Origin of the sequence: Kitasatospora sp. NPDC094016 (assembly GCF_040304045.1) — a bacterium.
GTDB lineage: Bacteria > Actinomycetota > Actinomycetes > Streptomycetales > Streptomycetaceae > Kitasatospora.
Window position 1 is genome coordinate 1 of sequence record NZ_JBEOUK010000018.1, and the last position, 113,438, is coordinate 113,438.

Consider the following 113,438-nt stretch of genomic DNA (forward strand, 5'->3'; position numbering starts at 1 on the left):
GGACAGCTACCTCGCAGGCCTCCACCTCCGTGGCGCGATGATCTGGATCAAGGACCTCACCCGGACCCGTTGATCACGACCGAATACGCGCCCTAGCCGCCGATCGCCGACATCGGCCGCTCGGGCTGGTGGAACTCCGGGTCGTCGATCCCGGCCCCGGCCTTCTTGCCCCACATCGCCGCCCGCCACAGCGCGCCCAGCTCGGCGTCGTCCGCGCCCGAGCGCAGGGCGGTGCGCAGGTCCGTCTCCCCGGTCGCGAACAGGCAGTTGCGCACCTGCCCGTCGGCGGTCAGCCTGGTCCGGTCGCACGCCCGGCAGAACGGACGGGTGACGGAGGCGATCACGCCGACCTGGGCCGGGCCGCCGTCCACCAGCCAGCGTTCGGCGGGTGCCGTGCCCCGGCGGGCGGACGGCTCCGGGGTGAGCGCGAACCGCGCACCGAGCAGGTCGAGGATCTCCTCGGCGGTGACCATCGCGGAGCGGTCCCAGCCGTGCTGGGCGTCCAGCGGCATCTGCTCGATGAAGCGCAGCTCGTAGCCGCGCTCCAGGCACCAGGCCAGCAGGTCGGGCGCCTCGTGGTCGTTGACCCCGCGCATCAGCACCGCGTTCAGCTTGACCGGCGCCAGCCCGGCGGTCTCGGCGGCGGCCAGCCCGGCCAACACGTCCTGGTGGCGGTGGCGGCGGGTGAGGGTGTGGAACACCTCGGGGTCGAGGGTGTCCAGCGAGACGTTGACCCGGTCGAGCCCGGCCTCGCGCAGCGCCGTCGCGGTACGGGCCAGCCCGATGCCGTTGGTGGTGAGGGACAGCTCGGGGCGCGGCTCCAGCTCCGAGCAGGCGGCGACGATGGCGACCAGGCCGGGGCGCAGCAGCGGCTCGCCGCCGGTGAAGCGGACCTCCCGGACGCCCAGGTCGCGCACCGCGAGGGTGACCAGCCGGACGATCTCCTCGTCGGTCAGCAGCTCGGGCTTGGCCAGCCAGCTCAGGCCCTCCTCCGGCATGCAGTAGGTGCAACGGAGGTTGCACCGGTCGGTGAGGGATACCCGCAGGTCGACGGCCTGGCGTCCGAAGGTGTCGAGCAGCACGTGCGTCCCTTCCCGAGAATGCGGCCGGCCCGGCCACCGTCACGGCGGGCCGGGCCAGCATAGTCATCGCCGGTCGGTCGGTGGGCGCCTGGTCAGTGGGCGCCCAGCCCGGTCAGCGCCCGGACCTCCAGTTCAGCGTACTTCGCCGGGTCGGGTCGGTCCTTGGACAGCAGGGTGGCGATCCACCCGGCCAGGAAGCCGATCGGGATGGAGACCAGGCCGGGGTTCTCCAGCGGGAACCAGTGGAAGTCGGTGTCCGGGAACAGCGAGGTCTTCGCGCCGGAGACGACCGGGGAGAAGACCACCAGCACCACCGAGCTGATCAGACCGGCGTAGACCGAGCTCACCGCGCCGGACGTGGTGAAGCGCTTCCAGAACAGCGAGTAGAGCAGGGTGGGCAGGTTCGCCGAGGCGGCCACCGCGAAGGCCAGGGCGACCAGGGCCGCGGTGTTGAGCTTGCCCGCGAAGAGGCTGAGCACGATGGCCACCGCGCCGATCGCGACGGCGGCCCACTTCGCCGAGAGCACCTCCTGCTTCTCGGTGGCCTTGCCGCGCCGGATCACGTTGGCGTACAGGTCGTGCGCGAAGGAGGCGGAGGACGCCAAAGTGAGTCCGGCGACCACGGCCAGGATGGTGGCGAAGGCGACGGCGGAGATCACCGCGAGCAGGATCGCGCCGCCGGTGGTGCCGGAGCCTCCGCCGAGCACCTCGGCCAGCTGCGGGGCCGCCGTGTTGCCGGAGGCGTTGGCCGCCTTGATCGCCTTGGGGCCGACCAGCGCCGCCGCGCCGAAGCCGAGCGCCAGGGTCATCAGGTAGAAGACGCCGATGATGCCGATCGCCCAGAGCACCGACTTCCGGGCCGCCTTGGCGGTGGGCACGGTGTAGAAGCGGACCAGGATGTGCGGCAGGCCGGCGGTGCCGAGCACCAGCGCGATCCCGAGGCTGATGAAGTCGAGTTTGCTGGTGTCGCTGGCCCCGTACTTCAGCCCCGGTTCGAGGAAGGCCGCGCCCTTGCCGCTCGCGCTGGCGGCGGCGCCGAGCAGTTCCGAGGGGTTGAAGTGGTACTTGGCGAGCACCAGGACGGTCATCAGCGCGGTGCCGGCGATCAGCAGCACGGCCTTGACGATCTGCACCCAGGTGGTGCCCTTCATGCCTCCTATCACCACGTAGACGACCATCAGCGCGCCGACCGCGACGATGGTCCAGCGCTTGGCGGCGTCCCCGTTGACCCCCAGCAGCAGGGCGACCAGCGTCCCGGCGCCGACCATCTGGGCGAGCAGGTAGAAGATCGACACCACGATGGTGGAGACGCCCGCCGCGGTGCGCACCGGGCGCTGGCGCATCCGGAACGCGAGGACATCCGCCATGGTGAAGCGGCCGGAGTTGCGCAGCGGTTCGGCGATCAGCAGCAGCGCGACCAGCCAGGCGACCAGGAAGCCGATCGAGTAGAGGAAGCCGTCGTAGCCGGAGAGCGCGATGGCGCCGGCGATGCCGAGGAAGGACGCGGCGGACATGTAGTCGCCGGAGATGGCCAGGCCGTTCTGGAATCCGGTGAAGCCGCGGCCGCCGGCGTAGAAGTCGGCCGCGTCCTTGGTCTGCCGCCCGGCCCAGACGGTGATCGCGAGGGTGGCCAGCACGAACAGCCCGAAGAGGGTCATCGTGATGCCGCGGTGCTCCGTGGCGGAGCTGGCGAGCAGGCTCATTCGGCGGACTCCCGGGGAGCGTGGACGACGGCGCCGTGGGCCTCGCGGATCGCGGCGGCGGTCGGGTCGATCCGCCGGTCGGCGTAGCGGGCGTACCAGGCGGCGATGGCGAAGGTGGTGACGAACTGCAGCAGCCCCAACACCAGGGCCACGTTGATGTGCCCGACGACCTTGGCGCCCATCAGGCCGGGCGCGTAGCAGGAGAGCAGCACGTAGAGCAGGTACCAGAGCACGAAGCCGATGGTGACCGGGAAGGCGAAGCTCCGGAACGAGCGCCTCAGGGTACGGAACTCCTCGCTCTCATCGATGAGTTGGACTTCCGTAGGGGCAGTGGTGATCGGCGGCGAATCCACTCTGTCTCTCCTCACTCCTTCGGCGTAGCGGTCGCACGCGGGGAACGATCGGACGTGAGGGGCGTCACAATCCGTGTGCGCGCCGCGCAATGCTAGGAGCGTCGCGCCCGCCCCGAAAGGGGTTGACCGCGATCAGCCAGTCGTTCACCCTCTCGTGCTATCCAATTGGCCGAAAACCACCACTCGTGCCACTTCACAACACCGCCGCCACATGCCGAAGGGGCGACACCGTCCAGCAGTGCCGCCCCTTCTGACGCATCGTCAGAAAGCGATCCGGACCTTCAGCGCCGAGCGGTCGTCCATCGCCCGGTACCCGTCCGGGACACCGTCCAGGCCCACCGTGCGGTCGAACACCAGACCCGGCTCGATGGCTCCGGAGAGGACGTCCGGCAGCAGGTCGGGGATGTAGGCGCGGGCCGGGGCGACGCCGCCGTTGAGCGAAACGTTTCGGCCGAACATCTGACCGATGTCGACGCCCGCGCTGCCGCCGTGCGGAACGCCGACGTAGCCCACCGCGCCGCCGTCCCGGGCGATCGAAACGGCCGTGCGCATCGACTCCTCGGTCCCGACCGCCTCCAGGACGGCGTGCGCGCCCTGGCCGCCGGTCAGCTCCTTCACCGCCTCGATCGCGGCCTCGCCACGCTCGGCCACCACGTCGGTCGCGCCGAAGCGCCGGGCCAGGTCGGTGCGGGCGGTGTGCCGGCCCAGCGCGATGATGCGGTCCGCGCCCAGCCGGTGCGCCGCCAGCACGCCGCACAGGCCCACCGCGCCGTCGCCGACCACGGCGACCGTCACGCCCGGGCGCACCCGCGCCGACACGGCGGCGTGGTGCCCGGTGGCCATCACGTCGGACAGCGCCAGCAGCCCCGGCAGCAGCTTCTCGTCGCCCGCGGCCTCCTTCGGCAGCTTCACCAGCGTGCCGTCCGCGAACGGCACCCGCACCGCCTCGCCCTGGCCGCCGTCGGAGCCGACCTGGCCCCAGAACCCGCCGTGCGGGCAGGAGGTCTGCAGGCCCTCCCGGCAGAAGTCGCAGCTACCGTCCGACCAGACGAACGGCGCCACCACCAGGTCGCCCGGCGCGAAGCCGCGCACCTCGGCGCCCGCCTCCTCGACCACGCCCAGGAACTCGTGCCCGATCCGCTGCCCGGCCACCCGCTGGGCCACCCCGCGGTACGCCCACAGGTCGCTGCCGCAGATGCAGGCGTTCACCACCCGCACCACGACGTCCGTCGGGTACTGGATCACCGGGTCCGGGACCTCTTCGATCCGGATGTCATTGGGGCCGTGGATCACGGTGGCGCGCATGGGAGTTCGTCCTTACGGAGTCGGCCGTCGGGGGGTGTCGACAGCCGGTGGATGGCGTCGACCGGATAGGCGACGCCTATGCGGAATACTCTATTCCGGTCGCTCGGCCGGAACATTTCGACCGGACGCGGGCCCGGCGGCGCTTATCCTGTTGGACCATGCAACCGATCCAGCCCGAGACGTACGGCGCGCCGCGGACCGTCCAGGTCCCCGCCCAGCGCACCGCCGCCCCCGCCGAGGGCTTCGCGGTGGTCGACGTCGAGACCACCGGCCTCGGCCGCTCGGACCGCGTCATCTCGGCGGGCGTCTACCAGCTGGACCCGGACGGCGAGGTCACCGACCACTGGTACACCCTGGTCAACCCCCAGCGGGACCCGGGCCCGGTCTGGATCCACGGCCTCACCTCGGAGCTGCTCTCCGGCGCCCCGACCTTCCCGCAGATCGCCGACGAGTTCGCCGACCGGCTGAACGGCCGGGTCCTGGTCGCCCACAACGCGCTCTTCGACTGGAACATGATCTCGCGCGAGTTCTCCCGGGCCGGCCTGCGCGCCCCCGTCGAGCAGCGGATCTGCACCATGGTGCTCTCCCGTGACCTGCGGCTGCCGCTGCCCAACGGCAAGCTGTCCTCGCTCGCCGCCCACTTCGGCGTCCGCCAGCAGCACGCGCACAACGCCCTGGACGACGCCCGGGTGCTCGCCGAGGCGTTCCGCCCCAGCCTGCACCTGGCCCGCCAGGGCGGCGTCCCGCTGCCGATGCAGGCCTGCGTGGCCGTCACCGACCTCGGCGAGGACGAGCCCGCCACCCCCGGCCGCGCCTCCTGGACGGGCGCCGCCTACCGCCAGGCCAAGAAGCGCCCGCCCTGCCCGTACCCCAACCCGGGGCGCTGGGAGGACGGCAAGCCGCTGGTGCAGGGCATGCGGGTGGCCTTCACCGGCGACACCGCCACCGACCGGGAGCTGCTGGAGGACCGCGCCGCCGAGGCCGGCCTGCACATCGCCACCTCGGTGAGCCGGGTCACCAGCCTGCTGGTCACCAACGAGCCGAACAGCTGGAGCGGCAAGGCCCGCCGGGCCCGCGAGGTCGGCACGCCGGTGGTCGGCGAGGACGCCTTCCTCCAGCTGCTCCGCGAAGTCGCCCCGCACCCCGGTGCGTGAGCCGGATGTGAAGTCGGCGTACCGTGCCCATGTGTACCGTTTTCTGCTGACCCGCCAGTGGCTGATCACCATGCTGATCGCGCTGCTGCTGATCCCCGCGACGATCGAGCTGGGCTTCTGGCAGCTGCACCGCCACGAGGCGCGGGTGGCCCGGAACGACCTGATCGGCAAGGCCCTCACCGTCGCGCCGGTGCCGTTCGACACCGTGTCGTCGGCCCCCGGCTTCGCGGTGCCCAAGGACCTCATCTGGCACCCGGTGACGGCGACCGGGCAGTACGACACGGCGCACGAGTTCGTCGTCCGCAAGCGGACCGACTCCAGCGGGGACACGATCGGGTACTTCGTCATCACCCCCCTCGAACTCTCCGACGGCAGGGGCAGCATCCTGGTCAACCGCGGCTGGGTGGCCGGCGACGGCGGCGCCACCGCCTACCCGACGGTCCCGGCCGCCCCGACCGGCGAGGTCTCCCTCACCGGTCGGATGCGTGCCGACGAGACCACGGGCAGCAGCGGCATCAAGGACCGCGCCGGCCTGCCCGACCGGCAGTTCAACCTGATCAACACCGAGCAGCAGGCCAAGGAGACCGGCGTCACCACCGTGCTCGGCGGCTACCTGGAGCTCACCGCCACCACCCCGGCCCCCGCCGACCAGCCCGAGCTGATCCCCGAGCCCAACCACTCCGACATCGGCCCGCACATGGCGTACGCGATCCAGTGGTGGCTGTTCACCGCGATGATCCCGGTCGGGGTCGGGGTGCTGGCCCGCCGCGAGGCCAAGGACCGGGCCAAGCAGGCCGCCGAGGCCGAGGTGCCGGTCGAGGCCGTACCGGCGGCCTGAGGGCCCCGGCCCGAGGCCCCGGCCCCGGGGAACGCCCAGGGGTACCGCCTACAGCACGTCCTCCAGCTCGCGCAGCAGCCGCGCCTTGGCGCGGGCGCCGACCACCGAGCGCACCGGCTCGCCGCCGCGGAACACCATCAGCGTCGGCATCGACAGCACCCCGTACGCCGCCTGGGTGCGCGGATTGCGGTCCACGTCCACGCTGACCACCCGCAGCCGGTGCGCCTCCTCGCGGGCGACGTCCGCCAGCACCGGCGCCATCATCCGGCACGGCGGGCACCAGTCCGCCGTGAAGTCCACCAGCACCGGCCCTTCGGCCGCCAGCACCTCCGCGGCGAACGTGTCGTCCGTCACCGCGGGCACCCCTGGGATCTGCACCATCGTCTACTCCTTCGCCCATTCGTTCGCCAGTTCACAGCGCGGCGGCTGTCCGGAGGGCTCGGCCGCCAGCCCGTCCCGGGCCCGTACCGCCCGGTCGAACTGCCCGGCCACCCGGGCCCGGACGTCCTGCAGCCGGGCGATGCACTCGTCCAGTTCGGCGAGCTTGCGCCGGTACACCTCCAGCGAGGCCGGGCAGGAGTCGCCCTCGGGGTGGCCCGCCTGGAGGCACTCCACGAACGGGCGGGTCTCCTCCAGGCCGAACCCGAAGTCCTGCAGCGTCCGGATCTGCCGCAGCAGCCGCAGGTCCTCCTCGTCGTACGCCCGGTAGCCGTTGCCCGCCCGGCGGGCCGGCAGCAGACCGAGCTGCTCGTAGTACCGCAGCGCCCGGGTGGTCGTCCCCGCCCGCTCCGCCAGCTCCCCGATCCGCATCCCCGCACCCGCTCTCCCGGCCCGCCTCCGCACGCCGCCGGGACCGACGGTAGACCTTGACCCGGACGTCAACGCCAGCCCGCCCCCGGCGCCACGTCACCCCGTCCCAGCCCCCAGAGCCCTCCCCCTCGCGCCCGCCACCCGGCAGGATGGTCCCCATGGATCTTGGACTGAAGGACAAGGTGTACGTGGCCACCGGCGCCACCCGGGGCCTCGGCTTCGCCGCCGCCCGGGAACTGGCCGCCGACGGAGCCCGGGTGCTGGTCAGCGGGCGCGGCAAGGAGTCCGTGGCCGCCGCCGTCGCCGAGCTGGACGCCATCGGCGGCGCCGGGACGGCCCACGGTCTGGCCGCCGACAACGCCGACCCGGCGACCGCCGAACGGCTGATCGCCGAGGCGACCGGGCACTTCGGCCGGCTCGACGGCATTCTGATCAGCGTCGGCGGCCCCCAGGCCGGCCCGGTGGCCACCGCCCCCGAGGAGGCCTGGCGCGACGCGTTCGAGTCGGTCTTCCTCGGCGCGCTGCGGCTCGCCCGCGCCGCCGCCGCAGCCCTCGGCGAGGGCGGTGTGATCGGCTTCGTGCTCTCCGGCTCGGTGCGCCAGCCGATCCCCGGCCTAGGCATCTCCAACGGCCTGCGCCCGGGGCTGGCGATGGCCGCCAAGTCCCTCGCCGACGAGCTCGGCCCGCGCGGCATCCGGGTGGTGGGCCTGCTCCCGGCCCGGATCGACACCGACCGGGTGCGCGAGCTGGACTCCCTGGGCGGCGACCCGGACGGCGCCCGCGCCCAGGCCGTCGCGACCATCCCGCTCGGCCGCTACGGCACCCCGGAGGAGTTCGGCAAGGTCGCGGCCTTCCTGCTCTCCCCCGCCGCCTCCTACCTGACCGGTGTGATGATCCCCGTCGACGGCGGCGCCCTGCGGCCCCTCTAGAGCGTGGGGGCGGGCGTCCGGTTCCGCCCGCCCCCGGTTCACTCCACCCGCCGGGGCCTGCGCCGCCCGCGGCGCCGTCGCGACTCGGGCGGGGCGGCCTGGAGGACCCGGATCCGCAGGTCCGCGGGGAGTTCCGGGAGGCCCAGGCTGGTCCGGGCGTCGGTTCGCGGGCCGGTGTCGAAGTGCTCCACCAGGGCCGCCGGATCGCCACCAGGGGTGAGCCGGACAGTGCCCCGCAGCCGCGGGTGCCCGGGTGCGCGCACCAGGCGTACGCCCGCGCGCTCGACTTCGGGGAGCGTGGCCGTCCCGGCCTCCAGCGCCTCCTCCAGCGCCCGGGTGCGGACCCGCAGGCGGAGTCCGGTGGCGCCGGGCGTCGGCACGACGAGGCCGGCCGGACCGTTGCGCCGCAGCTGCGCCACCAGCCACCAGGCGGTGCCCCCGACCACCACGGCCAGCCCGCCGATGACGGTGGGCCACCACCAGGCCGAATCCGCCCAGCGGGTGCGCGAGCGGGCGCTGAGCACCGGCTGGTCCGGGGAGGTGAGCGGCCACCAGCCGGGCGGGTCGACGCCGAGGCGCCGGTACAGGTCGAACCCGCCGGCCAGCACCAGCACACCGGCGGCCAGCAGTACCGCTCCGACCACCCCCAGCAGCACCCGGTTGACGACCGTCCGCCTCATCCCGCCGCCCCCGCCCCGGGCGCCGCCCGCACGTCCAGGCGCAGCGGCCGGGCCAGCGTCACCCGTGCCAGCTCGTCGCGCAGTTGGCGCTGGACCGACACCGGGTCCACCGCCCCGATGAGGGTGACCCGGACGCGCCGGCGGCTGATCCGGATCCGCAGCTGGTCGATGCCCTGGAGTCCGGCGACGCGGTCGGCGAGCAGGTGCCCGATGCCGGCCCGGTCGATGGCGGCGCCGGTGTCGCCGTGCGGGCGCAGCGGGAGCCAGCGGCCGAGACCGGGGGCGAGGGCCAGCCAGAGCAGCACCCCGCCGAGGAGGACGGCGGCGCCGGCACCCACCAGCGCCCACAGGTAGTCGAGGTGACGGGTGGCCAGTTCCTCGGCGATCCGGGCGCGCCACCGGCGGGTCGGGTACCCGGCACGGACGGCGATCACGTCGTACAGCAGCGCGCCCGCGAGCACCAGCAGCACGGTGGCGACGATCGCCGCGACGACGGCCCGCGGCGCCCGCGGCCGCCGCACCTTCCCCGGCTGGGGCCCGTCCCCGGCCGCCGTCGCCGCTCCCCCGGCCCGCGTCGCCGCCTCGCCGGGCGCCGGTTCGCCCCCCGCACTCATGACACTCCCCCGGTCACCAGCCGCTCCACGACAACGACCACCTCGGACACCCTGGTCCCGGTGAACCCGGCGACCTGCGCGGCGACGCGTTCGCGGACGGCCCGGGCGAGCGCCGCGAGGTCGGCGGGGAAGGGCAGCGCGACGGCGACCCGGACGGTCACGGTGCTGCCGGGCGCCGCCACCGAGACGGCGGGCGGCGCGCCCTTGGCGGTGCGGCCGGTCCAGGCGTCGGCGAGGGCCTCGCGGGCGGCCCGGGCGGCGATGCGGGCGTAGACGCGGTCGGCGATCCGGAGCCGGCCCCGGGCGGCGGGTTCGCGGCGGGCACTGGTGGTGGGGGCCGCCATCAACGGCGCCGGTCGCGGCCGCGGAGCAGGTCGCCGAGGTCGCCCAGCTCGATGTCGCCCTCCAGCAGGCGGCCGGCCACGAAGCCGACCAGCCCGAGCGCGGCGACCAGCAGGAACGCCGCGAAGCCGCCGAAGTACCCGGCGAAGCCGAGGGCCATGCCCACCACCAGGCCGACGATGGCCAGGTTCATCCGCTACTCCTCGTCCTCGCTGCCGCCCGCCGCCGGGCGCTTCGTGGGCTCGCTACTTGAGCTTGGGCCGCTGCCCCGTGACGACCGTCTCCTCTTCCTCCTCCTCGACGTCCGGCTCGTCGGGGAGGTGGACGTCGTTGACCGCGATGTTGACCTCGACGACTTCCAGGCCGGTCATCCGCTCGACCGCGTCGATGATGTTCTCCCGTACCTGGCGGGCGAGTTCGGGGATGACCACGCCGTACTCGACGACCAGGGCGATGTCGATGGCGGTCTGCTTCTCGCCGACCTCGGCCTTGATGCCGCGCCCGACGCCGGACTTGCCTCCCGGCACCCGGTCGCGCATCGCGCCGAAGGTGCGGGCGAGGCCGGAGCCGAGGGCGTGGATGCCGGTGACCTCGCGGGCGGCCATCCCGGCGATCTTCTCGACCACGCCGACGGCCAGCGCCGTGCGGCCGCGCTCGCCGGTCGGCTTGCCGGCGTCGGTTGCGGCGGAGGCCGTGGACGGCGAGGACGGTGTGTGAGCGGCGGCGGAGCCGGCGGCCGCGGCGTGGCCGGGGTTCTTGTGCATGGTGGCGGGCGTCGGAGTGTCAGGCATGGGGGCGCATCTCCCGTCGTACGGCTCCAGCTATATCGCAAATCTCCATAACTCTGGCATTTCGCCACGTTCCGCGCCCGCCGGGGAGGGCCACCGGGACGCCTCCGGGAACGCCGAAGGCCCGGCCCGGGGAGCACTCCCCGGGCCGGGCCCGTTCACCCGACGCAGCCGGACGGGACCTAGTCGCCGATCCCGGCGAGGTCCCGCAGGCGGCGGGCCTGCGCCGCCCGTTCGGCCGAGCGCTGCTCGTCGAAGGAGCGGCCGGCTGCGCCCTGGAGCAGGGCCTTGGTCTCGATGACGGCGTTGCGCGGCGCGGCCAGCAGGGCGGCGGCGAGGTCGCGGGCGGCGGCCTCCAGCTCCGCACCGGGGACGGCCAGGTTGGCCAGCCCGATGGCGGCGGCCTCCTCGGCGCCGACCCAGCGGCCGGTGGCGCAGATCTCCAGCGCCCGGGCGTAGCCGACGAGTTCGGTGAGCGGCTTGGTGCCGGCCAGGTCGGGGACGAGGCCGAGCGAGGTCTCCTTCATGGCGAACTGGACGTCGTCGGCGACGACGCGCAGGTCGCAGCCGAGGGCGAGCTGGAAGCCCGCGCCGACGGCATGGCCCTGGACGGCGGCGATGGAGACCAGGTCGGGGCGGCGCCACCAGGTGAAGGCCTCCTGGTAGGAGGCGATGGTGTCGTCGAGCTTCTGGTCGGGGGCGCCGGCGAGCTGGAGGAAGGTGGGCTCGCCGGGGATGCCCTCGGGGGTGAACATGGCCCGGTCCAGGCCCGCCGAGAAGGAGACGCCCTCCGCACGCAGCAGGACCACCCTGACGCCGCCGGGCAGGTCACGGCCCGCGGCGGCGAGGGCGCGCCACAGGGCGGGCGACTGGGCGTTGCGCCGCTTGGGCTGACACAGGGTGACGACGGCGAGCTCGCCGTCGATCTCCAGGCGGACGCCGTCCTGCTCCCAGCTCGGGGCCTGCGGGTCGGTGACGGGGGCGGTCATGCGGGGACCTCCGGTGGCGAGGGGCTTGGCTACCGGAGAGTAACAAACCCGGGCGCACGGCGGCAGGGCGCCGGCCCGGAAAGATCGACGGACGGGAGGCACCGGGGGGCGGACGACACCCCGGACATGACGATCGGCGGCCGGTCCACTCGACCCGAGGGCGGACGATCGATTCTCGTCTCCTCAGCCGGCGCCCTGCCGCCGCGCCATCCAGCGATAAGCTGATGGACCGTCAGGAACCGGCCCCGGCGGTCGCCTTGTTCTTGCCACGCGTGGCACCACCGCGGCCCCGGAGAATGACTCCGGACTCGCTCAGCATCCGGTGCACAAAGCCGTACGAACGACCGGTCTCCTCCGCGAGAGCGCGAATGCTCGCCCCGGAGTCGTACTTCTTCTTGAGATCGGCCGCGAGCTTCTCACGCGCGGCACCGGTCACCCGGCTGCCCTTTTTCAGAGTCTCGGCCACCCGTGCCTCCTCGTAGCGTTGCTCGGTCAGATTCCCATGATCACCCATCCACCGCGTCCTGGCCACCCATTCGGCAAGGTCGATGTCGGGAATGCGTGGTCCTGCGGTGGTGATCCGAGCGCATCAGGGCGCTCACGTAGAGTGCGCGCCCCCGGGCGGATTCCGCCGTCCGCCGAGAAAGGGCTGATCAGCAGTGTCGGCCCGACCACGATCGAGTGGCGGGCCGACAGGAAGTCCTTAAACGGAATCCAGGCTTTCTTCATTCCCGGACACGCCGTAAGTACTAGTTTTTCTGGTCCTAAAAGCGGAGATCGCGTCTACACCCGGTCAGGCCAGCGAGACCAGATCGGCGTACGCCGGGCTCCAGAGGTCCTCGACCCCGTCCGGCAGCAGGATGATCCGCTCCGGCTGGAGCGCCTCGACGGCGCCCTCGTCGTGGGTGACCAGCACGACCGCGCCGCTGAACTCGCGCAGGGCGCCGAGGATCTCCTCGCGGCTGGCCGGGTCGAGGTTGTTGGTGGGCTCGTCGAGCAGCAGCACGTTGGCGCTGGAGACCACCAGCGAGGCCAGCGCGAGCCGGGTCTTCTCGCCGCCGGAGAGGACCCCGGCCGGCTTGTCGACGTCGTCGCCGGAGAACAGGAAGGAGCCGAGGATCTTGCGGATCTGCACCAGGTCGGTGTCCGGCGCGGAGGAACGCATGTTCTCCAGCACCGTGCGGTCCGGGTCCAGGGTCTCGTGCTCCTGGGCGTAGTAGCCGATCTTCAGACCGTGGCCCGGGATCACCTCGCCGGTGTCCGGCTGCTCCACCCCGGCGAGCATCCGCAGCAGGGTGGTCTTGCCCGCGCCGTTGAAGCCGAGGATGACGACCCGCGAACCGCGGTCGATGGCCAGGCCGACGTCGGTGAAGATCTCCAGCGAACCGTAGGACTTGGAGAGCCCGCTGGCCATCAGCGGGGTCTTGCCGCAGGGCGCCGGGTCCGGGAAGCGCAGCTTGGCGACCTTGTCGTTCTGGCGCACCTGCTCCAGGCCGGAGAGCAGCTTCTCGGCACGGCGGGCCATGTTCTGCGCGGCCACCGTCTTGGTCGCCTTGGCCCGCATCTTGTCGGCCTGGGAGTTGAGGGTCGCGGCCTTCTTCTCGGCGTTGGCCCGCTCGCGCTTGCGGCGCTTCTCGTCGTCCTCGCGCTGCTGCTGGTACTGCTTCCAGCCCATGTTGTAGACGTCGATGGCGGAGCGGTTGGCGTCCAGGTAGAAGACCTTGTTGACGACCGTCTCGACCAGTTCGACGTCGTGCGAGATGACGATGAAGCCACCCTTGTAGGTCTTCAGGAAGTCCCGCAGCCAGACGATCGAGTCCGCGTCGAGGTGGTTGGTGGGCTCGTCGAGCAGCAGCACGTCGGAGTCCGAGAACAGGATCCGGGCCAGCTCGACGCGGCGGCGCTGACCACCGGAGAGGGTGTGCAGCTCCTGGTTCAGGATGCGGTCCGGCAGGCCCAGGGCGGCCGCGATGGTGGCGGCCTCGGCCTCGGCGGCGTACCCGCCCTTGGTGAGGAACTCGGTCTCCAGGCGCGCGTACTTCTTCATCGCGTTGTCCCGGGTGGCGCCCTGGCCGTTGGCCATCCGGTCCTCGTTCTCGCGCATCTTCTTGAGCACGGTGTCGAGGCCTCGGGCGGAGAGGATGCGGTCCTTGGCGAGGACGTCCAGGTCGCCGGTGCGCGGGTCCTGCGGGAGGTAACCGACCTCGCCGGAGCGGGTCACCGTGCCCGAGGCCGGCATGCCCTCGCCGGCCAGCACCTTGGTCAGCGTGGTCTTGCCGGCGCCGTTGCGCCCGACCAGGCCGATCCGGTCGCCGGCGGCGACCTTGAAGTTGGCGGACTCGATCAGGATTCGGGCACCGGCGCGCAGCTCAAGGGCGGTGGCGGAAATCATGGCGGAAACTACTCCTGGGACGTGGGCGGGCGGCCGGACGGGGCCCGGGGCCGGGCAGCGGGAAGGGGCGTCGTCGGTGGTCGGCACAGCGCACGGGGCGGTGCCGCGCGCCCGCTATTGCCCGGAGAAGTCAGCCATGACGGCAAGTCTACCGGGCCGCGCGGGAACCCCCGGGGCTACCACCCAGGGGTACCGGCGGTCCGGCGTTACTGCTGGGACTGCTGGGACTGCTGAGGCTGCTGCGCCTCGGGCTGCACGGGCGGCTGGTCACCCGCCGGGGTGTCCGGACCGGCCGGGGCGTCCTGGGCCGGGCTCGCCGCCGGGTCGGTGCAGCCGCCCTGCGGACGGACCGCCGCGAACGGCGCGGACGGGCTGCCGCAGGCCGCCTCTGGGGCGGCCGCCTTGGTGTCGAACACCCGGGCCGGAACGATCGGGCCGTCGGTGATCAGCACCCGGCTGCCGTCCAGCGCCTTGATCGAGGCGCTCGGGCCGGTGTTCAGCTGCCAGCCGGTGCTGTCCAGCCGGTACCCGTTGATGCCGCCGGAGACGGCCTGCCCGGCGCTGTTGGTGCAGCTGCGCGGGACGAGCACGGCGTACTCGGTGCCGACCGTGCGCAGCGGGTCGTAGACGCAGCCGCTGGGCGGCTTGGAGTTGTAGCGCAGGTCGCCGTCGGCGTCGCGCAGGCCCATGGTCAGGTTCGGGGTCACCACGGCCACCCAGGCGGAGCCGCCCTGCGGGACGGTGTGCAGGGCCGCCGCGGCCCGCTCCTGGGCCAGCTCCTTGCGCTGCGCGTCGGTGCGCTTGTCGGCGCCGGGCTCGCCGTCGCCGCGCAGCCAGTCCGCCAGGCCGGGCACCGCCCGGTGCCAGCGCACCTCGTGGTCGCCCGGGCGCACCGAGGTGACCAGGCCGTCGTCCCAGACCACGATGGCGTTGTCCCCCGCCATCGACAGGTACAGCGCGGTGGCGCCCTCGCGGCGGTAGGACCAGGCCTGCTCGCCGCTCTGCCGGTGGAAGGCCTCCAGTCCGGGGCCGACCTTCAGGTCCAGGTCGGCCGTGCTCAGCGACTGCGTGCTGACCGGCGTCGCCTCCGCCTCGCCCGGCCCCGCCACCCGGTCGCCGAACGGCACCGGCTTGTTGGCGTGCGCCGCCGCACCGGCCGCAAGGACCAGCATCACCGCCAGGGCAGGCAGGGTCGAGCGGGGGGTCAGTACACGCAGCGGCTTCCAGGACACGGCCGGAGCGTACCTTTCACCGGGCACGCGAGTCAGCCTGGAATCGCCCCCGCCCCACCCCTCGGACCGCGCGTCCGGCCGCGCGCGCCCTCCTCGCGCACCCGCCCGCCCACCTGCACCGTCGGTGCCGCGGCCGGGCCGGCGCCCGCTCCGGGGCCGGGCGCCGGGGCCCGGCCGGACCGTTACAGAGCTGATACACGCGGCGGGGCCCGGCCGGGCGTTGCGGCAGACGGCGTTCGAATATCGCCCACTTTAGGGTGACATTCGGCTTTTCCGACGCGCGCCGGGCCTACTGTCGGCGAGCGGAGCGCCACGGTCCGTCCAGTGCGCCCCCGCCCCGCGACGCCCGGAGGAGAGACCATGCGAATCGGCCGCCTGACGCTGGCCGCCGCCGCCCTGCTGCTGATGGCCACGGCCAGCGTCCCGGCCGGGTCGCCGCTCAGCCAGACCGAACGGCACACCCTCTCCTCGGACGCCTTCGAGCCGCGCGGCGCCGCCCCCCGCCCGCCCGTCCAGCGGCCCAAGCACGAGCCGCCGTTCGGCGCCTTCGTCGGCTCCTGGGACGACTACATCCCGCAGATCGGCCGGTACGCGCAGTGGCTGGGCGATGCCAACCTGCAAGTCGGCCACACCTACCTGGCGGGCAACAGCTGGGCCGACGTCGAGGGCGAGCTGATGGTGCTCGGCATGTGGTCGCAGTGGCGGCTGGCCGACCCGTCCCGGACGCTCGTCCTCGGCGTGCCGATGCTGGTGCCCAACGAGGCGAACGTGCCGGACGGCCAGGTCGCCAAGCTGCTCGCCCAGGGCGCGCGCGGGGACTTCGACCGGCACTTCCTGCGGCTCGCGCACCGGCTGGTCTCCCTCGGCGGCGCGGACACCGTGCTCACCCTCGGCTGGGAGATGAACGGCGTCACCTACACGCACCGCTGCAAGCCCGACCCGGCCGCGTGGAAGGCGTACTGGCGGCGGATCGTCGGCGTGATGCGCTCGGTGCCCGGGCAGCGGTTCCGCTTCGACTTCACCCCGAACCGGGGCCTGGACGCCATCCCGTGGACCAAGTGCTACCCCGGCGACGACGTGGTCGACATCATCGGCATGGACAATTACGACCAGCCCGCCGGGGGCACCTTCGACGACTACGTGCGCGAGCCGTACGGGCTGCAGGACCAGGTGGAGTTCGCCGCCAAGCGCGGCAAGCCGGTCTCCTACCCGGAGTGGGGGCTGTTCCGCAACGGCGACAACCCGGAGTTCGTGCAGCGGATGGTCGAGTGGATGCGCACCCACGACACCGCCTACCAGACCGTCACCGACTACTGCCCGCACGGCTTCTTCGAGTGCGACCGCAACCCGCGCTCCGCCGCCCGGTTCAAGCAGCTGATGTCCGGGTCGAAGGGGGCGCCGGCGGTGGTGCCGACGGCGCCCCAGGCACCCGTCCCGCCGATCGTCCCGCCGCACCCGCCCGGGCCGTCGGCCGTACCCGGGGCCCCGAACGTGGTGCCCGGCCCGTCCGCGAGCCCGTCGCCGGGCCTCCCGGCCACCACGTCGGCGAGCCCCTCGGCGAGCCCGTCCGCGAGTCCCTCGGCGGCCCGGACGCCCACCCGGACGCCCGCCCGGCGCTGAGCCCGGGCGGGGGGGCAGGGGCGGGGGGCAGGGGCGGTCAGCCGCGGCGGCGGGCCAGCAGGGCCTCCTTGAGCCGCGGGAAGCGGGTCCGCAGCACGTGCGCCGCCTGCTGGCGGACGCGCACCGCGCCGGACCGGGCGACGGCCGCCGGCGCCGGCCCGGGCGGACCGAACAGCAGGCGCTGGTTGGACAGCTGGTCCGGCCGCCAGCGCTGCTTGTACGGCTCCTGGCCGCGCAGCAGGCCGAGCAGCGGGACGCCCGCGCCGACCGTCTCGTCCAGGGCCGCGCTGAAGAGCAGCCCGGCGATGTCCAGCCGCTCGCGCAGCACCGGGTGCGCGCCGTACATGTACAGGCCGCCGAAGGAGGGGCAGAGCAGCAGCAGGTTCACCGCGACCAGTTCGCCGTTCAGCCGGAACTGGTGGACGGCCGCCCTGCCGGTGGCGACCAGGCCGACGGTGGACTCGGTCAGGTGGCGGGCGAAGCGCTCGGTGCGGTGCTCCGGGGTGACGCCGCGCTCCTGCCACTGCAGGAAGTGCAGCCGCAGCAGGCCCTCCAGCGCCGCCGGCACCTCGGCCGCCGGCGTCGAGCTGACCTGCACCCCGGCCTCGGCGATCTTGCGCAGCTTCACCCGGCTGCGCTGCGCGGTCTTGCCGGGCACCCGCTTGAGCAGCCGGTCCATCGGGACGGCCGGCAGGTACTGGCAGAGCGAGTCCTGGTAGCGGCGGCGCCGGCCGTGCCAGTGCTCGTACACCCGCTGCACCGCCGCCTCGGGGTGCACCTCGCGCAGCTCCAGGGAGTGCCACGGGCGGGTGAGCGGGAGGGCGGCGGCGAACTCGGCGGCGGCGCGGTCGGCGCAGTCGTCGTCGAGCAGCACGTCGGAGTAGTCGACCAGCCCGGCGCCCAGGGCGGTCAGCCCACCGAGCGGGCCGCCGCGGCGCCTGAAGGCGCCCGCGCCGACCAGCAGGCCGTCCCGGCGGACGAGCACCACCAGCAGGCCGCCCGGGCTGCCGTAGTGGCGCCACCAGGAGCGCTGCCAGTCGGCGGCCTGGAAGAAGGTGGCGGTCCGGCAGCGGGCGGCCAGGTCGTCCCACTCCTCGGCAAGGGCGTCCAGGGCGTCGTCCTCCCGGCGCAGCTCGGTGGTCCAGCCCGGCGCAGCCGGCTGGGCCGGGAGGCCGGTGTGCCGGGTCTCAGTGCTCATCGCCCGCTCCCGGCCGCGGCCTTCTCCTTGGCCGGGGGCTCCTCGGCGCTGTTCTTCGCGGCCTCGGCCTTCCCGGGCTTCCCTTCCGCCTTCTCGGCCTCCGCGGCCTTCCCGGTCTCCTCCGCCTGGCCGGTCCTGTCGGCCCGGTCTGCCTGGTCTGCCCGCCCGTCCCGGTCGGCGGCAGGCGGCTCCTCGCCGCGCGGGCGGGGGGTGGCCGGCGTCGTCGGCTCCACCGGGGCCCCGGCGGCCTCGACGGGCTCGGCGGCCTCCGGCAGGGCGGCCTCGCCCCGGCGGCGGGTCATCATCACCAGGGCCCCCACCAGCAGCCCGGCCGCGCCGCCGACCGCGACGTCCAGCGTGGCGGACGGGGTGGTCGGCCTGTCCGGCTCGGCGGCCGGGGCCAGCGTCACCAGCCGGACGCCGGTGTCCCTACTGCTGGTGTTCGCGAAGGAGACCAGTGAGCGGGCCACCGCGTCGGCGGTCTGGGCCGCCTCCTGGGGGCGCGTCCCGGTGCCGGTGATCTCGATCATCGGGGCGTCCGGGGAGGTGGTCCCGTGCACCAGGGACTCCAGCTCGGCGCGGGTGTGGCCGGTCTCGGCGGCCGCCACCGCGAGCACCTGCGGCTGGCCCGCCAACCGCCCGTACGCCTGGGCGAAGTTGGTCGCGGTGGCGGCCTCCCCCGGGTTCTGCGGCACCACGAGGACGTAGGCGCTGGCGGCGTACGAGGGGTGCGAGACGACGGCGTACCCGGCGCCGGCCGCGGCGCCCAGCGGCACCGCGAGTGCCACCGGCCACCAGCGGCGGACCAGGTGGCGGGCCCTTCGGCGCGGTGTGGTCATGGGTGTGACTCCTTGGGTATGTGACGGCGGTTCCGGCGGCGGCGGGCGGTCAAGCGCGGGCCAGCCGGTCGTAGAGGGCGCCCAGGTCTGCGGCGACCCGGGCGATGTCGTAGTGGCCGACCGCCGGGGGGTGCGGCAGCGGGTCGGAGTTGTGGTCGTTCAGGTGCCGCAGATCGCGCAGCGCGGCGGCGTACGCGGCGCCCTCGGACGGGATCCGGCGGGCCTGCGGGGCGGCGCTGGGCGGCAGTTCGTCGAGCGCCGGGCAGGCGCTGTGCCGCACCGGCAGGCCGGCCGCGAGGCCCTCCAGGATGCCGAGGCCGAAGGTCTCCGCGGTGGAGGGGGCGGCCAGCACGTCCAGGGCGGTCAGCAGGTCGGGCACGTCGTCGCGCTCGCCGGTGAGCACCAGTCTTTCCCGGACGCCGAGTTCGGCGGCCCGGTGCTCCAGCGCGGCGCGCTCCGGGCCCGCGCCGACCAGCACCAGCCGGGCGGCCGGGTCGAGTGCGGCGAGGGCCTCCAGCAGCACCTCGAAGCGCTTGCCGGGGACCAGTCGGCCGACTCCGCCGACCACCCAGCTCCCCTCCGGCAGGCCGAGTTCGGCCCGCAGCCGGCAGCGGGTCGCGGCCCGGTCGGCCGCCGGGCGGTGGTAGCGCGCGGTGTCGATGCCGTTGGGGATCAGCTCGACCCGGGTCGGCGGGACGCCCCAGGAGTGCAGCGTCTGGGCGACCTGCCGGGAGACCGCGACGGTGGTGCTGCCGAGCCGTTCGGCCGCCAGGTAGAGGCCCTTGACGCCGCGGGTGACCGGGCGGCCCTCGATCACCCCGGCGTGCAGCGAGTGCTCGGTGGAGACCACCGTGCGGACCCCGGCGAGCCGGGCCGCCAGCCGGCCGTACAGCTGCGCCCGGTACAGGTGGGTGTGCACCAGGTCGTAGCGGCCGGAGCGGACCAGCCGGACCAGCCGGGGCAGCGCGCCCAGGTCGCGGTTGCCGCGCATGCCGAGGTGGTGGACGGTCACCCCGTCGGCGCGCAGCGCGGCGGCGACCGTGCCGGGGTTGGTCAGTGCGACCACCTCGCACTGCTGGTGTGCGGGCAAGTGCCGCAGCAGCAGGTGGAGTTGGCGCTCGGCGCCGCCCGAGGCGAGGCCGGTGACGATGTGCAGGACCCTCACGGCCGGGCCCCCCGCCGGGCGACCAGGGGGCTTCGGCGCAGCTCGGTGACGGCGTCGCGCAGCCGCTGCCGGCCGCGTTTGGCGCGCAGCCGCCAGGCGCCGTCGCGGTCGCCGACGTAGCAGCGGGGCAACGCGAAGCGGCCGGTGAGCGGGGAGTGCGCGATGGCGCAGGCGTAGTCGTAGCCGGCGTCGCGGACGGCCTCGGTGGCGGGCAGGTCGACGGCGCCGTACGGGTAGCAGAAGCCGGTGACCGGGCCGCCGACCACCTCCTCCAGGAGGCGCCGGCTCTCCCGGGTCTGCACCGCCAGGACGTCGGCCGGCAGGCCGGGCAGCGCCTGGTGGCCGAGGCCGTGCGAGCCGATCTCCCAACCGGCGGCGGCGAGTTCGGTGACCTCCTGGACGGTGAGCAGCTGCTTGCGCGGCCCCTTGGCGTCCCAGCCGTTGTCCCGGCCGAGCAGGTCGGCGACCACGTACGCGGTGGCGGTGAAGCCGTACGCCTGGAGGATCGGCACGGCGTGGTGCGCGAAGTCCGCGTAGCCGTCGTCGAAGCTCAGCCCGACCAGTCCGTCGTCCCGGCCGACGGCCCGGGCCCGCATCAGCTCGCGCACGGAGACGCCGCGCCGCCCGCGCCGGTGCAGCCAGGCGACCTGCTCGGCGAACCGCTCGGGGCTGACGGTCAGCTGATACGGGTCCTCCTTCTCGACCGCCACCGAGTGGTACATCAGGATCCACGGCGAGGAGGAACCGGGGCCGGACGGTTCGCCGAGCGGGCGGCGGCTCCTGGGCAGCTGCGCCGTCGGCCCGGCCGGGTCGGTGTACGGGAGGTCGCCGCGTGGTGCGGCTGCGGCCGGTACGGCCTGGCGGCGGACGCCCGCCTGGGCCGAACGGACGGTTCCCCGTTCATTGTCCATGGGGAAGCTTCCCTTCATCGGCGACGGTTGGCGGGTTCAGGGCCCGGGCCACGGCGAGGACCGGGCCGCGCACCTCACGCGCGCCGAGGCCGGTGCCGAGGACGGCGAAGGCCAGCGCCACGGTGAGGCCCCCGAGGAGGGTGGAGAGCAGGGGGCCGGTGGCCAGCCCGGCGACGGCGGCGCCGAGGGCGGTGGCGCCGCCGGCGGCGGCCACCAGCCGGGCGTGGCCGCCGAGCACCCGGCGCAGCCGCAGCGGGATGCCGCGCAGCACCAGGCCGTGCAGCAGCAGCGCGGCGGTGGCGGTGATGCCGGCCGCGTTCCCGGCGGCGAGCCCGAGGGCGCCGAAGCGGGGGGTGGCGAGCAGGCTGACCACGACGGTGACGCCGAGGCCGAGCAGCATCGCGGCGACCGGGAACCAGTCCAGCAGCCGGCGGCCGCCGTCCTCGGTGCCCGGATCGTCGGCCCGGCGGACCACCGGGCGCAGCGAGAAGTACGGGCGGATCATCACGCCGATCAGCGCCTGGGCGGGCAGGCCGAAACTGTAGACCCGGATGACGGCGGCGGTGGCGGCGGTGTCCTGCGGGCCGAAGGCGCCGCGCTGGAAGAGCAGCGAGACCACCGAGGGGGCGCAGGCCATCAGGAAGGCGGTGCCGCCCAGGACGACCGCCGCGGCCTGGCCGAGGTCCTTCTCGACCCGGTCCCGGGCGGCGGCGAGGTCCCCGGCGGCCAGCGCCCGGGCGACCAGCGGGAAGGTGACGGTGCAGATCAGGATGCCGGCCGTCATGGCCAGTTGGGAGACCTTGGCGGCGTAGTTGAGGTGCGAGATGGTGCCGGGCGGCAGCGCCGAGCCGAGGTAGCGCTCGACGAAGACCTGCGACTGGCGGGTCAGGGTGAACGCGGCCACCGGCAGCAGGGCGAACGGCATCAGCACCAGCGCCTTGCGGGAGCGGCGGGCGCGGCCCGCGCCGGACTGCGGTCCCGGGCCCGCGCCCTGGCGCAGCCGGCGCAGGAACGGGGCGACCAGCAGAGCGGCCATCAGCAGGCTGCCGAGCGCGACGCCGAGGGCGGCGGAGCGCACGCCCAGGAAGGACTGGCAGCCGAGCAGCACGGCGAGGATGCCGACGTTGTAGGCGACGTAGATGCCGGCCGGCGCGGTGAAGCAGTGGTGGGCGCGCAGCGCGGCGGCGAGGTAGCCGACCACGCCGAACGGCAGCACGGTGATCGCGGTGATCCGGGTGCAGGTGACGGCGAGGCCGGGGTTGGCCAGGCCGGGGGCGAGCAGCTCGACCAGCTGCGGGGCGCCGAGGGCGACTGCCAGCGCGAGCCCGCTGAGCGCGAGCAGCAGCCAGGGCAGGGTGGCACGGACCAGTTGGCGGACCGGGTCGGGAGCGTCCGGGTCCTCCTCGCGCAGCACCAGGGCGAGCGCGAAGGCGGGCACCATGAGGAAGGACATGGCGTCCTCGATCAGCAGCGGCGCGGCCGTCTCCGGGACGGTCCAGGCGACCAGGAAGGCGTCGGTGCCCTGGTTGGCGCCGAAGTAGCGGGCCAGCAGGAGGTCGCGCAGCAGGCCGAGGCCGGATCCGGCGGCACTGAGGACGGCGGTGATGCCGAAGGCCTTGGCGAGGAAGCCGCGCCGGGGGGCCGGGCCGGACCCGGGCGGCGGGCCGCCGGCGGTGGCGCCGCGCGGGGCGGGCACGGCGGAGGCGAGGGCCGGCTGGTCGGTGGTCATCGCGGGTCGGCCTCCGCGACGCAGGCCCGGGCCGCGAGGCCGAGGACGACGGAGGTCAGCACGGTGGTGGTGCCACCGATGTCCGCGTACAGGAAGTCGACCAGCACCCAGGTGAGCAGGGCCAGGGCGGCGAGGGCCGGGCCGCGGGAGTGGCGCAGGCAGCCGAGCAGCAGACCGAGGAAGAGCGCGGCGTAGGCGACGATGCCGATCAGACCCTGCTCGCTGAGCACCAGGAAGTACATGTTGTGCGGGGAGAGCAGCGGTTCGCGCTGGAAGCCGATGGTGGGGTCGGCTGCGTCGCTGCCGGAGGAGAGCCGCAGCGGGGCGTGGCTGTCGCGCAGTTGCTGGAAGGCCTTGGGGCCGGCGCCGTGGACGGGGTGGTCCTGCCAGATCCGCCCGGCGGTGGACCACAGGTCGTAGCGGTCGGAGACGGACTGGTCGGGGGCGGCGGAGACGGAGCCGATCGAGCTGAGCCGCTCGGTGACGCCGGAGGCGCCGAGGCCGAGGCCGCCGACCAGGACGACCGCGGCGGCCAGGCCGAGGACGGCGCCGCGGACGGCGAGCCGGGCATCAGCGCGCAGCAGCAGCACGGTGGCCGCGGCGGCGGTGGCGATCCAGCTGCCTCGGCTGAACGAGACGGCGAGCGGGAAGGCCAGGAAGGCGGCGGTCGCGAACATGGCGCGGCGCAGCCGGACGTCGCCGCCGGGGCGGCGCTCGGCGAGCGCCAGGGCCAGGGCGGCGAGCAGCCCGTAGCTGACGACCGTGGACATCGCCATGATGTCGAGGGCGCCGAAGGTGCCGACGGCCCGGATCGGCTGGCCGGTGTAGGAGGCGCCGGTCCGGGTGAGGTACTGGTGCGCGCCGACCACGCCCTGGATCAGCGCGGCGAGTACGAAGGAGCCGAGGACCAGCCGCTGGTCGACGCGGTCGCGCAGCGAGCAGAGCACCCCGGCCGGCACCAGGACGAACACCTGGGTGAGCCGGACGAAGCCGGTGAGGCTGGTGGCCGGGTCGATCGAGCCGACGGTGGCGACGGCGGCGGCGACCACGATGCCGCCGAACAGCACGCAGGTGGCGCGGCTGACGGCGGGCAGCCGCCCGCGCAGCAGGTCGAGCGCGGTGAGGGCGACCAGAGCGAGCGAGGCCACGTCGGCGGCGGTGACGTGGACGGCGGCGGCGACGTCCTTCTCGCCGGTGGGAACGCAGACCAGCAGGACGGTCGCCGCGGCGAGCAGGCTGGGCCGGTCCGCGAGCGCGGGCAGCGCCTTGCGTAACGCGAGCCGCGGGACGGCGGGAAGGGTCAGGGCCACGCGGGTCAGCTCCCGTCCGGGTGGAGCATCAGGACCGCGGTGCGGCACAGGATCTTGATGTCCTGCCAGAGGCTCCAGCTCTCGATGTAGCGGTTGTCGAACCGGGCCCGGTCCTCGATCGAGGTGTCCCCGCGCAGGCCGTTGACCTGGGCGAGGCCGGTCAGGCCGACCGGGACGCGGTGGCGGTCGGCGTACTCGGGGTAGGCCTGGCCGAACCGCATGACGAAGTAGGGGCGTTCCGGGCGCGGGCCGACCAGGCTCATGTCGCCGCACAGCACGTTCCACAGCTGCGGCAGCTCGTCCAGCGAGCTGCGGCGCAGCAGTCGGCCGACGGCGCCCATCCGGTGGTCCTGGGAGATGTTCCAGCGGGTCGCCGACTCGTGTTCGTTGCTGGGGCGCAGGGTGCGGAACTTGAGGACGGTGAAGACCTTGCCGTCGAGCCCGGTGCGCTGCTGGCGGAAGAGCACGCCGGGGCCGGTGTCGAAGCGGACGGCCAGCGCGCAGAGCACCAGGACGGGGGCGAGCAGCAGCAGGCCGAGCCCGGCGGCGGTGACGTCCAGGGCGCGCTTGGCGGCCCAGCCGGGGCGGCGCATCGCCGGGCTGCCGACCCGCAGGCAGGGGAAGCCCCACAGGTGGTCGGCTCCGGCCAGCGGGCCGGCGGGCAGCGAGCCGTGCTCGCGCAGCGCGGGCACCAGCCAGACCTGGCAGCCGAGCCGGGCGGCGTCGCGCAGGGCGGCGGCGGTCTCGGCCTCGTCGGCGGCGCCGGCGGTGGCGACCACGTGGTGGATCCGGTGCCGGCGGACCTCGCGCTCCAGCACCTCGCGGCCGCCGAGGACGGGCAGGTCGGTGTCGCCGGCGAGCAGCGGCGGGTCGGCGTCGAGGAAGCCGACCGGGCGCATCCCGTACTCGCCGCGCTCGCTGAGGGCGGCGGCGACCCGGCGGCCGAGGCGGCCGGCGCCGAGCACCAGGACGGGGTTGGGGCGGCTGCGGCGGATCCGCCGGACCAGGTGGTAGAGCACGGCGCGGCCGACGGCGGCGATCAGCAGCTGGACGCCGAGCAGGACGGTGAGCCGGGCCGGGGTGGCCGGGCCGCAGTCGGGCCAGCGGCCGTCCAGGCAGCCGGCCAGGGTGACGGCGAAGGCGGTGGCGACGACGGCCCGGACGGCCAGCGCGGGCAGTTCGTCCAGGACGGAGAGGGTGAGCCGGGTGCGGTAGAGGCCGCCGACCAGGTTGAGCACGAGCAGCAGGGGCAGGACGGCGGCGGCACCGAGCAGCGGCGCGAGCGGGACGGCCGGGTCGACGGCCCGGTTGGCGAGACCGGTGGCGGTGCACAGCGCGATCGCGTCGACCTGGACCAGCGCGAGCGGCAGGGCGAGCCGGGATCGGACCGCCCCGCGGTGCCGGCGGGGCGGCGGCACCGTCCGGGTCCGGGCGGATCCGGCCGGGCGGTCGAGCAGCCCGGTGCCGGGCCGCCGCGGGCCGGACAGGGGCCGACCGGATCGCGGCACGCTGTCGTGGTCAATGGTCATCAGCGCACGAACTCCCCTGCTGTGTGCCCGGGGTGACGGCGCCCCGGCACCGGATGGCGCGGAGCGGCCGTCCCGGCCCGGTGGGCGCGGTCCTGACAGCACCTGCTACCGCTGGCGGCTTTCGGTCCTCTCGCACCGGGCCCGGCCGCGCGGGGCGCGGCCATGAAGGGCTCGGTCGCGAATTCCCGACATGAAATCGAAACGAAGCAGGCGAAATCCGACAATACATAACCTGGCTGCGTAGGCTGGAAGTTGACTTGCCGTTTCATTCCAGCCGCCCATTAATAGGTATTTCGGATTTGACGCCTCGTCCCTATCCGGTTGAGGGTGCGAATACGACGGCGCCGGACCGGCGGGCATTCACGGCATGTGAAACGATCAGATCCGCTCTGGGACACGGGCCCGGCGCCGCCCGGCCGCCGGACCGGCACCCAGCAGATGGCGGTACAGCGCGTCCACCTGTTCGACCACCGTGCGGACGTCGTGCCGGGCGACCACGTGATCGCGCAACCTCGCCCCGCGCCGTTCACACTCGATCGAATCGGACAGTGCTTCCGCCATTCGGGTGGCGAGCGCGGTCACGTCCTCGGGCGGCACCACCGCCCGCCCCCGCTCGGCCTGGGGCAGGCACTCCCGGGCGCCCGGCACGTCGGTCAGCAGCACCGGACGGGCCACCGCCATCGCCTCCAGCGGGGCCAGCGCCATGCCCTCCCAGCGCGAGGGCAGCACCACCAGATCGGCCGCCGCCAGCCACGGCCTCGGGTCGGGCACGTCCCCGACCAACCGGACCCGGGACGGCTCGGCCGACTCCCGGACCAGGTCCGCCAGCCGGTTCTCCTCAGGACCGCCGCCGACCAGCACCAGCCGGGCCTGCGGCACCGCCCGCAGCACCTCCGGCCAGGCCGCCAGCAGCACGTCCTGGCCCTTCTGGCGGCACAGCCGGCCGACGCAGACCGCGAGCGGGGCGTCCAGGTCCAGGCCCAGCGCGATCCGGGCCGCCCGGCGGTCGGCGGGTGCGTAGTGGCGCACGTCCACACCGTTGGGCACCACCGCCCAGTCCGCGCTCACCCCGGCGGCGACGCCGTCGGCCCGCTCCTGGACGCTGACGCAGAGCAGGCGGTGCGCCCAGCGGCTGGCGAAGCGCTCCCAGTGCAGGGTGGCGGTGGCCAGCGGGCCCTCGACGGCGGCGAAGGACCAGGCGTGCGGCTGGAAGACGGTCGGCACCGCGCCGCGCACCGCCAGCCGGCCGGCCAGTCCGGCCTTGGCGCTGTGCAGGTGGACCACGTCGGGCGCGGCCGCCCGGACGATCCGGCGCAACCGCCACGCCTCGGCGGCGGTGCCCGGGCCCGGCGAGCGCCCGGCGGGCCAGTCATGGACCAGCGCGCCCACGGCGGCGGCCTCCTCGGCCAGCCGGCCGCCGCCCGGGCAGGCGACCAGCACCCGGTGACCGGCCTCGCGCTGCCCCCGGACCAGATCGGCGACGACGCGGGCGACTCCGCCGTCCACGGGCTGTGAAATGTGAAGGATCGTCATATGCACGGCGGCGAGCCTAGGGTGGCTCCCCCGCGCCGGGCGGCCCTCGTCACCCGGAGGGGGGCGGGCCGTCCACCCGTACGGCTTTCCGCTCGTACGGGTGGGCGGGCCGCTCGAATTCCCGGGCGAATTGCCGCGGGAAAGGCGAACTCGGCGAACTCGGTGAGCTCGGTGAGCTCGGTGAGCTCGCGGACTCAGCGGACCTCAGCGGACCTCGGCGGCCAGGTTGGCCAGCACCTGATCGTGGATCCGGTTCAGGCCCTTCGGGGCGAAGGTGCGCTCGAAGAAGCCGCCGATGCCGCTCGCGCCCTGCCAGGTGGCCGAGACGGTGACCTTCGACCGGCCCTCACCGGCCGCCGAGACGGTCCAGGTGATCACCATGCTGGAGTTGGCGTCCTTCTCCACCAACTGGTCGGGCGAGGGCGCCGAGACGGTGAACAGGCAGTCCCGCACGCGCTTCTCGGTGGCCTGCAGCTTCCAGTGCACCTGGGTGCCGGCGCCGGTGCCGCCGACCCGGACCTCGTACTCGCTGTACTGCGGGGGCAGCAGCTTCGGGCGGGTCACCTGGTAGTCGGCCAGCGCCTCGTACACCCGCTCGGGGGCGGCGTCGTAGTCCCGCTCGGTGGTGGCCTGCACCTGTCCCATGGCCTTGCTCTCCTCGTCCGGTGGTCTTCCGATTGTCACCGGCAAGCCAATCACAGCGCCGGGGGCGCAGGCCGACCGGACGGCCCGCGGCGGTGGCGGGGCGCCGGGATAGGGTGGCCGGTGTGCTCGATCTGGTGACAGCAGTGCGCTACGTCGACCCGCTGCGGTCCGGCGGCTCCGTCCCCGGCGTGGTGGAGACCGACGACCTGGGAACCTACGTGGTCAAGTTCACCGGCGCCGCGCAGGGCCGCAAGGCGCTGGTCGCGGAGGTGATCGTCGGCGAGCTGGCCCGGCGGCTCGGCCTGCGCGTCCCCGAACTGCGGCTGGTGGACTTCGATCCGGCCGTCGCCGCGGACGAGCCCGACGCCGAGATCCAGGACATGCTCAAGGCCAGCGGCGGCCTCAACCTCGGGATGGACCTGCTGCCCGGCGCGCGGGACTACCGGCCGGGCATGATCCCGGTGGACTCCGCCGAGGCCGGGCGGGTGGTCTGGCTGGACGCCCTCACCGGCAACGTCGACCGCACCGTCCACAACCCCAACCTGGTGGTCTGGCACGGGCGGCTCTGGCTGATCGACAACGGCGCCGCGCTGATCTTCCACCACCGCTGGGCCACCGCCGAGGCGGCGGTCGGCAAGCGCTACGACCTCAGCGCGCACGCGCTGGGCGGCTCGGCCCCGGACGTCCGGTTGGCCGACGAGGAGCTCGGCCCGCTGGTCACCGTCGGCCTGCTGGAGGAGGTGCTGGCGCTCGTCCCGGACGAGTGGCTGGCCGACGAGCCCGGCTTCGACTCGGTGGCCGCCGTCCGGCACGCCTACGTGACCCACCTGGCCGCCCGGGTGGTGCTCTCCGCCCAGTGGCTCCCGGAGGGCTTCGCCACCCCCGAGCAGCTGCGCGAGGCCGAACGCCGCCGGGAGGCCCGGACCCGGGCCGGCCGGCCCGCCTGGCTCCGGGAAGTCCCGGACCTGCACGGCAAGCCGTCGGTGGAGACCGGCTGGGACCAGCACGTCGAGTGAGTGTGTCGAGGCTCGCCCGGAGAAGTCGGCCGGGCGGGGCGCGAACGCGGCGGCCCGGAAACGACCGGGGAGCGGACCCGGATGGGCCCGCTCCCCGGCTCAGTGTTCAGGTGTCGCCGTGGTCAGCGCGTCAGCGCCACCACTGGACCGCCTTCTCGGCGTTGATGATGCCCGCGCCGTAGAAGCCGTTGTCGTCCGCGCCGCCCTCGCAGGTGGCCTTGTACGCGCCGGTGCCGCCCGGGTTGTACTCGCCCTTCGGGCAGGGGTGCGACTCCGCCTGGTTGGTGAGCAGCTCGGTCAGCTCGTCCGGGTTGGCCCACGGGAAGGTGCTGGCGAGCAGCGCGACCACGCCGACGACGTGCGGGGTGGCCATCGAGGTGCCCTGCATGTAGCCGTACTTGTTGCCCGGGATGGTGGAGAGGATCCGGCCGTTCTTGTCCGGGGTGTCCGGGATCTGGTAGCGCGCGTCGCCACCCGGCGCGGCGACGGTCACGACGCCCTTGCCGTAGCTGGAGTAGTACGCCTTGTCGCCGTTGACGCCCACCGAGGAGACGGCGATGACGCCGGGCAGCTCGGTCGGCAGCGACAGGCAGTCGTTGGTGACCGGGCGGGTCACCTTGGTGGTGTCGTCCGGGCTGGCGACGTCAACGGTCTTGTGCGCCAGGTCGATGTTCTCGTTGCCCGCCGCGGCGACGTTGAGGACGCCCTTGCGCTGCGAGAACGAGACCGCCTTGCGGACGGCGGCGCTGATCGCGGCCTGGTCCTTGTCGTTCGGGCAGTTGAACATCCACGGGTCGACGTAGTAGCTGTTGTTGGTCACCTTGAACTGGTGCTCACCGGCCCACACGAAGCCGCAGATCGCGTACTCCGGGTAGATGAACCCGCCGTCGTCGACGACCTTGACCGCGGCCAGCTTCACGTTCGGGGCGATGCCGACGACGCCCTTGCCGTTCTTGGCGGCGCCGATCGTGCCGGCCACGTGGGTGCCGTGGTCGCTGGTGGTGGGCTGCCAGGACTTCCAGTCGGTGTTCGGCTTGCCGCCGTCGATGCAGGAGACCGACTGCGAGGCGTCCACGTTGGCGGCCAGGTCCTCGTGCGTCGCGTCGATGCCGGAGTCCAGCACGCCGACGGTGACGTTGCGGCTGCCGAGCGAGAGCTTGTGCGCCTTGTCGACACCGATCTGGCGCATGTCCCACTGGTTGGCCTCGTAAGGCTCCTGACCGGCAGCGGGCGCGCCGGCGGGCTCGGCGGCGACCTCGGCCTTGGCCTGGTCGGCGGCGGTGATGCCCTTGGTGCGGCTGGCACCGACGGAGTCGACGCCCTTGGCCTGACGCAGCTTCTGCGCGAACGCGGTGTCGTCCGAGCGGGCGATGACGACGCCGATCTGCTCGTACGAGTACACCACCGAGCCGCCGAGGGCGGTGATCGCCTTCTCGACCTTCTGCACCTGGCCGTGGTTGGCCTTGGTGTTGACGACGTAGCTGAGCAGCGGACCGGTCGTCGAGCCCGCCGAGGGGGCCGCGACGGCGGTGCCGGCCGGGAGCGCGAGGGCGCCGGCGGTGGCGAGCACGAGGCCCACCGCCGCGAACCGGGTCCGGCTGATCCGAGGAACTCTCATAGGGGTTGGCCCTCCCGAGTCGTCATGCGGCAGCTGCGGTGTGGCAGGTGCGCCTGGAATGATCGGGACGCTAATGAATATTCGCTGATAAGCGCAAGAGGTAGTCATCTAATCGTCACATGTTGGCCAACATCGGAACCGAGGAGTCCGGAGGCCCAACACGTCAACAGAGTTGAAGAGTGTTAAAAAGTGACGGTTCGCCGACGTGCTACGGTGCGCCGGGCAGTGAGTACAGCGCGCGGGCGTTGTCCGCGGCGACCAGCCGGGCCAGCCGCTGCGCGTCCGCCGCCGAACAGGCGCCACCCGCCTGCCAGTCGGCCAGCACCGCGCCCAGTCCGTACCGGAACTGGGCGGCGCCCACCAGGTACAACTCGGGCAGCCCGTACGCGTCGGTGGAGAACAACAGCTTGCCGAACGGCGCCAGTTCCAGCATCTCGCCCAGCACCGCCGCCACCCTCGGGCCGGTGTAGGAGGCGGTCAGCCCGAGGTCGGTGTACACCGTCGGGAAGGCCTGGGCCAGCCACCCGGCCTGGCGGTGGTACGGGTAGCAGTGCAGCAGCACCAGCGGGACGCCGCTCGGCTCGGCGGCGCGCACGAAGCCGGTCAGCAGCGACGGATCGGCCCGGTGCAGGGTGAGGTCGGGATCGCCGAAGCCGGTGTGGAGTTGGAGCGGCAGGCCCAGTGCGGCGCAGACGTCCACGGCCGTCCAGAGCAGATGGTGCAGCAGCACCGGATCGGCCAGCCGGCCGCGCCCGCCGCGCAGCCAGGCGCCGGCCGAGGCCACCACGGCCGCCCGCGCGGGCCGTTCGGCGGGGGCGGCCAGACCGTGCCGGTAGGCGAGCACCGACTTGACCGCGACCGCACCCTCGGCGGCCGCCGCCAGCGCCTCCCCGACGGCCTGCGGCCAGGACTCGGCCGGGCCCGCCACCGCCTCGGCCACCGACTCCAGCCGGACCACCTCGCGCACCACCGCCCCGGCAGCCGAGGCCAGTTCACCGAGCGGCAGCAGCGGAAGGCCCGCGGCGTCGGTCAGCCCGGTGTCCACCAGGCAGGTGTCCAGCCCGGCGGCGGCCAGCAGCCGGCGGGTGGCCTCGGCGCCGCCCAGCTCGCGCCGCCGGGCCAGGTAGTCCGCGGCCGGGGCGTGCGCGGGCAGGCCGAGGACGGGCGGGCACCAGCGCCGGACGGCCAGGCCGAGCGCGCTGTCGAAGGGCGAACAGCCGGGCGCGGGCGGTCGGTCGGACTCGGTGAGCAGCCCGGCCAGGGCGTCGTCGGCGAGGTCGGCCGCCACCACGCTGTGGCAGTGGTGGTCGACCAGCGCGGGCACCGCCAGGGCCCCGGCGTCCACCGGTCAGTACCGCCAGCGGGTCGCGGCGACCAACTGCTCGGGGGTGGCGGCGGCGTACTGCTCGCCCTCCGCCCGGCGCACCGCCAGCACCGCCTCGTACAGCGGCCCGCCGAGCGCCTCGCGCAGCACCGCCGAACGCTCGTACGCGGCCAGCGCCTGCGCCGGGCCGGTCGGCAGCCGCGGCACCGTGCCGGGCTCGGCGGCGGCCGGATCCCCGGTGAACTCCGGTGGCAGCGACTGGTGTTGGTCGAGACCGGCGAGACCGGCGGCGAGCACCGCACCGACCGCCAGGTACGGATTGGCGCTGGCGTCGAAGCACTTGACCTCGGCGTTGGCGGCGGCGGCCCGCTCCCCCGCGGAGCCCGTCACCAGGCGCAGCGCGGCCTCGCGGTTCTCCAGGCCCCAGCACTGGTAGGCGCCGGCCCAGTGCGAGGGCACCAGCCGCAGGTAGCCGGCCGGGCTGGAGCAGCCCAGGACCAGGAGTTCGGGCAGCGCGCCGAGCACCCCCGCGAGGAAGCCCTCGGCCTCCGCGGTCAGGCCGTGCGGGCCGGGGCCGCCGTGGCCGAGGTTGCGGCCGTCCCGCCAGAGGCTCAGGTGCAGGTGGCCGCCGTTGCCGACCGCGCCGGGCTCGACCACGGGGGCGAAGGAGGCCCGCAGGCCGTGCCGGGCGGAGACGGCCCGCACGGTGTGCCGGACCAGGACGGAGGTGTCGGCGGCGCCGACCGGGCCCTCGGGGGCCACCGAGACCTCGAACTGGCCCGGGGCGTACTCGGGGTGGATCTGCAGGACGGTCAGCCCCTGCTCGCCGAGGGCGCGCAGGACGTCCCGCAGGTAGTCGGTGAGGTCGGTGAGCCGGTGCATCCCGTACGCGGGGCCGTGCGTCGGGTACTGCGGCTCGTCCTGCGGGCCGCCGGCGAGGGCGACCACCCACTCGACCTCGATGCCGGCCCGCAGGGTCAGCCCGCGCTCGGCGGCGGCGGCCTCCATCCGGCGGGCGAACAGCCGCTGGCAGCCGGGGTGCGGGGTGCCGTCCTGGGTGTGCCGGTCTCCCGGGGCCCAGGCCCAGCCGGGCTGGGCGGCCAGCGGGACGACCCGGTCGAGGTCGGGGTAGAGCCGCAGGTCCCCGGTGGGGCCGCCGGTGCTCGGGCTGGCGGTGATGCCGTCGTCGGCGAGGAAGACGTCGAAGCAGGGTGCGGCGCCGACGCCCCACTGCGCGGCGTGCACCAGGGCGCCCAGCGGGACGGCCTTGACCCGGGTGATGCCCGCGTTGTCCACCCAGGTGACGGCCACCGCGTCGACGGCGGCGGTGCGCAGCCGGTCGACGGCGGCCTCGGCCTGTTCGACGCGCTCGGCGCACGGGGGCAGCGTGACGGCGGCGAGGTGCCCGCCGAGGCCTCCGGCCGGGCCGGTGGTGCCGGTGGCGGACGCGGCGGGTCCGGCGGCGGTTCCGAGGGTCATGCCCCCATGCTGCCCCGCCCGTCGCCGCCGGGTAACTCCCCTATCGGGTGGTCCCCGTGGACGCCCGTCCGCCCGTTCACCCGTTCGGGTCGCCACCGGACCCCGCCCCGCCGTCCCGATGCCTTTTGTGACGCCCACACCCCTTCCTACTCGCGGGTAGCTTCGCTACAGTGGCCGGACGCACCACCGCCGGGCTACGGGAGCCGCACCGGCGGGGGCCTGCGGTCGCCGTGTCCACGGCGGGCGCGCGGTGCGTCATTCACCGGCCGGCGCCGCGGACCGCGGCGGGCCGGGTCTCCTCCCTCGTATCAGAGCCGCTTCCTTTCACCCTTGAGCGCCTGAGCACCACGGCACACCCCTCAGTTCGGCCGGAGCGGACCGGCCGCCGCGGCGGTGTGCCGGAACCCGTCATCTCCCCAGCCCCGCGCGCGGACCCTCCCCCGGCGGCGGCCGCCCCCGCCGCACGCGCGGGCGCGGCGGCCCGGCCGCCGGGGCATGCGCGGGCCCTTCAGGACTAGGAGTCAGGACAGATGGAGCGTCCCTTTTCCACGGTCGCCGTCGTCGGCCTCGGCACGATGGGTGCCGGTGTCGCGGTGGCCGTCGCCAGGAGCGGCCGCCGGGTGATCGGCATCGAGGCCACCGAGGACTCTGCCGCCCGGGCACTGGCCCGGATCGAGGAGGCGACCGCGCACGCGGTCGACCGGGAGCGGATCACCGCCGGGGAGCGCACCGCGCTGCTGGCGCTGATCTCGGTCGGCCACGAGCTGTCGGCCGCCGCCGGGGCCGGGCTGGTGATCGAGGAGGTGCCCGAGCAGCTGGAGCTGAAGCGGGAGCTCTTCGCCGAGCTGGACCGGATCTGCCCGGCTCAGACGGTGCTGGCCACCGGCACCACCGCGCTCTCGGTGACCAGGATCGCCGCCGCGACCGCCCGCCCGGAGCGGGTGCTGGGCCTGCACTTCTTCAACCCGGTGCACAGCATGAAGCTGGTCGAGGTGGTCCGCACGGTGCTGACCTCCCCGCAGGTCGCCGAGGACGCCGCCGCGTTCGCCCGGGACCTCGGCAAGGAGCCGGTGGCGGCCGGCGACCGGGCCGGCTTCGTGGTCAACGGCCTGCTGTTCGCGTACCTGAACCAGGCCGCCGCGATGTACGAGTCCAAGTACGCCTCCCGGGAGGACATCGACGCCGCGATGCGGCTCGGCTGCGGCCTGCCGATGGGCCCGCTGGCGCTGCTCGACCTGATCGGCGTGGACACCGCGCGGACCGTCCTGGAGGCGATGTACGAGCAGTCCCGGGACCGCCTGCACGCGCCCGCCCCGATCCTCGGCCAGTTGGTCGCGGCCGGGCTGCTGGGCCGCAAGTCCGGCCGCGGCTTCTACACCTACGAGGCGCCCGGCTCGTCCAGGGCCGTGGACGCGGCGACCGGCCCGGCGCGGCCCGCGGTGGCGGGCCGGGAGGTCCGCACGGTCGGCGTCTGCGGCTCGGGCACCATGGCGACCGGCATCGCCGAGGTCTTCGCCAAGGCCGGCCGCCCGGTGCTGCTGGCCGCCCGCAGCCAGGAGAAGGCCGACCGGGCCAAGGCGCAGCTGGCGAAGTCGCTGGCGCGCGCGGTCGACCGGGGCCGGCTGAGCGCGCAGGCGCGGGACGCCGCGCTGGCGCTGGTCACCCCGGTCGGCCAGTACGCCGAACTGGCCGAGGTGGACCTGGTGATCGAGGCGGTGGCCGAGGACCTGACGGTCAAGCGCGAGCTGTTCGCCACCCTGGACAAGATCGTCAGGCCGGGCGCGGTGCTCGCCACCACCACCTCCTCGCTGCCGGTGATCAGCTGCGCGACCGCCACCTCGCGGCCGCAGGACGTGATCGGCATGCACTTCTTCAACCCGGCGCCGGCCATGAAGCTGGTCGAGGTGGTCTCCACCGTGCTGACCGCGCCGGACGTCACCGCGACCGTGCTGGAGCTGACCGCCGAGGTCCGCAAGCACCCGGTGGAGTGCGGCGACCGGGCCGGCTTCATCGTCAACGCGCTGCTCTTCCCCTACCTGAACGACGCGGTGCGGATGCTCCAGGAGCACTACGCGACGGTGGACGACATCGACACCGCGATGAAGCTGGGCTGCGGCTACCCGATGGGCCCGTTCGAGCTGCTGGACGTGGTCGGCCTGGACGTCTCGCTGACCATCGAGCAGGTGCTGCACCAGGAGTTCCGCGAGCCGGGCCTGGCCGCCGCGCCGCTGCTGGAGCACCTGGTCGCCGCCGGCTGCCTGGGCCGCAAGACCGGCCGCGGCTTCCGCGACCACGCGCGCCGGTGACCACGTCAGCCGCCGGGGGCGCCGCCGCGCGTGAGGCGGCACCGCCCGGCGCCGGGTCGGGCCCCGCCAGACCGGGCTGGAGCCCGGGGACGGTGTCCGCGCGCTGGCCCAGACCGGCCGTCACCGGCCCGGTCGCACCCGTCCGTCGGGGAAGGGCCGCGGCCGAACCGCCGGGGCCGTGTAGCGTTCCGGACATGGATCGGGTTCAGTCAGCCACCCCGCAGCACTCCGCCGGACCGCGCGGCGCCGACCGGGCGGCCCCCTCGACCGGGGGCACCGGGCCGGAAGGGGGGCCGGGCAGCCGCCGGGCGGCGGCGCAGCGCCAGCAGATGCGTCAGGACCTGGCCACGGCCGCGATGGAGCTGTTCTCCTCGCAGGGCTACGAGGAGACCACGGTCGACCAGATCGCGGCCGCCGCCGGGGTGGCCCGGCGGACCTTCTTCCGGTACTTCCGGTCGAAGGAGGAGGCGATCTTCCCGGACCACGACGACACCCTCGTCCGGGTGGCCGACCTGCTGGCCAGCGCCGAGCCGGAGGAGCACCCGCTGGACGTGGTCTGCCGGGGCATCAAGGAGGTGCTGCGGATGTACGCCTCGACCCCCGGGGTGTCGGTCGCGCGGTACCAGCTGATCCGTCAGGTCCCGGCGCTGCGCGAGCGGGAGATCGCCGTGGTGGCCCGGTACGAGCGGCTGTTCACCCGGTACCTGCTGGGCCGCTTCGACACCGGGGAGTCCATCCCGTCGGGCTGGCAGCGCGGCGGCGAGGACGACTCGATGCTGGCCGAGGTGTCGGCGGCGGCGGTCGTCGCGGCGCACAACCACGTGCTGCGGCGCTGGCTGCGGGCCGGCGGGCGCGGGGACGTGGAGGCGCAGCTGGACCACTCCTTCGAGGTGATCCGGCGGACCTTCTGGGCCGCCAGCACGCCGGGTGCCAGACGCCGCGGCTCCCTGGTGGCACCGGGTGCCAATGGGGCTCCCGGTGACGTGCTGGCCGAGAGCGCACTGAGTGCCAGCCCTGGAGGTGAGGTGCTCATCACAGTCGCCCGGACGGACGCTCCGCTGGACGTGGTGGTGGACAGCATCCGGGCCGCGCTGAGTGGCGCCAGGGAGTCCTGAGCCCGCTATCCAGCCAGGTCAGAGCGATATCGAGGGCCCGCGTCGAGCAGTCGACGCGGGCCCTTTGGGCACCCCCCGCAGCGCGTTCGAGGGCCGCTCCAGCGCGCCGGAATTCGTGACACCCGGTGTCTTTACGCATGGCACAGGGTGCCACTACCTTGTTACTCACCAGTCGCGGCGCCGCGGCTCCCCACCTCGGCGCGCCGCCGTCCGGCGTTCCCACACCCCGGGAGCAGTGCGCGTTCGGCCCGGTCCACCCCGGGCGCCCAGCCCGACCACCCACCACCCACCTCAGCGAAGCCGGTGTCCGCTCCCGGCTACCCCAGACGCCCTGTGCCCTCACACAGGTACGCCTTCGGAGGCAGCCATGCAGGAAATCCTCGACGCGATCCTCAGCAACGACGCCACGTCGGAGGACTTCGCCGCCGTCAAGCTTCCCGAGTCCTACCGGGCGGTGACGCTCCACAAGGACGAGGAGCAGCTGTTCGCGGGCCTCGACAGCCGCGACAAGGACCCCCGCAAGTCCCTTCACCTCGACGAGGTCGCCCTGCCCGAGCTGGGCCCCGGCGAGGCCCTGGTCGCCGTCATGGCCAGCGCGGTGAACTACAACACCGTCTGGAGCTCGATCTTCGAGCCGGTCTCCACCTTCTCCTTCCTGGAGCGCTACGGCCGGCTGTCGCCGCTCACCAGGCGCCACGACCTGCCGTACCACATCCTCGGCTCCGACCTCGCGGGCGTGGTGCTGCGCACCGGCGCCGGCGTCAACGCCTGGAAGCCCGGCGACGAGGTCGTCGCGCACTGCCTCTCCGTCGAGCTGGAGTCCCCGGACGGCCACAACGACACGATGATGGACCCGGAGCAGCGCATCTGGGGCTTCGAGACCAACTTCGGCGGGCTGGCCCAGATCGCGCTGGTGAAGACCAACCAGCTGCTGCCCAAGCCCAAGCACCTCACCTGGGAGGAGGCCGCCTCCCCCGGCCTGGTCAACTCCACCGCGTACCGCCAGCTGGTCTCGCGCAACGGCGCCGGCATGAAGCAGGGCGACAACGTGCTGATCTGGGGCGCCAGCGGCGGCCTCGGCTCGTACGCCACCCAGTACGCGCTGGCCGGCGGCGCCACCCCGATCTGCGTGGTCTCCAACGACCAGAAGGCCGACATCTGCCGCGCCATGGGCGCCGAGGCCATCATCGACCGCTCCGCCGAGGGCTACCGGTTCTGGAAGGACGAGCACACCCAGGACCCGCGCGAGTGGAAGCGCCTGGGCGCGAAGATCCGCGAGTTCACCGGCGGCGAGGACGTCGACATCGTCTTCGAGCACCCGGGCCGGGAGACCTTCGGCGCCTCGGTGTACGTCACCCGCAAGGGCGGCACCATCGTCACCTGCGCCTCCACCTCCGGCTTCATGCACCAGTACGACAACCGCTACCTGTGGATGTCGCTCAAGCGCATCGTCGGCTCGCACTTCGCCAACTACCGCGAGGCCTTCGAGGCCAACCGCCTGATCGCCAAGGGCAGGATCCACCCGACCCTGTCCAAGGTCTACTCCCTGGAGGAGACCGGCCAGGCCGCCCTCGACGTGCACCACAACAAGCACCAGGGCAAGGTCGGCGTGCTCTGCCTGGCGCCGGAAGAAGGCCTGGGCGTGCGCGACCACGCGCTGCGCGAGCGGCACCTGCCGGCGATCAACCGCTTCCGGAACGTCTGAGGCCCATCCGATGACCGATCAGCACGAGCGCGACCGCCCCTGGCTGATGCGCACCTACGCCGGGCACTCCACCGCGAGCGACTCCAACGCCCTCTACCGGCGGAACCTGGCGAAGGGCCAGACGGGCCTCTCCGTCGCCTTCGACCTGCCGACCCAGACCGGCTACGACTCCGACCACCTCCTCGCCCGCGGCGAGGTGGGCCGGGTCGGCGTCCCGGTCGGCCACGTCGGCGACATGCGCACCCTGTTCGACGGCATCCCGCTCGAACAGACCAACACCTCCATGACGATCAACGCCACCGCGATGTGGCTGCTGGCGCTCTACCAGGTGGTCGCCGAGGAGCAGGGCGCCGACATCGCCAAGCTCACCGGCACCACCCAGAACGACATCGTCAAGGAGTACCTCTCGCGCGGGACGCACGTCTTCCCGCCCGGCCCCTCGGTGCGCCTGATCACCGACATGATCGCCTACACCGTCGGCAGCATCCCCAAGTGGAACCCGATCAACATCTGCAGCTACCACTTGCAAGAGGCCGGGGCCACGCCCGTCCAGGAGATCGCCTACGCGATGTGCACCGCCATCTCGGTGCTCGACGCCGTCCGCGACTCCGGCCAGGTGCCGGCCGAGCGGATGGGCGAGGTGGTCGCCCGGATCTCCTTCTTCGTCAACGCCGGCGTGCGCTTCGTCGAGGAGATGTGCAAGATGCGCGCCTTCGCCCAGCTGTGGGAGAAGGTCACGCTGGAGCGCTACGGCGTCCAGGACCCGAAGCGGCGCCGCTTCCGCTACGGCGTCCAGGTCAACTCGCTCGGCCTGACCGAGGCCCAGCCGGAGAACAACGTCCAGCGGATCGTCCTGGAGATGCTGGCCGTCACCCTCTCCAAGGACGCCCGCGCCCGCGCCGTCCAGCTGCCCGCCTGGAACGAGGCGCTGGGCCTGCCCCGGCCCTGGGACCAGCAGTGGTCGCTGCGGATCCAGCAGGTGCTGGCCTACGAGTCGGACCTGCTGGAGTACGGCGACCTCTTCAACGGCTCCGAGGTGGTCGAGGCCAAGACCGCCGACCTGCTGGCCGGCGCCGAGGCGGAGATCGCCAAGGTGCTGGCCATGGGCGGGGTGATCCCGGCCGTCGAGTCCGGCTACCTGAAGTCCAACCTGGTCTCCTCGCACGCCGCCCGGCGGGCCCGGATCGAGTCCGGCGAGGACAAGATCGTCGGCGTCAACTGCTTCGACACCACCGAGGAGAGCCCGCTCACGGCCGACCTCGACACCGCCATCATGGTCGTCGACCCGGCCTCCGAGCAGTCCGTGCTCGCCGCCCTGGAGGCCTGGCGCGGACAGCGCGACGAGGCCGCCGTCCAGACCGCGCTGGCCGAGCTCAAGGCCACCGCGGCCACCGACGCCAACCTGGTGCCGGCCACGCTCGCCTGTGCCCGGGCCGGCGTCACCACCGGCGAGTGGGCCTTCGCCCTGCGTGAGGTCTTCGGCGAGTACCGCGCGCCCACCGGCGTCGGCGGCGCCCCCGTCGCGGTGGCCGCCGAACCCGGCGGGGAACTGGCCGCGGTGCGCGCCGCCGTCGCCGCCACCGCCGAGGAGCTGGGCTCCGGCAAGCTGCGCCTGCTGGTCGGCAAGCCCGGCCTGGACGGGCACTCCAACGGTGCCGAGCAGATCGCCGTCCGGGCCCGCGACGCCGGGTTCGAGGTGGTCTACCAGGGCATCCGGCTGACCCCCGAGCAGATCGTCTCCGCCGCCGTCGCGGAGGACGTGCACTGCGTGGGTCTGTCGATCCTCTCCGGCGCCCACTGCGAGCTGGTACCCGACGTCCTGCGGCGGCTGCGCCGGGCCGGGGTGCAGGATGTCCCGGTGATCGTGGGTGGCATCATCCCGGCAGCGGACGGCGAGGCCCTCAAGGCCTCCGGCGTCGCCGCCGTGTTCACCCCGAAGGACTTCGGCATCACCACCATCATCGGCCGGATCGTGGACGAGATCCGGCTCGCCAACAAGCTCCAGCCCTGGACGCCCGCACCCGCGCCCACCAGCTGACCACTGGGAAGGAACCGACCCACCCTCATGTCAACCGTCAACCGTCTTCGCCCGCGCCGCTCCTGCCTCGCCGTGCCCGGCAGCAACCCGCGCTTCCTGGAGAAGGCCCAGGGCCTCCCCGCCGACCAGGTCTTCCTCGACCTGGAGGACGCCTGCGCCCCCCTCGTCAAGGAGAGCGCCCGCCACCACATCGTCGACGCGCTCAACAACGGCGACTGGGGCGGCAAGACCCGCGTCGTCCGGGTCAACGACTGGACCACCCACTGGACCTACCGCGACGTGATCACCGTCGTCGAGGGCGCCGGCCCCAACCTCGACTGCATCATGCTGCCCAAGGTCCAGGACGCCGAACAGGTCAAGGCGCTCGACCTGCTGCTCACCCAGATCGAGAAGACCATGGGCTTCGAGGTCGGCCGGATCGGCATCGAGGCGCAGATCGAGAACGCCAAGGGCCTGGTCAACGTCGACGCCATCGCCGAGGCCTCGCCCCGGCTGGAGACCATCATCTTCGGCCCCGCCGACTTCATGGCCTCCATCAACATGAAGTCCCTGGTGGTCGGCGAGCAGCCGGCCGGCTACCCGGCCGACGCCTACCACTACATCCTGATGCGCATCCTGATGGCCGCCCGCGCCAACGACCTCCAGGCGATCGACGGCCCGTACCTGCAGATCCGCAACCAGGAGGGCTACCGCGAGGTCGCCCAGCGCGCCGCCGCCCTCGGCTTCGACGGCAAGTGGGTGCTCCACCCCGACCAGGTCGGCGCCGCGAACGAGATCTTCTCGCCCTCCCAGGAGGACTACGACCACGCCGAGCTGATCCTCGACGCCTACGACTGGTGCACCTCCGAGGCGGGCGGCGCCAAGGGCTCCGCGATGCTCGGCGACGAGATGATCGACGAGGCCAGCCGCAAGATGGCCCTGGTCATCGCCGGCAAGGGCCGGGCCGCCGGACTGGAGCGCACCACCAAGTTCGAGATCCCGGAAAGCTGAGGCCCGACGCGATGCAGTTCGGACGCACCTACGAGGAGTTCGAGGTCGGCGCGGTCTACAAGCACTGGCCCGGCAAGACCGTCACCGAGTACGACGACCACCTCTTCTGCCTGCTCACCATGAACCACCACCCGCTCCACCTGGACACCAACTACGCCGAGCGGACGACGGACTTCGGCAGGAACGTGGTGGTGGGCAACTACGTCTACTCGCTGCTGCTGGGCATGTCCGTCCCGGACGTCTCCGGCAAGGCCATCGCCAACCTGGAGATCGAGTCGCTGCGGCACGTCGCGCCGACCTTCCACGGCGACACCCTCTACGGCGAGACCACCGTCCTCGACAAGTGGCCGTCCAAGTCCAAGGACGACCGCGGCATCGTGTACGTCGAGACCAAGGGGTACAAGCAGGACGGCACGGTCGTCTGCGTCTTCCGCCGCAAGGTGATGGTGCCGACCGAGACGTACGTCAAGGAGCGCGGCGGCGAGCAGCCCGGCCGTCCCACTCCCCTTTCCTAGGACCCCTTTCCTAGGGCCCGTTTCCCAGGACCCGGAATTCCCTGAGACCCCGGAGGGGCAGGCCGCCGTCATCGGCCGACCCCCACCCGGAACGGGGGCCCTGCTGCCGCAGCCACGCCGGCAGGGCCCCCGGCAATCCCCCCCCCCCCCGCCCCCCTTTGAACCTTTCGGAGCCGCACGATGGGACGCCTGGCACAGACCGACGGCCTCACCGAGATCCAGCGGGACATCCTCGCCACCGTGCGGGATTTCGTCGACAAGGAGATCATTCCGGTCGCGACCGAGCTGGAACACAAGGACGAGTACCCGACCGCCATCGTCGAGGGGATGAAGCAGCTCGGCCTCTTCGGCCTCACCATCCCCGAGGAGTACGGCGGCCTCGGCGAGTCGCTGCTCACCTACGCCCTGGTGGTCGAGGAGATCGCCCGCGGCTGGATGAGCGTGTCCGGCATCGTCAACACCCACTTCATCGTGGCGCACATGATCAACGCCCACGGCACCCAGGAGCAGAAGGACCACTTCCTGCCGAAGATGGCCGCCGGGGAAATCCGCGGCGCGTTCTCGATGTCCGAGCCCGGCCTCGGCTCCGACGTTTCGGCCATCTCCACCAAGGGCGTCAAGGACGGGGAATTCTACGTCCTCAACGGCCAGAAGATGTGGCTCACCAACGGCGGCACCTCCACCCTCGTCGCGGTCCTGTGCAAGACCGACGAGGGCGCCGGCACCCCGTACAAGAACATGACCACCTTCCTGATCGAGAAGACCCCAGGATTCGGCCCGAACCCGACCGTCCCCGGCCTCACCGTGCCCGGGAAGATCGAGAAGATGGGCTACAAGGGCGTCGACACCACCGAACTGGTCCTCCAGGACGTCCGGATCCCGGCCGACCGGATCCTCGGCGGCGTCCCCGGCCGCGGCTTCTACCAGATGATGGACGGCGTCGAGGTCGGCCGCGTCAACGTCGCCGCCCGCGGCTGCGGCGTCGCCCGCCGCGCCTTCGAACTCGGCATCTCCTACGCCCAGCAGCGCTCCACCTTCGGCAAGAAGATCGCCGAGCACCAGGCCATCCAGTTCAAGCTCGCCGAGATGGCCACCAAGGTCGAGGCCGCCCACCAGATGATGGTCATGGCCGCCCGCAAGAAGGACGGCGGCGAGCGCAACGACCTGGAGGCCGGCATGGCCAAGTACCTCGCCTCCGAGTACTGCAAGGAGGTCGTCGAGGACGCCTTCCGCATCCACGGCGGCTACGGCTTCTCCAAGGAGTACGAGATCGAGCGGCTCTACCGCGAGGCCCCGATGCTGCTCATCGGTGAAGGAACTGCGGAGATCCAGAAGATGATCGTCGGACGCCGGCTCCTGGAGGAGTACCGGATCGCGGAGTGAGCACCGGGTCACCCCGGCTCGACGAGCGGCCCCCCGGGCGCTCCGGGCCGGCTGGACGACCCCTTCCGAACCGCCGGTCGACGGGCGTGCGGGCCCGTCCCGGCCCCCCGCCGTGCCATCACGGCCCCGGCCTGGTCCGCCTGGGTCCGGCACGGCCCTCCGGAAGCGGCCGCAGGGCGTACAGCTGCGGCGACACGCCCCGCGGCCGCTTCCGCACACCCTCGGCAGGCCGTGCCCCGCACCCCCGGCGGACCGCGAACGGCCCGTTCCGCCCACCGGGTTCCGCCGACAGGCCTGTTGAGACAAGTGTCACCAGCCCCGTCCGGTCCCTTGGGAACCGGACCGGGGCGAGCTACGGTCGTAGAGGTGGGACGCGCACACGCGCTTCCACCGGACACGTGAACGAGCAGGCGGGTTGCCCACCCACCGTGTGCTCCCGATAGCATCCACCGGGACAGCAAGCCGTCCCTCTATTACCCGATCCCGCGGTGGCCCCCGTCCAGCGGCCATGATCCCCCGCGACAAAGGTCTTCGATGCCCATCAGCCCGTCCCCTCACTCCTCCGTCACGGACCGCGATGCCCTCGCAGCCACGGCGGCCGGTCGGCGACCCCGCGTGACCATCGCGCGCGGAGCCACCCCCTGGTTCGTCCCCACCCTCGCCACGGCCGCCGTGACCACCGCCCTCACCCGGCGCAGCGGCAAGTGGGCCCTGGCAGCGGTACCCGCCTGTGCGCTCAGCGCGGGCATGCTGTGGTTCTTCCGCGACCCCGAGCGTGAGATCGGCGCGGGCAGAGTGATCTCCCCCGCCGACGGCGTGGTGCAGAGCATCGACGCCTGGCCGGACGGCCGCACCCGGGTCGCGATCTTCATGAGCCCGCTCAACGTCCACGTCAACCGCGCGCCCCTGCCCGGCACGGTGACGTCGGTCGAGCACGTCGCGGGCGGCTTCGTCCCCGCGTTCAACAAGGACAGCGACCAGAACGAGCGGGTCGTCTGGCACTTCGACACCGAGCTCGGCGACATCGAGATGGTGCAGATCGCGGGGGCCGTGGCCCGTCGCATCGTGCCGTACGTCGCCGCCGGTACCAAGGTCGAGCAGGGCGACCGGATCGGTCTGATCCGGTTCGGCTCCCGGGTCGACACCTACCTGCCGGCCGGCGTCGAGGTCGGCGTCGAGGTCGGCCAGAAGACCACAGCCGGGGTGACGCGCCTTGACCGTGACTGATCCTGAGACAATCGTCGGCCTGGACGACGAGGAGACGGCCCTGCGCCGTCGCCGCTGGGCGCGCGACCGCGAGCTGCGCGCCCCGCGCTCTCCCCAGCACCTGTCCACCGCCGACTTCCTGACCCTGGGGAACGCCGTCTGCGGCTTCCTGGCGATCTACTCGATCACCACCGGGGTCCTCGTCCCGCACATCACCAACCCGGACGCCGCACCCGACCGGCACAGCGCCGCCACCGCGGTCACGCTGCTGCTCATCGGCTCCATGTGCGACCTCTTCGACGGGCTGGTGGCGCGCAAGCTCCGCTCCTCCGCCCTCGGAGCGGAACTGGACAACCTGGCCGACCTGATCAGCTTCGGCATCGCGCCGGCCTACTTCGTCGCCGTCTGGGGCATGGTCTCGCAGGGCTCCAACAGCAAGCTCTCGGCGCTCATCGCGATCACCGTCCTGCTCGCGGTCGTCCTGCGGCTCGCCCGCTTCTCCGCCGTCAAGATGCGACCCGGGGTGTTCCAGGGCATGCCCTGCCCGATGGGCGCGATGACGGTCATCGCCATCGTGCTGCTCGACCCGCCGTTCCTGCCCGGTCTGCTCGCCATCTTCGGCGCCGCGTACCTCATGGTCAGCCGGATCGAGTACCCCAAGCCCCAGGGGCTGCTGGCCACCGCCACGCTGTGCTGGATCGTCGTCTCGATCGGCTGCCTCGCGGCCTGGGCGACCGGCCTGCCCGGCGGCGACGCGCTGATGCACGTCGGCGCCTTCGCCCAGATCACGCTCGCCGCGATGGCCCCGCTGCTGGTCATCCGGCGCAAGGTCGGACAGAAGGTCGGCGACGTCCGCGCCAGGCGGGCGGAGTCCCGCCTCGGCTAGTCGTTCCCGTACGCGAGAGGGGCCCGGATCCAGTCGGATCCGGGCCCCTCTTCGTCGTACTCGCCCTTCGGCCGGACAGGCCTAGGCGCCGCCGGTGTGCACGCTGAACGCCGAGCGGCGGGCCGCCCGCGCCACGCCCGGATCCGGGTGCACGCCCGAGACCGCCGTCAGCACCGAGGCCGCCCGCGGGTGCCCCGACTGCCGGGCCCGGGCGAACAACCGCACCGGATCGCCCGCCGCGGCGCCCTCGACGTGGCCCACCAGCAGCTCCGTCTCCCCGTGGTCCAGCACCGCCGCCGCCGTGTCCACCCACAGCCAGGCCGCGTCCTCCGCCCCCAGCACGTCCGCCGGCGAAACGCCCTCGTCGGACCGCTCCGCCAGCCACAGCAGCGCGTACGGGCGCAGCACCGGCTCGTCCACCGACGCCCGCACCGCCTGCTCGGCCGGGCCGCCGGCCACCCGCAGCGCCTCGAAGGCCAGCCCGCGCACCAGCGCGTCGTCCCCCTGCGCCGCGTCCAGCAGCTCCGCCACCGCCCGATCGGCCGGACGGGCCGCCACCCAGGCGCGGAACTCGGCCCGTGCCGGGCCCGGCGAGTAGTCCGCGCAGGCGTTCAGCAGCTCGAAGGCGCTCTGCTCGATGTGCCCGGCCGCGGTCTGCGCGACCGTGCAGATCTCCTCCAGCTTCGCCCGCACCGCCCAGTGGCCCAGCGGCGACAGCTCGGCGGCCTCGTCCCTGCGGACCACGGCCCCGACGGCCGCCAGGCCGTCCAGCATCCAGTCCAGGACCGCGGCCACGTCCGCCGGCGACGGCGGGGTGTCGATCTGCGGCTCCCGGCACGTGCCACGGACCGCCGAGACCGCCGAGGCGGCGTGCGGCACGGGCGACAGGCCCGAACCGTCCGCGCCACCCACCCGGCGCTCGTCCAGCCCCCGGCGCAGCAGCTCCAGCAGTTCGCCGTCCGACACCGGACCGGCCACCAGGTGCAGGAACGACAGCAGCTGCGGCGCCTGGTCCACCGCCTGGCCGGCCAGCACCGCGAACACGCCCCGCAGGGCGGCGGGCGGCACCGGGGCGAGCAGCGTCCAGGCGTCGAACAGTGCCGACCAGCCGCGGACCACCGCCTCGTCGTCGTGCTCCCAGGCGTGCAGGCGCCAACCCGGGACCGCACCGCCGTCCCTGGCCTCCACCAGGCCGACCAGCAGTGCCTGCCCCCACGCCTTGGCGGCGGCGCCGACCGTCATGGCCAGCGCCCGACCCGCCGCACGGGCGTCGTCGGGCAGCAGCTCGCCCCGCTTGTCGACCTCTTCCAGGTCCCCCGCCCAGCGGGCGATCCGGACGGCGTCCACCAGCATCCGGCGGGCCAGCGGCGCCAGCTCGGCCGGCGCGGGGAAGCCCTCCGGTACGGGAACCCTCCCCCGACCGGGCGCCGCAGCGGGCCCTCGTCGGCGGGGTACCCCGGCCCCGCCCGGCTTGCCGGCGGCGGGCCGGTGGGCCGTACCGGGGAGACGGGTCACCGTCGCACCAGTACCGATCGTCGGAGGGAGCGGGGCATCACGGTCGCGCGGATTCCGAGACGTCACGTCGAGCAGTCTTCCCCTTGTACCGGCCTTCTGTCACATCCGGTTGGCTGTACGGACGGGCGGCCGTCGACGGCACCTCCCCAAGATCGGGCAACAATCGGGCAACAGAGGCAAACCGCCTGGCCGGAAACAGGTGGCGGGGTCATGCCATCCCGGCGCAACCCTTGCGGCGGCGGTCGCGCTACCCGCCCGACCGGTCACGCTCCGTGGCTGACGGGTGAGGTTCGGGTTTCGTACAGAGGCCCTGTCGGTGTGACTTCTCGTGCGGGGGGGCTGGGTTCAGAGAAGGGGGGTGAGCCAGCGGCGGAGGAGTTCGGTGTAGTGGGTGGGGGCGGAGTTCCAGAGGGTGGCGTGGTCGGCGCCCGGGAAGGGCCGGAGGCTGACCACGCCGGGGCGGGCGGCGGCGAGGCGCTCGGCGGCGCGGAAGGGGGCGACCTGATCGTCGGGGCTGTGCAGCAGGAGGGTGGGGACGCGCAGGTCGGCGCCCTCGGCGATGCGGCTGAAGTCGGCGAGGTCGACGCCGGTGCGGCCCTCGGCGGCGAGGGCGCCGAGCTCGGCGGCGGCGCCGGTGTAGCCGGCCCGGGCGGCGCCGCGGCGGGCGGTGGCGGGCAGGTCGAGGACCGGCGAGTCCAGGACGAGGCCGCTGACGGCATGGGCCCAGGCGGAGCGGGCGGCCGTCTGGAGGGCCATGGTGGCACCGAGGGACCAGCCGTACAGGATGACCCGGCCGGCGCCGCTGTCGAGGGCGAGCCGGACCGCCGACTCGACGTCGCGCCACTCGGTCTCGCCGAAGTGGCCGAGCCCGTCCGGCGAGGCCGGGGCGCCCTGGTCGCCCCGGTAGGTGACGACGAGGGCCGGCAGGGCGAGGCGGTCGAGGACGGGGAGGACCGGGAGGGTCTGCTGCCGGTCGGCGCCGGGGCCGTGGACGAGGATCACCCAGGTGCCGCGTTTGCCGTCGAGGCGCCAGGCGGGGAGGGCGCCGAGTTCGCCGTCGGCGGCGGTGTCGGTGAAGGGGAGGCCGAGCGCCTCGGTGGGGTCGCCGAGGTGGACGCGGGGGGTGAAGTGGACCTCGGTGCCGGGGGTGAGGGTGCCCCGGTCCGCGCGGACGAGGCGGCGGGTGACGCCGTTCTCGTCGCTGTGCAGGACCTCCTCGACGACGGCGTGGCCGTGGTCGTCCCATTCCACGGCCCAGCGGCCGGGGCGCAGGCTCTCGGGGCGGCGGTTGAAGGTGATCCGGCCCGCGGCGAGGCTCCGCACCAGGACGGGGCCGGACTCCCGGGCGGCGCTCGCCGGGTGGACCAGCCGCTCGGAGGCCCGACGGCCGATCACCAGGACGGCGGCCCCGGCGCCGACGACGGCGGCCGCCACGACGGCCGCGGTTCCCCAACGCATATCGCTCCCCGCTCTGCTGGTCTTGGACCGGACGGTGTCCGGGCGGTGTGCGGACGGTGTTCGGGCACCAGTTCACCGGGGGGCCGCGCGGGCGGCCACCGGGCTGGGCCGTCCGGGGCACGACGGGGGCTCGGGCGGGGCGTCGGGCGGGGCGGGCGTCAGGCACGGCGGGGCGTCGGGCGGGGCGGGCGGATCGGAGGTGGCGACGGGGCTCCGAGGTGTGACCAACCCCTCCGTGACCTCGGTTGACTCCCGGTTCGGCCGCGTGATGGGATCCTGGGGCCAAACGGAGGCATGCAGAGGAAGCCGGTGCGAGTCCGGCGCGGTCCCGCCACTGTCACCGGGGAGCACGCTCGGAACATCGCCACGGCGGGCCGTCAGAAGCCGCTGGAAGGCCCGGGGGTGCGTCCGACCCGGAAGCCAGGAGACTCTCGCCCCCGGTACGTCGATCCAGGGCGCGGACCCTGAGTGAGGACACGCACGCGATGCAGGCTGCCCCGCCCTGCCGGACCCCACGCGGCCTTCCGCCGAACCCGCCGTGCGCCCGCTGACCCGCGCCGCCGCGTTCGCGCTCGGCGCCGCCGCGGGCTTCGCCGCCGACGCCCGCTTCGCCGACCCCCGGCGCGGCCACCCGGTGGCCGTCTTCGGCAGTGCGGCGACCCGGCTGGAGCGGCGGGTGTGGCAGGACGACCGGGTGGCCGGCGCCGGGTACACGGCGCTGTGCGTGGGCGCGGTCGCGGCCGGCGCGGCGGCCCTGGACCGTACGGTGGGCCGGCGTCCGCTGGGCCGGACCGCGCTGGCGGCCGCCGCGACCTGGACGGTGCTGGGCGGCACCTCGCTGACCCGCGAGGCGCGCACCATCGGCCGGTCACTGGCCACCGGCGACCTGACGGCCGCGCGGGAGCGGCTGCCGCACCTGTGCGGGCGGGACCCGAGCGCGCTGGACGGGCCTCAGATCGCCCGCGCGGTGGTCGAGTCGGTGGCCGAGAACACGGCGGACGCCGTGGTGAACGCGCTGGTCTGGGGCGCGCTGGCGGGCACCCCGGGGCTGCTGGCGTTCCGCGCGGTGAACACGCTGGACGCGATGGTCGGCCACCGCTCGCCGCGGTACGCCCGGTTCGGCTGGGCCTCGGCCCGGCTGGACGACGTGGCGGGCTGGCCGGGCGCCCGGCTGACGGCGCTGCTCACGGTGGCCGCCGCGCCGCAGCCGAAAACGGCCTGGCGGGTCTGGCGGCGGGACGGCTCGGCGCACCCGAGCCCGAACGCGGGCCAGGCGGAGGCGGCCTTCGCGGGCGCGGTGGGCGTCCGACTGGGCGGGACCCTCCAGTACGGGGAGCGGGTGGAGCACCGGCCGGTGCTGGGCGCGGAGTTGCGGCCGGTGACGGTCGACGACATCGAGCGGGCCTGCGTGCTCTCCCGGCGGGTGGGCGCGCTGGCCCTGGGTACGACGGTCGCGGGGCACGTCGCGCTGCGCTCGCTGACGACACGGTGGAAGGGAAGGGCATGAGCAACGCACTGCTGGTCGCCGGGACGACCTCGGACGCGGGCAAGAGCGTGGTGACCGCGGGCATCTGCCGCTGGCTGGCCCGACAGGGGGTGCGGGTCGCTCCGTTCAAGGCGCAGAACATGTCGCTGAACTCCTTCGTCACCGCCGACGGCGCCGAGATCGGCCGGGCACAGGCGATGCAGGCGCAGGCGGCCCGGGTGGAACCGGAGGCGGCGATGAACCCGGTGCTGCTGAAGCCGGGCGCGGACGGCCGCAGCCAGGTGGTGCTGCTGGGCCGGCCGGTCGCCGAGGTGGGCGCGCTGGACTACCGCGAGCGCAAGCCCGTCCTGCTGGAACGGTCGCTGGAGTGCCTGGCGGATCTGCGCCGCCGCTACGAGGTGGTGGTCTGTGAGGGCGCCGGCTCGCCCGCCGAGATCAACCTGCGGGACCGGGACATCGCCAACATGGGCCTGGCGACGGCCGCCGGGCTGCCGGTGGTGGTGGTCGGGGACATCGACCGCGGCGGCGTCTTCGCGGCGATGTACGGGACGCTGGCACTGCTGTCGGCGGAGGACCAGCGGCATGTGGCGGGCTGGTTCGTCAACAAGTTCCGCGGCGACGCGCGGCTGCTGGCGCCCGGCCTGGAGATGCTGCACGGGCTGACCGGCCGTCCGGTGCTGGGCACCCTGCCGATGCTGCCGGGCCTGTGGCTGGACGCCGAGGACTCGCTGGACCTGTCCACGGTGGTGGACCGGGTGGACGGCCGCGGCCCGCTCGGGGCGGACGTGCTGCGGGTCGCCGTGGTGCGCTTCCCCCGGCTGTCGAACTTCACCGACCTGGACGCGCTGGCCCAGGAGCCCGGCGTGCTGGTGCGCTGGGTGACCCGGCCGGAGGAACTGGCCGACGCCGACCTGGTGGTGCTGCCCGGCACCCGGGCCACCGTGGCCGACCTGGCCTGGCTGCGCGAACGCGGCCTGGAGCCGGCGCTGAAGGCGCGGGCGGCGGCCGGGCTGCCGGTCCTCGGAGTGTGCGGCGGCTACCAGATGCTGGCGCGCGGGATCGAGGACGAGGTGGAGTCCGGGGCCGGCTCGGTCGACGGCCTGGGCCTGCTGCCGACGCACGTGCGGTTCGGCGCCGAGAAGGTGCTGGCGCGGCCGGTCGGCACGGCGTACGGGCAGCGGGTCGAGGGGTACGAAATCCACCACGGGGTGGTGGCCGTGGAGGGGGGCGAACCGTTCTTCTCCGATGACGACGGGCACGGCCTGGACGGCTGCCGGGTCGGCCCGGTGTGGGGCACGACCTGGCACGGCGCGCTGGAGAACGACGGCTTCCGTCGTGAACTCCTGCGCGAGGTCGCCGCGTTGGCGGGACGGGCGTTCGTGCCGGCGCCGGACACCTCGTTCGCCGAGGCGCGCGAGGCCCGGCTGGACCGGCTGGGCGACCTGATCGAGGAACACGCGGACACCGACGCGCTGTGGAAGCTGATCGAGGGCGGGGTGCCGGCGGCCGGATCGCTGCCGTTCCTGGCGCCCGGGGCACCTGGGGAGTATGCATGAGTGACGTCCGCTATCCGTTCACCGCGATCGTCGGCATGCCCGACCTGCGGCTCGGGCTGCTGCTCAACGCGGTCTCGCCGGCCGTGGGCGGCGTGCTGGTGCGCGGCGAGAAGGGCACCGCGAAGTCGACCATGGTACGCGCGCTGGCCGGCCTGCTGCCGACCCTCGCGGCCGTCGACGGCTGCCGGTTCGCCTGCGACCCGGCCGCTCCGGACCCGCAGTGCCCGGACGGGCCGCACGACCGCCCCTCGGCGTCCGAACGCCCCGCCCAGCTGGTCGAGTTGCCGGTCGGCGTGGCCGAGGACCGGATCGTCGGCTCGCTCGACCTGGAACGGGCGCTCGCCGAGGGCGTCAAGGCGTACGAGCCGGGGCTGCTCGCCAAGGCGCACCGCGGCGTGCTCTACATCGACGAGGTGAACCTGCTCCAGGACCACGTCGTGGACCTGCTGCTGGACGCCGCCGCGATGGGCCGCTCGTACGTCGAGCGCGAGGGCGTGTCGGTGCGGCACGCCGCCCGCTTCCTGCTGGTCGGCACGATGAACCCGGAGGAGGGCGAGCTGCGTCCGCAGCTGCTCGACCGGTTCGGCCTGACCGTCGAGATCGCCGCCACCCGGGACCCGGCCGAGCGCGCCGAGGTGGTCCGCCGCCGGCTCGGCTACGACGCCGACCCGGCCGGCTTCGCCGCGCGGTTCGCCGCGGACGAGCAGGCGCTCGCCGAACGCATCACCGCCGCCCGGGAGTTGCTGCCCAAGGTGGAGCTGACGGATGTGGCGCTGCGTCAGATCACCGCCGTGTGCGCCGCGTTCGAGGTCGACGGGCTGCGCGCCGACATCGTGATGGCCCGCACCGCCGTCGCGCTCGCCGCCTGGGACGGGCGGACCGAGGTGCTGGAGGAGGACGTCCGCAAGGCCGCCCAGCTGGCGCTGCCGCACCGGCGCCGCCGCAACCCCTTCGACGCGCCGGGGCTGGACGAGGAGCAGCTCGACCGGACGCTGGAGGAGCACGCGCAGCCTTCGGAGCCCGAGGAGCCCGAGGAGCCTTCGGAGCCCGAGGGGTCCGGGGGGTCCGGGGGTTCGGGAGAGGCTGAGGGCGAGGGCGAGGGCGACGGCCCCGAGGACGACGGTCCGGGCCCGGACGGCGGCCCCGGCGGCGGCCCGGACGGCGGCGGAGCCCCCGAGCCCGCCTCCGGCCCGGAAGCGTCGGCCGCCGAGCCGGAGGAACCGCTCCAGCAGCCCGTACCGACCCAACACCCCGCCCCCGCACGGGAGTCGGCGCCGGTCGCGGCCGGCGACCCGTACCGGACCAAGCTGTTCACCGTGCAGGGCACCGGCCACGGCGCCCAGGGCCGCCGCTCCCCCGCCGAGACCACCGGCGGGCACACCGTGCGCGCCCGGCGCCCCCAGGGCGCGCTCAGCCGCCTGCACCTGACCGCCACCCTGCAGGCCGCCGCACCGCACCAGGCCGCGCGCGGGCGGGCCGGCCGGGCGCTGGTGCTGCGCAAGGACGACTTCCGCGAACAGGTCCGCCAGGGGCGGGAGTCCAACCTGGTGCTGTTCGTCGTCGACGCCTCCGGCTCGATGGCCGCCCGGCAGCGGATGACCGCCGTCAAGGGCGCCGTGCTGTCCCTGCTGATGGACGCCTACCAGCGGCGCGACAAGATCGGCATGATCACCTTCCGGGGCGCGGACGCCGAACTGGCGCTGCCGCCGACGTCGTCCGTGGAGGTCGGCGCGGCCCGGCTGGAGTCGCTGCCCACCGGTGGCCGCACCCCGCTGGCCGCCGGCCTGCTGCGCGCGCACGAGGTACTGCGGGTGGAGCGGCTGCGCGACCCGAGCCGCCGCCCGCTGCTGGTCGTGGTGACCGACGGCCGGGCCACCGGCGGGCGGGACGCGCTCGCCCGGTCGCAGCGCGCGGCCGGGCTGTTCGCCGCACAGGGCACAGCCAGCGTGGTGCTGGACTGCGAGTCCGGCCCCGTCCGGCTCGGCCTCGCCCGCACCCTGGCCGGGCTGCTCGGCGGCACCGCCGTCAGCCTGGACGAGCTGCGCCCCGAGGGCGTCGCCTCGCTCGTCCGCGAGAACCGGCAGGACAGCCGGCGCGAGAACCGTGCTACCACCATGCGAAAGGCGGCCTGAGCCGACATGCCCAAGGGTGTCCCCGAGAGCGTCCCCGACGACGGCCTGACGACCCGTCAGCGCCGCACGCAGCCGATCACCGCCGTGCACACCGGCCCCGGCAAGGGCAAGTCCACGGCCGCGTTCGGCATGGCGCTGCGGGCCTGGAACCAGGGCTGGCCCGTCGGGGTGTTCCAGTTCGTGAAGTCCGCCAAGTGGAAGGTCGGCGAGGAGAACGCGCTGCGCGTGCTCGGCGCCTCCGGCGAGGGCGGGACGGTCGACTGGCACAAGATGGGCTCCGGCTGGTCGTGGATCCAGCGTTCCAGCGAGATGGAGATGGACAGCGAGGCGGCCGCCAAGGAGGGCTGGGAGCAGGTCAAGCGCGACCTGGCGGCCGAGACCTACCGCTTCTACGTGCTGGACGAGTTCACCTACCCGATGCACTGGGGCTGGGTCGACCCCGAAGAGGTCGTGTCGGTGCTCAAGGACCGCCCGGGCAGCCAGCACGTCGTCATCACCGGCCGGTACGCGCCCGAGCCGCTGACCGGATTCGCCGATCTGGTCACCGAGATGACCAAGGTCAAGCACCCCATGGACGCCGGCCGCAAGGGCCAGCGCGGTATCGAGTGGTAGACCGTTGAGCACTGCCGGCAGGCCGTTGGCCGCCATCCCCCGCCTCGTCATCGCCGCGCCCTCCTCCGGCGCCGGCAAGACCACCGTCGCCACCGGCCTGATCGCGGCGCTCGCCGCGCGCGGGCTGGCGGTGTCCCCGCACAAGGTCGGCCCCGACTACATCGACCCGGGCTACCACGCGCTCGCCGCCGGGCGCCCGGGCCGCAACCTGGACGCCTTCATGTGCGGCCCGGAGCGGATCGCCCCGCTCTTCCTGCACGGTGCGGCAGGGGCCGACGTCGCGGTGGTCGAGGGGGTCATGGGCCTGTTCGACGGAGCCTCCGGGCGGGGGGAGCTGGCCTCCACCGCGCACGTCGCCAAGCTCCTGCGGGCGCCCGTGGTCCTGGTGGTGGACGGCTCCTCGCAGTCCCGGTCGGTGGCCGCGCTGGTGCACGGCTTCGCCTCCTGGGACCCTGAGGTGCGCCTCGCCGGGGTGATCCTCAACCGGGTCGCCTCCGACCGGCACGAGCACCTCCTGCGCGAGGCCTTGGAGGAGGGCTCGGGCGTGCCCGTGCTGGGCGCGCTGCGCCGCTCCACCGCCGTCGCCACGCCGTCCCGCCACCTCGGGCTGATCCCCGCCGTGGAGCGCTCGGCGGAGGCCCTGCGCGCCGTCGCCGACATGGGTGAACTCGTCGCCGCCTCGGTCGACTTGGACGCCCTGCTCGAACTTGCGCGGACGGCACCGGAGTTGACCGCCGAACCGTGGGACCCGTCGGCCGAGGTCGACCCGGTCGCCGGCACGCCGCGGATCGCGGTGGCGGGCGGCGCCGCGTTCTCCTTCTCGTACGCCGAGAACGCCGAACTCCTCACCGCCGCAGGCGCCGAGGTCGTCCCCTTCGACCCGCTGCACGCCTCGGCACTGCCCGACGGCACGGCCGGCCTGGTGATCGGTGGCGGCTTCCCCGAGCTGTACGTCCGGGAACTCAGCGGCAACACGGCGCTGCGCGGCGCCATCTCGGCGTTCGCCGCCGGCGGCGGCCCGATCGCCGCCGAATGCGCCGGACTGCTCTACCTCGGGCGCGAGTTGGACGGCCTGCCGATGTGCGGCGTGCTGGACACCGGAGCCCGGATGACCGAACGGCTCACCCTCGGCTACCGGGAGGCCGTCGCCCTGCACGACTCCCCGCTCGCCCCGACCGGCACCCGGGTGCGCGGCCACGAGTTCCACCGCACGGTCTGCGAACCGGGCGCGGGCGAACACCCCGCCTGGGGCTGGCGCCTGCCCACCGGCCCCCGCGCCGAGGGCTTCGCGGGCAGCCACGTCCACGCCTCCTACCTGCACCTGCACTGGGCCGGAGCCCCGTCCCTGGCCACCTCCTTCACCTCCGCCGCAGCCACCTACCAGGCAACCCCCGGGAGCCCCGCGTCACCGTGACCCCCCTCGGCGGCGGCCCTGCGTCGGCAGGGCCCGAGGGCCGGACGCCCGTCCGCTACGCCTCGGTGTCCTTCGGATGCCTGGGCGAGGCATAGACGAGGTGGACAACGCGGGCGGCCTCGTCCACCACGTACCGCACCCGGCCGCCAGCGGTCACCTCGTACTCCCACTGCGGCAGCTCGACACCCCCGAATACGCGAGCGGCCAGCCGGCCCCGCAGCCGGTGCTGCCGATCCGGATCCCCCGTGGACAGGGGGTTCGCCCGGAGCGCCTCGAAACAGCGGCGGGCGTTCCCGGCCGCCTCCGCACACAGCTCTGCCCACCCCTTGGCCGCCTCCGTCGTACCGAATCGCAGCCGCCACTCCGCCCCGACGGGCGGGGGCGCCACATCATCACCGCGCTTCGGGCTCACGGCTCGATCACCTCGCCGTGATCGTCACCGGGCAGGGGCCTGGCGAGCTCTGCCGCCAGCTCCGGATCCGCCAGCACTCTCGCGGTGGCTCGCCACTCGACTATCACCCGGTGCAGATTGGCGTGCACGCCCAGGTCCACGGCGTCGCGCGTCGCGTCCACGAGGTCGACGACGAACTCGCGCACCTCATCGGCCGACAGGTGCCGGACCCAGGGGAAGACGGCGGGGAGAGCCAGGAGCACTGCCTGCGCGCCCTCATCGCTGCTGATCAACGCGGCGAACAGGCGAGCGGCGACATCCGCGGTCTGCTCGCGCTGACGGTCGTGACGCTCAGTGGTGAGGTACAGGTCCTCCCCGTCGCGCCGCGTGACGTGCACGCGCTGGACTCGCTCCACACTGTCCGCGACGCGCTTGGAGTTCTTCGACAGGTCGGAGAACGACACGGTGAGAGTCGACATGGCTCGACGCTAGTTCGGAACACGTTCCGAAGTCAACCGCACGGGGCCGCCCGGCCGCGCCCTGCCCGTCTCAGGACGGGCCGTTGCCGAAGGTGCCGGTCAGGGGATCGGGGCGGTCGGCGCGGTGGCAGGGGGCGCAGCGGAGGCGGGTGTAGATCGCCACCGGGCCCATGAAGACGTCCTCGCGGCCGTCCGCCGGGGAGGCGGAGGCGGCCGGCCCGCCGCAGTCCAGGCAGACGCGGCGGGGGCGGGCGGCGATGGAGCAGGCGCGGCAGACCAGGTGGGTCGGGTGCTCGGCGTGGACGACCACGGGCTGGGGGCCGCCGTTGAGCAGGTGGACGCACCACGTACAGGACTCGTCCGCCTGCGCCGCCAGCATCCGGGCCCTGGTCTCCTGCTGCCACCTGGCGGCCCTCTGCACCGGGACCGTCACCGGCGGCCCCCACCCGGCGGCACTGAGCCACTGGGCGCCCTCCGCCCCGGCCGCCCGCAGCTGGTCGTCGACGGCGATGTCCCTGGGGGTCCTGTCCTTCATCGGCTCCTCCTCCGGTGCGGTTCCCGCCGGGTTAACGCCACCGGGGAGGGCATGGACACGCGAACGGCCCGACCACTACGGCCGCCTGCCGCCGCACGCGCACGCCCGGACCGACCGTCACCGCCGGGCCGCCCCGGCCCCCCAACGTACGCCGAAGTGCCGGACCGCGCGGCGGTTCAGCCACAGACGCCGGGGGCCGCGCTCAGCCCAGCAGGGGCTCGGCGCCACCGTGGGCGATGCGGATCTTGCCCGCCAGGCCGTCGAGTTGGACGCGAGGATGCGCTCCTAGCACATGGCGTGTGATGCCCCCGGGCGGGTAGACGACAGTTAGCCTGAACCCAACCGGCGCGAAAGGAACGGGGTGGCCTGATGGTCGATTCCGACGGCGTGCGTACTGCGATCGCCGCACAGATCGAGGAGTTCGCCCAAGGTACCAACGCGGGTGTGCGCAGCGTCCTGGTCAAGACACTCGGCAACCCGCAGCTCACCGTCGCCCACCGTGCGGACCTCGTGCTGCCCGCCGCGAGCCTGGCGAAGATGATCCTGGGGGTCGCGCTCTTCGAGTGGGCCGAGCGCGGCGAAGTCGACCTGGACGCCCGGGTCCGCATCGGATCCCTTCCCGGCACCATGTACCCGAGCGTGCTCCAAGCCCTCGACCCCGATTCGACCGTCACCGTACGGGAGCTGTGTGGCTTCACCCTGGTGACCAGTGACAATCCAGCGGCCGAGCACCTTCGCGCGGTGCTGGGTCAGGACCGGATCGACTCCACGATCAAGACACTCGGACTACACGCGACCCTCTTCCCGGCAGGGTTCTCCGAGCGTGAACTCGGCCCCCTCGGACGCGCCAACACCACCACCGCCGAGGACGTGCTGCGGCTGGTCGAGCACATCGACCGGGCGCCGCATCTGGAGCCGATCCGCCGGTACCTGGTCAACTACCTGAGGAACGACAGGATTCCGTCCCGGCTGGACGACGATGTCCCGGTGCGGCACAAGACCGGCAGCCTACGTGGCATCGTCAACGATGCGGGCATCGTCCTCCATCCGGCCACTCCCATCGCCATGGTGTTTCTGACGGACAATCAGTCCGATAACGTTCGTACGGCGCAGGAGATCGGGGAAGTCTCCGAGCGGATCGTCCGGATCATCGCAGACGGTGCGGCGTTCTGACGTCGCCCACGGGGGTGCCGCATGGCCGTGTCTCGAGAGCGACAACTGCGCAAGATCCTGGCGCTCGTCAACATCCTCGCACTCACCACGGGACTGGCGTGCGTGGTGGCGGCCGCACTGCTGACCCACCAGCAGGTCGTCGCCACCGTTCTCAGCCTCATCGGCGGCGCCTTCGTCTCGGCCGCGGCCGTGACCCTGGCCATCGGATCCCTCACCGTGCGGGAGACCACGGAGCAGGTGGACAGCGCCGTCCTTCGCGGCATGCAGGACGTCCTCGGCCCGGTACGCGATCCGCTGTTCTCCGGCGCGCTGTCCGCCTACCGCTACGACTGCCTGCTCTCACCTGCGCCCGCAGGCGACGCCCACCCCGACTACCTCTACCAGAGCTTCCGGATCTCCTACCGGATCGACGTCCTCCCCAAGACGGTGACCATCGCCTGTCTCGCCTCCAACGACGACGCGGGCCTGGACGGATTCACCGGGCCGGAGTGCCTGCTCCGGTGGATGGTCGACGACAACCTGGATCCGGACGATCCCGAGGTCTTCACCATCGGAGCGGTCCGGGTGGACAACCGGGACCTGGAACGCAGGCCCTCGACGCATGAGACCGTCGCCGGCGGGCGAGCCCGGATCGACCACTTCTCGGTGCCTCGCGACGCCCAGGTCACCATGGGCCATCTCGTCGAGCTGAGCATCACGGCACGCAAGTTCGTGGGCCATGATCGCCGGGTCCGCATCCAGGCTCAGGTGTTCCGCCACGTCACCGATGCCGAGTACCGGCTCACCATCGACCCTGCTCTCAAACCTACCCGCCTGAGCGTGAACGCCTCGGAGATCAGCGCACTCGGGGCGGCCCACGGCGCAAGTGTCCGGGCCACCTTCCCCGCCCCCTTCAACAACACGGCAGGCCTGATCCAGCTGCCCTTCCCGCTCCAGCCGGGGAGCGTCATGGCGTTCACCATCGACCGGGACGTGGCCTGAGCTGCCGCGCTGCGGGCTCAGCCGGTGGCGCGGATGTAGATGTCGGCGGCGCCGGGGGCGGCGCCGGGGATGGTGGCGACGTAGATGCGGCGGGTGGTCTGGGGGTGGGTGGGGGGCGTGGTGGGGGTGAGGGAGGGGGTGGGTGTGGGTGTGGGTGTCGGGGTGGAGGTCGGGGTCGGGGTCGGGGGGAGGGTGACGGAGGGGGTGTCGTCGTCGAGGTCCGGGGTGGGGTCGGCGTCGGCGTCGGCGTCTGGTTCGGCGTCGGGGTCGGCGGCCTGGAGACCAGGGGGTGCCGGGGGCGCCGGGTCGGCGGTGGGGGTGAGGGAGAGGGTGGGTGACGGGGTGGGGGTCGGGGCGGGCTCGGGGTCCGGGAGGAGTTCGGGGGCCTCGGCCGGGCCGTCGCCGCCGAGGGCGGCGGTGAGGTCGGCGGGGAGGGGGGCGGCGGGGCCGGGGGCCGGGAGGTCGTAGGCGCGGAGGAAGTCGCCGAGGCCGACGTCCTTGCCCGCGACGCGGTAGTGCAGGTAGGCGATGGGGGCGCCGTCGGGGGTGTGGGTGTAGATGGCGCCGACGGGGACGTAGGAGCGGCCGACGCCGGGGTGCTGGGAGGGGTGGAGGCCGGCGAGGAGTTCGGCCCGGTCGCGGTCGGTCTCGCGGCCGACGCGGCCGGCGGTGAGCGAGTTGACGCCGCGCACCACGAGGGCGGCCGCGACGGACACGCAGAGGACCAGTCCGACGGCGACGGTGCGCCGCAGGACGGGTCGGCCGTGCAGGGCCGGCCAGGAGTCGGTGACCGCGCGCTCGGGCGGGATGCCGTCCACGATTGTCGTTCCCCCGTTCGATCAGGACGTCATTGTGCTCGACGAGGGACCGTAGCCGAGAGTTCCTCAGCCCAGGTAGGCGGGGGCGACCGCGGCCTGGGTTACCCGCCGGGGGGCGCCGCCGCCGTCGGCGGGGACGGTCCACAGGTCGGCGCCGTAGTCGCCGGGCATGGCGTAGAGGAGCGTACCGCTGTCCGACCAGACGGCCTGGTCGTCGATGTTGCGCTGTTCGGCGGTGGCGGTCTCGGTCATGGTGGCGAGGTCGAGGACGTACAGGCGCCAGGGGGCATCGGGGGACAGGCCGGGGACGCGCTTCTTGTACGCGATGCGGGTGCCGTCCGGGGAGAGCGAGGGGCACTCGACGTTCTCGTGCAGGGTGGTGAGGGTGTGGGCGGCGAGGTCGCCGCGGGCGAGGTGGGTGTGGCCGCCGGTGGCGAGGGTCGCGTAGAAGGTGTTGTCGTCGGCGAAGGTCACGCCCCAGATGTTGATGTCGTGGGCCTGGTACGGGTGGCCGTCCTTGATCACGTCGAAGGTCTCCAGGTTGTCCCGGAGGTTCCAGTCGCGGACGTCGACGATGGAGGTGCGGGTGGAGAAGTCGGTGCCCGCGTAGGAGTCGCCGCTGACGAAGACCGTCCAGGCGGCGAGGTGTCCGGACGGGGAGACCCGGGAGCGGGTGGGGATGCCGGCCGCCGGGTAGGAGCGCCGTTCGCGCAGGTGGTCGTCGAGGACGACGGCTCGGTAGGTGTCCTCCAGGGCGCCGTGCTGGGCCTGGAGGCAGATGCCGGTGCCGGCGGCGGCGTAGAAGCGCAGGCACTGGACGCCGGAGGCGGTGCGCGGACCGTCCGGGCGGTCGGCGGGGACGGCGGTGAGTTCGTCGCGGTGCGGGCCCCAGGCCATGTTGCGGAAGACCAGTTTCCGCCCCTCGGAGGGCTCTTGCAGGGTGACGGCGCCCTCGGTGACGGCGGGGCCGCCGGGCTGGGCCTGGTCGCGCCGGGCGGTGCGGTCGGCGGCGTGGAGGACGGCCCCGGTGCCGACGGCGCCGAGCAGCAGGACGGCGGCCAGGAGGATGATCACCCTGGTCCGGTTCTGGAGTCGGTTCACGGGCTCTCCTCGACGGTGGTGGTGGCGGCGGGTTCACGCAGGACGGCGGCCGCGCCGAGCACGCAGAGCGCGAGCGCCCCCGCCGACCAGCCCAGCGCGCCGGTGCCGCCGACCGCGCTCCACAGCGCGCCGAACAGCAGCGAGCAGGCGAACCGGGCGAGGGCCTGCCCGGTGCCGACCAGGGCGAGTCCGGCGCCGCGCTGCCCGGCCGGGACGGCGTCGGCCGCGGCGGCGGCGAGCACGCCGTCGGTGGCCGCGTAGAAGGCGCCGTGCAGCACGAGGACGCAGACGGCCACCGCCGGGCCGCCGGCCGGCGAGAGCAGCAGCCCGTACGCGAGCAGCAGCAGCACGTGCCCGCCGAGGAAGAGCCGGCGGCGGCCGATCCGGTCGGCGAGGGCGCCGAGCGGGACGGCGAGCAGCAGGAAGGCGGCGGCGGTGCCCAGCGGCAGCAGCGGGAACAGGTCGACGGAGAGGCCGAGCCGGCGCTGGACGAGGAGGTAGAGGAAGGAGTCGCTGACGGTGGTGAGTCCGAGCAGGACGGCGCAGAGCGTGAGCCGTCGCAGCCCGGGAAGCCGCAGCATGGTGAGGCTGTCACGCAGCGAGGGTACGGCAGTTGACGAATCGTCAGCCGACGTCCGGTTCGGCACGAACAGCAGCAGGACCAGTACGCCGAGGGCGGCGACGCACGCGCTGACCGTGAACACCGCGTTGTAGCCGTGCCGTTCGCCCCCGTCGGCGAGCATCGGCCCGCCCGCCAGGCGCAGCACGAGGAAGGCGGTGAGCGGGCCGAGCAGGGCGCCGGCGGTGTCCATCGCCCGGTGCACGCCGAACGCCCGTCCGCGGTGGGCGGGTTCGGTGGAGAGCGAGATCATCGCGTCCCGGGGCGCGGTGCGCAGGCCCTTGCCGGTACGGTCGACGGCGATCACGGCGCCGATCAGCGGCACGGTGTGGACGAGCAGCAGCAGCGGTTTGCAGAGCGCGGACAGGCCGTAGCCGACGGCCGCGACGGCCTTGTGGCGGGCGGCGCCGTCACGGCCGCGACGGTCGGCGAGGTGGCCCCCGGCGAGGCGCACGAGCGCGCTGAACCCGTTCTGGATGCCGTCCAGCAGCCCGAACCCGAGCGGGGAGAGGCCGAGGCCGGTGAGCAGGTAGAGCGGCAGGACGGCGGTGACCATCTCGGAGGAGATGTCGGTGACCAGGCTGACGGCGCCGAGGGCGAGCACCGTCCCGGGTACGGCGCGCAGGGCGGCGCCGCGCCGCCCCGGCGGCTCCGTTGCGGAGGCCGGGGCGGCGGGGGCCTTGGAGCTGCGGGAGTCCGCGACGTACACGGGCGTCAGTTCCAGATGCCGGTGATGTCGGTGGCGTTGGCGGCGTTGCCCGCGTGGGTGGTCAGCCCGGCGAGGTCCTCCAGGGTGCGCAGCACGTTGTAGTGGTTGTAGGTGGTGCCGGTGCTGCTGCCGGGGGTGACGTGGGCGCCGTAGACGACGGTCGGGATGCGGTTGCCGGCGAGGCGGTTGTCCTCGTCGAAGGTGACCACGAGCAGGCTGTTGTGGCTCTTGGCCCAGGTGGCGTAGGCGGCGAGGTTGGTCTGCAGCCAGGTGTCACCGGTGCCGACGGAACAGTCGTGCATGTCGTTGCACAGGTCCGGGATGACGAAGGAGACCTTGGGCAGGGTGGTGTAGTCGGTCGGGAAGGCGTCCATGCCGTAGGCGCTGGAGGCGGGCACGTTGCCGAAGCCGAACCACGGGTTGTGCTTCTGCGCGTAGTTGTCGACGCGGCAGTCGGTGGCGCCCTGGGCGGGCAGGCCCTCGTTGTAGCTGGCCCAGGTCTGGCCGGCGGCGAGCAGTTCGGAGCCCAGGTTGGGCTGCTGGAGGGCGCCGACGTCGACGCAGCTGTCGTCGGTGACGCCCTGGGCGCTGCCGGAGAACAGCATGTAGTAGTTGGGCTGGCTGGGGTGGGTGAGCGCGAAGGACTGGGTGAGCGCGGCGCCGCCGGCGACCAGCGTGTTGTTGATGTACGGCGCGCTGGAGCTGCTGCCGATGACCTGCGAGTAGGCGTGGTTCTCCATCATCACGACGATCACGTGGTCGGGCGAGGGCAGCCCGCCGGCGGTGTCGGCGGCCGCGCTGCCGCCGGCGGCCCACAGGCCGAGCGAGCCGCCGACGAGGCCGAGCCCGGCGGCGAGGGCGGTGAGGGGTCGGCGGAGCGGGCGGCGGGTGGGGCGGCGGGGGGACGTGGTTCCGGGGGTGCGGAGTCGTGCGAAGGCCATCGGGTCCTCCGTGCGTCGGGGCTGCCTGGTTGGAGCGCCGAGAACAGTAGGATCGCGCCGTGTCGTGTACCGCACAAGACAAGTGAAGAACAGACGAACAGCTGCCGCCCGTCGGCGGTCCACGTCACAGCCGCCCCGATTGACCCGTTCCGACCGGGCGTGATGGGATCACGGGGGCCCTGGTGGCGGGATCGCGGATGCCCGTACGCGGGGTTCGCGGGGCTTTGGGTGAAGGAGCGGGACGTGATCGGACTGGTCGCCCTCAACGGGACGGGCCGCCTGCTCGCCGACGAGATCCACGCCGCCTGGCCCGAGACCACCCGCATCCACACCGCGGTGGTCAGTGCCTGCTTCGGTCCGACCGAGGCCCTGGAGTACGCCCTCGGCCGGGACGACCTGGTGGTCTGCCTCGCGCCGGTCGCGACCACCGTGCGGCTGTTGATCGACGGCTCGCACCTGCGCCCGGGCGGGCCCGGCCTGGTCAGCCTGGACCTGGACCTGCGCTACGCCGTCCCGCTGACCGGCCGCGACAGCGGCGCCGACGAACTGGCCGAGGAACTCGCCGCCCTGCTCGGCGTCCGGGCCGTCCTGACCAGCAGCCCTCCCCCGGCCACCGCCCCGCCCGTCGCGCAGCCAGGCCCTGTCCTGCGGGTCACCGACCGCGCCCACCCCGGCGAGGACGTGCTCCTCGTGCACCCGCGCACCTTGGTCGTCGGGGTCGGCGCGGGCGGCGGCGCCACGGACTCCGAGCTGATGCGGCTGATCACGGACACCCTGGCCGAACACGGTCTGGCCCGCGCCTCGATCGCCCGGCTGGCGACGGTGGCCGGCAAGGCGGACCACCCGGAGGTGCGCTGGGCCGCGTTCTGCCTCGGCGGGGTGCCGGTGGACGAGCACCCGGCGGCGGCCCTGGCCGCGGTGGCGGTGCCGAACCCGTCGGACCTGGTCGGCGCGGCCGTCGGCACCGCGAGCGTCGCCGAGGCGGCCGCCCTGGCGAGCGCCCCGGGTGGCGAACTCGTCGCCACCAAACGGAAGTCCGCCGCGGCGACGGTCGCGATCGCCCGGGCGGCGGTCCGCGGACGCCTCGCCGTCGTCGGGCTCGGGCCCGGCGCGCACGACCTGCTGGTACCGCGCGCGCTGGCGGAACTGCGGCGCGCGTCGGCGGTCGTGGGCGCGCCGGGCGCGGTCGGGGCGGTCGCCGAACTGCTGCGGCCCGGGACCAGGCGGATCGCGGCGGACGACGGCGCCGGGGCGGCCGCCGGCGCGGCCGTCGACCCGACTGTCGACCTGGCTGTCGACCTGGCCGTCGACCTGGCCGCGCACGGGCACGCCGTCGCGCTGGTCGCCCTCGGCGACGGCGCGGCGCTGAGCGTGCCGCCAGGCGCGTACGACGTCCACCGCGTCCCGGGGCTGCCCCTCCACCCGCTCACCCCCGATGCGCCCGCCCACCCGCAAGGAGACCCCGCGTGACCGCCCCCGAACCCGACCTGCGCCACCACGGCGACGCCGAGGTGCGCGCCGACGGGTCCGGCCTGGTCGACCTCGCCGTCAACGTCCGCACCGGCACACCCCCGACCTGGCTGCGCGACCGGCTCGCGGCGACCCTCGGCGACCTCGCCGCCTACCCCGACCAGGGCGCCGCCCGCGCCGCGGTGGCCGCCCGGCACCGGCGGCCGGCCGACGAGGTGCTGCTCACCTCGGGGGCGGCGGAGGCCTTCGTCCTGTTGGCCCGCGTCCTGACGGCACGTCACATCATCGTGGTCCACCCGCAGTTCACCGAACCCGAGGCGGCGCTGCGGGACGCCGGACACCAGGTGCACCGGGTGCTGCTGCCCCCCGAGGACGGGTTCCGGCTGGGGGCCGTCCCGGAGGAGGCCGACCTGGTCGTCCTCGGCAACCCCACCAACCCGACCTCCGTCCTGCACCCCGCCGACGCCGTCGCCGCGCTCGCCCGCCCCGGACGCACCCTGGTGGTCGACGAGGCGTTCATGGACACCGTGCCCGGCGAACGCGAGTCCCTCGCCCCGACCCGGGACCTGCCCGGCCAGGTGGTCGTCCTGCGCAGCCTCACCAAGACCTGGGGCCTGGCCGGGCTGCGGATCGGCTACGTCCTCGGGCCCGCGCCGCTGATCGCCGCGCTCGGCGCCGCCCAGCCGCTCTGGCCGGTCTCCACCCCCGCGCTGGCCGCCGCCGAGGCGTGCAGCAGCCCGGCCGCGCTGGCCGAGGCGGAGGAGGCGGCCGCCGAACTGGCCCTGTGGCGGACGTACTTGCTGAAGGGCCTGGCCGCCTTCCCGACTCTTCGGGTGTACGGCGAGCCGGCCGCGTCCTTCGTCCTGGTACGGCTGCCGGAGGCGGCGGCCGTCCGGGAGCGGCTGCGCGGGCGCGGCTTCGCCGTCCGGCGCGGGGACACCTTCCCGGGGCTGGGCGAGGAGTGGCTGCGGATCGCCGTCCGGGACGAGGCCACCACCGACCGCTTCCTGGACGCCCTCGCCGCCGTCCTCGGCCCAGCCTGACCCCTCCGCTTGCCCCTGCCCCGGCCCCGGCCCAACCTCAGCCCAGCCTGATCGCATCCCCCACCGCGACCCGGCCGGGCACCAGCACCTGCGCGTACACCCCCGCGCAGGGCAGCGCGGGCATGCCCTCCAGCGGGACCAGGCGGTTCCGCTCGGCCGGGACGCGCAGGGCCGACGTGCTCCGGGGCAGCGGCCCGTGCCGCAGGGTCGGGACGGCGCAGCGCGGCGTGGGCACCACGATGCGCAGCCGCAGCGCCGGCCCGATCGCCACCTCCCGCCCCACCCAGGCGTTCTCGACGTACCCCTCGTCCTCGGTACGGATCACCAGGTTCGGGCGGTAGCGCTCCGCCTCGGCGCCGGTCGCGGCCAGCGTCGAGGTGGTGACCAGGTGCAGCGGGGCGAAGTCGAAGAAGCCGCCGTCCGGCGCGGCCCGGCCCAACTCATTGACGGTGACGTCGACTTCGGCCTCGATGCCGTGCGCCAGCACCTCCTCCGGCACGGCCCGCTCGATCGTCGCCCCGGGCGGGCGCTCGGCGATCAGGGCGACCTTGCGGCCGAGCGCCGCCGACAGCTCCTCCTCGTCCACGCACCGCCCGTCCGGGCCGGTGATCACCACGCCGCCCGCCGTGGTCGCCGCCGTGTAACCGAGCAGGCCCGCCCACAGCCGCGGGTTCTTGGCGCTGGCGACCTTCCCGGTGTCGAGGTCGAGCAGGGCGCGGCCGCGGTCCCGCTCCAGGCCGCGCCCGTCCACTCCGACCGCCGCGAGCTCCTCCCCCAGCAGCGACTTCACCGGGTAGCGCCGCAGCCGTTCGACCGTCCCGATCCTCATGCCGCGACCGCCCATTCGCGCAGGGCCGTGAAGTCGGCGGCCAGCAGGCCGAGTCGGGGGTTGACGTGGAACGTGAGCGCGGGGGCGGGGTGGTGGGCGGCTATCCAGGCGGTGTCCTGCGGGCCGAGTTCGTCGTCCACCCAGACGAACGGGCGGCCGTCCGCCCAGGCGACCACGTCCCGGGTCTTCCAGTGCAGGCCGTCCGGGTCCTGCCCGAACAGGTCCGTCCACTGGATGTAGGGGAGTTCGGGCAGTCCGAGGTTCGGGCCGATGTGGGTGTTCGCCTCGCCCATCCAGCCGGTGGCCCACACCAGTTCGTACGGCAGGCCGAGCAGTTCCGGCCCGTGCGCCGGGTTCAGCCACACCCGCAGCGGCTTCGCCCGCGCGTGGGAGTGGCGCGCCTGCCGGTCCGCCCACCAGGTCGGGAGCAGGCGGTGGGTGTCGTACCCCTGCGGCCGCCGGGTCTTCGGTGCGGCGTAGGGGTTGAGCGGTCCGTCCACGTCGAGGAGGAGCAGGGGCAGCGTCATGCCGTGAATTCTCCGGCCGCCCTGGCGGATTGACCAGCGGTTTGCGGGTTCACGGCCGGTGCCACAGGTTGCGGGCGGCCAGCAGCGGCAGCACGCCCTCGCCGAACCAGTACGCCTCCTCCAGGTGCGGCATGCCCGACAGCACGAACTCGTCGATCCCCAGCTCGTGGTACTCGGTGATCAGGTCCGCGACCTCGCGGTGGCTGCCCACCAGGGCCGTCCCGGCGCCGCCGCGCAGCAGGCCGATCCCGGCCCACAGCCCCGGGTGCACCTCCAGCCGCTCGGCCGAGCCGCCGTGCAACGCGAGCATCCGCCGCTGGCCCTGCGACTCGCTCTCGGCGAGCGCCCGCTGGGTCCGGCGCACGTGCCCCGGGTCCATTCCGGCGAGCAGCCGCTCGGTCTCCGCCCAGGCCTGCGCGGCGGTGTCCCGGGTGATCACGTGCAGCCGGATCCCGAACCGCACCACCCGCCCGCGGGCGGCGGCGAGTTCGCGGATCCAGCGGATCTTCTCCCGCACCTGGGCGGGCGGTTCGCCCCAGGTCAGGTAGACGTCCGCGGACCGCGCCGCGACCTCGCCGGCCGCCGGGGACGAGCCGCCGAAGTACACCGCCGGCACCGGCTCCGGCAGCCGGTTCAGCCGGGCCCGCTCGACCCGCAGATGGGGCCCGTGGTGGTCGACCGTCCCGCCCGCCCACAGCCGCCGGACGATGTCCAGGAATTCCCCGGTCCGCGCGTACCGGGCGTCCTTGTCCAGGAAGTCCCCGTAGGCGCGCTGCTCGGCGGACTCCCCGCCGGTCACCACGTTCAGCAGCAGCCGCCCGCCGGACTGCCGCTGGTACGTCGCGGCCATCTGCGCGGCCAGCGTCGGACTGATCTGCCCGGGCCGGAACGCCACCAGGTACTTCAGCCGCTCCGTCACCTGCGTCAGCATCGCCGTCGTCAGCCAGGCGTCCTCACACCACGCACCGGTCGGCGTCAGCACCCCCTCGAACCCCAACTGCTCGGCGCTGCGGGCGACCTGCCCCAGGTACCCCAGGCTCGGCGGCCGGTCCGTGCCCGCCGCCCCCGGCGTGGACCCGTGCCCGCCCCCGACGATCTGCCGGCTGTCACCGTTGGTGGGAAGGAACCAGTGGAACACGATCGACATGGACGGACACGCTCCTACGCCGGGTTGCCTGCGGGATGAGGACGGAGACACTCACCGGCAACACGCGGCCGCGCACACCCGCACCAGGTCCACGTGCAGACGTCGCACGAGAACACGGCGGGCGGAAGCGGTCATGCGAGCGATTATGCCCGACGACGACGGCCGCCGGCCCTCCCTCGTACGGGAGGACCGGCGGCCGGTGCGCGGCGGGGGCGGATCAGACCTGGCCGGCCTTCTCCAGGGCCTCGCAGCAGGTGTTGATCATGAGGCGGGTGACGACGTAGGGGTCGACGTTGGCGTTCGGGCGACGGTCCTCGATGTAGCCCTTCTGCTCCACCTCGACCTGCCACGGGATGCGGACCGACGCGCCGCGGTTGGAGACGCCGTAGCTGTAGACGTTCCACGGGGCGGTCTCGTGCTTGCCGGTCAGGCGGGACTGGATGTCGTCGCCGTACTGGCTGACGTGCTCCAGCACCTTGTCCTGGGAGGCGCCGAGCGACTCGCAGGCGGTGATGATGGCGTCGTAGCCCTCGCGCATCGCCTTGGTGGAGAAGTTGGTGTGCGCGCCCGCGCCGTTCCAGTCGCCCCTGACCGGCTTGGCGTCCAGGGTGGCGTCGATGCCGAACTCCTCGGCGGTGCGGTACAGCAGGTAGCGGGCGATCCACAGGTCGTCCGAGACGGTCAGCGAGGAGACCGGGCCGATCTGGAACTCCCACTGGCCGGGCATGACCTCGGCGTTGATGCCGCAGATCGCCAGACCGGCGTCGATGCAGCGGTCCAGGTGCAGCTCGACGATCTCGCGGCCGAAGACCTCCTCGGCGCCGATGCCGCAGTAGTAACCGCCCTGCGGGGCCGGGAAACCGCCCTCCGGGAAGCCGAGCGGGCGGGAGCCCTTGAAGAAGGTGTACTCCTGCTCGATGCCGAAGATCGACTCCTGGGCCGCGTACTTCTCGTCGACCTCGCGCAGCAGGGCGCGGGTGTTGGACTTGTGGGGGGTGCCGTCGGTCTCCAGCACCTCGCACAGGACGAGGATGTTGTCACCGCCGCGGATCGGGTCCGGCACGACCTTCACCGGGTCCAGCACGCGGTCCGAGGCGTGGCCCTCCGCCTGGTTGGTCGAGGAGCCGTCGAAACCCCAGGTCGGGATCTTGTCCGCGTTGGGCAGGACCCGAGTCTTGGAACGGAGCTTCGCGGTCGGCTTGGTGCCGTCGATCCAGATGTACTCGGCCTTGATTGCCACGGCGGTGTACCTCGCATTGCTGGGTGGTGGGTGCCCGCGTAGCGTCGCAAGCCGCCGTTTCCCGGTTGTTCCTCTCGTGTAACGCGGATGTGAACCAACCCTCCGTATTGGCACGGTCACTGTGCGGGAGTGCCAGGGCCGCAACCGGAGTGCCGGAGGCGGCGCCCGGTGCGGGAGCGGCGCCCGGGGCACCTGGGTGGCACCCGGGACGGCGCTCCCGCACCGCGAGGGCCGGGGATCAGTGCCGGCGGGCGTGCGCGGCCCGGCGGCGCCGGGTGGCCCACAGGGCGCCGGCCCCGCCGGCGACGAGGGCGGCGGCCCCGGCGGCCAGCGGGCCGGTGGCGCTGCTGCCGCCGGTCGCGGCGAGGCCGGCGGCCGGCTTCTGCGACGGGCCGGGCTTCTCGGTGGCGGCCTGCGGGACGACGGCGCGGTTGGTGGTGGTGTCGGCGACCGGCTGGGCGGTGGCGGCGGTACCGGTCGGCGCGGGCGACGTCGGGGCCTGGGTCGGGGTCGCGCCGGCAGCCGGCACCGAGGGCTTCTCGCAGCTCACCGAGGCCACGGTGATCTTGCCGGTGACCTTGGCGACGTTCAGGTTCAGCGGGTTCACCTCCACCTGGACCTCCAGGGCGGAGGCGGAGGCGGTGGTCGAGGTGGTGCTCTTCTTGGAGAGCTCCACCGACACGCTGCCGATCAGCGGCACGTCCACCTTGGTCGGCCCGTACAGGCCGATGGTGACGGGCTTGCCGAGCACCGTCAGCTTGGCGGGCGCGACGACGTCCGCGGTCGGCTGCCCGTCGACGGGGCAGGTCGCCTCGGCGCTCATCGCCTCCAGGCCGATCAGCGTGGTGGCGGGCAGGCCGGGGGCGTGCACGTCGGCGTTGACCAGCTTGACGGAGGCGGCGGTGCCCGTGGCATCGATGCGGGTCACGGCCGTGCCGACGTCGGCCTTGACCAGGGTGACCGGGCCCTGCTGGTCGACGCCGTCGACCTTGGCGGTGAGGAGCGAGCCCTCGCGCTGGGCCGGCGTCTCCACCTTGTTGAGCGCGAGGTCCACGGGGACGTCGACCGCCTTGTTCAACAGGCTGACGTCCAGGGCGAGTTCGGCGGTGACGGCGCGCGCCTTGCCGGGCGAGGCGGCGGACGACGGAGCGGACGACGCGGTGGCCGCCGGGACGGCCGGGGCGGCGTACGCGGGCGGGACGGTGAGCAGCGTGCAGGCCGCGACCACGGCGGCGGCGGAAGCGGTTCGGCGGACGGAGCCGGCGGAGCGGGCCGAACGGGCCGAACGGATCGAACTGGCGGAACGAGAAGACATGGCGGTACCCCCACAGGTGCTGTTGATCCGGAGCGCGCCCGGACGTCACCCGCGACAGGCGGGGAGGGGCCGGCGTTCCGAACGGTGAGCCGCCAGTCTTCTCGAACAGTCCGTCACAGGAGCCACACAGAACGTCATTTCACTCGTTGGAGTGAGATTGACGCCTGCCGCTGACTCCGGTCTGCTACGGCAGTCGCCAGTCCACCGGCTGCGCCCCCTGCCGCGCCAGCAGCTCGTTCGCCCGGCTGAACGGCCGCGAGCCGAAGAAGCCGCCGCTCGCCGAGTACGGGCTCGGGTGCGCCGACTCGATCGCCGGGACCTCACCGAGCAGCGGCCGCAGGTTGCGGGCGTCGCGCCCCCACAGGATCGCCACCAGCGGGCCGCCGCGCGCCACCAGCGCCCGGATCGCCTGCTCGGTGACCTCCCCCCAGCCCTTGCCCCGGTGCGCGGCGGGCTTGCGCGGCGCGGTGGTCAGCGCGCGGTTGAGCAGCAGGACGCCCTGCCGCGTCCACGGGGTGAGGTCGCCGTTGGACGGCTGGGGCAGGCCGAGGTCGCTGCCGTACTCCTGGAAGATGTTGATCAGGCTGGCCGGGATCGGCCGGGTCTCCGGCGCCACCGAGAAGCTGAGCCCGACGGCGTGACCCGGGGTCGGGTACGGGTCCTGTCCGACGATCAGCACCCGCACGTCGGCGAAGGGCTGCTGGAAGGCCCGCAGCACGTTCGGCCCGGACGGCAGGTAGGTACGGCCGGCGGCCAGTTCGGCGCGCAGGAAGTCGCCCATGGCGGCGACCTGCCCGCCGACGGGCTCCAGGGCGGTGGCCCAACCGGGCTCGACGATCTCGTTCAGTGGACGCGGTGCCATGGTGGCCACCCTATCGGCCTACACCGACAGCGCGTTCAGCGGATGATCATGCACACGGACCCGGGGCCGCCCGGCCCGGCGGCCGGCCATGACGGGCCACCCGCTCACCCCACCGGCCGCCCGCGCAGCACCACCAGCCACCCGCTCACGCCACCGGCCGCCCGCGCAGCACCACCAGCCGCGGGTCGGCGAGCACCCGGACGTCCGCCCGCGGGTCCTCCCCGTACACCACGAAGTCGGCCGACTCGCCCTCCTCCAGCCCCGGCCGCCCCAGCCACTCCCGCGCCCCCCAGCTGGCCGCCGACAGCGCCTGCGCCGGGCTCAGCCCCGCCTTCACCAGCTCCGCCACCTCCTCCGCGACCAGCCCGTGCGCCAGCGAGCCGCCCGCGTCCGTGCCGACGAACACCGGGATGCCGGCGTCGTGCGCGGCACCGACGGTGGCGTAGCGGCGCTCGTGCAGCCGCCGCATGTGGGCCGCCCAGGCCGGGAACTTTGCCTCGCCGCCGGCCGCCAGGCCCGGGAAGGTGGCGATGTTGACCAGCGTCGGGACGATCGCCACGCCGCGCTCGGCGAAGGCCGGGATCAGCTCCTCGGTCAGCCCGGTGGCGTGCTCGATGCAGTCGATGCCGGCCGCCAGCAGGTCCGGCAGCGACTCGGCGGCGAAGCAGTGCGCGGTGACCCGCGCGCCTTCCTCGTGCGCCGCCGCGATCGCCTCGGCCAGCGCGTCGCCGGGCCAGCAGGCGGCGAGGTCGCCGCGCTCGCGGTCGATCCAGTCGCCGACCAGCTTCACCCAGCCGTCGCCGCGCCGGGCCTCCGCACGGACGTACGCGGCGAGGTCGCCGGGCTCGATCTCGTGCGCGTAGTTGCGGATGTAACGGCGGGTACGGGCGATGTGCCGCCCGGCGCGGATGATCCGGGGCAGGTCCTCGCGTTCGTCGATCCACCGGGTGTCGGCGGCCGAGCCGGCGTCGCGGATCAGCAGGGTGCCGGCGTCACGGTCGGTGAGCGCCTGCTTCTCGCTGGTCTCCGCGTCGACGGCGCCGTGCGCGTCCAGGCCGACGTGGCAGTGCGCGTCCACCAGGCCGGGCAGCACCCAGCCGGTCACCGTCCGGACGTCCTCGGCGCCGGGCGGTCGGGTGAAGCTCACCCGGCCGTCCACGACCCAGAGTTCGTCCCGGACGTCCTCCGGACCGACCAGCACCCGACCCCGGACGTGCAGCACCGCGCCATCGCTCATGGCCCGCACTCTACCGACGGGCGTGTTCCCTGTAAGCAGCGAAGATGCGGCAGACTCGTTCCGGCACCCACCACCTCATGTCCGAAAGGCCGCTACCGTGAGTCCCTTCCTCGACCTCCCCCCGCTCAGCGCCGCCGAGTTCGCGGCGATCGAGGACCAGGTGGCCGCACTGCTGCACACCACCGCGGACGTCATCGTCACCCAGGGTGAGGCGCTGCTGCCGCTGGAGGCCGCGATCCGCGGCGCCGCGCACCCCGGCTCCACCGCGCTCAACATCGTCACCGGCCCGTACGGGCAGACCTTCGGCAACTGGCTGCGCTCCTGCGGGGTCGAGGTCGTGGACCTGGCCGTCCCCTTTGACAGCGCGGTCAGCGCGCAGCAGGTCGCCGACGCCCTCGCCGCCCACCCGGCCATCGACTTCGTCTCCCTCGTCCACGCCGAAGCCGCCACCGGCAACACCAACCCCGTCGCCGGGATCGCCGCCGCCGTCCGCGAGCACGGCGCCCTGCTGATGCTCGACGCGGTCGCCTCCGTCGCCGCCGAGCCGCTGCTCACCGACGAGTGGGGCGTCGACCTGTGCGTCATCGGCGGCCAGAAGGCCATGGGCGGCCCCGCCGGGGTCTCCGCCGTCTCCGTCTCCCAGCGCGCCTGGGAGCGGATCGCCGCCAACCCGGCCGCCCCGCGCCGCTCCTACCTGTCCCTGCTCGACTGGAAGGAGCGCTGGACGGACGCCGGGCGCACCGTGCTCCCGCACGCCCCCGCCCAGTTGGAGATGCTGGCCCTCGGCGCCTGCCTCGACCGGATCGCCGCCGACGGCCTGCCCGCCGTCATCGCCCGCCACCGCGCCGCCTCCGCCGCCACCCGCGCGGGCGCCCGCGCGCTCGGCACCCTCGCCCCGTTCGTCACCGAGGACGCCCACGCGGCCCCCGTCGCCACCACCCTGCGCACCCCGGCCGGCGTGCACGCGGCCGAGCTCGCCGCCCGCCTCGACCCCGCCCTCCCCGTCCAGCCCGGCGGCGGCCCCCTCGCCGCCTCGATGCTCCGCGTCAACCACTACGGCCCCGCCGCCGCCCTGCCCACCGTCCACGCCTGCCTCACCGCCCTCGCCACCGCGACGGACGCGGACCCGGCCCCGGCCCTGGCCGCCGCCGAGGCGGCCTGGACGGCGGCCGTCCAGGGCTGACACCACGGCGCCGTCGAGGCCCGGCCACGCGGAGCGGCCCCCGGTCCCGGGGGCCGCTGCGTCTCTCCCCCCGGACCGGGCCCGGCCGCGCACGGCACGGCGGGTTTCGGCCATGGGCTCCCGGCACAGTTCCCGCAGCGTTCATCTGCGCGGCACGCCGATCTCACCGGGGGCGGGCAGGCTCCGGCCATGGGTGAAGTTGGCTATACAACTTCACCCAGAACGCCGCCGAGGAGGAGACCACCGTGACCAAGCTGCCGCCGTACTGGCTGCGCGACAACTGCCCCTGCGCCGAGTGCCGGGACCCCAGGAACGGGCAGAAGCTGTTCCAGATCGACGACCTGCCGCAGGACCTGGCGGTCGCCGCGAGCACGGAGACCGACGGGGGCCTGGAGGTGCTCTGGTCGGACGGGCACCGCTCGCGCTACCCGCTGGACTGGCTGGGCGCCGAGCGGGACGGCGACGGGCGGACGGAGGAGGGCAAGCGGCTCTGGGTGGCGGCGGACTTCGCGCGCGGCATCCCCGAGGCGCGGTGGGAGGCGTACCTGGCCGACCCCGCCGAGCAGGCCGCCGTCCTCACCGCCGTGCGCAGCAGCGGCTTCGCGGTGCTGCGCGGGGTGCCGGCGGTGGAGCGGCAGGTCCTCGCGGTGGCCGAGAGCTTCGGCTACGTCCGGGTCACCAACTACGGGGAACTGTTCGACGTCCGGGTCGAGCCGGATCCGAACAACCTGGCCTTCACCAGCGTCGCGATCGCGCCGCACACCGACAACCCGTACCGGGATCCGGTGCCGACGCTCCAGCTCCTGCTCTGCCTGGAGAACTCCGCGACCGGCGGCGACTCCGGCCTGGTGGACGGGTTCCGGGCGGCGGCGCTGCTCCGGGAGGAGGCGCCGGCGGACTTCGAGACGCTCACCCGCACGCCCGTCCCGTTCGTCTTCCGCGACCGCCGCACCGAACTGCGCGCCGACCGCCCGCTGATCGAGGTGGACGCCCTGGGCCGGATCCGCGAGGTGCGGTTCAACAACCGCTCGATCGGCACCCTGCGCGGGAGTTCCACCGAACTGACGGCCTTCTACGCCGCGTACCGCCGCTTCGCCGCGATCACCCTGCGCCCCGAGCTCCAGCTCGCCTTCCGCCTCGACCGCGGCGACTGCCTGATCTTCGACAACACCCGGCTGCTGCACGCCCGTACGGCCTTCCAGCAGGACGGCCACCGCCACCTCCAGGGCTGCTACGCCGACCTGGACACGCTGGGCAGCACCCTCGCCGTGCTGCACCGGCGCGCCGCCGCGCTGGACGCGATCGCCGGGCTGTTCGCGGGCGAGGGCGCCGGGGAGTACCTGGGTGAGGAGGTCACCATGGCCGAGCACATGCTCCAGGCCGCTGCCGCCGCCGAGGCGGCCGGGGCGCCGGACCACCTCGTCGCCGCCGCGCTACTGCACGACGTCGGGCACTTCTTCGATGAGCACGGCCAGGGAGCGCCGCACGGACGCGACTTGATGGAAGGCCAGGACAACCGGCACAGCGACACCGGCGCCGACTGGCTGGCACGGTGGTTCGGCCCGGAGGTGACCGAGCCGGTCCGGCTGCACGTGGCCGCCAAGCGCTACCTGTGCGCGGTGGAGCCGGACTACCGGCAGCGGCTGTCCGAGGCCTCGGAGTACACCCTCACCGTCCAGGGCGGCCCGATGAACCAGCGGCAGGCCGCCGCGTTCGCCGAACTCCCGGGCGCCGTGGACGCGGTGGCCGTCCGCCGCTGGGACGAGCAGGCGAAGACGGCCGGGGCGCCGACACCCGGATTCGAGCACTACCGCCCGATGCTCGCCGCGCTCATGCGCTGACGGCACCGGCCGGCCCGCCCGGGAGCAGGAGCGGGCTCCGCCCCGGACTCAGTCGCCCTCCCGGGCGTGCCGCGAAAGCGCCGACGCGGCCAGCGAGTTGTGGATGCTGAACGCCACCGTCCCGGGCAGGTAGCGGTCCTGGGACCACTCCACCGGGGTGCCGGTCGGGTCCGTCGTGCGCCGCCGTTCGCGCAGCAGCGGGCCGCCGCGGCGGCAGCCGAGGAGCCGGGCGTCCTCGGCGTTGGCGGCCACGATGTCGATGGTGTGGTCGGCGTCGGTGAACAGGATGCCGTGCTCGCGCAGGACTTCGGTGTGCGAGACGACGTCCGCCGGCAGCTCGGCGACGATCTCGCCGACCCGCGGCGGGTAGATGGTCCGCTCGACCATCACGGGCGTGCCGGAGAGGGTGCGCAGCCGGACGGTCACGTACACCTCGGCGCCCGGCTCCAGGCGCAGTTGCTCGCGTTCGGCGGTGTCGGCGGGGCGGCGGACCAGCGAGTCCAGGATGCCGCCGGGCTCCTCGCCCATCGAGTACGCCCAGTGCGTGAAGCTGAGCAGTTCGGAGAAGCTCTGCACCCGGGCGCCCCCGAGCACGACGCGCCGGGTGCCGCGGCGGGAGGTGACCAGCCCGTCGGAGCGCAGGACGGCGAGCGCCTGGCGGACGGTGCCGCGGGAGACGCCGTACTGCTCGGCGAGCGCGCCCTCGGCGGGCAGCCGGCCGGCCTCGCCGTACGCGCCGGTGGTGATGGCCTCGCGCAGGTCGGCGGCAACCTTCCGGTACAGGGCGCCGGGAGCGCGCTCGGCGGGGCGCCCGGGCTCAAGTGCCACGTCAGTCAATGTCCCTCCTGGGGCGGTGTCCTGCGCAGCCGTACCGGCACGGACAGCCCGACCTTATCCCGCTGCGCCTTTGAAGCATCGCACCGAACGGATCACGCTCCGATGGCCGGATTCGACCGTTCCCGCAGCCGACCCCGGTTCTGGGCCGTCCGTTCACCTTCCCGTCATCGGACTCCGGCGTACTTACCTCCGTCAGCGAAGTTGGCTAGTCAACTCGGACGGCCTCGAACGGCTCCGGGCGGCTCCGAACGGCACCGGGCACCTCAGAACGGCTCCGAACGGCCACTCGCACGATCCCCCGATCAGACAACCCCACCGCAGCTCACCCCCTTGCAGTACACCCGATCAGGAGACTGACCCGTGTCCGTGCACCGCGCCCGTTCCGCCGCCTTCGCAGCGGTCCTGACCGCCGCCGCGCTGTCCCTCACCGCCTGCGGCTCCGCCGGCTCCTCCACCGCGAAGTCCGGCGACGCCGCGGGCGGCAAGAGCGCCAAGACCGCCACCTCGGTCGCCGACTTCGGCGGGATGGACGGCCTGATCGCCGCCGCCAAGAAGGAGGGGAAGCTGCACGTCATCACGCTGCCCCGGACCTGGGCGAACTACGGCAAGCTGATGGACGACTTCAAGGCGAAGTACGGCATCGAGATCGAGAGCGAGAACCCGGACGGCACCAGCCAGGACGAGATCAACGCGGTCACCTCCCGCAAGGGCCAGGACCGCGCCCCCGACGTCGTCGACCTCGGCTCGGCCTTCGCACTGAGCGCCGCCAAGCAGGGTCTGCTGGCCCCGTACAAGGTCACCGACTTCGACAAGATCCCGGCCACCATGAAGAACGCCGACGGCCTGCACTACAACGACTACGGCGGCTACATGGCGATCGGCTGCGACGCCAAGAAGGTGTCCGCCTGCCCGAAGACCTTCGCCGACCTGCTGAAGCCCGAGTACAAGGGCATGGTCGCCCTGAACGGCAACCCGACCAAGGCCGGGGCCGCCTTCGGCGCCGTCTACGCGGCCGCGCTCGCCAACGGCGGCTCGCTGGACAACATCCAGCCCGGCATCGACTTCTTCGCCAAGGTCAAGCAGGCCGGCAACTTCAACCCGGTCGAGGTCACCCCGGCGACCATCGAGAAGGGCGAGACCCCGATCAGCATCGACTGGTCGTACCTGAACGCCGGCTACGCCGACAAGTTCAAGGACAAGGGCATCGACTGGCAGGTGGCCATCCCCTCGGACGGCTCCTACGCGCAGTACTACAACCAGGCGATCAACAAGGACGCGCCGCACCCGGCCGCCGCCCGCCTGTGGGAGGAGTACCTGTACAGCGCCGAGGGCCAGAACGGCTTCCTGGGCGGCTACGCCACCCCGGCCCTGTTCGACGCCATGAAGACGGCCGGCACCCTGGACACGGCCGCCGCCGCCAAGCTGCCGACCGTCGAGAAGCCCTTCACCACCTTCCCGACCCAGGACCAGACCGACACGGCCAAGAAGACCGTGACCGAGAACTGGGCCAAGGCGATCGCGGGCTGACCTGACGATGACCACGGCTCCCACCCCGGTGCCGGCCCCCGCCTCCGCCGCCCAGAGCGGCGGGGGCGCCCCCGGCCCCGCAGCAACCACCCCCGCCACCGCCGACGCCACAACGGCCAAGGCCACCGACACCAACACCGACACCGCGGCCGAGACCGCCAAGACCGCCAGGGCCCCCCGCCCCGGCAAGCCCCGGGCCGTCCGCGGCCGCGCCTGGATGGCCGCCCTCCCTCTGCTCCTGTTCTTCCTGGTCGGCTTCGGCCTGCCCGCCGTCGCGATCGCCATCGGCGCGTTCACCACCTCGCCCGACGCCCCCGACGGCGGCGGCACCTTCACCACCGACAACCTCACCGGCTCGCTGCAGGGCGCCTACTGGACCGCCCTGTGGGGCAGCGTCAAGCTCTCCCTGCTGACCGCGCTGATCGCCGCCGTGGTCGGCCTGCCGCTGGCCCAGGCCGTGGCCACCTCCCGGTTCCGGGTGTTCCGCGAGGCGGTGCTCTCCGCCTCCGGCGTCCTCGCCAACTTCGGCGGCGTGCCGCTCGCCTTCATGTTCGTCGCCACCCTCGGCAACGCCGGCGAGGTCACCAAGAAGTTCGGCCTCACCAGCCACGGCTGGAACCTCTACACCTTCACCGGCCTCTCCGTGGTCTACCTGTACTTCCTGGTGCCGCTGATGGTCATCACCATCACCCCGGCCCTGGAGGGCCTGCGCACCCAGTGGCGCGAGGCCGCGTACAACAACGGCGCCACCGTCGTGCAGTACTGGCGACACGTGGCCCTGCCGGTCCTGGTGCCCTCGCTGCTCGGCGGCTTCGTGCTGCTGTTCGGCGCCTCCTTCGCCGCGTACGCCACCGCCGAGGCCATGGTGGGCAGTTCGGTGCCGCTGATCTCGATGCAGATCGGCGACGCGCTGTCCGGCAACGTCCTGGTCGGCCAGGGCAACCTCGCCCTCGCCCTCGGCCTCGACATGATCGTGGTCGCCTGCCTGGTGATGGCCGTGTACCTGCCCCTTCAGCGCCGGAGTGCCAAGTGGCTCGCCTGATCAATCGCATCCGTTTCGGCCGCGGCCTCGTCCTGCTGCTCTGCGGCGTCTACTTCGCCGTACCGCTGGCCTCCTCGGTGATCTTCAGCGTCGACGACAACAAGGGCGGCACCACCTTCCGGGCCTACACCGAGCTGCTGAACGCGCCCGGCTTCCTGGACAGCCTGGTGCTGAGCCTGGAGCTGGCCGGCGTCACGGTGGCGGTGCTGCTGCTCCTGCTCGTCCCGGCGATGCTCGCCGCCCGGCTCGGTGCGCCGAAGCTGCGCCCGGTGATCGAGGTGATGTGCTCGATGCCGCTGGTCGTCCCCGTGGTCGCGCTCACCACCGGCATCATCGGCGTGCTGCGCTGGGGCCCGGACTACCTCCGGGACACCCCGCTGTTCCAGACCATCGTGGCCATCCAGGACCCGAAGTTCCCGATCGTCCTGGTCATCGCCTACGTGCTGATGGCGCTGCCGTTCGCCTACCGGGCGCTGGACGCCGGGCTGCGCGGCGTGGACGTCGCCACCCTGGTCGAGGCCGCCCGCAACTGCGGGGCCGGCTGGCTGCGCGCGGTGTTCACCGTCGTCCTGCCGAACCTGCGCAGCGCGCTGCTGAACGCGGCCGTCCTCACCGTCGCCCTGGTGCTCGGCGAGTTCACCACCGCCTCCATCCTCGGCTTCACCCCCTTCTCGGTGTGGATCAACTCCAACGGCAAGAGCGACGGCCAGATGTCCGTCGCCGTCTCGATGCTCAGCCTGCTGATCGTCTGGCTCGTCCTGCTGCTGATGTCCGCCGCCGGCCGCGGCCGCAAGGGCGCGCGGGCCTGATGGCCCCCGCCGCACGGCCATCCCGCGCTCCGGCCGCACGGTCCTGAACCACCCCACGCTTTCCAGGAGTTACCAGCCATGACCACGGTTTCCGCCCCCGTCACCGGTGTCGCGCTCGCCCCCGGCGGCGCCACCGTCGAGTTCCGCTCGCTGCGCCGCTCGTTCGGCGCCACCACCGCCCTCGACGGCCTGGACCTGACCGTCCACCCGGGCGAACTGCTCGCCCTGCTCGGCCCGTCCGGCTGCGGCAAGACCACCGCGCTGCGCATCCTGGCCGGCTTCGAGCAGCACGACTCCGGCGAGGTCCTGGTCGACGGGCAGGACATCACCGCGATCCCCGCCCACAAGCGCGACGCGGGCATGGTGTTCCAGTCGTACAGCCTCTTCCCGCACCTGAGCGCGTTGGACAACGTCGCCTTCGGGCTGCGGATGCGCGGCGCCGGCAAGGCCGAGCGCCGCAAGCGCGCCCAGGAGCTGCTGGAGCTGGTCGGCCTGCCGCACCGCGCCGAGCACTACCCGCACCAGATGTCCGGCGGCCAGCAGCAGCGCATCGCGCTCGCCCGGGCGCTCGCCCTGCAGCCGCGCGTGCTGCTGCTCGACGAGCCGCTGTCCGCGCTGGACGCCAAGGTCCGCCTCCAGCTGCGCGAGGAGATCCGCCGCCTCCAGCAGGAGCTGGGGATCACCACCCTGTTCGTCACCCACGACCAGGAGGAGGCGCTGTCGATGGCCGACCGGGTCGCGGTGCTGCGCGCGGGCCGGCTGGAGCAGTGCGCCACCCCGTCCGAGCTGTACGGGCGCCCGGCCACCGCGTTCGTCGCCGAGTTCGTCGGCACCATGAGCCGCATCCCGTGCACCCGCACGTCCGACGGCGTCGAGGTGCTCGGCCGCCGGCACGCGGTGGACGGCGACCTGCCCGCCGACGGCGAACTCCAGGTGCTGGTACGCCCGGAGAACGTCACCCTGACCCCGTCCGAGGCCGGCCCGGCCCTGGTGATCACCGCGTCCTTCCTGGGCGCCGTCACCCGGCTCACCGTCCGCCTCGACGACGGCACCGAGGTCAAGGCCGACCTGCCGACCGAGGCCGCCGCCGCGCTGCCGGCCGGCTCGCGCGCCGAGCTCCTGCTGCCGGAGCGTCCGGTGCTGGTGGACCGCCGCACCGTCTGAGAGCCTCGAACCCCATCTGCGTAGCACCATCTGATGAACCACCGAAGGTACCGCCATGCCTGAAGCCCTGACGCCCGACTCCGCCCTGACGCCCGACTCCGCCCTGACGCCCGGCGCGCTGACGCCGGAAGCCCCCCGCCCCGCCGCCGTCCTGTTCGACATGGACGGCACCCTGGTCGACACCGAGCAGCTCTGGTGGCAGGCCGCCGCCGAACTCGCCGACGAACTCCACCACGCGCTCACCGACCAGGACGCCCCCGAAGTGCTCGGCCAGGCCGTCGAGCACACCGCCGCCCACCTGCACAAGGTCAGCGGCACCACCCTCACCGAGGCCGAACTCGCAGGCCGGCTCGGCGAGTCCTTCGCCGCCAAGGTCGCCGCCGAGACCGTCCCGCGCCCCGGCGCGCTCGCCCTGCTGGCCTCCCTGCGGGACGCGCGGGTGCCCACCGCGCTGGTCTCCGCCTCCCCGCGCCGGGTCGTCGACCTGGTCCTCTCCGCCATCGGCCGGGACTGGTTCGCCGTCACCCTGGCCGCCGAGGACACCCCGCGCACCAAGCCCGCACCGGACCCGTACCTCGCCGCCGCCGAACGGCTCGGACTGGACCCGGCCACCTGCGTCGCCGTCGAGGACACCCCGACCGGAGTCGCCTCCGCCGCCGCGGCCGGCTGCGCCGTGCTCGCCGTGCCGTCCACCGCGACGCCGATGCCCGACGGCGGCCGGATCACCCTGCTCGCCAGCCTGGAACAGGCCGACCTCGCCCTGCTGGGGAAGCTCGGCGCCGCCCGGGCCGTTTGACCGGCATGCCCTATCTGCTGCTCTCCCTCGCCATCCTGAGCGAGGTCTGCGCGACCAGCTGCCTCAAGCTCACCGAGGGGTTCACCCGCCTCTGGCCGAGCGTGGGGGTGGCGGTCGGCTACGTGCTGTCCTTCGTACTGCTCGGGCGCGCGCTCAAGCACATCCCGGTCTCGGTCGCCTACGCCGTCTGGTCCGGGGCCGGGACGGCGGCGGTCGCCGGAATAGGCGTGGTCGCCTTCGGCGAATCGCTGGGCCGCCTCCAGTGGCTGGGGATCGCCCTGGTGATCGTCGGAGTGGTCGTGCTCAACCTCAGGAACAGTCACTGACGGGCCGCCACCAGGCCCGCGGTGCTGGTCAACTGCCCTTTCGGAGCGGGACGTCGGATGTGCCGACCTCCCGCTCCGAGCGGTTCGCTACCGTGGGCCCCATGACCGAACCACGGCCCCACCACTACCGCTTCGTCCACCGCGAGCTCGCCCGCCAGGTCCTCGAGTTCGGCCCGCGGCTGACCGTCCCGGACGCCGGCGGCAGCCTCCTGCCCGTCATCACCGGCATCTGGGACGACCTCGGCCAGACCCTCCCGCCCGAGGACCGGCTGCCCAGCCACGGCCTGGACTGCCGGCACCTGCGGGCCGACGGCCACCCCCTGCTGCTCGTCACCCTCCCCACCCCGACCGGCGCCACCGAGGCCCACTTCGTCGCCGCCGTCCACCCCCAGGGCACCAGGACCGTCCGCTACGTGACCCTGGAGCACGCGCTCAACCCCTTCGACGGCAGCCCCGGCACCGTCCTCGGCGAGTGGTCGTCCGAGGGCCACCTCAACCACGGCGAAGGCCCCTCCCCCGTCGCCGAACTGTTCGTCGCCGCGGTGGCGAAGCTCGTCACCCCGAAGAAGCGCGGCTTCTGGCGCCGCTGACCCCGACGGCGTGTACTGCCGACGCCGCGCGCCGACGTATCGTCAAGGTCCCGCCGTCGCACCGCGAAGCACCCGTCACGACGGATCGCCCGCGTACCGACTGCGGCTATGCTCGGCCGGTCACGCCATCGACACATCGGGGGAGCAGTGGCCGACTTCACGGTCAGCACCGAGTTCCTCGCCAAGCTGGCCAAGGACCTCAAAGGCTGCGGCGACGAACTCGACCAGGGACTCAAGGCGCTCAAGGAAGCGAGTCGCAGCGGGCTGGGCTACGACTTCCTCGACGAGGCCTGCGGACACTTCCAGAGCACGTGGGAGTACGGGCTGAAGAAGGTCCGCGAGTGCGTCAAGGTGCTCGACGACGGGCTGGAGACGGTGCAACAGAGCTACGACGGCACCGAACAGAGCATCACCAAGGTCCTCACCCCGGCGGCGCGGTCGTGACCGATCCCACGCCGGACTGGTCCGGCCTCGGCTTCAACCCGACCCCCGGCGAGCCGACCGCCGTAGCCGGCCTCAGCAGCAACCTGCGCCGGGTGGGCCAGCACCTGACCGACGTCCACACCACGCTCTCGCAGCTCTCCGCCAACCAGGGCCAGTGGACCGGCGAGGCCGCCCAGGCCTTCGCCGGCCAGTTCGGCAAGCTCCCCACCTATCTCCAGGACGCCGCCGACTCGATCACCGCCGCCTACCAGGCCCTCGACGTCTGGTACACGGCACTGACCGAACACCAGCCCAAGGCCGCCGAGTTGGCCCGCGCCGCGGTCGCCGCCAAGCAGCAGAAGGAGCAGGCCGAACAGGCGCACACCGCCGCGGCCGCCGCCCCCGACCTCAAGCTCGCCGGCCAGACCTTCCCCGACGACGCCGCCCTCGCCGCCGCCGAACAGCGCTACACCACGGCGAAGAACCACCTGGACGCGGCCGCCGCACTCGTCGGCAGCGCCGCCAACGACCTCACCCAGCTCCGGAAGCAGGCCCACGAACTCGCCGGGGGCCACAAGTCCGACGCCCACAAGACCGCGGCCGCCATCCGCAAGGCCGCCGACAGCAAGGCCCCGCCGGAGCCCGGCTGGCTCAGCAAGGTCGGCAACTGGCTCAAGAACCACGGCGCCGACATGCTCACCGTGGCCGCCGGCATCTGCGGCGTCGCGGCGATCTTCTTCCCCGCCTTCGCACTCCCGGCCATCCTGCTGAGCGCCGCCGCCGCAGGCGCGCACGCGAAGCAGTACGGCATCAAGGGACTGATGCCGACCAGCATGGCGAACCTCGGCAACGACCTCACCCTGGCCGGTGATCTCCTCGGGGCGCTCCCCGGAGGAGCCCTCCTCAAAGGCGGAATCACCGCGTTCCGGGGTGCCCGCGCGACCGGCACCGGGGTCAAGGCCGTGAGCGCCGGCGCCACCGAGATCCGCACCGCCGCCAGGGCGATGGACCCGGCCAGCCCGATCTTCACGACGGCGATCGAGAAGCCCGCCATCAAACTCGGGCTCTCCAAGGCCGCCGCGATGAACGTCTCCGACGGCGTGCAGGCAGCCAGTGGCGTCGCGCTGACGGCCCCCACCGCCTGGGGCCTCACCCAGGACGACCCGAGCCCGGGGCTGAGCGCCGCGGTGAACTACACCACGGGAGGCGGCACGGCGCTCAACGGTGCCGGAGCCACCATCGGCGGCAGCGGCAAGAGCCGGATCGTAGCCGGACTGCTCGGTGGCGGCAGTGCGATCGTCACCGGCGTGTGGGGAGTCGGCCATGACTGACACGACCGCCCCGTCGTTCTGGCTCTCCCTGCCCGAAGGGTTCACGAGCATCGACCTGTCCGAGGATCCGGGCGACCGCATGAGTCGGATCGTGGACGGACTCGACGCGCTCACCGATGCCGGTCCGGAACAGAAGCTCGGTATCACCGTCTCCGCCGAGCTCGCCCTCCAGGCGCAGCTGCGCGAGGGTGCGGTCCACGTCTCCAACTGCCTGGTACAGACCGAGGAAGGCACGATCGTCCAGGGCATGTTCAGCCTGTTCCTCCGCGAGCAGGAGCACGGCGCCCCGGGCACCTACCCCCAGCGCGTCGCCGAGGAGCTCGCGACCGCCTGGCCGGACGCCGACGTCGACGTCCTCGACTTCCGGCTCGGCCGTGCCACCGTGACCGTCCGCGACCTGGCCGTACCCGTGTCCGGGGCGGTCTACGGCCTGCCGGGATCGGGCGTCGTCACCGTCCGCCAGCTGGAAGCCCTGTTCCCTCATCCGTGGAGCCCTCACGTGCTCGCCGTCGTCTTCACCACCCAGCACCTGGACTACTGGGACGGGTGGTCGGTGCTGGTGGGCGCCGCCATCGGCGGGATCTCCTTCTACCCTCCGTTCGACGAAGCACAGAACGCCCTGTCGCCGGAGCGGCGGGACAACATCCGAAAGGCCTTCGGGTGACACTCGCCCAGTCCGCCCCGGAGACAGGAAGCAAGGCGCACTGGCTCCACCGTGGCGCCGTCCTGGTCGCCGTCCTGACCTGCCTGTCCGTCGGCACCGCCCTCGCGTTCGTGTACGTCGGCACCCTCCTGGCTTTCGGCCTGGGTGCGCTCTACACGGTCGCGGCGGGCGTCGGACTGGCGAAGCTCGGAGGACCGGGGAACGACCCCGATGGCAAGGACGTCGGCGCCGGGCTGGTCCTCGTCTTCTTCGCCTTCCTCATCGCCACCGGTGCGGGCGCCGACGCCTGGCACAACCAGCTGCTGAGTTCGGGGCGGGACGTCAAGGCGGTGGTCATCGCCGAGCACGTCGACAAGTCGACCCACGGCACGAAGCGGACGTACGACCTCTCCACGCGGGGCGAGAAGGTCCCCGGCGGACCCTTGGAGCCGGACAGCCGGCGCTTCAACCCCGGCGACCACGTCACCGTCCGGATGGACCCGGCCGGCCGGGTCGCCCCCAAGCTGCCCGGGGAGGCCGATTCCCCGGCATCCCTGTGGAGCGCGATCGGAATCAACGCGGTCATCGCCCTGTTCCTGCTGTGGTTCGCCCACGACAGCCGCAAGCCGCCCCGGGACCCTCGCCCAGCCGGACCGTGGCGCGAGCGCGTGCGCCGACTCGACGGGCTGCCGCTCACCGCGGCGACGACGGCGGTCTCGGTGCCCTGGCTCCTGTGCTTCCTGCTCGTCCAGAACCGTCTCGGCCTGGCCCTGATGGTCGCGATCCCCTATCCCCTCGCCGGGTTGGCGGCCTTCGGCTCGCTCGTCCGCGACGAGGACCGGAAGCAACCCCAGGGCCTGGTCCTCCTCGCGGTCGGTCTCGTCTTCACCGCGCTCGCCCTGTTCCTCTGATAGGGACGATGTGACTGGTGGTTCTGCTGATGGGCCTGACTCGCCCTCTGACTGACGTCCTGGACTTGGCGGTCCGGCAAACCACTGGGCGGGCGTCGCACGAGCCGCGCGACGCCCGCCCATCCGCGGGGGACGAGATCGGCCAACGTGTCCTCGTAGCCTCGGCACTTTCACGATCACCTATCGCCGTCACCGTCGCCGAACCGAGCGTCTCAACCGGCCTACCACCGCGCCGTCACCCCCGTCATCCGGCGTCGCCGCCGATGACCAGGAAGTCGGCGAGCCCGACCTCCCAGTTCCGAGGAAGCCCAGCCTCTGTCATCGGCGAGCCTGATGGGGCAGAAGACGAGACCACCAGCGCTCACGTTGATCAACTACCGCTTCGACGCCGGCCTGACCGCCGCGAGGAGCACTCTCCACCGCTCCGTTCGTCACGTTCGGAAGATCCGGAGCCGACTGCCTCATCAGCCGGAACGGGACGCCCATGAGCAGGCCAACGAACGGAAGTGTCAGCGTTTCGGCACCGTCGATTCCACTCAACTGCAGAACCTTCAGAACCAGAACGCCAACGGTCAACGACGCCGTCCCGGCCGTGATTGTCCGTCGTACGTCATTCCTCTCGCGATAGCCCCGAGCCGCTTCTGCGGCCTCGTCCTCACTGACGAGCGCGAGCGGGCGGCCTTCGATGACACAAGCCACCGTGTGCGCGACGTGGTCCGCCAAGAACAGCCCTTGAGCAGGGTCACGAAGAGCGTCCCTGAGAGCGGAGTCAATCTTTCCGGCCATCGCGGCAGTGTGTCCGAAGTACTCCCGTCGCGCCACCGCACTTCGATACGGGCCGAACCGGCCGTACGCCAGGAGAACTCCGTTCAGCGAAGCGACCGACCGGAGCAGCTCTAGTTCGCTCGCCGGGCCGGGCTCAGCAACGTGCCGCTCGCTCGCCGGGCCGGGCTCAGCAGTGTGCCGCTCGCAAGCCGCGAACACATCCGCCGCCGCGCATGCCATGAGTCCGACGACATGCCCTCGGCGCAACGCCAAGGAATCAAGGCGAAGGAAGACCTGCGTCTCGGCGAAAAGAATCGCTACAGGCGCAAACACCCACTCCCAGGCAATCGGGTTGCTGAGCGCATGAACCATCACGACCACCCCGATCACCAAAGCCGGGAAGACGATCAACATCGTCGGCGCCGTCGCCCAGAACTGTCCCCTCTTGGCGAGCTCCCACGCCACAAGCTCCTCCCGTAGCCGGCCCAGGGAACCGTCCTTGGACAGAGCGCCCGCCTCGCGCATCGCCCGATCCAGCTGGTCGCCACGTGTCCTCGCCCTCTCACCGGCCCTGTCGGATGCCTTCGAGGAAATGCGCTTGAGGACCCTGCCGGCCCGACGACTGCCGAAAGCCGCGAGCCTGGCTTCGAGAATGATCAGGAGCAGAACAGTAGGAATGCCTACGCCGATCAACCAGGGATGGATCTGAAGGGAAAGACGAACCACTGACGCCTCCACTGTTGAGGACACCACCAACACCCGCGTGCCGCCGTCATACTTCCGAGCGCCACTGACATGTGACGCAGGACGCATCGGAGGCTTCCACTCCCGCGACTCCTCGCACAGTCACAACCGCTGCGAGCCCGTGGTGGCCGGCATCAAGTTCGTCGTCTGCCCGGGACTTGGCTCGGGTCGGGCCGTCACCGCCGGCCTCGCCTCCGATGACCGGGGCCCTGCCGAGGGACCGTCGGGATCGCGGCGTACTGTTCCACCCCGTCGTAGGGAGATCGGGGGACGCCATGGTCAGGGAGAGAAGCCGCCGCGGATCCATCGCGTTGGCGGGTGCGCTGGTGGCGGCGGTGCCGGTGGGAACGTTCGGGCTGGTGCTGCTGAGCACGTACGTCGGCTCGGGCCTGGCGTGGCTGCTCGGGCTGATTGTCGGGGTCGCCTGGATCGTGGGCGTCGTCCGGCTGGTCGGGGCGCTCGGGTGCTGGGTGGCGATCCTGTCCGTCGCGCTGTGGGGCGCCGCGCTGGGGGAGGTGATCGCGGCCCGGGACGCGATGATCCTGAACGCCACCGGGGTCACCACCTCCGCCCGGATCGCGGCGGCGCACGACCACCCGGGGGCGAAGCACCCGGACTCGACGTACGACCTCGCCTACGAGTGGGGCATGCCGATCCCGAACGGCCGGGTGATCGCGGGCTTCCACTCGCACGCGGTCGGCGACCGGCTCACCGTCCGCTACGACCCCAGGGGCGTCGCGGCCGCGCGCACCCCGGACGACATCGACTTCTCGAAGGACCTGGCCATCGCCAGCGGCCTGGACGCCGTCCTGATGGCGGCCGTCGGCGGTCTGGGCGTGGCCGTGGTCCGCAACGGTCGCCCGCGTCGGGTCGCGTTCAGCCGAGCGGGCGGAGGCCGGGGCACCCCCCGCGACTCCGCCCGCCCGTAGCGCTGGACTAACCGCCACTAACCGAGCAGCCCCGGCAGTTCCGCCACCGAGCCGAGCACGTGCGTCGCCCCGTCGGCGCGCAGCCGGGCCTCGTCGTGGGCGCCGGTGAGCACGCCGGCGACGACGGACGCTCCGGCCCGTACGCCGGTCAGCATGTCGTAGCCGGTGTCTCCGGCGACGGCGATCTGCCGCACCGACTCGACTCCGGTCCGCAGCAGCGCGGTGAGCGCGAGGTCCGGGTAGGGGCGGCCGCGGCCGGCCTCGGCGGGGCTGAGGGTGAGGTCGGCGACGGACTGCCAGCCGAGGGCGGTGAGGATGCGGTCCTGGGTGGCCCGGGAGAAGCCGGTGGTGAGGACGACCTTCCGGCCCTGGCCGCGCAGTTCGGCGATGGCTTCGGCGGCGCCGGGCAGGGCGGCGCAGTGTCCGGCGTCGACGAGGTCGTGGTAGGCGGCCTCGAAGGCGGTGTTGGCCCGCTGGGCCTTGTCCTCGTCCCCGAAGAGGTGCCGGAAGACGGAGATCTTGGATTCGCCCATGGTGGCGCGGACGTGTTCCAGCATGGGGCCGAAGCCCGGGCTGCCGGCCTCGACGCCGAGCGTCCGGGCGGCGGCGGTGAAGGCCTGTTCGACGAGGCCGTCGTCGGCCACGGTGGTGCCGGCCATGTCGAGGACGACCAGGCGGATGTCAAAGGAAGACATGTCAACTACCCTTACAGGTTTGCGAGTTCGGCGGTGGTTTCGGCGATGGCCGGGGAGCAGGTCATGCCGCGGCCGCCGGGGCCGGTGACGAGCCAGACGCCGTCGCGGAGTCGTTCGCGGTGGACGACCCGGGTGGTGTCGACGCACTGCGCGTACACCCCGGCCCAGCGGCGGCGGACGCGCGGCAGGGGGCAGCCGAGCAGGTCCTCGGCCACGCCGACCAGGTGGTCGTACGGGTCCTCGACGACGTCGAAGCCGAACGGCTGGTCGTACTCGTGGGTGTCGCCGATGGTGAGGCCGCCGTCGCGCCGCTGGACCATGAGCAGCTGCATCTTGTGTTCGGCGGCGACGTCGGTCTGCGGCTGGGTGTCGCGGAGGCGGTCCAGGGCGGTTCCGGCGAAGGCCGGGTAGTAGCGGAAGCTGTCGCCGTCGGCGACGGAGGTGGTGAGGGTCTCGCCGAGCGGGTCGGTCTGCATCATCTGCAGCCGGACCTTGCGCACGGGCAGCGAGGGGGCGAGTTCGCGGACGAGGCCGCCGAGCCAGGCGCCGGTGCAGAGGATGACGAGGTCACCGGTGTGGATGTCGCCGTGGTCGTCGCGGACGGCGTTCTCGCCGATCACGTCGCGGACCTCGCGGCCGGGCAGGAAGGTGTAGCGGCCGGTGGCCTGGAGCGCGGCGCGCAGCGCGGGCTGGGCGGTGCGGGGTTCGACGGCGGCGTCGCGCTCGCACCACAGGGCGCCGAGGAGTTCGCCGCGCAGGGCGGGGTTGGCGGCCCTGGTCTGGTCGGCGTCGAGCAGCCGGTAGCCGCGGGCGGCGGCGTCGGGCAGGGTGAGTGCCTGTTCGGCGACGGCGAGTTCGGCCTGGGTGCGGATCGCGGTGAGCGATCCGTTGGCGCGGAAGCCGAGGTCGGGGACGCGGGCGCCGATGCCTTCCCACAGCTCGCGGGCGCGCAGCGCGGTGTCCAGTTCCTCGCCCTGTGCGCGGCCGCTGACCCAGACCAGGCCGAAGTTGCGCACGGAGGCGCCGCGCGCCTCGGTCTCGCGTTCCAGGTGGACGACCTCGTGGCCGCGTTCGACGGCCTGCCAGGCGTGCATGGTGCCGAGCACGCCTGCTCCTACGACGATGACTCTCATGCGGCCAGGCTGGTGCGCCCAGGTGTCCTGGGGGCGTCCCGGTAGCGTCCCGCAGATGAATCACCCGAAAAGTTGTACAGACAACCCTGCCGTCCCGACAGGGCCTACGGCCGTAGCACCCGCGCCCGCAGGTAGTTGCGCCGCCCGAAGTTCGGCTCGTCCACCGCCGTCAGCTCCTCCACCTGGAACCGGTACAGCGCCGCCGCCCCGCCCCCGGTGAGGAACTGCCGCCGCACCTGCTCGTCCTGCGCGAAGGACGGGTACCGCCCCTGGTAGGCGGCCAGCGCCGCCTCGGCCTGCCGCCCCCAGGCCTCGCTCGCGCCGCCGGCCAGTTGCAGGCCGCGCAGTTGCTCGCCGAAGACCGGCGGCGGCAGGAAGACGGTGGCGGCGGCCCGGGCCTCCTCGGCGAGGTGGTGGCTGTGCCGGGTGGAGCGCTCGCTGACGAAGTACAGGACGAGGTCGTCGTCGTACGCGAAGAAGGCCAGGTTGGCGTGCGGGCCGTGCTCGTGGCCGGCGGTGGCGAGGGTGAGCACCATGGCCTCGGCGAGCAGTCCCTCGACGCCCTTGTGCGGCGACTCGCCCGGCCAGTCCCCCTGCGTGATGTCGAGTCGGTACGGCATTGGCACTCCCTCCGCTGGCACGCCCGGCGCTCCCGCGCCCCGGCACGACTGAGCCGGGCGGGTTCCCCGCGAAGGGGCCCCACGCCCGGCTCACATGCTCTACCCGCCACCCCGGCCAGACAAGGGTCGGACGGGCTACGGGGAGGCTACGGAATCAGCGCTGTCGGGTCTCGCCGCCAATGCCGCGAGCACCCGCCGACAGTGCTGCCGGCAGCCGCCGTTCAGTGCTGCCGCGTCCCGTACGCGGCGTGGCGCCCGCCCGTCACCGGCACCGCGCCCGGGCCGAGCAGCGGGCGCAGCGCACCCGTCCGCATCCGGTCCACCAGCGGCCCGCAGCGGCCGGCGAGCGGCGCCAGCACCACCGCGACCAGGAGGCCGACCAGCGCGCCGACGGCCACGTCGTGCGGATAGTGCACGCCGACCCAGACCCGGGAGGCGCCCATCAGCACCGCGAAGATCCCGGCGATCCAGCCGAGCCGCCGGTCGGCGAACCAGAGTGCGGTGGCGGCGGCGAAGGCGATCACCGTGTGGTTGCTGGGGAAGGACCAGTCACCGGCGCCGGGGCAGGTCTCCAGCGAGATGCTGCCGGGGATCTGGGCGCACGGCCGGACTTCTTCGACCATGCCCTTGAGCACCGAGTTGACGCCGTACGCGACGACCACGATCACCGGCGAGGCGAGCACCTTGGCCATCACGGCCGAGTCGGCGCCGCGCGCCCGCCACCAGGCGTAGAGCATGAAGACCGCGAACAGGCCGAGGCCGAGCGCCGACCAGACCTTGATCAGCTCGTCCAGCCAGTGCGGAGCAGCTTGCGCCCACCCGTTCACCCGGGTGTAGAGGCTGCCGTCGATGCCGCTGCCGTCGTAGACGGCGAGAGCCCGGGAGGACGTCACTTGTCACCTCCGTGACGGTGCGCCTTACGGGCGCGGAACAGTTCGAGAACAATGGGGAGCACGGAGACAACTACTACCAGACCGATGATCGGGAGCAGATATCTGTCGATGCTGGGGATCGACGATCCGAGCCCGTACCCGGCGAGCACCACGCCGACGGTCCAGACGGCGCCGCCGGTCACCTGCCAGAACGTGAACGAACGGGCCGGCACCTCGAGCACGCCGCAGAGCGGGTTCAGCACCGTTCGGACCACCGGGATGAAGCGGGCCAGCACGATCGCCTTGCCGTGGCCGTACTTGCCCAGCAGTTCCTCGGCCCGCTCGACACCCTCCAGCAGGCTCCTGCGCTCGGTGCGGCGCAGCAGCGCGCGGCCGCCGCGCCTGCCGATCAGGTAGCCGACCTGGGCGCCGGCCAGCGCGCCGACCAGGGCGGCGGGCAGCACCTGGTAGAGCTCCAGCTGCGGGCCGCTGGTGGCACCGGGCACGCACAGCAGGCCGGCGGTGAACAGCAGCGAGTCTCCGGGCAGGAAGAAGCCCACCAGCAGGCCGGTCTCGGCGAAGAGCACGACGGCGATGCCGAGTGCGCCGAAGGCGGCGAGCAGCGAGGACGCGTCCAGCGGGTTCACCGCGAGGTGAGCGGCCGGATCGGCGAGGAACTGGAGCAAGGCTGGCGGACCTCCCGTACGTTGGGGGGCGGTTCACAGTGGAACCCGCCCCGACCGTCTACAGTGACGTAGACGGTCTACATGACTGTAGACGAAACCTGGAGGAAGCGCCGCCATGTCCGACGTACCGTCCGCCCGCCGGCCCGCCGGGGAGCTGGAGGCCGAGGTGCTGGCCGCGCTCTGGTCGGCCCGGCAGCCGATGACCCCGCAGGACGTCCAGTCGGCACTCGGCGGGGACCTCGCCCGCACCACCATCGCCACGATCCTGGCCCGCCTCCACGACAAGGGAACCGTGGAGCGCACCCGGGCCGGCCGCGCCTACGCCTACACCCCGACCGTCCACGACACCGCGGGCCTCGCCGCCCGCCGGATGCACACCGAGCTCGGCCGCGAGGCCGACCGCTCCACCGTGCTCGCCCGCTTCGTCTCCGACCTCTCCGCCGAGGACGAGCAGCTGCTGCGCGACCTGCTCGGCGACGGCGCCTCGGGTCTCGACCCCTCCTCCTCGGGCCCCGACTCCACCCCCACCCCCGGCACCCCCGGGGCGGCCGGCTCGTGATGATCGCCGTCTGGGCCCCGCTGCTGCTGCCGTTCCTGGCCGCCCCGCTGGCCCGCCGCCTCGCCGACGCGCTGCCGCCCCGGGCCGCCGCCTGGATGCTCGCCGGGACGTCCGCCGTACTGGCCGGCGGCACCCTCTGCTCGCTCGGCCTGCTCGCCGCCGCCGGGCTGCTCCAGCTACCGCCGGTCGCCGCTGTCGGCCACCTGTCGCTGCCCTGGCTCACCGCCGCCGCACCCGACGCGCCGGCGGCGGCCGCCGCGGCCGGTCTGGTGCTCGCCGCGCTGACCGCCCGGGCCGTCCGCACCGCCCGCCGCCACCAGGTGGAACTGCGCGAGGCCCGGTCCGCCCTCCCGGCCTGCGCCGCGCCGCCCTGCCCCGCGCCGGTCGAGGACCGGCATCCAAACCCGCGCCCCGGTCACGTCACCATGCGCCGGGCACGCACCCCGCAGGCCGTCCTGGCCGGCGCCCGCGCCCTGCTCCAGCCGGGCGAGCACCCGCTCGCCGTCCTCGACGACGAGCGCGCCGACGCCTTCGCCCTGCCGGGGCGCCTGCCCCTCCCCGGCCGGCCCGGCGAGCCCGGCCGGATCGTGGTCACCTCCGGCATGCTGCGCATCCTCACCGGGCCCGAGCGGGTCGCCCTGCTCGCCCACGAGCGCGCCCACCTGGCCGCCCGCCACCACCTCTTCCTCGCCCTCGCCGAGCACGCCGCCGACCTCCACCCGGCGCTGCGGCCGCTGCGCGCGCCCCTCGGGTACCACCTGGAGCGCTGGGCCGACGAGGTGGCGGCCGCCCGGGTCGGCGACCGCGCCGTGACCGCCCGCGCGGTCGGCCGGGCCGCCCTGGCCGCCAGCCGCTCCCCGTGGCCGGCCCGGCCCCGGCTCGTCCCCGCCGCCCACTCCGGGCCGGTCCCGCGCCGGGTCGCCGCCCTGCTCCAGCCCCGCCCGGCGGCCACCACCACCGGCACCCGCCTGCGCGCGGTCGCGATCGCGCTGGCCGCCTGCCTGGCGCTGAGCACCGCCGCCTCCCTGGAGGCCACCGCCGACCTGCACCACACCGTCGAGGCGGCCCAGCGCGGCACCGGCGCGGACCGCTGACCGCGGCACGGCCAGCCGAACCCACACCAGGCCGGCATCAGAGTCACACCCGACCCGCAGCAGACCCGCACCGGGACCCCGCTCGGCCGGACAGGGCCTAGTCATCACACCTCGGCATGTCCACGGTCATACCGTCCGGTATGCCGAGTTGGCAGACCCCGTCCCCAGACACTCACCGCCCCCGTACGCTTTCGTCAGCGCGTCGACCCCGGCGCGGCCTCGAACGGCGGCGAGGAGCAACGCGAGTGCGGCAGACCGGACGGCAGTCCCGACGACCAGAACGCCGCACCGCGCCGAGCACGGCCGAGCTGGCCAGGATCCACGACCGCACCCTCGCCGAAGCCGCCGCCCGCGAACTCGCCCAGCCCCCCTACCCCGAGCCCGGCTCCCCCGGCCTGCTCGAACCCCGCCCCGAGATCGGCGACTCCTGGGCCCGGCTGCGCCGCCTCGGGCTCGACCCCGACGCCGGTGCCGCCGCCGTCCACCTCGGCCCCGCCGAGATCGAGCAGCGCCGCCGCACCAGCGGCCTGGACGCGGTCCTGCCGGCGCTGCGCGACACCCTGCTCCAGCCGGTCGGCCAGACTCCGCTGCTCCTCGCCATCGCCGACGCCGACGGCCACGTGCTCTGGCAGGAGGGCGAGCGCGCCCTGCGCCGCAGCGCCGACCGGATCGGCTTCCTCACCGGCGCCCGCTGGATCGAGGAGAGCGTCGGCACCAACGGCATCGCCGTCGCACTGCGCGCCCAGCGCCCGATGCACGTCCACTCCGCCGAGCACTACCTGCGCAGCCACCACTCCTGGACCTGCGTGGCCGCCCCCGTGCACGACCCGGGCACCGGGCGGCTGGTCGGCGCGATCAACCTCAGCGGCCCGGCCCGCAACGTCCGCCCGTACCTGCTGCAGCTCACCGCCACCGCCGCCCGGCTCGCCGAGACCGAGCTGCGCGCCCACCGGCTGGAGGCGCTGCACCAACTGCGCACCCTGGCCGCCCCGATGCTCGCCCGGGTGGCCGGCCCGGCCCTGGTGGTGGACTCCGCCGGGTGGACCGCCGCCGCGGCCGGGCTGCCGCCGCCCGGCCGGCTGCGGGTGCCGGTCGGCGGCTGGGGAACCGCCGCCGTGCACTGGGTGCCGGGCCTCGGCGAGTGCGCGCTGGAACCGCTCGCGGACGGCTGGCTGGTGCGACCGGTCCGGCCGCCCGAGGCGGACGCCTCCGGCACGGTGACGGCCGAGCAGGCCGAGGGCGCCCGGCTCCGGCTCGACCTGCGCCGCCAGGACCGCCCGGAGCTGACCGTCCGGGGCGCGGCCGGCAGCTGGTCGCACCCGCTCAGCCCGCGCCACGCCGAACTGCTGCTCCTGCTCGCCACCGGACGCGAGGGCAGCACGGCCGCGCAGCTCGCGGAGGCGCTGTTCGGCGACCCGGGCCGGACGGTGACGGTCCGCGCCGAGCTGTCCCGGCTGCGCCGCTACCTGGGCGGCCTGCTGGCCCACCGGCCGTACCGCATCGCCGAGTCGGTGCTGGTCACGGTGGACGGGCCGGACGACCCGTACGACCTGCTGCCGGCCTCCTCGGCCCCGGCCGTCCGGCGGCTGCGGGCCGGGCTGGCCGCGGGAACGGTCCGGCTGCCGGGCGCGGCGCCCGTCCCGCCGCCGCGCGGGCCCGCCGGTGCCCCGACCGGGCCTCAGCCGCCGGCGAGCAGCGCGGCCAGCTGGGCGTCGGTCGGGCCGCAGGCGCGCTCCACCTCGGCGGAGACCAGCGCGTAGGTACGGTCCAGCCACGCCTGCACCCGGGGCTTGGAAGCCTCCAGCAGGGCGCTGCCGTGCGGCGATTCGAGCGCCAGGTGCAGCGTCGAGCCGTGGCACGGGCAGTACGCCGGCCACAGCTTGACGTCGCCCTGGCCGCTCAGCGCCTGCAAGCCGTCGCACAGCAGCTCGCGCGAGAACACCCAGTCGGCCTCGTCCGGCCGCCCCAGGTGGAAGGTCAGCAGCACCTCGTACGGGCGCGCGGCCTCGAAGCGGAACCGGGTGCGCACCTCGCCGACCACCTCCTCGCCCAACGAGATCCGCAGCATCAGCACCTCCTCCACCGCCGCCGGAGCGGCGGTGGAGCCGTCCCCATCGCCGCCCGTGGGGGTGGCGGCGAGGGGTGCACTGGAGGCTGCGGACAGCGGGTCGGGCGGCATGACGGTCTCTCCGGGACGGCGTGGGATGACCTCAGCCTGGGCCACTTCCGGCCGGGTGGGCAAGGGTTGCAAGGAGGTTGCATTAATCCCCGTCCGGGCGGCCCGGCAGCCACCATCGCCTTATCAGACGGATCGTCAACTTCCGTCCGTCGAACGGGTGTCCACGAAATGGATCAAAACCGTCCAGGTCGCGACGAGCCGCTGGTACGCTCTCCCCCTCCCGGCGCGGGTACCACCCGGACCCGACCCGGACCCCTGCCGACCGACCCCGGGCGGCCGATGCCGGCCCGGTGGCGGCGCATGGGAGAATACCGCGACCGTGACGGCGACTTCGGGGAGGGAGGGGTCCGGTGGCTGCGCGCGAGGACACTGCGCGGGACGTTCGGCACGAACCCGAACGGCACGGCCGGCACGGGCGGCCACGCCCGTTCGGCGGCCGGTTCCGGCTGCCCACCCTGCGCTTCTCCGGTGCCGCGATGGCGATGTCCACCGTCGTCGGCATCAGCATCGCCACCACCCTCCTGCTCAACGAGCAGCAGGGCGTGGGCCGACGGGCCGGGGTCGCGCGCGTCGGCTCCACCCCGCCGCCCACCCCCGCCGCGGGCGACCAGGCCGAGGTCGCCGCCGACCGGGCCCCGACCGCACCGAACCCCACCGCGCCGAACCCCGCCGACCTCCCGGCCACCGGCCGGCCGCCCGCACCGAGCCCCTCGGCACACCACCCGGGGACGGCGGAGGGCCCGACCGCCGGAGCCACCTCGCCCGGCGCGCCCGGCACCCGGCCGGCACTCCCGGAGCCCACCGGCGGGCAGGCCGCGGCCGAACCCATGGCCGACCACGGCCCCGGCACCCGGCCGGCCGGCGCCGGCGAGCCCGCCACGCCGGCCGACGCCGCCGCGCCCTCGCCGTCGGCCCAGCCCGTCGCGCCCGCCGCCGAGCAGCCGGCCGCCCCCTCTTCGCCCGCCCCCTCGCCGACCACGCCGCACGCTCCCGGACCCCGCCCGGCCGCCCCGGCCCAGCCCGCACCGCCGCCGCCCGGCGCGGCCACCCCGGGCACCGGCGGCCCGACCGCTGGCACCCCCGACCCGGACACCGACCCGGACACCGACCCGGACACCGACCAGGCCCTGACCGGCGTCGCCATGGTCACACCGCTCGGCCGGGACGGCCTCCGGCACCAGCTCGACCTCACCGCCACCGAGGCGCTCACCGCATTTCAGGCCGAATTCCGGCTCGCACCGGGCGAGTTGGCCCCCGGCAGCGGCGCCGCCTGGACCGACCTGCCCGGCGCGGTCGTCACCGCCCAGCAGGAGCGCGGCACCCTGGTCTACCGCTTCACCACCCCGGCCGGCATCGACGTCCCGCCCGGCCACTACGCCTTCGGCGTGCGCGGCACCCGCCCCGCCGCCGAACCCTCGGGGCCCACCGGCCCGTCCGGCCCCTCCCTCCCGTCCGGCACATCCCTCCCGTCCGGTCGGCCCGCTTCGTCCGGCCCGGTCCGCAAGGCCGCTGCGGCGGAGAGCTGGAGCGCCGCCGCCTTCGGCATCGACCGGCCCCGGGCGGTCGCCGCGCTCGGCTCCTTCGGCCCAGTCACACCACAGCCGGTCGCACCACAGCCGGTCGCACCGAAGCCGGCCGCGCCCGAGGCACCCGGGCTCCCGCCGCGCCCCGGCACGCCGACGGCCTTCGCGCCCCGCTGACCTCCGGCCGCGCCGCCCCGCCACCTTGCCACCTCCCCGCCCTCGCCGGGGTCCGCCGCCCAACCCCGCAGCCCCACCCCGCCCTCGCCGGGGTCCGCCGCCCAACCCCGCAGCCCCACCCCGCAGCCCGGCCATACCGTCCGACGATCCGACAGGTCACCGCCCCGGACGGGCTCATCCCGACGCGCCCGTTCGTTACTGTGGGCAGCACCCGGCCCGGCGGTCCCAGCGGCCCCGGCCGGCCGCCGTTCCGCACCCGAGGAGGAGACCGTGTCCACCGTCCTGACCCAAGGCGGCAACGCCCCGCTGACCGCCGCGCGGGTGACTGTCGAGGTCACCGCGCCCAAGGCGCTGGACGTCTCCGGCCTGCTGCTGACCGACGCCGGAAAGGTGCGCTCGGACGACGACTTCGTCTTCTTCAACGCCCCGCACGGCCCCGGCGTCAGCCACCGCCCGGCCGCCGCCGGAGCGCCGGACGCGATCACCGTCGACACCCTGGCCGTCCCGGCCGGCATCACCAAGATCGTGGTGACCGCCAGCCCCGCCGACCAGTCCTCCACCTTCGCCGGGATGGAGCCGACCGCCACCGTCCGCGACGCCGACACCGGGCAGGCCCTGGTCACCTTCACCCCGCCGCAGCTCGGCCGGGAGACCGCGCTCATCGTGGTCGAGGTCTACCAGCGCGGCGGCGTCTGGAAGGTGCGCGCGGTCGGCCAGGGCTACGCCAACGGCCTGGCGGGCATCGCCACCGACTTCGGCGTCTCCGTCGACGACTCCCCGGCCGCGCCCCCGGCCGCCCAGGCCCCCGCCCCTGCCACTCCCCCCGCGGCCCCGCCCACCCCTCCGGCCGCCCACCCGGCTCCGCCTGCTCCCCCGGCTCCCCCCGTCGACCCGCGGATCGCCCTCGCCGCCACCCCGCCCGTGCCCCCGGCGCCCCCGGTCGCCCCGCCGGCCCCGTCCGCCCCCACCAAGGTCACCCTGGACAAGGGCCGGGTCAGCCTGGTCAAGGGCAGTTCGGTCTCCCTGGTGAAGAACGGCCGCCCGTTCCTCTCCTCGGTCCGGATGGCGCTCGGCTGGGAGCCCGCCGGCCGCGGCCGCAGCGTCGACCTGGACGCCTCCTGCCTCGCCTTCGACGCCCGGCGCAAGAAGCTGGAAACGGCCTGGTTCATGAAGCTGACCGTCTTCAAGGGCGCGATCGCCCACTCCGGCGACAACCTCACCGGCGGCGGAGCCGGTGACGACGAGTCGATCACCGTCCACCTGGACGGCCTCCCGGCCGAGGTCACCGGCCTGGTCTTCGTCGTCAACTCGTTCTCCGGCCAGCGGTTCACCGAGGTCAAGAACGCCTACTGCCGCCTGCTGGACGCCCGGACGGAAGAGGAGCTGGTCCGCTTCGACCTCACCCACTCCGAGCCGCACACGGGCGTGGTGATGTGCAAGCTGGTCCGACAGTCGTCCGGCGAGTGGGTGATGACCGCGCTCGGCGAGTACGTCGACGCCAAGACCGCCCGGGCGATGGTCGACCCGTCCGCCGCCCTGCTCTGAAACCGTCTCGCCCCCGCCCCACCCTGACGCCCGGGGCCGATCGGCCCAACGTCACGGCCGCACACGCGAATTCACCCTCCTGAGGGATCAAGTCGTCCATCCACCGACTCGATTTACCTCTAGGGGGGTGAATCGCGCTCTCCCGCGCACTCGTTGAGGGAGAGACCGTGCCACGCTTCCTGTCCCGCCTCGCCGTCGCCGGCACCGCCGTCGCGCTCACCGCCGGCCTGATCACCCCGTCCGCCGCCCAGGCCGCTGCCGAGCCGTCCGGCCGCGTCCGGACGCTCGCCTGGGCCGCGCTCGGCGACTCCTACACGGCCGGCTTCGTCGAGGCCGCCGGCGACGAGACCGAACCCCGCGACGGCTGCGCCCGCACCACCGGCTCCTACCCCGAGCTGATCCGCCGCGGCCTCGGCCCGCTGGTCGAACTGCGCAACGTCAGCTGTGCCGGCGCCGACGTCAAGGACGTCTACCAGACCAAGGAGGCCCCGCCCGGGCGCCCGCTCCCACCGTTCGGGACCAACCCCGGCGCCCCCTTCCCACCGGTCCCGCCGCAGATCGACGCCGTCTCCCCGGGCGCCGACGTGATCACCGTCGAGATCGGCGGCAACACCCTCGGCTTCGCCGAGATCCTCAAGAGCTGCATCGAACTCGGCGCCGCGGTCCTCGGCCAGGGCACGCCCTGCAAGGACAAGTTCGACGCGAGCCTGCCCGGCCGCTTCGACCAACTGCGCGGCGACTTCGACCAGATGCTCGGCGCCCTGCACGCCAAGGCCCCGTCCGCGCGGCTGCTGACCGTCGGCTACCCCCACCTCGTCCCCGAGGACGCCACCCGCTGCACCTACGGCAACCTGGAGCAGTTCGCCACCTTCACCACCGGCGACCTCGCCTGGGCACGGACGGCCATCCTGGAGCCGCTCAACGCGGTCATCGCCCAGCGGACCGCCGCCCGCGGCGACACCTTCGTCGACCTCTACCCCTCCACCACCGGCCACAGCGTGTGCGACCAGGACCACTGGCTGGACGGCGTGCTGACCAGCATCATCCCGCTGCAGTACGCCCTGGTGCACCCCAACGCCAAGGGCCAGGCCCACGCGGCCGCCCTGGTCGAGGACGCCGTCCTGACCTGACCGGCCGCACCGGAAGCGCCCGCGCATCGAGAACCGATCGAAAACCAGTGGCAGGCCCTCCCGTCGCGGATCATGCTGACCGGATGCTCATCCGCGAAGCCGCCCCCGAGGACTGGCCTGCCGTCTGGCCCTTCTTCCACACCGTCATCGCCGCCGGTGAGACGTTCCCCTACCCCCTCGACCTCTCCTCCGACCTCGGCCGGGAGTGGTGGATGCTCGCCGCACCCCATCGCACGGTGGTCGCGGTAAACGCGGCCGGTACGGTCGTCGGCACCGCCAACATGACCCGCAACCGCCCCGGCAACGGCGCGCACGTGGCCAGCGCCAGCTACCTGGTCGACCCGGCGCACCACGGCCGCGGCATCGGGCGGGCCCTGGTCGAGTACACCCTCGACTGGGCCCGCGCCAACGGCTACCGCGCCATGCAGTTCAACGCCGTGGTCGCCAACAACCACCACGCCGTGAAGCTCTACCGGTCCCTCGGCTTCGACATCGTCGGCACCGTCCCCGAAGCCTTCCACCACCCCGTCGACGGCTACGTCGGCCTGCACGTCATGCACCGTCCGCTGTAAGGGAGTTCGCTACTCCTCGATCGCCCCGCCGACCCGCCGCAGGTGCTGCCGGAAGCTGTACGACGGGTCGGCCGCGCGGCGCTCCAGGTACTCGTCGAAGGCGGTCTGCCGGCGCAGCGTGTCGCCGGAGGCGATCCGCCCGGCCTGCGCGCGCTCGGTCCCGGCGATCGCGGCGGCCGTCTCCAGCACCTCCCCGGCCCGGTCGGCCGGGACGAACAGCACCCCGTCCGCGTCGCCGAACACCACGTCCCCGGCGCTCACCAGGTGCGGCCCGACCCGCGCCGTCACCAGCGCCTCCGGCTCCCGCCCGTCCAGCCGCACCGGCCCCAGCGGCAGCGCGCCGTAGCTGAACACCGGCAGCCCGATCTCCACCAGTTCGGGGGTGTCCCGGTGCAGCCCCCACACCACGATCCCGGCGATCCCGGCGGCCCGCGCCTCCAGCACCGCGAGGTCCCCGATGCAGGCCTCGTCGGTCCGCCCGCCGTTGTCGATCACCAGCACGTCACCGTCCCGGGCGGCCCCGTACGCCTCCAGGAACACGTCCACGCTCCCGTAGTGCCGCACCGGCAGCACCCGCCCCGCGACCCGCCCCCCGGCCGCCACCGCCGCCACCCCCACCGGCGCCGCCCTGAGCCCCACCCCCAACCGCACACACGCGTCCGCCACCAACGGCGTCGACAGCCCCGCGAACTCCTTCAGCATCCCCAACTCCTCCTGTCAAAACCCCAGTTCATCAGCATCGAGATCCTATGCCGGGCCTCAAACTCACACCATCAAGTGAAAACAAACCGTGCACGGCACAACTCCGTCGAGCACCGAATAGCGTGCCGCATATCTGAAGGAGGGGCATCATGAGTGCTGTGGCGCCTGAGCAACCGATCACGGACTCCCCATCGCAGGCTGACATCCTGCTGGAGAGCTTCCTGAGCCTGCACTCCCCCGAAGGCTTCCGAGCCGAGCTCATCGAGGGAGAGATCATCGTGGCACCACCGCCGGACGGCAACCACGAGGACTACATCGACCTGCTGATCGACCAGGTGAAAGCAAAGTCCCAGGTCCACATGCAGGCATCGGGCCATAAGGGCCTCCGCCTGGTGAGCGGTGGTCTCTGCCCGAAGAACCACGTCATTCCGGACACGACCTTCGCTCCAAGGGAACTCCGCCTCTTCCGCGACGCACCACCCTGGATGGAGCCCGACGGCGTCGCGATGGTCGCGGAGGTGACCTCCAGCAAGCCCGACCAGGACCGCATCGCCAAACGCCATTGCTACGCCCGCGCCGCGATCCCGCTGTACCTCCTGATCGACCGCGAGCGGGCCCAGGTCAACCTCTTCAGCAATCCCCACCGCGACGAGTACACCGAGGTGCACCTGGCAGCCTTCGGCGAATCACTCGCCCTCCCCGCCCCGTTCGAGTTCGAGTTGGACACCAAGGACTTCCTCTAGAAGTCCCGGGAACGCGACAAACGACCCGCACCCCCCTTCCACCGGGGGTGCGGGCCGTCGTCGTGCGGGTGCGCGCGGGTCAGCCGCGGGTGGCCATGGCGCGCAGGAAGAAGGTGAGGTTGGCCGGGCGCTCGGCGAGGCGGCGCATGAAGTAGCCGTACCACTCCTGGCCGTAGGGCAGGTACACGCGCATGGTGTTGCCCTCGCCGGCGAGGCGCAGCTGCTCCTCGGGGCGGATGCCGAACAGCATCTGGTACTCGAAGGAGTCGCGCTTGCGGCCGTTCCACTGGGCGAGCTGGCCGGCAATCTTGATCATGTTGGGGTCGTGCGAGGCGATCATCGGGTAGCCCTCGCCGGCCATCAGGACCTTGAGCGCGCGGACGTACGCGAGGTCGACCTCGTGCTTGCCCTGGAAGGCGACCGACTCGGGCTCCTTGTAGGCGCCCTTGCACAGGCGCACGCGCGAGCCGGGGCCGGAGAACTCGCGGCAGTCGGCCTCGGTGCGGCGCAGGTAGGCCTGGAGCACGACGCCCAGCCAGGGGAAGTCGGCCCGCAGCTCGCGCGCGATGGCGAGGGTGGAGTCGGTGGTGGTGTGGTCCTCCATGTCGAGGGTCACCGTGGTGCCGGCGTCGGCGGCGGCCTCGCAGATACGGCGGGCGTTCTCCAGCGCGATCTTCTCGCCGTCCACCGGGAGGAACTGGCCGACGGCCGACAGCTTGACCGACACCTCGGCGCTGGCCGCGAGGCCGGTCTCCTTGAGCGCCGTGAGCAGGTGCTCGTAGGCCTCGGCGGTGCCGGCGGCCTGGGCGGCGTCCTTGGTGTCCTCGCCGAGGTGGTCCAGGGTGACCTTGCGGCCGGTGGCGATCAGGTCGTCGGTGGCGGTGACGGCGTCGTCGAGGACGTCACCGGCGACGAAGCGCTCGACTATCGCGTGGGTCGGCGGGAACTTCTCGACCACGGTGCGGACCTGCGGCGACCGGGAGGCCGCGAGAAGGGCGGAACGGAGCATCGTGACTCCTGGAGCTGGTGCTTCTAAGGGTGGCAGAAGGGGGGCCGGGGCGGCGGGTGCGTGGCACCGCCGCCCCGGCGGGCGGCGCCCGGCTGCGGGGCCGGGCGTCGCGGGTGACCGAGTGGTCGGGCGACCGGAGCGGTCAGGTGACCGGCGCGGCCACGTGACCTGGACGGTCAGGCGACCGGAGCGGTCTGGAGGGGCACTCAGCCCATGTGCGGGTAGCGGTAGTCCGTCGGCGGGACGAAGGTCTCCTTGACCGAGCGGGTCGAGGTCCACCGCGCCAGGTTCTGCTTGGCACCGGCCTTGTCGTTGGTGCCGGAGGCCCGGCCGCCGCCGAAGGGCTGCTGGCCGACGACGGCGCCGGTCGGCTTGTCGTTGATGTAGAAGTTGCCGGCCGCGAAGCGCAGCTTGTGCATGGCGTCCTGGGCGGCCGCGCGGTCCTGGGCGATGATCGCGCCGGTCAGGCCGTAGGCGGAGGCCGACTCCATCTGGGCCAGCATCTCGTCGTACTTGTCGTCCTGGTAGACGTGCACGGCGAGGATCGGGCCGAAGTACTCCTCGCGGAAGTACTCGGACGCCGGGTCCTCGCAGACCAGGACGGTCGGGCGGACGAAGTAGCCGACCGAGTCGTCGTACGTACCGCCGGCCAGGACCTCGACCGCGGGGTCGGCCTGGGCGCGGTCGATGGCGGCCTTGTTCTTGGCGAAGGCGCGGTCGTCGATGACGGCGGACATGAAGTTCGCCAGGTCGGTGACGTCGCCCATGGTGAGGCCCTCGACCTCGGCCGCGAACTCGTCCTTGAGGCCGGCCCAGATCGAGGCCGGGACGTAGGCGCGGGAGAGCGCCGAACACTTCTGGCCCTGGAACTCGAAGGCGCCGCGGGTCATCGCGGTCTTCAGCACGGCCGGGTCGGCGGACGGGTGGGCGACCAGGAAGTCCTTGCCGCCGGTCTCGCCGACGATCCGCGGGTAGGTGCGGTAGCCGGCGATGTTCTCGCCGACGGAGCGCCACAGGTGCTGGAAGGTGGCGGTGGAGCCGGTGAAGTGGATGCCGGCCAGCGCCGGGTGCTTGAGCGCCACGGCGGAGACGTCCAGGCCGTCGCCGGTCACCATGTTGATGACGCCCTTGGGCAGGCCGGCCTCCTCCAGCAGCTGCATCAGCAGGTGCGCGGAGTACTGCTGGGTCGGGGACGGCTTCCAGAGCACCACGTTGCCCATCAGCGCGGGCGCGGTCGGCAGGTTGCCGGCGATCGCGGTGAAGTTGAACGGGGTGATCGCGTAGACGAAGCCCTCGAGCGGGCGGTGGTCGCTGCGGTTCCACACGCCGTCCGAGGAGATCGGCTGCTCGGCCATGATCTGGCGGGCGAAGTGCACGTTGAAGCGCAGGAAGTCGACCAGCTCGCAGGGCGTGTCGATCTCGGCCTGCTGGGCGGTCTTGGACTGGCCGAGCATGGTGGCGGCGGCCAGGGTCTCGCGCCAGGGGCCGGCCAGCAGGTCGGCGGCCTTGAGGAAGATCGCGGCGCGGGAGTCGAAGGAGAGCGCCTGCCAGGCCGGGGCCGCGGCCAGGGCAGTGTCGATGGCCTCCTGCGCGTCGGCCTGGGTGGCGTTGCGCAGGGTGCCGAGCCTCGCCGCGTGGTTGTGCGGCTGGACGACGTGGATCTCGGTGCCGCCGCCCATGCGGCGCTCACCGTTGATCGTCATGGTCAGCTGGACCGGCTCCTGGCCGCCCAGCTCCTTCAGCTTGGCCTCCAGACGGGCCCGTTCCGGGCTGCCCGGGGCGTAGCTGTGGACCGGCTCGTTCACCGGCGCGGGGACCTGGGTCACAGCGTCCATAGAGCGCACGCTCTCCTTCGTTGATGCGGGGGGATGCCGACGCGGGTCGCACGTCGGCCACAGCACGAACGCTATTCCTGCCCCTGGGGCCACTTGATTGGCCGGAAGGCTAAATTCCCCCGTACGGCGTTGTCCGGCCCGACGAAGGGGTCACGGCGCAGTCACGGCGCGGTCACGGCGCGCCGTTGACGGCCCGTCGCGCCGGAGGCCACCGGGAGCACCGGCCGGTCCCAGTCGATCCGGTGGCCGTGCACCGGGCGGAGCATCTTCTCCGGGCTCAGGAAGGTCCGCATCGCGATCGGCGCGAGCAGCCGGAACAGCGCCCGGCCGACCGGCCCGGAGGACTTCTGGTTGTTGGTGCGCGCCGCGTCGGCCGCGATCTTCTCGACCCGGGGCCGGCGCAGCGCCTCGTAGGCGGCGAAGGCGGCGGTGTGGTCGGGCAGGTCCCGCAGGCAGCGGGCGAGTTCGACGGCGCTCTCGACGGCCAGCGAGACGCCCTGGCCGGAGCTGTTGGAGGGGGCGTGCGCGCTGTCGCCGACCAGCACCATCCGGCCGCGGTACCAGTGCGGGACGGACGGCATGATCTCCAGCCGCGGGAAGACCTCGACGGTGTCGGCGGCGGCTTCGCGCAGCACGTCCCGGGCGGGCAGGTCGTCGGCGTGCAGGTCCCGGACCCGGCGCAGCCACTGCTCCGGGCTGACGGCGCGGGCCTGCTCGGCGGTCAGCTGTTCGGGCTGCGGGATGTTGCTGAACCAGGCCGTCCCGGCGCCGTCCGGCAGTCCCCAGTAGCCGAAGAAGGCGCGGGCGCCGTTGGCGAAGTGCATGGTCTCGCCGCGTCCGGCCCGGCCCGGCAGCCGGTGCGGGCTGTAGCCGCCGACGCCGAGCAGGCCGGTGTACCGCGCGCCGGGGGCGTCCGGGTCGATCAGGGTGCGGACGGTGGAGCGGGTGCCGTCGGTGCCGATCAGCAGGTCGCCGGTGGCGGTGTCGCCGTCGGCGAAGCGGGCGGTGATGCCGTCGGCGCCCTCCTCGGCGCCGACCAGCCGTTTGCCGTGGCGGACTTCGATGCCGCTCTCGCGCAGCCGCCGCTGGAGCACCTCGTACAGTTCGGCGCGGCGCATGACCCGGCCGGGCGGCAGGTCCGGGAGGCCGGCGAACTCGGCCAGCACGCCGCCCCGGCCGTCCTCGATCAGCATCGGGCCGATGGGCTGCCCGATGGCGCCGACCTCCGCCCCGAGCCCGACGGTCGCCAGGGCGTCGAGCCCGTTGGGGGCGATCATGAAGGTGCCGCCGATGCCCTCGGCGGAGGACTCGTAGGCCTCGAAGACGACGGCTTCGACGCCGGCCCTGCGCAGGGCCAGTGCCGTCACCGGCCCGGCGATCCCGCCGCCGATGACGAGGGCCCTCTTCTCCCCGTTGCTCGTACTCATTCCAGACTCCCGAAGGTCTCGTGCCAGGTCCGGATGAACTCCGGCTCCTTGAGTCGACCGACGAGGTGCTCGACGAAGCGGCCCTCGGCCTCCAGCGCGCCGACCCGGTGTTCCTCCTCGATCAGGAAGATCCAGTCCACGCCGTCGTCCGAGGCCTTCCGCAGGGCCGCCCGGATGCCCGCCACCTCGGCGGCCAGCGCGGCCCGCCGCTGTTCCAGCAGTTCCACGGCCTCGGCCGGCGGGACCACCATGAGCAGCGACAGCGCGACCCCGAACGCGGGGTACTCGTGCTGCGGTTCGGCGACGAGTTCGCGCATCCAGTCGGTGAGCTCCGCCCGGCCCTCGGGGGTGACGGCGTAGACGGTGCGCTCCGGTCGCTGGGTGTCGCGGACGGTCTCCTGTTCGGCGACGAACCCGGCCTTCCGCAGCTGCTCCACGACCATGTACAGCGAGCTGCGGTTGTACTTGATGTTGCGGTCCTTGCCGTGCTCCTTGAGCCTGCGCCCCATCTCGTACGGGTGCATCGGCCCGGCCACGAGTTCGGCCAGGACCGCCAGGGCCAGCGGGTTCGACACCTTGCGTCGCTTCGCCACGAGACGTCCTCATCTCTTGGTCAGTACTGACTATCCACTCCTGAATAGTCAGAGTCAACTATTCACGAAAGCCGGGCCACGACTCTGTCCGCCCGGCTAAAATCAACCACACGGCATTGTCCGAGCGGATGAAGGAGGCCCGATGACGACCCCCGGCCTCCCCGCCACCCCCGGCCCGCCGCCCACCTCCGGCCTCCCGCTCCGCCAGCTGCTGATGTCCCTCGGCGAACCCCTGGTCGAACTCCAGGCCGCCCCGCAGGGCCTGGACGTCCCGGTCCGCGACGTCGCGATCCTCGACCCGGAGGACCCGCCGACCGCCGCCCCCGGCGAACTCGTCCTCGCGATCGGCGCCCGCGGCCGCGCCGCCCTCCCCGCCCTGCGCGCCGCCGGACGGGCCGGCGCCGCAGCGGTCGCGGTCAAACTGGACGGCCCCGGCCAGGCGGACGCACTGCGCGAGGCCGCCACCGAGGCGGGCGTCGCCCTGCTCTCGGTCCGCCGCGAGACCCGCTGGGAGCACCTCGACTCGCTGGCCCGCGCGATCATCGCCGGCCCGGACGCCCCGGACACCCCCGGCGCCCCCGAACCCAACGCGGGCGACCTCTTCTCCCTCGCCCAGACCGTCGCCGTGCTCACCAACGGCATCGTGTCGATCGAGGACACCTCCAGCCGGGTGCTGGCGTACTCCCGCTCCTCCGACTCGGACGAGGTCGACGACCTGCGCCGGCTCTCCATCCTCGGCTGGCAGGGCCCCGAGCCGTACCTGTCCAAGCTCCGCGAGTGGGGCATCTTCCAGCACCTGCGCACCTCGGACGCCCCGATCGCGGTCGAACCGCACCCCGAACTCGGCCTGCGCCGCCGCCTGGCGATCGGCATCCGAGCCGGGGCGCAGCCGCTCGGCACCATCTGGGTGCAGGAGGGTGCGCAGCCGCTGGCGCCGCTCGCCGATCAGTCCCTGGTCGGCGCCGCCCGGGTGGCCGCCGCCCAACTGGTGCGCCGACGACGCGAGTTGTCCGCCGACACGCGGCTCACCCGGACGCTGCTCACCGGCCTGCTGGAGGGCTCCACCGGCCCGCAGTCGCTCGCCACCCACCTGGGGCTGGACCTGCGGCGCCCGGCCACCGTGCTCGCCTACAGCGCGCACACCACCGAGGCGCTGCACCGCTCCGACGTCACCGGCCTGATCTCGGTGCACACCGCCGCCCGGCACCGCACCGCGCTGCTCGCCCCGATCGAGTCCCGGGTGTACGTGCTGCTGCCCGAACTCCCGCCCGGCCTGCCGATGGCCACCGTGCGCGGCTGGGCGGACGAGGTGGTGGCGGCCGCCCGGGAGCACCTCGGCGTCCCGCTGCGCGCCGCTATCGGCTCGACCGTGGACGGCCTGGCCCAGGTGCCGGACTCCCGCGCGCAGGCGGACCGCATCCTGGACGCGATGGGCCGCGGCGGGGTGGACCTCGACGTGGCGGCGCTGATCGACGTCCAGGCCGAGGTGCTGGTCAGCGAGATGCTCGCACTGCTCCAGGAGCGCTCCGGCCTGCGCGACCCCCGGCTCACCGCGCTCGCCGCGTACGACCGCCGGCACGGCACCCGGCTCGCCGAGTCGGTGCTGGCCTGGCTGGACGCGCTCGGCGAGGTCCGGGTCGCCGCGGACGCCCTGCACATCCACCCCAACACCCTGCGCTACCGGGTGCGCCGCGCCGAGCAGTTGACCGGCATCGACCTCTCCCAGCCGCAGCAGCGCCTGCTGGCGATGCTGCAACTGAGGCTGCCCGCGGACGAATGACCGCGGGCAGCCCCCTCGACGCGCGCTACGTCACTCGCCGTAGCCCTGGCCGCGCTTGTGCTCGTTCAGCCGGTGCCACGGGCCGGTGATGGCCAGCTGGATGCCCGGGGTCTGGATGTTGGCGAAGAGGGTCTTGCCGTCGTCCGAGAAGGTCACCCCGGTGAACTCGCTGAACTCCGGGTTCTCGGCGGTGCCGATGTTCAGCTCGTTGCGGGCGACGGAGTAGGTCAGCCCGTCCTCGGTGGCGCCGAACAGGTGCGACACGCCCTCGCCGTCCTCGGCGATCACGATGCCGCCGTACGGCGAGACGGTGATGTTGTCCGGGCCGTCGAAGTTGTCGTGGTCGCCCCAGACGTCGGTGTTGACGCCGAGCAGCACCTTCAGGGTGATGGTGCGGCGGGTCGGGTTGTAGAACCAGACCTGGCCGTCGTGCTGCACCGGGCTCTCCGAGCGGGCGAAGCTGGAGACGAAGTAGAAGCCGCCGTCACCCCACCACATGCCCTCCAGCTTGCGGGCGCGGGTGACCTCGCCGTCCTTGAACTGCTTGCGGACCGAGACGGTCCTGGCGTCGCGGTCCTGAACCTTGACCCAGTCCGCGCCGTAGGTGGTGCCGACCTTGGTGGCGCGGGAGAGGTCGTCGACGAACTTGCCCTGGGAGTCGAAGACCTTGAAGGCCTCCAGCACGCCCGCGTCGGCGGCCAGCGCGCGCAGCTTGTAGCGGCCGTGCTTGAAGCCGGCCGGCGGAGTCCAGCGGAACAGCAGGCCGTTGGGGTTCGAGGCGTCCTCGGTCAGGTAGACGTGGCCGCGCTTCGGGTCCACCACGACGGCCTCGTGCGCGTACCGGCCGAAGGCCTTCACCGGCTGCGGGTCGCGGTTGTAGTCGTCGTCGAACGGGTCGACCTCGAAGATGTACCCGTGGTCCTTGGTGAAGCCGTTCTTGCCGGCCTTGTCCTCGGTCTCCTCGCCGGACAGCCAGGTGCCCCACGGGGTCACGCCGCCCGCGCAGTTGGTGGAGGTGCCGGCGATGCCGACCCACTGCTCGACCGAACCGTTCCGCTTGGCGTGCACGATGGTGCAGCCGCCGGCCGCGCCCGGGTCGTAGACGTGGCCCTCGGTCAGCGGCACCGGGTACGGCCATTTGGCGCGGGAACCGGACAGCTCGTGGTTGACGACCAGCAGGTTGCCGCCGCGCTCGTCCTCGAAGGCGGAGGTGCCGTCGTGGTTGCTCGGGGTGAACTCGCCGGTGCGCAGCCGGGTGACACCGGCGCGGTTGACGACCTTGTACGAGAAGCCCTTGGGCAGCGACAACAGCCCGGCCGGGTCCTGCACCAGCGGGCCGTAGCCGACGGCGGCGCGCACGACACCGGTGTCACCCGCCGCGGACGCGGCCGGCAGCTCGCCGCCGGCCGGGGCGGCGATCGCGCCCGGAGCGCTGGCCAGCGCCTCCGCGCTGCCGGCGATCAGCACGCCGGCCCCGACGAGGGTGGAACGGTTGACGAAGTCCCGGCGGGACAGCGACATGGCAGCAACTCCTGAGGAATCGGCCGCCGGACCGGGGGCGGGCCCGGTGCCCGGCGGGCGGGGCGTCGAGACGGGGCGTCGACGCCCAGCAGACTCCGCCGCGGGGATGAACCCGGCATGACGCCCACCTCACGCCCAGGCGGCCATTTGCCAACCGATGACCGACACATGACCTCCGCTTTGCCTTACGCCGCCCTGCCGAGGGTCACCCTGACCGCGCCGTCCGCCACTGCTCCCAGGCCGACAGCCACAGCTGCTCGGCGAGCCGGTGCTCCTCCCAGACCTCCGGCCCGCCGCCCCGCCGCTCCCGCCAGAGCTGCTCCCAGGCCCGCTGCGCCGGCAGGCTCGCCACCTCGCTGGCGAACACCGTGTACCGGACGACCTCCTCGACGGCCGCCCCGCCCTCCGGCGTGCCGATCAGCCAATGCGTGTGCCGTGCAAGCCGGTTGAGGTGGTTGACCATCGCGGTCAGCGCCGTCACCGCCTCCTCCCGGGTCTCGGTGGCGAGCCGCATCTGCTGGCGCACCGCCACCTCCCAGCGCACCTCGTAGGCGTCCCCGCGCGGGCGCCGCGGCGTCCGCCCGGCCCGGACCTGCGCCTCGACGGCGGCGGACGCGGCGACGCTCAGCGCGATCAGCTCCCGGTGCGCCTCCAGCCCGACGGTGGGCGGCAGTTCACGTTCCTCCACCGGGACCTGCCGGGCCCGCCGGGCGGCCAACTCGCCCAGCAGCTCGGCCCGGCCGCGCAGGTACGGCTCGAAGTCCGCGATCCCGCCGAGCTCCACGCCGCCGGGCGGCACCCCACGCCCGCACACCGTCACGGTCAGCCCGCCGATCCGCAGCCGCCCGGCCCAGACCGGTGCGGCCCCGTCGGCGGCCGACGCGCCCGGCCAGAGCACCGGCCGGTCCTCGTGCACCTCCACCGGGTACGGCTCGCCGTCCACGGTGATCCACTCGCGCAGCGCCCGCACCCGGCCCGGCCCGTCGCCCTCGTCGACCCCCAGGTGGTCGTAGACCCGGTCCCGCTCGTCCTCGACCACGTCCTCCAGCTCAGGCAGGTCCTCGCCGTGCTCCGCGCCCGGCCGGTAGGTGCGCACGCTGACGTACGGGCCGGCCACCGAGCTCCAGTCGCCGGACTGCACCTCGACCCACGCGAGTTCGCCGCCGGAGGTCTCGAAGGCGGCCAGCGCCTCGCCCCAACCGCCCGTCGCGCCGCCCCCGCACGACAGCCCCGCGACGACGCCGTACACCGGGAAGTCGGCCGCGGCCACCGTGCGGCGGGAGAAGTCCTCCACCGCGGCGAGACGCTCCTCCTTGCTCCTCGCGTCCCGGACGCCCGAATGGTCTGCCCGCCCGACGTTCCACTCCGGGGGCCTGCCGCCGCTCTCCCGCATCATCCTGTGCCGCACCCCCGAGTCCTCGCGCCCGCACCGCCGACGCCACCTTAGTGCCCGGGACCTGCCGGGTCATCAGCTCGGGTGCCGGGCACCGGCGCAGGCCGCGTCGGGACGCCCGGCCGCCAACGGGCACGGGCCGTGTCGGGACGCGCGGTCGCCGACCGGCACGGACCGTGTCAGGACGCGCGGTTGTCAGCCGCCCTCCCTACCCTGGCGGCATGACAGCAGACAGCAGCTTCCCGGCCCGAATCAGCATCGTCACCCTCGGGGTCTCCGACCTCGACCGCAGCGCCCGCTTCTACGAAGACCTGGGCTGGCGGCGGTCCTCCGCCTCCAGCCCGGAGATCGTCTGGTTCCGCACCGCCGACTCGGCGCTCGGCCTCTTCCCCACCGAGGAGCTGGCCGCCGACGCGGGCGTGCCCGCCACCGGCGAGCCCGCCTTCCGCGGCGTCACCCTCGCGGTGAACCTGGAGTCCCCCGCGCTGGTGGACGCCGCGTTGAAGACGGCCGTCGAGGCCGGCGCCGTGGTGGTCAAGCCGCCGGTCCCGACCAGCTGGGGCGGCTACTCCGGCTACTTCGAGGACCCGGACGGCCACCTCTGGGAGCTGGCGCACAACCCGTTCTTCCCCTTCGCCGAGGACGGCTCCCTGGATCTCCCCTGACCCGACGGCCCGTCAACCCCTCGACGCCGGAGCGTCGAAGCCCCCCGTCGTCCCGTCAGCCCTTGGACCGCGCCTTGAAGGCCGCCTTGCGTGCCTCCTTGGCCACCGCCCGGTCCAGGTGCAACTCCCCGACGGCCTCCAGGACGTCCGCCGTGTACGGGTGGTCGACCCGCCAGAGCTCGCCGAAGTAGGACGCCGGGTTGCCGGTCACCGGCAGGTCCGCGATCAGCTCGCGCAGCAGCTCGGCGTCGCCGCCGCTGTCC

General features: G+C 73.7%; 106 protein-coding genes, 1 pseudogene and 1 riboswitch (1 of these 108 running past the window's edge). Of the genes and pseudogenes, 48 read left to right on the forward strand and 59 right to left on the reverse strand.

What is annotated here, in order from left to right; translation table 11 throughout:
• Positions 1-92: 92 nt before the first annotated feature.
• The 4 genes from moaA to ABT015_RS18540 all read right to left on the reverse strand — a co-directional run bounded on the left by moaA (position 93) and on the right by ABT015_RS18540 (position 4,443).
• Positions 93-1,082: a GTP 3',8-cyclase MoaA gene (gene moaA / locus ABT015_RS18525; protein WP_350880243.1), complete on the reverse strand. Its 990-nt coding sequence runs from the start codon at positions 1,080-1,082 to the stop codon at positions 93-95.
• A gap of 92 nt (positions 1,083-1,174) precedes the next feature.
• Entirely contained in the window at positions 1,175-2,785 is a 1,611-nt protein-coding gene (locus ABT015_RS18530; RefSeq protein ID WP_350880245.1) for a monocarboxylic acid transporter, read from the reverse strand.
• Positions 2,782-3,138 (reverse strand): DUF485 domain-containing protein, encoded by a 357-nt coding sequence (locus ABT015_RS18535; RefSeq protein ID WP_350880247.1) that lies wholly within the window; start codon positions 3,136-3,138, stop codon positions 2,782-2,784. The genes ABT015_RS18530 and ABT015_RS18535 overlap by 4 nt, the downstream gene beginning before the upstream one ends.
• 261 nt (positions 3,139-3,399) lie before the next feature.
• A complete protein-coding gene (locus ABT015_RS18540) occupies positions 3,400-4,443 on the reverse strand; it encodes a zinc-dependent alcohol dehydrogenase family protein (RefSeq protein WP_350880249.1) in 1,044 nt (347 codons plus the stop codon).
• Positions 4,444-4,601: 158 nt separating this feature from the next.
• On the opposite strand from ABT015_RS18540, the gene ABT015_RS18545 reads away from it, so the two are divergent.
• Complete coding sequence (locus ABT015_RS18545; RefSeq protein WP_350880251.1) at positions 4,602-5,597, forward strand: DEDDh family exonuclease; 996 nt, start codon at positions 4,602-4,604, stop codon at positions 5,595-5,597.
• Between the two features lie 31 nt (positions 5,598-5,628).
• Entirely contained in the window at positions 5,629-6,435 is an 807-nt protein-coding gene (locus ABT015_RS18550; RefSeq protein WP_350880253.1) for an SURF1 family cytochrome oxidase biogenesis protein, read from the forward strand.
• 48 nt (positions 6,436-6,483) lie between these two features.
• Here ABT015_RS18550 and trxA read toward each other — a convergent pair whose 3' ends face one another.
• Positions 6,484-6,816, reverse strand: a complete 333-nt coding sequence (trxA, locus tag ABT015_RS18555) for a thioredoxin (RefSeq protein ID WP_063349617.1) — start codon at positions 6,814-6,816, stop codon at positions 6,484-6,486.
• 3 nt (positions 6,817-6,819) lie between these two features.
• Positions 6,820-7,245, reverse strand: coding sequence for a MerR family transcriptional regulator (locus tag ABT015_RS18560; RefSeq protein WP_350880255.1), 426 nt, complete (start codon positions 7,243-7,245; stop codon positions 6,820-6,822).
• 158 nt (positions 7,246-7,403) lie between these two features.
• On the opposite strand from ABT015_RS18560, the gene ABT015_RS18565 reads away from it, so the two are divergent.
• The gene (locus tag ABT015_RS18565; protein WP_350880257.1) at positions 7,404-8,174 is read left to right on the forward strand and encodes an SDR family oxidoreductase; all 771 of its coding nucleotides are present in this window, start codon (positions 7,404-7,406) and stop codon (positions 8,172-8,174) included.
• 38 nt (positions 8,175-8,212) lie between these two features.
• Here ABT015_RS18565 and ABT015_RS18570 read toward each other — a convergent pair whose 3' ends face one another.
• The 9 genes from ABT015_RS18570 to ABT015_RS18610 all read right to left on the reverse strand — a co-directional run bounded on the left by ABT015_RS18570 (position 8,213) and on the right by ABT015_RS18610 (position 15,211).
• Positions 8,213-8,854: an Asp23/Gls24 family envelope stress response protein gene (locus ABT015_RS18570; RefSeq protein ID WP_350880259.1), complete on the reverse strand. Its 642-nt coding sequence runs from the start codon at positions 8,852-8,854 to the stop codon at positions 8,213-8,215.
• The gene (locus tag ABT015_RS18575; protein WP_350880261.1) at positions 8,851-9,468 is read right to left on the reverse strand and encodes a DUF6286 domain-containing protein; all 618 of its coding nucleotides are present in this window, start codon (positions 9,466-9,468) and stop codon (positions 8,851-8,853) included. Before ABT015_RS18575 ends, ABT015_RS18570 begins: the two co-directional genes overlap by 4 nt.
• Positions 9,465-9,812: an Asp23/Gls24 family envelope stress response protein gene (locus tag ABT015_RS18580; RefSeq protein WP_350880263.1), complete on the reverse strand. Its 348-nt coding sequence runs from the start codon at positions 9,810-9,812 to the stop codon at positions 9,465-9,467. Before ABT015_RS18580 ends, ABT015_RS18575 begins: the two co-directional genes overlap by 4 nt.
• Positions 9,812-10,003, reverse strand: coding sequence for a hypothetical protein (locus ABT015_RS18585; RefSeq protein WP_063349611.1), 192 nt, complete (start codon positions 10,001-10,003; stop codon positions 9,812-9,814). The genes ABT015_RS18580 and ABT015_RS18585 overlap by 1 nt, the downstream gene beginning before the upstream one ends.
• Positions 10,004-10,055: 52 nt before the next feature.
• Positions 10,056-10,574, reverse strand: a complete 519-nt coding sequence (locus ABT015_RS18590) for an Asp23/Gls24 family envelope stress response protein (protein ID WP_402447706.1) — start codon at positions 10,572-10,574, stop codon at positions 10,056-10,058.
• Between the two features lie 206 nt (positions 10,575-10,780).
• On the reverse strand, positions 10,781-11,587 hold the full coding sequence (locus ABT015_RS18595; RefSeq protein WP_350880267.1) for an enoyl-CoA hydratase/isomerase family protein: 807 nt from the start codon (positions 11,585-11,587) through the stop codon (positions 10,781-10,783).
• 232 nt (positions 11,588-11,819) lie between these two features.
• A complete protein-coding gene (locus ABT015_RS18600) occupies positions 11,820-12,053 on the reverse strand; it encodes a helix-turn-helix domain-containing protein (RefSeq protein ID WP_030059940.1) in 234 nt (77 codons plus the stop codon).
• Between the two features lie 327 nt (positions 12,054-12,380).
• Complete coding sequence (gene abc-f / locus ABT015_RS18605) at positions 12,381-13,979, reverse strand: ribosomal protection-like ABC-F family protein (protein ID WP_350880269.1); 1,599 nt, start codon at positions 13,977-13,979, stop codon at positions 12,381-12,383.
• Between the two features lie 206 nt (positions 13,980-14,185).
• Positions 14,186-15,211 (reverse strand): hypothetical protein, encoded by a 1,026-nt coding sequence (locus ABT015_RS18610; RefSeq protein ID WP_350880271.1) that lies wholly within the window; start codon positions 15,209-15,211, stop codon positions 14,186-14,188.
• A 360-nt stretch (positions 15,212-15,571) separates the two neighbouring features.
• Here ABT015_RS18610 and ABT015_RS18615 point away from each other — a divergent pair, with 360 nt between their 5' ends.
• Positions 15,572-16,831, forward strand: coding sequence for a glycoside hydrolase family 26 protein (locus ABT015_RS18615; protein WP_350880273.1), 1,260 nt, complete (start codon positions 15,572-15,574; stop codon positions 16,829-16,831).
• A gap of 37 nt (positions 16,832-16,868) precedes the next feature.
• Here the strand turns inward: ABT015_RS18615 and ABT015_RS18620 are convergent, their stop codons facing one another.
• The 9 genes from ABT015_RS18620 to ABT015_RS18660 form a co-directional block, all read right to left on the reverse strand.
• Entirely contained in the window at positions 16,869-18,029 is a 1,161-nt protein-coding gene (locus tag ABT015_RS18620) for a GNAT family N-acetyltransferase (RefSeq protein WP_350880275.1), read from the reverse strand.
• A complete protein-coding gene (locus tag ABT015_RS18625) occupies positions 18,026-18,868 on the reverse strand; it encodes a Wzz/FepE/Etk N-terminal domain-containing protein (protein WP_350880277.1) in 843 nt (280 codons plus the stop codon). The genes ABT015_RS18620 and ABT015_RS18625 overlap by 4 nt, the downstream gene beginning before the upstream one ends.
• 49 nt (positions 18,869-18,917) lie before the next feature.
• On the reverse strand, positions 18,918-20,033 hold the full coding sequence (locus ABT015_RS18630) for a glycosyltransferase (RefSeq protein ID WP_350880279.1): 1,116 nt from the start codon (positions 20,031-20,033) through the stop codon (positions 18,918-18,920).
• Positions 20,030-20,944 (reverse strand): polysaccharide deacetylase family protein, encoded by a 915-nt coding sequence (locus ABT015_RS18635; RefSeq protein ID WP_350880281.1) that lies wholly within the window; start codon positions 20,942-20,944, stop codon positions 20,030-20,032. The genes ABT015_RS18630 and ABT015_RS18635 overlap by 4 nt, the downstream gene beginning before the upstream one ends.
• Positions 20,934-22,673 carry a lipid II flippase MurJ gene (locus tag ABT015_RS18640; protein WP_350880283.1) on the reverse strand — a complete coding sequence of 580 codons (1,740 nt, stop codon included), beginning with the start codon at positions 22,671-22,673 and terminating at the stop codon, positions 20,934-20,936. The genes ABT015_RS18635 and ABT015_RS18640 overlap by 11 nt, the downstream gene beginning before the upstream one ends.
• Positions 22,670-23,983: an O-antigen ligase family protein gene (locus ABT015_RS18645; protein ID WP_350880285.1), complete on the reverse strand. Its 1,314-nt coding sequence runs from the start codon at positions 23,981-23,983 to the stop codon at positions 22,670-22,672. The genes ABT015_RS18640 and ABT015_RS18645 overlap by 4 nt, the downstream gene beginning before the upstream one ends.
• Before the next feature lie 5 nt (positions 23,984-23,988).
• Positions 23,989-25,512, reverse strand: coding sequence for a sugar transferase (locus ABT015_RS18650; protein ID WP_350880287.1), 1,524 nt, complete (start codon positions 25,510-25,512; stop codon positions 23,989-23,991).
• 378 nt (positions 25,513-25,890) lie between these two features.
• Positions 25,891-27,045: a glycosyltransferase gene (locus ABT015_RS18655; protein WP_350880289.1), complete on the reverse strand. Its 1,155-nt coding sequence runs from the start codon at positions 27,043-27,045 to the stop codon at positions 25,891-25,893.
• Positions 27,046-27,249: 204 nt separating this feature from the next.
• Positions 27,250-27,690: an SRPBCC family protein gene (locus ABT015_RS18660; RefSeq protein ID WP_063349600.1), complete on the reverse strand. Its 441-nt coding sequence runs from the start codon at positions 27,688-27,690 to the stop codon at positions 27,250-27,252.
• Positions 27,691-27,812: 122 nt separating this feature from the next.
• Here ABT015_RS18660 and ABT015_RS18665 point away from each other — a divergent pair, with 122 nt between their 5' ends.
• Positions 27,813-28,706, forward strand: a complete 894-nt coding sequence (locus ABT015_RS18665; RefSeq protein WP_350880293.1) for a HipA family kinase — start codon at positions 27,813-27,815, stop codon at positions 28,704-28,706.
• 130 nt (positions 28,707-28,836) lie between these two features.
• Here the strand turns inward: ABT015_RS18665 and ABT015_RS18670 are convergent, their stop codons facing one another.
• The 3 genes from ABT015_RS18670 to ABT015_RS18680 all read right to left on the reverse strand — a co-directional run bounded on the left by ABT015_RS18670 (position 28,837) and on the right by ABT015_RS18680 (position 33,127).
• A complete protein-coding gene (locus ABT015_RS18670) occupies positions 28,837-30,324 on the reverse strand; it encodes a S8 family peptidase (protein WP_350880295.1) in 1,488 nt (495 codons plus the stop codon).
• 208 nt (positions 30,325-30,532) lie between these two features.
• On the reverse strand, positions 30,533-31,669 hold the full coding sequence (locus ABT015_RS18675; RefSeq protein ID WP_350880297.1) for an amidohydrolase family protein: 1,137 nt from the start codon (positions 31,667-31,669) through the stop codon (positions 30,533-30,535).
• Positions 31,670-31,672: 3 nt separating this feature from the next.
• Positions 31,673-33,127 carry a type I glutamate--ammonia ligase gene (locus tag ABT015_RS18680; RefSeq protein WP_350880299.1) on the reverse strand — a complete coding sequence of 485 codons (1,455 nt, stop codon included), beginning with the start codon at positions 33,125-33,127 and terminating at the stop codon, positions 31,673-31,675.
• 530 nt (positions 33,128-33,657) lie between these two features.
• Between ABT015_RS18680 and ABT015_RS18685 the strand changes: the two genes are divergently transcribed.
• The 9 genes from ABT015_RS18685 (at position 33,658) to ABT015_RS18725 (ending at position 45,271) form a co-directional block, all read left to right on the forward strand.
• Positions 33,658-35,433 (forward strand): 3-hydroxyacyl-CoA dehydrogenase family protein, encoded by a 1,776-nt coding sequence (locus ABT015_RS18685; protein WP_350880301.1) that lies wholly within the window; start codon positions 33,658-33,660, stop codon positions 35,431-35,433.
• Between the two features lie 194 nt (positions 35,434-35,627).
• On the forward strand, positions 35,628-36,548 hold the full coding sequence (locus ABT015_RS18690; protein ID WP_350880303.1) for a TetR family transcriptional regulator: 921 nt from the start codon (positions 35,628-35,630) through the stop codon (positions 36,546-36,548).
• Between the two features lie 367 nt (positions 36,549-36,915).
• Positions 36,916-38,253 carry a crotonyl-CoA carboxylase/reductase gene (gene ccrA / locus ABT015_RS18695; protein ID WP_350880305.1) on the forward strand — a complete coding sequence of 446 codons (1,338 nt, stop codon included), beginning with the start codon at positions 36,916-36,918 and terminating at the stop codon, positions 38,251-38,253.
• Positions 38,254-38,263: 10 nt separating this feature from the next.
• Positions 38,264-40,291 carry an ethylmalonyl-CoA mutase gene (locus tag ABT015_RS18700; RefSeq protein WP_350880307.1) on the forward strand — a complete coding sequence of 676 codons (2,028 nt, stop codon included), beginning with the start codon at positions 38,264-38,266 and terminating at the stop codon, positions 40,289-40,291.
• A gap of 27 nt (positions 40,292-40,318) precedes the next feature.
• A complete protein-coding gene (locus tag ABT015_RS18705) occupies positions 40,319-41,281 on the forward strand; it encodes an HpcH/HpaI aldolase/citrate lyase family protein (RefSeq protein WP_350880309.1) in 963 nt (320 codons plus the stop codon).
• A gap of 11 nt (positions 41,282-41,292) precedes the next feature.
• Entirely contained in the window at positions 41,293-41,796 is a 504-nt protein-coding gene (locus ABT015_RS18710; protein WP_350880311.1) for a MaoC family dehydratase, read from the forward strand.
• Between the two features lie 180 nt (positions 41,797-41,976).
• Positions 41,977-43,179, forward strand: a complete 1,203-nt coding sequence (locus ABT015_RS18715; protein ID WP_350880313.1) for an acyl-CoA dehydrogenase family protein — start codon at positions 41,977-41,979, stop codon at positions 43,177-43,179.
• Between the two features lie 534 nt (positions 43,180-43,713).
• Entirely contained in the window at positions 43,714-44,406 is a 693-nt protein-coding gene (locus ABT015_RS18720) for a phosphatidylserine decarboxylase (RefSeq protein ID WP_350880315.1), read from the forward strand.
• Positions 44,393-45,271, forward strand: a complete 879-nt coding sequence (locus ABT015_RS18725) for a CDP-alcohol phosphatidyltransferase family protein (protein WP_030059975.1) — start codon at positions 44,393-44,395, stop codon at positions 45,269-45,271. Before ABT015_RS18720 ends, ABT015_RS18725 begins: the two co-directional genes overlap by 14 nt.
• Before the next feature lie 81 nt (positions 45,272-45,352).
• Here the strand turns inward: ABT015_RS18725 and ABT015_RS18730 are convergent, their stop codons facing one another.
• Entirely contained in the window at positions 45,353-46,786 is a 1,434-nt protein-coding gene (locus tag ABT015_RS18730; protein WP_350880317.1) for a hypothetical protein, read from the reverse strand.
• Between the two features lie 345 nt (positions 46,787-47,131).
• Complete coding sequence (locus ABT015_RS18735) at positions 47,132-48,244, reverse strand: alpha/beta hydrolase family protein (protein ID WP_350880319.1); 1,113 nt, start codon at positions 48,242-48,244, stop codon at positions 47,132-47,134.
• A gap of 300 nt (positions 48,245-48,544) precedes the next feature.
• Positions 48,545-48,674: riboswitch (cobalamin riboswitch) on the forward strand.
• Between the two features lie 108 nt (positions 48,675-48,782).
• Between ABT015_RS18735 and ABT015_RS18740 the strand changes: the two genes are divergently transcribed.
• From ABT015_RS18740 to ABT015_RS18760, 5 genes are read left to right on the forward strand one after another with little or no spacing between them, the layout of a single operon-like run.
• Positions 48,783-49,751, forward strand: a complete 969-nt coding sequence (locus tag ABT015_RS18740; RefSeq protein ID WP_350880321.1) for a cobalamin biosynthesis protein — start codon at positions 48,783-48,785, stop codon at positions 49,749-49,751.
• Positions 49,748-51,286, forward strand: a complete 1,539-nt coding sequence (locus ABT015_RS18745; protein WP_350880323.1) for a cobyric acid synthase — start codon at positions 49,748-49,750, stop codon at positions 51,284-51,286. The genes ABT015_RS18740 and ABT015_RS18745 overlap by 4 nt, the downstream gene beginning before the upstream one ends.
• Entirely contained in the window at positions 51,283-53,418 is a 2,136-nt protein-coding gene (locus tag ABT015_RS18750; protein ID WP_350880325.1) for a putative cobaltochelatase, read from the forward strand. Before ABT015_RS18745 ends, ABT015_RS18750 begins: the two co-directional genes overlap by 4 nt.
• Positions 53,419-53,424: 6 nt before the next feature.
• Positions 53,425-54,030 carry a cob(I)yrinic acid a,c-diamide adenosyltransferase gene (gene cobO / locus ABT015_RS18755; protein ID WP_350880327.1) on the forward strand — a complete coding sequence of 202 codons (606 nt, stop codon included), beginning with the start codon at positions 53,425-53,427 and terminating at the stop codon, positions 54,028-54,030.
• 4 nt (positions 54,031-54,034) lie between these two features.
• Positions 54,035-55,444 carry a cobyrinic acid a,c-diamide synthase CobB gene (locus ABT015_RS18760; RefSeq protein WP_350880329.1) on the forward strand — a complete coding sequence of 470 codons (1,410 nt, stop codon included), beginning with the start codon at positions 54,035-54,037 and terminating at the stop codon, positions 55,442-55,444.
• 55 nt (positions 55,445-55,499) lie between these two features.
• Here the strand turns inward: ABT015_RS18760 and ABT015_RS18765 are convergent, their stop codons facing one another.
• From ABT015_RS18765 to ABT015_RS18775, 3 genes are all read right to left on the reverse strand, one after another.
• On the reverse strand, positions 55,500-55,856 hold the full coding sequence (locus ABT015_RS18765; protein WP_350880331.1) for a type II toxin-antitoxin system RelE family toxin: 357 nt from the start codon (positions 55,854-55,856) through the stop codon (positions 55,500-55,502).
• On the reverse strand, positions 55,853-56,314 hold the full coding sequence (locus ABT015_RS18770; protein ID WP_350880333.1) for a prevent-host-death family protein: 462 nt from the start codon (positions 56,312-56,314) through the stop codon (positions 55,853-55,855). Before ABT015_RS18770 ends, ABT015_RS18765 begins: the two co-directional genes overlap by 4 nt.
• Positions 56,315-56,384: 70 nt before the next feature.
• Positions 56,385-56,849, reverse strand: coding sequence for a hypothetical protein (locus ABT015_RS18775; RefSeq protein WP_350880335.1), 465 nt, complete (start codon positions 56,847-56,849; stop codon positions 56,385-56,387).
• Between the two features lie 369 nt (positions 56,850-57,218).
• On the opposite strand from ABT015_RS18775, the gene ABT015_RS18780 reads away from it, so the two are divergent.
• Both ABT015_RS18780 and ABT015_RS18785 read left to right on the forward strand, forming a co-directional pair.
• On the forward strand, positions 57,219-58,022 hold the full coding sequence (locus tag ABT015_RS18780) for a serine hydrolase (RefSeq protein ID WP_350880337.1): 804 nt from the start codon (positions 57,219-57,221) through the stop codon (positions 58,020-58,022).
• A gap of 21 nt (positions 58,023-58,043) precedes the next feature.
• Positions 58,044-59,003, forward strand: a complete 960-nt coding sequence (locus ABT015_RS18785; protein WP_350880339.1) for a hypothetical protein — start codon at positions 58,044-58,046, stop codon at positions 59,001-59,003.
• A 17-nt stretch (positions 59,004-59,020) separates the two neighbouring features.
• On the opposite strand, the gene ABT015_RS18790 is transcribed toward ABT015_RS18785, so the two are convergent.
• The 4 genes from ABT015_RS18790 to ABT015_RS18805 all read right to left on the reverse strand — a co-directional run bounded on the left by ABT015_RS18790 (position 59,021) and on the right by ABT015_RS18805 (position 63,191).
• Positions 59,021-59,821, reverse strand: a complete 801-nt coding sequence (locus ABT015_RS18790; RefSeq protein ID WP_350880341.1) for a hypothetical protein — start codon at positions 59,819-59,821, stop codon at positions 59,021-59,023.
• A 66-nt stretch (positions 59,822-59,887) separates the two neighbouring features.
• The gene (locus ABT015_RS18795) at positions 59,888-60,922 is read right to left on the reverse strand and encodes a TolB family protein (RefSeq protein ID WP_350880343.1); all 1,035 of its coding nucleotides are present in this window, start codon (positions 60,920-60,922) and stop codon (positions 59,888-59,890) included.
• Complete coding sequence (locus tag ABT015_RS18800; protein WP_350880345.1) at positions 60,919-62,250, reverse strand: MFS transporter; 1,332 nt, start codon at positions 62,248-62,250, stop codon at positions 60,919-60,921. Before ABT015_RS18800 ends, ABT015_RS18795 begins: the two co-directional genes overlap by 4 nt.
• A 5-nt stretch (positions 62,251-62,255) precedes the next feature.
• Positions 62,256-63,191 (reverse strand): alkaline phosphatase family protein, encoded by a 936-nt coding sequence (locus tag ABT015_RS18805; protein ID WP_350880347.1) that lies wholly within the window; start codon positions 63,189-63,191, stop codon positions 62,256-62,258.
• 243 nt (positions 63,192-63,434) lie between these two features.
• Between ABT015_RS18805 and ABT015_RS18810 the strand changes: the two genes are divergently transcribed.
• Complete coding sequence (locus ABT015_RS18810; protein WP_350880349.1) at positions 63,435-64,661, forward strand: cobalamin biosynthesis protein; 1,227 nt, start codon at positions 63,435-63,437, stop codon at positions 64,659-64,661.
• Positions 64,658-65,704 (forward strand): Rv2231c family histidinol phosphate aminotransferase CobC, encoded by a 1,047-nt coding sequence (cobC, locus tag ABT015_RS18815; RefSeq protein WP_350880351.1) that lies wholly within the window; start codon positions 64,658-64,660, stop codon positions 65,702-65,704. Before ABT015_RS18810 ends, cobC begins: the two co-directional genes overlap by 4 nt.
• Before the next feature lie 37 nt (positions 65,705-65,741).
• Here cobC and ABT015_RS18820 read toward each other — a convergent pair whose 3' ends face one another.
• The 7 genes from ABT015_RS18820 to ABT015_RS18850 all read right to left on the reverse strand — a co-directional run bounded on the left by ABT015_RS18820 (position 65,742) and on the right by ABT015_RS18850 (position 72,861).
• Complete coding sequence (locus ABT015_RS18820) at positions 65,742-66,533, reverse strand: MOSC domain-containing protein (protein ID WP_350880353.1); 792 nt, start codon at positions 66,531-66,533, stop codon at positions 65,742-65,744.
• Entirely contained in the window at positions 66,530-67,060 is a 531-nt protein-coding gene (locus ABT015_RS18825; RefSeq protein ID WP_350880355.1) for a hypothetical protein, read from the reverse strand. Before ABT015_RS18825 ends, ABT015_RS18820 begins: the two co-directional genes overlap by 4 nt.
• 49 nt (positions 67,061-67,109) lie before the next feature.
• Positions 67,110-68,207 carry an LLM class flavin-dependent oxidoreductase gene (locus ABT015_RS18830; protein ID WP_350880357.1) on the reverse strand — a complete coding sequence of 366 codons (1,098 nt, stop codon included), beginning with the start codon at positions 68,205-68,207 and terminating at the stop codon, positions 67,110-67,112.
• Positions 68,208-68,424: 217 nt separating this feature from the next.
• The gene (gene glnII / locus ABT015_RS18835) at positions 68,425-69,447 is read right to left on the reverse strand and encodes a glutamine synthetase (RefSeq protein WP_350880359.1); all 1,023 of its coding nucleotides are present in this window, start codon (positions 69,445-69,447) and stop codon (positions 68,425-68,427) included.
• Between the two features lie 238 nt (positions 69,448-69,685).
• Positions 69,686-70,762, reverse strand: a complete 1,077-nt coding sequence (locus ABT015_RS18840; RefSeq protein ID WP_350880361.1) for an SCO1860 family LAETG-anchored protein — start codon at positions 70,760-70,762, stop codon at positions 69,686-69,688.
• Positions 70,763-70,946: 184 nt separating this feature from the next.
• Positions 70,947-71,624: a uracil-DNA glycosylase gene (locus ABT015_RS18845; protein WP_350880363.1), complete on the reverse strand. Its 678-nt coding sequence runs from the start codon at positions 71,622-71,624 to the stop codon at positions 70,947-70,949.
• Positions 71,625-71,769: 145 nt separating this feature from the next.
• Positions 71,770-72,861, reverse strand: a complete 1,092-nt coding sequence (locus tag ABT015_RS18850) for an amidohydrolase family protein (RefSeq protein WP_350880365.1) — start codon at positions 72,859-72,861, stop codon at positions 71,770-71,772.
• Positions 72,862-72,958: 97 nt separating this feature from the next.
• Between ABT015_RS18850 and ABT015_RS18855 the strand changes: the two genes are divergently transcribed.
• The 3 genes and pseudogenes from ABT015_RS18855 to ABT015_RS37990 all read left to right on the forward strand — a co-directional run bounded on the left by ABT015_RS18855 (position 72,959) and on the right by ABT015_RS37990 (position 75,885).
• A complete protein-coding gene (locus ABT015_RS18855) occupies positions 72,959-74,044 on the forward strand; it encodes a pyridoxal-phosphate-dependent aminotransferase family protein (RefSeq protein WP_350880367.1) in 1,086 nt (361 codons plus the stop codon).
• Positions 74,045-74,283: 239 nt separating this feature from the next.
• Positions 74,284-75,318, forward strand: a pseudogene (gene tmpA / locus ABT015_RS37985) (2-trimethylaminoethylphosphonate dioxygenase); the annotation flags it as partial.
• Between the two features lie 96 nt (positions 75,319-75,414).
• On the forward strand, positions 75,415-75,885 hold the full coding sequence (locus ABT015_RS37990) for an HD domain-containing protein (RefSeq protein WP_502897351.1): 471 nt from the start codon (positions 75,415-75,417) through the stop codon (positions 75,883-75,885).
• 48 nt (positions 75,886-75,933) lie between these two features.
• Here the strand turns inward: ABT015_RS37990 and ABT015_RS18865 are convergent, their stop codons facing one another.
• Positions 75,934-76,713 (reverse strand): GntR family transcriptional regulator, encoded by a 780-nt coding sequence (locus ABT015_RS18865; protein ID WP_063349562.1) that lies wholly within the window; start codon positions 76,711-76,713, stop codon positions 75,934-75,936.
• A gap of 369 nt (positions 76,714-77,082) precedes the next feature.
• Here ABT015_RS18865 and ABT015_RS18870 point away from each other — a divergent pair, with 369 nt between their 5' ends.
• The 11 genes from ABT015_RS18870 (at position 77,083) to ABT015_RS18920 (ending at position 86,284) form a co-directional block, all read left to right on the forward strand.
• On the forward strand, positions 77,083-78,249 hold the full coding sequence (locus ABT015_RS18870) for an ABC transporter substrate-binding protein (protein ID WP_350880372.1): 1,167 nt from the start codon (positions 77,083-77,085) through the stop codon (positions 78,247-78,249).
• A gap of 7 nt (positions 78,250-78,256) precedes the next feature.
• Complete coding sequence (locus ABT015_RS18875; protein ID WP_502897349.1) at positions 78,257-79,291, forward strand: ABC transporter permease; 1,035 nt, start codon at positions 78,257-78,259, stop codon at positions 79,289-79,291.
• Positions 79,291-80,100, forward strand: a complete 810-nt coding sequence (locus tag ABT015_RS18880; protein WP_402447708.1) for an ABC transporter permease — start codon at positions 79,291-79,293, stop codon at positions 80,098-80,100. The genes ABT015_RS18875 and ABT015_RS18880 overlap by 1 nt, the downstream gene beginning before the upstream one ends.
• 78 nt (positions 80,101-80,178) lie before the next feature.
• Positions 80,179-81,264, forward strand: coding sequence for an ABC transporter ATP-binding protein (locus tag ABT015_RS18885; protein ID WP_350880376.1), 1,086 nt, complete (start codon positions 80,179-80,181; stop codon positions 81,262-81,264).
• A gap of 55 nt (positions 81,265-81,319) precedes the next feature.
• On the forward strand, positions 81,320-82,060 hold the full coding sequence (locus ABT015_RS18890) for an HAD family hydrolase (protein ID WP_350880378.1): 741 nt from the start codon (positions 81,320-81,322) through the stop codon (positions 82,058-82,060).
• 5 nt (positions 82,061-82,065) lie between these two features.
• A complete protein-coding gene (locus tag ABT015_RS18895; protein ID WP_350880380.1) occupies positions 82,066-82,386 on the forward strand; it encodes a DMT family transporter in 321 nt (106 codons plus the stop codon).
• A gap of 101 nt (positions 82,387-82,487) precedes the next feature.
• A complete protein-coding gene (locus ABT015_RS18900) occupies positions 82,488-82,976 on the forward strand; it encodes a hypothetical protein (protein WP_350880382.1) in 489 nt (162 codons plus the stop codon).
• A gap of 147 nt (positions 82,977-83,123) precedes the next feature.
• Positions 83,124-83,420 carry a hypothetical protein gene (locus tag ABT015_RS18905; protein ID WP_350880384.1) on the forward strand — a complete coding sequence of 99 codons (297 nt, stop codon included), beginning with the start codon at positions 83,124-83,126 and terminating at the stop codon, positions 83,418-83,420.
• Positions 83,417-84,730, forward strand: a complete 1,314-nt coding sequence (locus tag ABT015_RS18910) for a putative T7SS-secreted protein (RefSeq protein WP_350880386.1) — start codon at positions 83,417-83,419, stop codon at positions 84,728-84,730. Before ABT015_RS18905 ends, ABT015_RS18910 begins: the two co-directional genes overlap by 4 nt.
• A complete protein-coding gene (locus ABT015_RS18915) occupies positions 84,723-85,394 on the forward strand; it encodes a hypothetical protein (protein ID WP_350880388.1) in 672 nt (223 codons plus the stop codon). The genes ABT015_RS18910 and ABT015_RS18915 overlap by 8 nt, the downstream gene beginning before the upstream one ends.
• Entirely contained in the window at positions 85,391-86,284 is an 894-nt protein-coding gene (locus ABT015_RS18920; protein ID WP_350880390.1) for a hypothetical protein, read from the forward strand. Before ABT015_RS18915 ends, ABT015_RS18920 begins: the two co-directional genes overlap by 4 nt.
• Before the next feature lie 318 nt (positions 86,285-86,602).
• On the opposite strand, the gene ABT015_RS18925 is transcribed toward ABT015_RS18920, so the two are convergent.
• Positions 86,603-87,775 carry a hypothetical protein gene (locus ABT015_RS18925; protein WP_350880392.1) on the reverse strand — a complete coding sequence of 391 codons (1,173 nt, stop codon included), beginning with the start codon at positions 87,773-87,775 and terminating at the stop codon, positions 86,603-86,605.
• A 293-nt stretch (positions 87,776-88,068) separates the two neighbouring features.
• On the opposite strand from ABT015_RS18925, the gene ABT015_RS18930 reads away from it, so the two are divergent.
• Positions 88,069-88,722 carry a hypothetical protein gene (locus ABT015_RS18930; RefSeq protein ID WP_350880394.1) on the forward strand — a complete coding sequence of 218 codons (654 nt, stop codon included), beginning with the start codon at positions 88,069-88,071 and terminating at the stop codon, positions 88,720-88,722.
• Positions 88,723-88,739: 17 nt separating this feature from the next.
• Here the strand turns inward: ABT015_RS18930 and ABT015_RS18935 are convergent, their stop codons facing one another.
• From ABT015_RS18935 to ABT015_RS18955, 5 genes are all read right to left on the reverse strand, one after another.
• On the reverse strand, positions 88,740-89,417 hold the full coding sequence (locus tag ABT015_RS18935; protein WP_350880396.1) for a phosphonatase-like hydrolase: 678 nt from the start codon (positions 89,415-89,417) through the stop codon (positions 88,740-88,742).
• Between the two features lie 11 nt (positions 89,418-89,428).
• Positions 89,429-90,550, reverse strand: coding sequence for a TIGR03364 family FAD-dependent oxidoreductase (locus ABT015_RS18940; protein WP_350880398.1), 1,122 nt, complete (start codon positions 90,548-90,550; stop codon positions 89,429-89,431).
• Between the two features lie 104 nt (positions 90,551-90,654).
• Positions 90,655-91,170 carry a pyridoxamine 5'-phosphate oxidase family protein gene (locus ABT015_RS18945; protein WP_350880400.1) on the reverse strand — a complete coding sequence of 172 codons (516 nt, stop codon included), beginning with the start codon at positions 91,168-91,170 and terminating at the stop codon, positions 90,655-90,657.
• Between the two features lie 221 nt (positions 91,171-91,391).
• Positions 91,392-92,063, reverse strand: a complete 672-nt coding sequence (locus ABT015_RS18950; protein ID WP_350880402.1) for a phosphatase PAP2 family protein — start codon at positions 92,061-92,063, stop codon at positions 91,392-91,394.
• On the reverse strand, positions 92,060-92,728 hold the full coding sequence (locus ABT015_RS18955; RefSeq protein ID WP_350880404.1) for a DedA family protein: 669 nt from the start codon (positions 92,726-92,728) through the stop codon (positions 92,060-92,062). Before ABT015_RS18955 ends, ABT015_RS18950 begins: the two co-directional genes overlap by 4 nt.
• 115 nt (positions 92,729-92,843) lie before the next feature.
• Here ABT015_RS18955 and ABT015_RS18960 point away from each other — a divergent pair, with 115 nt between their 5' ends.
• The 3 genes from ABT015_RS18960 to ABT015_RS18970 all read left to right on the forward strand — a co-directional run bounded on the left by ABT015_RS18960 (position 92,844) and on the right by ABT015_RS18970 (position 96,141).
• Entirely contained in the window at positions 92,844-93,287 is a 444-nt protein-coding gene (locus ABT015_RS18960; RefSeq protein ID WP_350880406.1) for a BlaI/MecI/CopY family transcriptional regulator, read from the forward strand.
• Positions 93,287-94,381, forward strand: a complete 1,095-nt coding sequence (locus ABT015_RS18965) for a M56 family metallopeptidase (protein ID WP_350880408.1) — start codon at positions 93,287-93,289, stop codon at positions 94,379-94,381. Before ABT015_RS18960 ends, ABT015_RS18965 begins: the two co-directional genes overlap by 1 nt.
• 245 nt (positions 94,382-94,626) lie before the next feature.
• Positions 94,627-96,141, forward strand: coding sequence for a helix-turn-helix domain-containing protein (locus tag ABT015_RS18970; RefSeq protein ID WP_350880410.1), 1,515 nt, complete (start codon positions 94,627-94,629; stop codon positions 96,139-96,141).
• On the opposite strand, the gene ABT015_RS18975 is transcribed toward ABT015_RS18970, so the two are convergent.
• A complete protein-coding gene (locus ABT015_RS18975) occupies positions 96,060-96,560 on the reverse strand; it encodes an SsgA family sporulation/cell division regulator (RefSeq protein WP_350880412.1) in 501 nt (166 codons plus the stop codon). The genes ABT015_RS18970 and ABT015_RS18975 overlap by 82 nt on opposite strands.
• Positions 96,561-96,910: 350 nt before the next feature.
• Here ABT015_RS18975 and ABT015_RS18980 point away from each other — a divergent pair, with 350 nt between their 5' ends.
• The 4 genes from ABT015_RS18980 (at position 96,911) to ABT015_RS18995 (ending at position 101,507) form a co-directional block, all read left to right on the forward strand.
• Positions 96,911-98,260 carry a hypothetical protein gene (locus tag ABT015_RS18980; RefSeq protein WP_350880414.1) on the forward strand — a complete coding sequence of 450 codons (1,350 nt, stop codon included), beginning with the start codon at positions 96,911-96,913 and terminating at the stop codon, positions 98,258-98,260.
• 282 nt (positions 98,261-98,542) lie between these two features.
• The gene (locus ABT015_RS18985; protein WP_350880481.1) at positions 98,543-99,805 is read left to right on the forward strand and encodes a TerD family protein; all 1,263 of its coding nucleotides are present in this window, start codon (positions 98,543-98,545) and stop codon (positions 99,803-99,805) included.
• 167 nt (positions 99,806-99,972) lie between these two features.
• Positions 99,973-100,935 carry an SGNH/GDSL hydrolase family protein gene (locus tag ABT015_RS18990; RefSeq protein ID WP_350880416.1) on the forward strand — a complete coding sequence of 321 codons (963 nt, stop codon included), beginning with the start codon at positions 99,973-99,975 and terminating at the stop codon, positions 100,933-100,935.
• Positions 100,936-101,018: 83 nt separating this feature from the next.
• Positions 101,019-101,507 carry a GNAT family N-acetyltransferase gene (locus tag ABT015_RS18995; protein WP_350880418.1) on the forward strand — a complete coding sequence of 163 codons (489 nt, stop codon included), beginning with the start codon at positions 101,019-101,021 and terminating at the stop codon, positions 101,505-101,507.
• A 9-nt stretch (positions 101,508-101,516) separates the two neighbouring features.
• On the opposite strand, the gene ABT015_RS19000 is transcribed toward ABT015_RS18995, so the two are convergent.
• Entirely contained in the window at positions 101,517-102,209 is a 693-nt protein-coding gene (locus ABT015_RS19000; protein WP_350880420.1) for an RraA family protein, read from the reverse strand.
• Positions 102,210-102,358: 149 nt separating this feature from the next.
• Here ABT015_RS19000 and ABT015_RS19005 point away from each other — a divergent pair, with 149 nt between their 5' ends.
• Positions 102,359-102,952, forward strand: a complete 594-nt coding sequence (locus ABT015_RS19005; protein ID WP_350880422.1) for a Uma2 family endonuclease — start codon at positions 102,359-102,361, stop codon at positions 102,950-102,952.
• 79 nt (positions 102,953-103,031) lie between these two features.
• On the opposite strand, the gene ABT015_RS19010 is transcribed toward ABT015_RS19005, so the two are convergent.
• The 4 genes from ABT015_RS19010 to ABT015_RS19025 all read right to left on the reverse strand — a co-directional run bounded on the left by ABT015_RS19010 (position 103,032) and on the right by ABT015_RS19025 (position 107,816).
• Complete coding sequence (locus ABT015_RS19010; RefSeq protein ID WP_350880424.1) at positions 103,032-103,961, reverse strand: proline dehydrogenase family protein; 930 nt, start codon at positions 103,959-103,961, stop codon at positions 103,032-103,034.
• Between the two features lie 206 nt (positions 103,962-104,167).
• Positions 104,168-105,796 (reverse strand): L-glutamate gamma-semialdehyde dehydrogenase, encoded by a 1,629-nt coding sequence (gene pruA / locus ABT015_RS19015; protein WP_350880426.1) that lies wholly within the window; start codon positions 105,794-105,796, stop codon positions 104,168-104,170.
• Between the two features lie 161 nt (positions 105,797-105,957).
• Positions 105,958-107,223 (reverse strand): FAD-dependent oxidoreductase, encoded by a 1,266-nt coding sequence (locus ABT015_RS19020; protein ID WP_350880428.1) that lies wholly within the window; start codon positions 107,221-107,223, stop codon positions 105,958-105,960.
• Complete coding sequence (locus ABT015_RS19025; protein WP_350880430.1) at positions 107,220-107,816, reverse strand: PadR family transcriptional regulator; 597 nt, start codon at positions 107,814-107,816, stop codon at positions 107,220-107,222. Before ABT015_RS19025 ends, ABT015_RS19020 begins: the two co-directional genes overlap by 4 nt.
• A 142-nt stretch (positions 107,817-107,958) precedes the next feature.
• Here ABT015_RS19025 and ABT015_RS19030 point away from each other — a divergent pair, with 142 nt between their 5' ends.
• The gene (locus ABT015_RS19030; protein WP_350880432.1) at positions 107,959-109,596 is read left to right on the forward strand and encodes a PucR family transcriptional regulator; all 1,638 of its coding nucleotides are present in this window, start codon (positions 107,959-107,961) and stop codon (positions 109,594-109,596) included.
• A gap of 30 nt (positions 109,597-109,626) precedes the next feature.
• On the opposite strand, the gene ABT015_RS19035 is transcribed toward ABT015_RS19030, so the two are convergent.
• Both ABT015_RS19035 and ABT015_RS19040 read right to left on the reverse strand, forming a co-directional pair.
• Positions 109,627-111,117 carry an alkaline phosphatase PhoX gene (locus tag ABT015_RS19035; protein ID WP_350880434.1) on the reverse strand — a complete coding sequence of 497 codons (1,491 nt, stop codon included), beginning with the start codon at positions 111,115-111,117 and terminating at the stop codon, positions 109,627-109,629.
• Between the two features lie 205 nt (positions 111,118-111,322).
• Positions 111,323-112,525, reverse strand: coding sequence for a hypothetical protein (locus ABT015_RS19040; RefSeq protein WP_350880436.1), 1,203 nt, complete (start codon positions 112,523-112,525; stop codon positions 111,323-111,325).
• A gap of 206 nt (positions 112,526-112,731) precedes the next feature.
• Between ABT015_RS19040 and ABT015_RS19045 the strand changes: the two genes are divergently transcribed.
• A complete protein-coding gene (locus tag ABT015_RS19045; protein WP_063349531.1) occupies positions 112,732-113,175 on the forward strand; it encodes a VOC family protein in 444 nt (147 codons plus the stop codon).
• 55 nt (positions 113,176-113,230) lie between these two features.
• Here ABT015_RS19045 and ABT015_RS19050 read toward each other — a convergent pair whose 3' ends face one another.
• Positions 113,231-113,438, reverse strand: the end of a protein-coding gene (locus ABT015_RS19050) for a hypothetical protein (RefSeq protein WP_350880438.1). 1,442 nt of this gene lie beyond the right edge of the window; 208 of the gene's 1,650 nt are visible here — the last part of the coding sequence; its start codon lies off the right edge, out of view; it ends in the stop codon at positions 113,231-113,233.

Coding starts and splice junctions, on each gene's coding strand:
- ABT015_RS18895 (WP_350880380.1), top strand. CDS start 82,066: ATGCCCTATCTGCTGCTCTCCCTCGCCATCCTGAGCGAGGTCTGCGCG.
- ABT015_RS18615 (WP_350880273.1), top strand. CDS start 15,572: ATGCGAATCGGCCGCCTGACGCTGGCCGCCGCCGCCCTGCTGCTGATG.
- ABT015_RS18840 (WP_350880361.1), bottom strand. CDS start 70,762: ATGTCTTCTCGTTCCGCCAGTTCGATCCGTTCGGCCCGTTCGGCCCGC.
- ABT015_RS18850 (WP_350880365.1), bottom strand. CDS start 72,861: ATGAGCGATGGCGCGGTGCTGCACGTCCGGGGTCGGGTGCTGGTCGGT.
- ABT015_RS18875 (WP_502897349.1), top strand. CDS start 78,257: ATGACCACGGCTCCCACCCCGGTGCCGGCCCCCGCCTCCGCCGCCCAG.
- abc-f (WP_350880269.1), bottom strand. CDS start 13,979: ATGATTTCCGCCACCGCCCTTGAGCTGCGCGCCGGTGCCCGAATCCTG.
- ABT015_RS18705 (WP_350880309.1), top strand. CDS start 40,319: ATGTCAACCGTCAACCGTCTTCGCCCGCGCCGCTCCTGCCTCGCCGTG.
- ABT015_RS18620 (WP_350880275.1), bottom strand. CDS start 18,029: ATGAGCACTGAGACCCGGCACACCGGCCTCCCGGCCCAGCCGGCTGCG.
- ABT015_RS18715 (WP_350880313.1), top strand. CDS start 41,977: ATGGGACGCCTGGCACAGACCGACGGCCTCACCGAGATCCAGCGGGAC.
- ABT015_RS18595 (WP_350880267.1), bottom strand. CDS start 11,587: ATGACCGCCCCCGTCACCGACCCGCAGGCCCCGAGCTGGGAGCAGGAC.
- pruA (WP_350880426.1), bottom strand. CDS start 105,796: ATGGACGCTGTGACCCAGGTCCCCGCGCCGGTGAACGAGCCGGTCCAC.
- ABT015_RS18530 (WP_350880245.1), bottom strand. CDS start 2,785: ATGAGCCTGCTCGCCAGCTCCGCCACGGAGCACCGCGGCATCACGATG.
- ABT015_RS18995 (WP_350880418.1), top strand. CDS start 101,019: ATGCTCATCCGCGAAGCCGCCCCCGAGGACTGGCCTGCCGTCTGGCCC.
- ABT015_RS19010 (WP_350880424.1), bottom strand. CDS start 103,961: ATGCTCCGTTCCGCCCTTCTCGCGGCCTCCCGGTCGCCGCAGGTCCGC.
- ABT015_RS18845 (WP_350880363.1), bottom strand. CDS start 71,624: ATGGCACCGCGTCCACTGAACGAGATCGTCGAGCCCGGTTGGGCCACC.
- ABT015_RS19020 (WP_350880428.1), bottom strand. CDS start 107,223: ATGAGTACGAGCAACGGGGAGAAGAGGGCCCTCGTCATCGGCGGCGGG.
- ABT015_RS18720 (WP_350880315.1), top strand. CDS start 43,714: ATGCCCATCAGCCCGTCCCCTCACTCCTCCGTCACGGACCGCGATGCC.
- ABT015_RS18965 (WP_350880408.1), top strand. CDS start 93,287: ATGATCGCCGTCTGGGCCCCGCTGCTGCTGCCGTTCCTGGCCGCCCCG.
- ABT015_RS37990 (WP_502897351.1), top strand. CDS start 75,415: ATGCTCCAGGCCGCTGCCGCCGCCGAGGCGGCCGGGGCGCCGGACCAC.
- ABT015_RS18685 (WP_350880301.1), top strand. CDS start 33,658: ATGGAGCGTCCCTTTTCCACGGTCGCCGTCGTCGGCCTCGGCACGATG.
- ABT015_RS18690 (WP_350880303.1), top strand. CDS start 35,628: ATGGATCGGGTTCAGTCAGCCACCCCGCAGCACTCCGCCGGACCGCGC.
- ABT015_RS18570 (WP_350880259.1), bottom strand. CDS start 8,854: ATGAGGCGGACGGTCGTCAACCGGGTGCTGCTGGGGGTGGTCGGAGCG.
- ABT015_RS19005 (WP_350880422.1), top strand. CDS start 102,359: ATGAGTGCTGTGGCGCCTGAGCAACCGATCACGGACTCCCCATCGCAG.
- ABT015_RS18585 (WP_063349611.1), bottom strand. CDS start 10,003: ATGAACCTGGCCATCGTCGGCCTGGTGGTGGGCATGGCCCTCGGCTTC.
- ABT015_RS18750 (WP_350880325.1), top strand. CDS start 51,283: ATGAGTGACGTCCGCTATCCGTTCACCGCGATCGTCGGCATGCCCGAC.
- ABT015_RS18625 (WP_350880277.1), bottom strand. CDS start 18,868: ATGACCACACCGCGCCGAAGGGCCCGCCACCTGGTCCGCCGCTGGTGG.
- ABT015_RS18650 (WP_350880287.1), bottom strand. CDS start 25,512: ATGACCATTGACCACGACAGCGTGCCGCGATCCGGTCGGCCCCTGTCC.
- ABT015_RS18580 (WP_350880263.1), bottom strand. CDS start 9,812: ATGGCGGCCCCCACCACCAGTGCCCGCCGCGAACCCGCCGCCCGGGGC.
- ABT015_RS18710 (WP_350880311.1), top strand. CDS start 41,293: ATGCAGTTCGGACGCACCTACGAGGAGTTCGAGGTCGGCGCGGTCTAC.
- ABT015_RS18575 (WP_350880261.1), bottom strand. CDS start 9,468: ATGAGTGCGGGGGGCGAACCGGCGCCCGGCGAGGCGGCGACGCGGGCC.
- ABT015_RS18890 (WP_350880378.1), top strand. CDS start 81,320: ATGCCTGAAGCCCTGACGCCCGACTCCGCCCTGACGCCCGACTCCGCC.
- ABT015_RS18660 (WP_063349600.1), bottom strand. CDS start 27,690: ATGGGACAGGTGCAGGCCACCACCGAGCGGGACTACGACGCCGCCCCC.
- ABT015_RS18540 (WP_350880249.1), bottom strand. CDS start 4,443: ATGCGCGCCACCGTGATCCACGGCCCCAATGACATCCGGATCGAAGAG.
- ABT015_RS18670 (WP_350880295.1), bottom strand. CDS start 30,324: ATGAGAGTTCCTCGGATCAGCCGGACCCGGTTCGCGGCGGTGGGCCTC.
- ABT015_RS18960 (WP_350880406.1), top strand. CDS start 92,844: ATGTCCGACGTACCGTCCGCCCGCCGGCCCGCCGGGGAGCTGGAGGCC.
- ABT015_RS18640 (WP_350880283.1), bottom strand. CDS start 22,673: ATGACCACCGACCAGCCGGCCCTCGCCTCCGCCGTGCCCGCCCCGCGC.
- ABT015_RS18545 (WP_350880251.1), top strand. CDS start 4,602: ATGCAACCGATCCAGCCCGAGACGTACGGCGCGCCGCGGACCGTCCAG.
- ABT015_RS18590 (WP_402447706.1), bottom strand. CDS start 10,574: ATGCACAAGAACCCCGGCCACGCCGCGGCCGCCGGCTCCGCCGCCGCT.
- ABT015_RS19035 (WP_350880434.1), bottom strand. CDS start 111,117: ATGTCGCTGTCCCGCCGGGACTTCGTCAACCGTTCCACCCTCGTCGGG.
- ABT015_RS18940 (WP_350880398.1), bottom strand. CDS start 90,550: ATGAGAGTCATCGTCGTAGGAGCAGGCGTGCTCGGCACCATGCACGCC.
- ABT015_RS18680 (WP_350880299.1), bottom strand. CDS start 33,127: ATGACCCTCGGAACCGCCGCCGGACCCGCCGCGTCCGCCACCGGCACC.
- ABT015_RS18915 (WP_350880388.1), top strand. CDS start 84,723: ATGACTGACACGACCGCCCCGTCGTTCTGGCTCTCCCTGCCCGAAGGG.
- ABT015_RS19045 (WP_063349531.1), top strand. CDS start 112,732: ATGACAGCAGACAGCAGCTTCCCGGCCCGAATCAGCATCGTCACCCTC.
- trxA (WP_063349617.1), bottom strand. CDS start 6,816: ATGGTGCAGATCCCAGGGGTGCCCGCGGTGACGGACGACACGTTCGCC.
- ABT015_RS18655 (WP_350880289.1), bottom strand. CDS start 27,045: ATGACGATCCTTCACATTTCACAGCCCGTGGACGGCGGAGTCGCCCGC.
- ABT015_RS18775 (WP_350880335.1), bottom strand. CDS start 56,849: ATGAAGGACAGGACCCCCAGGGACATCGCCGTCGACGACCAGCTGCGG.
- ABT015_RS18975 (WP_350880412.1), bottom strand. CDS start 96,560: ATGCCGCCCGACCCGCTGTCCGCAGCCTCCAGTGCACCCCTCGCCGCC.
- ABT015_RS18560 (WP_350880255.1), bottom strand. CDS start 7,245: ATGCGGATCGGGGAGCTGGCGGAGCGGGCGGGGACGACCACCCGGGCG.
- ABT015_RS18900 (WP_350880382.1), top strand. CDS start 82,488: ATGACCGAACCACGGCCCCACCACTACCGCTTCGTCCACCGCGAGCTC.
- ABT015_RS18565 (WP_350880257.1), top strand. CDS start 7,404: ATGGATCTTGGACTGAAGGACAAGGTGTACGTGGCCACCGGCGCCACC.
- ABT015_RS18805 (WP_350880347.1), bottom strand. CDS start 63,191: ATGGCCTTCGCACGACTCCGCACCCCCGGAACCACGTCCCCCCGCCGC.
- ABT015_RS18770 (WP_350880333.1), bottom strand. CDS start 56,314: ATGTCGACTCTCACCGTGTCGTTCTCCGACCTGTCGAAGAACTCCAAG.
- ABT015_RS18635 (WP_350880281.1), bottom strand. CDS start 20,944: ATGGACAATGAACGGGGAACCGTCCGTTCGGCCCAGGCGGGCGTCCGC.
- ABT015_RS18780 (WP_350880337.1), top strand. CDS start 57,219: ATGGTCGATTCCGACGGCGTGCGTACTGCGATCGCCGCACAGATCGAG.
- ABT015_RS19030 (WP_350880432.1), top strand. CDS start 107,959: ATGACGACCCCCGGCCTCCCCGCCACCCCCGGCCCGCCGCCCACCTCC.
- ABT015_RS18745 (WP_350880323.1), top strand. CDS start 49,748: ATGAGCAACGCACTGCTGGTCGCCGGGACGACCTCGGACGCGGGCAAG.
- ABT015_RS18825 (WP_350880355.1), bottom strand. CDS start 67,060: ATGACGCTGCCCCTGCTCCTCCTCGACGTGGACGGACCGCTCAACCCC.
- ABT015_RS18700 (WP_350880307.1), top strand. CDS start 38,264: ATGACCGATCAGCACGAGCGCGACCGCCCCTGGCTGATGCGCACCTAC.
- ABT015_RS18785 (WP_350880339.1), top strand. CDS start 58,044: ATGGCCGTGTCTCGAGAGCGACAACTGCGCAAGATCCTGGCGCTCGTC.
- ABT015_RS19000 (WP_350880420.1), bottom strand. CDS start 102,209: ATGCTGAAGGAGTTCGCGGGGCTGTCGACGCCGTTGGTGGCGGACGCG.
- cobO (WP_350880327.1), top strand. CDS start 53,425: ATGCCCAAGGGTGTCCCCGAGAGCGTCCCCGACGACGGCCTGACGACC.
- ABT015_RS18735 (WP_350880319.1), bottom strand. CDS start 48,244: ATGCGTTGGGGAACCGCGGCCGTCGTGGCGGCCGCCGTCGTCGGCGCC.
- ABT015_RS18820 (WP_350880353.1), bottom strand. CDS start 66,533: ATGAGGATCGGGACGGTCGAACGGCTGCGGCGCTACCCGGTGAAGTCG.
- ABT015_RS18945 (WP_350880400.1), bottom strand. CDS start 91,170: ATGCCGTACCGACTCGACATCACGCAGGGGGACTGGCCGGGCGAGTCG.
- ABT015_RS18935 (WP_350880396.1), bottom strand. CDS start 89,417: ATGTCTTCCTTTGACATCCGCCTGGTCGTCCTCGACATGGCCGGCACC.
- ABT015_RS18830 (WP_350880357.1), bottom strand. CDS start 68,207: ATGTCGATCGTGTTCCACTGGTTCCTTCCCACCAACGGTGACAGCCGG.
- ccrA (WP_350880305.1), top strand. CDS start 36,916: ATGCAGGAAATCCTCGACGCGATCCTCAGCAACGACGCCACGTCGGAG.
- ABT015_RS18930 (WP_350880394.1), top strand. CDS start 88,069: ATGGTCAGGGAGAGAAGCCGCCGCGGATCCATCGCGTTGGCGGGTGCG.
- ABT015_RS18885 (WP_350880376.1), top strand. CDS start 80,179: ATGACCACGGTTTCCGCCCCCGTCACCGGTGTCGCGCTCGCCCCCGGC.